General features: G+C 61.5%; 106 protein-coding genes, 2 tRNA genes and 1 pseudogene (2 of these 109 only partly in view). 65 read left to right on the top strand and 44 right to left on the bottom strand.

From position 1 onward, the window contains the following. A protein-coding gene (locus ACZYHG_RS27715) for an ABC-F family ATP-binding cassette domain-containing protein (protein WP_464611279.1) crosses the window boundary here: on the top strand, positions 1 to 1,661 show its 3' portion. The gene continues 217 nt to the left of window position 1, outside the view; only the last 1,661 of its 1,878 coding nucleotides appear in the window; its start codon lies beyond the left edge, outside the window; its stop codon occupies positions 1,659 to 1,661. Between the two features lie 82 nt (positions 1,662 to 1,743). Beyond that, entirely contained in the window at positions 1,744 to 3,852 is a 2,109-nt protein-coding gene (locus ACZYHG_RS27710; protein ID WP_464611278.1) for a molybdopterin-containing oxidoreductase family protein, read from the top strand. Between the two features lie 34 nt (positions 3,853 to 3,886). On the opposite strand, the gene ACZYHG_RS27705 is transcribed toward ACZYHG_RS27710, so the two are convergent. Together ACZYHG_RS27705 and ACZYHG_RS27700 are read right to left on the bottom strand one after the other, a co-directional pair. Next, positions 3,887 to 5,029: a flavin-containing monooxygenase gene (locus ACZYHG_RS27705; RefSeq protein ID WP_464611277.1), complete on the bottom strand. Its 1,143-nt coding sequence runs from the start codon at positions 5,027 to 5,029 to the stop codon at positions 3,887 to 3,889. An 81-nt stretch (positions 5,030 to 5,110) separates the two neighbouring features. Continuing rightward, positions 5,111 to 5,620, bottom strand: coding sequence for an Lrp/AsnC family transcriptional regulator (locus ACZYHG_RS27700; protein WP_464611276.1), 510 nt, complete (start codon positions 5,618 to 5,620; stop codon positions 5,111 to 5,113). A gap of 74 nt (positions 5,621 to 5,694) precedes the next feature. Here ACZYHG_RS27700 and ACZYHG_RS27695 point away from each other — a divergent pair, with 74 nt between their 5' ends. From ACZYHG_RS27695 to ACZYHG_RS27650, 10 genes and pseudogenes are all read left to right on the top strand, one after another. Beyond that, positions 5,695 to 6,903 (top strand): diaminopropionate ammonia-lyase, encoded by a 1,209-nt coding sequence (locus ACZYHG_RS27695; RefSeq protein ID WP_464611275.1) that lies wholly within the window; start codon positions 5,695 to 5,697, stop codon positions 6,901 to 6,903. Next, entirely contained in the window at positions 6,900 to 8,132 is a 1,233-nt protein-coding gene (locus ACZYHG_RS27690; RefSeq protein WP_464611274.1) for an allantoate amidohydrolase, read from the top strand. The genes ACZYHG_RS27695 and ACZYHG_RS27690 overlap by 4 nt, the downstream gene beginning before the upstream one ends. 4 nt (positions 8,133 to 8,136) lie before the next feature. After that, positions 8,137 to 9,296: pseudogene (locus ACZYHG_RS27685) on the top strand (M20 aminoacylase family protein). Between the two features lie 387 nt (positions 9,297 to 9,683). Continuing rightward, positions 9,684 to 9,896: a hypothetical protein gene (locus ACZYHG_RS27680; RefSeq protein ID WP_464611273.1), complete on the top strand. Its 213-nt coding sequence runs from the start codon at positions 9,684 to 9,686 to the stop codon at positions 9,894 to 9,896. Between the two features lie 96 nt (positions 9,897 to 9,992). Continuing rightward, positions 9,993 to 10,166, top strand: coding sequence for a hypothetical protein (locus ACZYHG_RS27675; protein ID WP_464611272.1), 174 nt, complete (start codon positions 9,993 to 9,995; stop codon positions 10,164 to 10,166). A gap of 65 nt (positions 10,167 to 10,231) precedes the next feature. Beyond that, the gene (locus ACZYHG_RS27670) at positions 10,232 to 12,325 is read left to right on the top strand and encodes an ATP-dependent helicase (protein WP_464611271.1); all 2,094 of its coding nucleotides are present in this window, start codon (positions 10,232 to 10,234) and stop codon (positions 12,323 to 12,325) included. A gap of 9 nt (positions 12,326 to 12,334) precedes the next feature. Beyond that, positions 12,335 to 13,111, top strand: coding sequence for a 4-hydroxy-tetrahydrodipicolinate reductase (gene dapB, locus ACZYHG_RS27665; protein ID WP_464611270.1), 777 nt, complete (start codon positions 12,335 to 12,337; stop codon positions 13,109 to 13,111). Between the two features lie 264 nt (positions 13,112 to 13,375). Continuing rightward, complete coding sequence (locus ACZYHG_RS27660; protein ID WP_464614805.1) at positions 13,376 to 14,332, top strand: ABC transporter substrate-binding protein; 957 nt, start codon at positions 13,376 to 13,378, stop codon at positions 14,330 to 14,332. Between the two features lie 105 nt (positions 14,333 to 14,437). After that, positions 14,438 to 15,247, top strand: coding sequence for an ABC transporter ATP-binding protein (locus ACZYHG_RS27655; protein WP_464611269.1), 810 nt, complete (start codon positions 14,438 to 14,440; stop codon positions 15,245 to 15,247). Positions 15,248 to 15,258: 11 nt separating this feature from the next. Continuing rightward, positions 15,259 to 16,137, top strand: a complete 879-nt coding sequence (locus ACZYHG_RS27650) for an ABC transporter permease (protein WP_027034562.1) — start codon at positions 15,259 to 15,261, stop codon at positions 16,135 to 16,137. Positions 16,138 to 16,150: 13 nt separating this feature from the next. Here the strand turns inward: ACZYHG_RS27650 and ACZYHG_RS27645 are convergent, their stop codons facing one another. Both ACZYHG_RS27645 and ACZYHG_RS27640 read right to left on the bottom strand, forming a co-directional pair. Next, on the bottom strand, positions 16,151 to 17,509 hold the full coding sequence (locus tag ACZYHG_RS27645) for a sensor histidine kinase (protein WP_464611268.1): 1,359 nt from the start codon (positions 17,507 to 17,509) through the stop codon (positions 16,151 to 16,153). Then, positions 17,506 to 18,183: a response regulator gene (locus ACZYHG_RS27640; protein WP_464611267.1), complete on the bottom strand. Its 678-nt coding sequence runs from the start codon at positions 18,181 to 18,183 to the stop codon at positions 17,506 to 17,508. The genes ACZYHG_RS27645 and ACZYHG_RS27640 overlap by 4 nt, the downstream gene beginning before the upstream one ends. A gap of 484 nt (positions 18,184 to 18,667) precedes the next feature. On the opposite strand from ACZYHG_RS27640, the gene ACZYHG_RS27635 reads away from it, so the two are divergent. From ACZYHG_RS27635 to ACZYHG_RS27625, 3 genes are all read left to right on the top strand, one after another. Beyond that, complete coding sequence (locus ACZYHG_RS27635) at positions 18,668 to 18,895, top strand: DUF680 domain-containing protein (protein ID WP_464611266.1); 228 nt, start codon at positions 18,668 to 18,670, stop codon at positions 18,893 to 18,895. A 381-nt stretch (positions 18,896 to 19,276) separates the two neighbouring features. Beyond that, positions 19,277 to 19,510 carry a DUF680 domain-containing protein gene (locus ACZYHG_RS27630; protein ID WP_464611265.1) on the top strand — a complete coding sequence of 78 codons (234 nt, stop codon included), beginning with the start codon at positions 19,277 to 19,279 and terminating at the stop codon, positions 19,508 to 19,510. Between the two features lie 280 nt (positions 19,511 to 19,790). Next, positions 19,791 to 20,030, top strand: coding sequence for a DUF680 domain-containing protein (locus ACZYHG_RS27625; RefSeq protein WP_464611264.1), 240 nt, complete (start codon positions 19,791 to 19,793; stop codon positions 20,028 to 20,030). Between the two features lie 51 nt (positions 20,031 to 20,081). On the opposite strand, the gene ACZYHG_RS27620 is transcribed toward ACZYHG_RS27625, so the two are convergent. The 3 genes from ACZYHG_RS27620 to purM are packed head-to-tail and all read right to left on the bottom strand — an operon-like array spanning position 20,082 to position 22,390. Then, entirely contained in the window at positions 20,082 to 20,591 is a 510-nt protein-coding gene (locus ACZYHG_RS27620) for a SixA phosphatase family protein (protein WP_464611263.1), read from the bottom strand. A gap of 15 nt (positions 20,592 to 20,606) precedes the next feature. Further along, on the bottom strand, positions 20,607 to 21,314 hold the full coding sequence (purN, locus tag ACZYHG_RS27615; RefSeq protein WP_464611262.1) for a phosphoribosylglycinamide formyltransferase: 708 nt from the start codon (positions 21,312 to 21,314) through the stop codon (positions 20,607 to 20,609). After that, positions 21,311 to 22,390, bottom strand: a complete 1,080-nt coding sequence (purM, locus tag ACZYHG_RS27610) for a phosphoribosylformylglycinamidine cyclo-ligase (RefSeq protein ID WP_464611261.1) — start codon at positions 22,388 to 22,390, stop codon at positions 21,311 to 21,313. Before purM ends, purN begins: the two co-directional genes overlap by 4 nt. Positions 22,391 to 22,629: 239 nt before the next feature. Between purM and ACZYHG_RS27605 the strand changes: the two genes are divergently transcribed. From ACZYHG_RS27605 to ACZYHG_RS27585, 5 genes are all read left to right on the top strand, one after another. After that, entirely contained in the window at positions 22,630 to 23,187 is a 558-nt protein-coding gene (locus ACZYHG_RS27605; RefSeq protein ID WP_464611260.1) for a CDP-alcohol phosphatidyltransferase family protein, read from the top strand. Beyond that, positions 23,159 to 24,361: an AI-2E family transporter gene (locus ACZYHG_RS27600; RefSeq protein ID WP_464611259.1), complete on the top strand. Its 1,203-nt coding sequence runs from the start codon at positions 23,159 to 23,161 to the stop codon at positions 24,359 to 24,361. Before ACZYHG_RS27605 ends, ACZYHG_RS27600 begins: the two co-directional genes overlap by 29 nt. Position 24,362: 1 nt before the next feature. Beyond that, on the top strand, positions 24,363 to 25,067 hold the full coding sequence (gene hdaA / locus ACZYHG_RS27595) for a DnaA regulatory inactivator HdaA (RefSeq protein ID WP_464611258.1): 705 nt from the start codon (positions 24,363 to 24,365) through the stop codon (positions 25,065 to 25,067). Between the two features lie 318 nt (positions 25,068 to 25,385). Beyond that, positions 25,386 to 25,643 carry a type II toxin-antitoxin system Phd/YefM family antitoxin gene (locus tag ACZYHG_RS27590; RefSeq protein WP_464611257.1) on the top strand — a complete coding sequence of 86 codons (258 nt, stop codon included), beginning with the start codon at positions 25,386 to 25,388 and terminating at the stop codon, positions 25,641 to 25,643. Beyond that, on the top strand, positions 25,640 to 26,029 hold the full coding sequence (locus ACZYHG_RS27585; protein WP_464611256.1) for a type II toxin-antitoxin system VapC family toxin: 390 nt from the start codon (positions 25,640 to 25,642) through the stop codon (positions 26,027 to 26,029). The genes ACZYHG_RS27590 and ACZYHG_RS27585 overlap by 4 nt, the downstream gene beginning before the upstream one ends. Before the next feature lie 26 nt (positions 26,030 to 26,055). On the opposite strand, the gene ACZYHG_RS27580 is transcribed toward ACZYHG_RS27585, so the two are convergent. After that, positions 26,056 to 26,430, bottom strand: coding sequence for a cupin domain-containing protein (locus tag ACZYHG_RS27580; protein WP_464611255.1), 375 nt, complete (start codon positions 26,428 to 26,430; stop codon positions 26,056 to 26,058). 722 nt (positions 26,431 to 27,152) lie between these two features. Here ACZYHG_RS27580 and ACZYHG_RS27575 point away from each other — a divergent pair. Then, positions 27,153 to 27,638 (top strand): histidine kinase, encoded by a 486-nt coding sequence (locus ACZYHG_RS27575; protein WP_464611254.1) that lies wholly within the window; start codon positions 27,153 to 27,155, stop codon positions 27,636 to 27,638. 82 nt (positions 27,639 to 27,720) lie between these two features. Here the strand turns inward: ACZYHG_RS27575 and ACZYHG_RS27570 are convergent, their stop codons facing one another. The 3 genes from ACZYHG_RS27570 to ACZYHG_RS27560 form a co-directional block, all read right to left on the bottom strand. Continuing rightward, on the bottom strand, positions 27,721 to 29,094 hold the full coding sequence (locus tag ACZYHG_RS27570; RefSeq protein ID WP_464611253.1) for a response regulator: 1,374 nt from the start codon (positions 29,092 to 29,094) through the stop codon (positions 27,721 to 27,723). Beyond that, positions 29,057 to 29,857 carry a hypothetical protein gene (locus tag ACZYHG_RS27565; RefSeq protein WP_464611252.1) on the bottom strand — a complete coding sequence of 267 codons (801 nt, stop codon included), beginning with the start codon at positions 29,855 to 29,857 and terminating at the stop codon, positions 29,057 to 29,059. The genes ACZYHG_RS27570 and ACZYHG_RS27565 overlap by 38 nt, the downstream gene beginning before the upstream one ends. Before the next feature lie 317 nt (positions 29,858 to 30,174). Then, positions 30,175 to 30,837 carry a response regulator gene (locus ACZYHG_RS27560; protein ID WP_464611251.1) on the bottom strand — a complete coding sequence of 221 codons (663 nt, stop codon included), beginning with the start codon at positions 30,835 to 30,837 and terminating at the stop codon, positions 30,175 to 30,177. Positions 30,838 to 31,628: 791 nt separating this feature from the next. Here ACZYHG_RS27560 and ACZYHG_RS27555 point away from each other — a divergent pair. The 5 genes from ACZYHG_RS27555 (at position 31,629) to ACZYHG_RS27535 (ending at position 46,210) form a co-directional block, all read left to right on the top strand. Continuing rightward, positions 31,629 to 40,103, top strand: a complete 8,475-nt coding sequence (locus ACZYHG_RS27555) for a peroxidase family protein (RefSeq protein ID WP_464611250.1) — start codon at positions 31,629 to 31,631, stop codon at positions 40,101 to 40,103. 78 nt (positions 40,104 to 40,181) lie between these two features. Beyond that, positions 40,182 to 41,981, top strand: coding sequence for a type I secretion system permease/ATPase (locus tag ACZYHG_RS27550; protein ID WP_464611249.1), 1,800 nt, complete (start codon positions 40,182 to 40,184; stop codon positions 41,979 to 41,981). A gap of 10 nt (positions 41,982 to 41,991) precedes the next feature. Beyond that, positions 41,992 to 44,256, top strand: coding sequence for a cadherin-like domain-containing protein (locus tag ACZYHG_RS27545; RefSeq protein WP_464611248.1), 2,265 nt, complete (start codon positions 41,992 to 41,994; stop codon positions 44,254 to 44,256). A gap of 16 nt (positions 44,257 to 44,272) precedes the next feature. Beyond that, a complete protein-coding gene (locus ACZYHG_RS27540; RefSeq protein ID WP_464611247.1) occupies positions 44,273 to 45,571 on the top strand; it encodes an HlyD family type I secretion periplasmic adaptor subunit in 1,299 nt (432 codons plus the stop codon). A gap of 159 nt (positions 45,572 to 45,730) precedes the next feature. Next, positions 45,731 to 46,210 (top strand): cupredoxin domain-containing protein, encoded by a 480-nt coding sequence (locus tag ACZYHG_RS27535; RefSeq protein WP_464611246.1) that lies wholly within the window; start codon positions 45,731 to 45,733, stop codon positions 46,208 to 46,210. Between the two features lie 672 nt (positions 46,211 to 46,882). On the opposite strand, the gene ACZYHG_RS27530 is transcribed toward ACZYHG_RS27535, so the two are convergent. Genes ACZYHG_RS27530 through ACZYHG_RS27505 form a run of 6 tightly spaced genes read right to left on the bottom strand, consistent with a single transcriptional unit; the run spans position 46,883 to position 50,560 of the window. Then, positions 46,883 to 47,299, bottom strand: a complete 417-nt coding sequence (locus ACZYHG_RS27530) for a hypothetical protein (protein WP_464611245.1) — start codon at positions 47,297 to 47,299, stop codon at positions 46,883 to 46,885. Further along, complete coding sequence (locus tag ACZYHG_RS27525) at positions 47,296 to 47,595, bottom strand: hypothetical protein (RefSeq protein WP_464611244.1); 300 nt, start codon at positions 47,593 to 47,595, stop codon at positions 47,296 to 47,298. The genes ACZYHG_RS27530 and ACZYHG_RS27525 overlap by 4 nt, the downstream gene beginning before the upstream one ends. Before the next feature lie 23 nt (positions 47,596 to 47,618). Then, a complete protein-coding gene (locus ACZYHG_RS27520) occupies positions 47,619 to 48,371 on the bottom strand; it encodes an FAD-binding oxidoreductase (protein ID WP_464611243.1) in 753 nt (250 codons plus the stop codon). 47 nt (positions 48,372 to 48,418) lie between these two features. Continuing rightward, positions 48,419 to 48,649 (bottom strand): 2Fe-2S iron-sulfur cluster-binding protein, encoded by a 231-nt coding sequence (locus tag ACZYHG_RS27515; protein ID WP_464611242.1) that lies wholly within the window; start codon positions 48,647 to 48,649, stop codon positions 48,419 to 48,421. Then, positions 48,646 to 49,743 carry an ethylbenzene dehydrogenase-related protein gene (locus tag ACZYHG_RS27510; protein WP_464611241.1) on the bottom strand — a complete coding sequence of 366 codons (1,098 nt, stop codon included), beginning with the start codon at positions 49,741 to 49,743 and terminating at the stop codon, positions 48,646 to 48,648. The genes ACZYHG_RS27515 and ACZYHG_RS27510 overlap by 4 nt, the downstream gene beginning before the upstream one ends. 37 nt (positions 49,744 to 49,780) lie before the next feature. Next, complete coding sequence (locus ACZYHG_RS27505) at positions 49,781 to 50,560, bottom strand: cytochrome b/b6 domain-containing protein (protein WP_464611240.1); 780 nt, start codon at positions 50,558 to 50,560, stop codon at positions 49,781 to 49,783. Between the two features lie 942 nt (positions 50,561 to 51,502). On the opposite strand from ACZYHG_RS27505, the gene ACZYHG_RS27500 reads away from it, so the two are divergent. Together ACZYHG_RS27500 and ACZYHG_RS27495 are read left to right on the top strand one after the other, a co-directional pair. After that, a complete protein-coding gene (locus tag ACZYHG_RS27500) occupies positions 51,503 to 52,897 on the top strand; it encodes a sensor histidine kinase (protein WP_464611239.1) in 1,395 nt (464 codons plus the stop codon). Then, complete coding sequence (locus ACZYHG_RS27495) at positions 52,894 to 53,541, top strand: response regulator (protein WP_464611238.1); 648 nt, start codon at positions 52,894 to 52,896, stop codon at positions 53,539 to 53,541. Before ACZYHG_RS27500 ends, ACZYHG_RS27495 begins: the two co-directional genes overlap by 4 nt. A gap of 127 nt (positions 53,542 to 53,668) precedes the next feature. On the opposite strand, the gene ACZYHG_RS27490 is transcribed toward ACZYHG_RS27495, so the two are convergent. The 3 genes from ACZYHG_RS27490 to ACZYHG_RS27480 form a co-directional block, all read right to left on the bottom strand. Beyond that, positions 53,669 to 53,848: a hypothetical protein gene (locus ACZYHG_RS27490; RefSeq protein WP_464611237.1), complete on the bottom strand. Its 180-nt coding sequence runs from the start codon at positions 53,846 to 53,848 to the stop codon at positions 53,669 to 53,671. Further along, positions 53,845 to 54,117, bottom strand: a complete 273-nt coding sequence (locus ACZYHG_RS27485) for a hypothetical protein (protein WP_464611236.1) — start codon at positions 54,115 to 54,117, stop codon at positions 53,845 to 53,847. Before ACZYHG_RS27485 ends, ACZYHG_RS27490 begins: the two co-directional genes overlap by 4 nt. A 147-nt stretch (positions 54,118 to 54,264) precedes the next feature. Next, positions 54,265 to 54,687 (bottom strand): hypothetical protein, encoded by a 423-nt coding sequence (locus ACZYHG_RS27480; protein WP_464611235.1) that lies wholly within the window; start codon positions 54,685 to 54,687, stop codon positions 54,265 to 54,267. 826 nt (positions 54,688 to 55,513) lie between these two features. Here ACZYHG_RS27480 and ACZYHG_RS27475 point away from each other — a divergent pair. The 3 genes from ACZYHG_RS27475 (at position 55,514) to ACZYHG_RS27465 (ending at position 59,485) form a co-directional block, all read left to right on the top strand. After that, a complete protein-coding gene (locus ACZYHG_RS27475) occupies positions 55,514 to 55,981 on the top strand; it encodes a DUF2231 domain-containing protein (RefSeq protein WP_464611234.1) in 468 nt (155 codons plus the stop codon). A 129-nt stretch (positions 55,982 to 56,110) separates the two neighbouring features. After that, positions 56,111 to 56,836: a universal stress protein gene (locus tag ACZYHG_RS27470; protein WP_464611233.1), complete on the top strand. Its 726-nt coding sequence runs from the start codon at positions 56,111 to 56,113 to the stop codon at positions 56,834 to 56,836. Positions 56,837 to 56,917: 81 nt separating this feature from the next. After that, on the top strand, positions 56,918 to 59,485 hold the full coding sequence (locus ACZYHG_RS27465) for a cation-translocating P-type ATPase (protein ID WP_464611232.1): 2,568 nt from the start codon (positions 56,918 to 56,920) through the stop codon (positions 59,483 to 59,485). A gap of 407 nt (positions 59,486 to 59,892) precedes the next feature. On the opposite strand, the gene ACZYHG_RS27460 is transcribed toward ACZYHG_RS27465, so the two are convergent. After that, a tRNA-Arg gene (locus tag ACZYHG_RS27460) sits at positions 59,893 to 59,969 on the bottom strand. Between the two features lie 46 nt (positions 59,970 to 60,015). Next, positions 60,016 to 60,321, bottom strand: a complete 306-nt coding sequence (locus tag ACZYHG_RS27455) for an ETC complex I subunit (protein WP_464611231.1) — start codon at positions 60,319 to 60,321, stop codon at positions 60,016 to 60,018. Between the two features lie 124 nt (positions 60,322 to 60,445). On the opposite strand from ACZYHG_RS27455, the gene ACZYHG_RS27450 reads away from it, so the two are divergent. From ACZYHG_RS27450 to ACZYHG_RS27425, 6 genes are all read left to right on the top strand, one after another. Further along, a tRNA-Pro gene (locus ACZYHG_RS27450) sits at positions 60,446 to 60,522 on the top strand. A gap of 284 nt (positions 60,523 to 60,806) precedes the next feature. Next, complete coding sequence (locus ACZYHG_RS27445) at positions 60,807 to 61,028, top strand: hypothetical protein (protein ID WP_027034578.1); 222 nt, start codon at positions 60,807 to 60,809, stop codon at positions 61,026 to 61,028. A 186-nt stretch (positions 61,029 to 61,214) separates the two neighbouring features. Continuing rightward, the gene (locus ACZYHG_RS27440) at positions 61,215 to 62,003 is read left to right on the top strand and encodes a GGDEF domain-containing protein (RefSeq protein WP_464611230.1); all 789 of its coding nucleotides are present in this window, start codon (positions 61,215 to 61,217) and stop codon (positions 62,001 to 62,003) included. Between the two features lie 218 nt (positions 62,004 to 62,221). Beyond that, entirely contained in the window at positions 62,222 to 63,184 is a 963-nt protein-coding gene (locus ACZYHG_RS27435) for a glycosyltransferase family 4 protein (protein ID WP_464611229.1), read from the top strand. 136 nt (positions 63,185 to 63,320) lie between these two features. Then, positions 63,321 to 64,547, top strand: coding sequence for an anion transporter (locus tag ACZYHG_RS27430; RefSeq protein WP_464611228.1), 1,227 nt, complete (start codon positions 63,321 to 63,323; stop codon positions 64,545 to 64,547). Between the two features lie 15 nt (positions 64,548 to 64,562). Beyond that, on the top strand, positions 64,563 to 65,432 hold the full coding sequence (locus ACZYHG_RS27425; protein ID WP_464611227.1) for a tetratricopeptide repeat protein: 870 nt from the start codon (positions 64,563 to 64,565) through the stop codon (positions 65,430 to 65,432). Here the strand turns inward: ACZYHG_RS27425 and ACZYHG_RS27420 are convergent. Beyond that, positions 65,370 to 66,059 (bottom strand): hypothetical protein, encoded by a 690-nt coding sequence (locus ACZYHG_RS27420; RefSeq protein WP_464611226.1) that lies wholly within the window; start codon positions 66,057 to 66,059, stop codon positions 65,370 to 65,372. The genes ACZYHG_RS27425 and ACZYHG_RS27420 overlap by 63 nt on opposite strands. An 84-nt stretch (positions 66,060 to 66,143) precedes the next feature. Continuing rightward, the gene (locus ACZYHG_RS27415) at positions 66,144 to 66,728 is read right to left on the bottom strand and encodes a TetR/AcrR family transcriptional regulator (protein WP_464611225.1); all 585 of its coding nucleotides are present in this window, start codon (positions 66,726 to 66,728) and stop codon (positions 66,144 to 66,146) included. Positions 66,729 to 66,807: 79 nt separating this feature from the next. Here ACZYHG_RS27415 and ACZYHG_RS27410 point away from each other — a divergent pair, with 79 nt between their 5' ends. Beyond that, a complete protein-coding gene (locus tag ACZYHG_RS27410) occupies positions 66,808 to 67,698 on the top strand; it encodes a crotonase/enoyl-CoA hydratase family protein (RefSeq protein WP_464611224.1) in 891 nt (296 codons plus the stop codon). Between the two features lie 58 nt (positions 67,699 to 67,756). Here ACZYHG_RS27410 and ACZYHG_RS27405 read toward each other — a convergent pair whose 3' ends face one another. Beyond that, a complete protein-coding gene (locus ACZYHG_RS27405; RefSeq protein WP_464611223.1) occupies positions 67,757 to 68,836 on the bottom strand; it encodes an HPP family protein in 1,080 nt (359 codons plus the stop codon). 227 nt (positions 68,837 to 69,063) lie between these two features. Further along, positions 69,064 to 70,245 carry a cystathionine beta-lyase gene (locus ACZYHG_RS27400; RefSeq protein ID WP_464611222.1) on the bottom strand — a complete coding sequence of 394 codons (1,182 nt, stop codon included), beginning with the start codon at positions 70,243 to 70,245 and terminating at the stop codon, positions 69,064 to 69,066. Between the two features lie 548 nt (positions 70,246 to 70,793). Between ACZYHG_RS27400 and ACZYHG_RS27395 the strand changes: the two genes are divergently transcribed. The 5 genes from ACZYHG_RS27395 (at position 70,794) to ACZYHG_RS27375 (ending at position 75,904) form a co-directional block, all read left to right on the top strand. After that, positions 70,794 to 71,822, top strand: coding sequence for an amino acid ABC transporter substrate-binding protein (locus tag ACZYHG_RS27395; protein WP_027034589.1), 1,029 nt, complete (start codon positions 70,794 to 70,796; stop codon positions 71,820 to 71,822). A 63-nt stretch (positions 71,823 to 71,885) separates the two neighbouring features. Beyond that, positions 71,886 to 73,073 (top strand): amino acid ABC transporter permease, encoded by a 1,188-nt coding sequence (locus ACZYHG_RS27390; RefSeq protein WP_464611221.1) that lies wholly within the window; start codon positions 71,886 to 71,888, stop codon positions 73,071 to 73,073. A gap of 4 nt (positions 73,074 to 73,077) precedes the next feature. Beyond that, a complete protein-coding gene (locus tag ACZYHG_RS27385) occupies positions 73,078 to 74,235 on the top strand; it encodes an amino acid ABC transporter permease (protein WP_464611220.1) in 1,158 nt (385 codons plus the stop codon). A 137-nt stretch (positions 74,236 to 74,372) separates the two neighbouring features. Further along, entirely contained in the window at positions 74,373 to 75,122 is a 750-nt protein-coding gene (locus ACZYHG_RS27380; RefSeq protein ID WP_031240865.1) for an amino acid ABC transporter ATP-binding protein, read from the top strand. Between the two features lie 116 nt (positions 75,123 to 75,238). Next, positions 75,239 to 75,904: a TIGR02117 family protein gene (locus tag ACZYHG_RS27375; protein ID WP_464611219.1), complete on the top strand. Its 666-nt coding sequence runs from the start codon at positions 75,239 to 75,241 to the stop codon at positions 75,902 to 75,904. Between the two features lie 40 nt (positions 75,905 to 75,944). Here ACZYHG_RS27375 and ACZYHG_RS27370 read toward each other — a convergent pair whose 3' ends face one another. Then, positions 75,945 to 77,183, bottom strand: a complete 1,239-nt coding sequence (locus ACZYHG_RS27370) for an FAD-dependent monooxygenase (RefSeq protein ID WP_464611218.1) — start codon at positions 77,181 to 77,183, stop codon at positions 75,945 to 75,947. Positions 77,184 to 77,202: 19 nt separating this feature from the next. After that, positions 77,203 to 77,448 (bottom strand): zinc-finger domain-containing protein, encoded by a 246-nt coding sequence (locus ACZYHG_RS27365; RefSeq protein WP_015318409.1) that lies wholly within the window; start codon positions 77,446 to 77,448, stop codon positions 77,203 to 77,205. Positions 77,449 to 77,677: 229 nt separating this feature from the next. Here ACZYHG_RS27365 and ACZYHG_RS27360 point away from each other — a divergent pair, with 229 nt between their 5' ends. Both ACZYHG_RS27360 and ppx read left to right on the top strand, forming a co-directional pair. Then, a complete protein-coding gene (locus ACZYHG_RS27360) occupies positions 77,678 to 79,879 on the top strand; it encodes an RNA degradosome polyphosphate kinase (protein WP_464611217.1) in 2,202 nt (733 codons plus the stop codon). Then, positions 79,879 to 81,414, top strand: a complete 1,536-nt coding sequence (gene ppx, locus ACZYHG_RS27355) for an exopolyphosphatase (RefSeq protein WP_464611216.1) — start codon at positions 79,879 to 79,881, stop codon at positions 81,412 to 81,414. Before ACZYHG_RS27360 ends, ppx begins: the two co-directional genes overlap by 1 nt. A 52-nt stretch (positions 81,415 to 81,466) precedes the next feature. On the opposite strand, the gene ACZYHG_RS27350 is transcribed toward ppx, so the two are convergent. From ACZYHG_RS27350 to betI, 7 genes are all read right to left on the bottom strand, one after another. Further along, positions 81,467 to 81,871 (bottom strand): DoxX family protein, encoded by a 405-nt coding sequence (locus ACZYHG_RS27350; protein ID WP_464611215.1) that lies wholly within the window; start codon positions 81,869 to 81,871, stop codon positions 81,467 to 81,469. Positions 81,872 to 82,033: 162 nt separating this feature from the next. Continuing rightward, on the bottom strand, positions 82,034 to 82,456 hold the full coding sequence (locus tag ACZYHG_RS27345; RefSeq protein ID WP_464611214.1) for a DoxX family protein: 423 nt from the start codon (positions 82,454 to 82,456) through the stop codon (positions 82,034 to 82,036). A 178-nt stretch (positions 82,457 to 82,634) separates the two neighbouring features. Further along, a complete protein-coding gene (gene fumC / locus ACZYHG_RS27340) occupies positions 82,635 to 84,032 on the bottom strand; it encodes a class II fumarate hydratase (protein WP_464611213.1) in 1,398 nt (465 codons plus the stop codon). Between the two features lie 117 nt (positions 84,033 to 84,149). Further along, on the bottom strand, positions 84,150 to 85,139 hold the full coding sequence (locus ACZYHG_RS27335; RefSeq protein WP_464611212.1) for a glycosyltransferase family 10 domain-containing protein: 990 nt from the start codon (positions 85,137 to 85,139) through the stop codon (positions 84,150 to 84,152). Between the two features lie 241 nt (positions 85,140 to 85,380). Continuing rightward, entirely contained in the window at positions 85,381 to 85,932 is a 552-nt protein-coding gene (locus ACZYHG_RS27330; RefSeq protein ID WP_464611211.1) for a DUF805 domain-containing protein, read from the bottom strand. A gap of 269 nt (positions 85,933 to 86,201) precedes the next feature. Then, positions 86,202 to 86,975: an SDR family NAD(P)-dependent oxidoreductase gene (locus ACZYHG_RS27325; RefSeq protein WP_464611210.1), complete on the bottom strand. Its 774-nt coding sequence runs from the start codon at positions 86,973 to 86,975 to the stop codon at positions 86,202 to 86,204. A 106-nt stretch (positions 86,976 to 87,081) separates the two neighbouring features. Next, on the bottom strand, positions 87,082 to 87,720 hold the full coding sequence (gene betI / locus ACZYHG_RS27320) for a choline-binding transcriptional repressor BetI (protein ID WP_464611209.1): 639 nt from the start codon (positions 87,718 to 87,720) through the stop codon (positions 87,082 to 87,084). Between the two features lie 80 nt (positions 87,721 to 87,800). Here betI and choX point away from each other — a divergent pair, with 80 nt between their 5' ends. The 3 genes from choX to ACZYHG_RS27305 all read left to right on the top strand — a co-directional run bounded on the left by choX (position 87,801) and on the right by ACZYHG_RS27305 (position 90,808). Further along, on the top strand, positions 87,801 to 88,739 hold the full coding sequence (gene choX, locus ACZYHG_RS27315; protein WP_464611208.1) for a choline ABC transporter substrate-binding protein: 939 nt from the start codon (positions 87,801 to 87,803) through the stop codon (positions 88,737 to 88,739). Further along, positions 88,739 to 89,575 (top strand): alpha/beta fold hydrolase, encoded by an 837-nt coding sequence (locus ACZYHG_RS27310; RefSeq protein WP_464614804.1) that lies wholly within the window; start codon positions 88,739 to 88,741, stop codon positions 89,573 to 89,575. The genes choX and ACZYHG_RS27310 overlap by 1 nt, the downstream gene beginning before the upstream one ends. A 99-nt stretch (positions 89,576 to 89,674) precedes the next feature. Next, positions 89,675 to 90,808, top strand: coding sequence for a metallophosphoesterase (locus ACZYHG_RS27305; RefSeq protein ID WP_464611207.1), 1,134 nt, complete (start codon positions 89,675 to 89,677; stop codon positions 90,806 to 90,808). A 46-nt stretch (positions 90,809 to 90,854) separates the two neighbouring features. Here ACZYHG_RS27305 and ACZYHG_RS27300 read toward each other — a convergent pair whose 3' ends face one another. Beyond that, a complete protein-coding gene (locus ACZYHG_RS27300; RefSeq protein WP_464611206.1) occupies positions 90,855 to 91,034 on the bottom strand; it encodes a CsbD family protein in 180 nt (59 codons plus the stop codon). 197 nt (positions 91,035 to 91,231) lie between these two features. Here ACZYHG_RS27300 and ACZYHG_RS27295 point away from each other — a divergent pair, with 197 nt between their 5' ends. From ACZYHG_RS27295 to ACZYHG_RS27260, 8 genes are all read left to right on the top strand, one after another. Continuing rightward, positions 91,232 to 91,885, top strand: a complete 654-nt coding sequence (locus ACZYHG_RS27295; protein WP_464611205.1) for a glutathione S-transferase family protein — start codon at positions 91,232 to 91,234, stop codon at positions 91,883 to 91,885. Between the two features lie 125 nt (positions 91,886 to 92,010). Further along, complete coding sequence (locus ACZYHG_RS27290; protein WP_464614803.1) at positions 92,011 to 93,381, top strand: HD-GYP domain-containing protein; 1,371 nt, start codon at positions 92,011 to 92,013, stop codon at positions 93,379 to 93,381. A 207-nt stretch (positions 93,382 to 93,588) separates the two neighbouring features. After that, the gene (locus ACZYHG_RS27285) at positions 93,589 to 93,798 is read left to right on the top strand and encodes a cold-shock protein (RefSeq protein WP_010915421.1); all 210 of its coding nucleotides are present in this window, start codon (positions 93,589 to 93,591) and stop codon (positions 93,796 to 93,798) included. Positions 93,799 to 94,127: 329 nt separating this feature from the next. Further along, positions 94,128 to 94,355, top strand: a complete 228-nt coding sequence (locus ACZYHG_RS27280; protein WP_027034611.1) for a hypothetical protein — start codon at positions 94,128 to 94,130, stop codon at positions 94,353 to 94,355. Next, positions 94,355 to 94,762, top strand: coding sequence for a hypothetical protein (locus tag ACZYHG_RS27275; protein ID WP_027034612.1), 408 nt, complete (start codon positions 94,355 to 94,357; stop codon positions 94,760 to 94,762). The genes ACZYHG_RS27280 and ACZYHG_RS27275 overlap by 1 nt, the downstream gene beginning before the upstream one ends. 1 nt (position 94,763) lies before the next feature. Further along, on the top strand, positions 94,764 to 94,928 hold the full coding sequence (locus tag ACZYHG_RS27270; RefSeq protein ID WP_464611204.1) for a hypothetical protein: 165 nt from the start codon (positions 94,764 to 94,766) through the stop codon (positions 94,926 to 94,928). A 4-nt stretch (positions 94,929 to 94,932) separates the two neighbouring features. Then, positions 94,933 to 95,280 (top strand): YkgJ family cysteine cluster protein, encoded by a 348-nt coding sequence (locus ACZYHG_RS27265; protein ID WP_464611203.1) that lies wholly within the window; start codon positions 94,933 to 94,935, stop codon positions 95,278 to 95,280. Positions 95,281 to 95,357: 77 nt separating this feature from the next. Further along, positions 95,358 to 95,969 (top strand): LysE family translocator, encoded by a 612-nt coding sequence (locus ACZYHG_RS27260; protein ID WP_464611202.1) that lies wholly within the window; start codon positions 95,358 to 95,360, stop codon positions 95,967 to 95,969. A gap of 48 nt (positions 95,970 to 96,017) precedes the next feature. Here the strand turns inward: ACZYHG_RS27260 and ACZYHG_RS27255 are convergent, their stop codons facing one another. The 6 genes from ACZYHG_RS27255 to ACZYHG_RS27230 all read right to left on the bottom strand — a co-directional run bounded on the left by ACZYHG_RS27255 (position 96,018) and on the right by ACZYHG_RS27230 (position 102,531). Further along, entirely contained in the window at positions 96,018 to 96,458 is a 441-nt protein-coding gene (locus ACZYHG_RS27255; RefSeq protein WP_464611201.1) for a TadE/TadG family type IV pilus assembly protein, read from the bottom strand. Continuing rightward, a complete protein-coding gene (locus tag ACZYHG_RS27250; protein WP_464611200.1) occupies positions 96,455 to 97,069 on the bottom strand; it encodes a TadE/TadG family type IV pilus assembly protein in 615 nt (204 codons plus the stop codon). The genes ACZYHG_RS27255 and ACZYHG_RS27250 overlap by 4 nt, the downstream gene beginning before the upstream one ends. Before the next feature lie 8 nt (positions 97,070 to 97,077). Further along, on the bottom strand, positions 97,078 to 99,129 hold the full coding sequence (locus tag ACZYHG_RS27245; RefSeq protein WP_464611199.1) for a pilus assembly protein TadG-related protein: 2,052 nt from the start codon (positions 99,127 to 99,129) through the stop codon (positions 97,078 to 97,080). A 348-nt stretch (positions 99,130 to 99,477) separates the two neighbouring features. Next, positions 99,478 to 101,133: a chaperonin GroEL gene (gene groL, locus ACZYHG_RS27240; protein ID WP_464611198.1), complete on the bottom strand. Its 1,656-nt coding sequence runs from the start codon at positions 101,131 to 101,133 to the stop codon at positions 99,478 to 99,480. A gap of 62 nt (positions 101,134 to 101,195) precedes the next feature. Beyond that, positions 101,196 to 101,492, bottom strand: coding sequence for a co-chaperone GroES (gene groES, locus ACZYHG_RS27235; RefSeq protein ID WP_006203049.1), 297 nt, complete (start codon positions 101,490 to 101,492; stop codon positions 101,196 to 101,198). Positions 101,493 to 101,736: 244 nt separating this feature from the next. Then, positions 101,737 to 102,531, bottom strand: a complete 795-nt coding sequence (locus ACZYHG_RS27230) for a class I SAM-dependent methyltransferase (protein ID WP_464611197.1) — start codon at positions 102,529 to 102,531, stop codon at positions 101,737 to 101,739. Positions 102,532 to 102,603: 72 nt separating this feature from the next. Between ACZYHG_RS27230 and ACZYHG_RS27225 the strand changes: the two genes are divergently transcribed. After that, the gene (locus ACZYHG_RS27225) at positions 102,604 to 103,455 is read left to right on the top strand and encodes a hypothetical protein (RefSeq protein ID WP_464611196.1); all 852 of its coding nucleotides are present in this window, start codon (positions 102,604 to 102,606) and stop codon (positions 103,453 to 103,455) included. Between the two features lie 59 nt (positions 103,456 to 103,514). On the opposite strand, the gene ACZYHG_RS27220 is transcribed toward ACZYHG_RS27225, so the two are convergent. Then, on the bottom strand, positions 103,515 to 104,141 hold the full coding sequence (locus ACZYHG_RS27220) for a TetR/AcrR family transcriptional regulator (RefSeq protein ID WP_464611195.1): 627 nt from the start codon (positions 104,139 to 104,141) through the stop codon (positions 103,515 to 103,517). A gap of 125 nt (positions 104,142 to 104,266) precedes the next feature. On the opposite strand from ACZYHG_RS27220, the gene ACZYHG_RS27215 reads away from it, so the two are divergent. From ACZYHG_RS27215 to ACZYHG_RS27200, 4 genes are all read left to right on the top strand, one after another. After that, positions 104,267 to 105,451, top strand: coding sequence for an MFS transporter (locus tag ACZYHG_RS27215; RefSeq protein ID WP_464611194.1), 1,185 nt, complete (start codon positions 104,267 to 104,269; stop codon positions 105,449 to 105,451). Between the two features lie 5 nt (positions 105,452 to 105,456). Then, positions 105,457 to 106,758 carry a D-arabinono-1,4-lactone oxidase gene (locus ACZYHG_RS27210; protein ID WP_464614802.1) on the top strand — a complete coding sequence of 434 codons (1,302 nt, stop codon included), beginning with the start codon at positions 105,457 to 105,459 and terminating at the stop codon, positions 106,756 to 106,758. Then, positions 106,755 to 107,900 (top strand): alanine racemase, encoded by a 1,146-nt coding sequence (locus tag ACZYHG_RS27205; protein WP_464611193.1) that lies wholly within the window; start codon positions 106,755 to 106,757, stop codon positions 107,898 to 107,900. The genes ACZYHG_RS27210 and ACZYHG_RS27205 overlap by 4 nt, the downstream gene beginning before the upstream one ends. Positions 107,901 to 107,971: 71 nt before the next feature. Further along, the gene (locus ACZYHG_RS27200) at positions 107,972 to 108,919 is read left to right on the top strand and encodes a bifunctional helix-turn-helix transcriptional regulator/GNAT family N-acetyltransferase (RefSeq protein ID WP_464611192.1); all 948 of its coding nucleotides are present in this window, start codon (positions 107,972 to 107,974) and stop codon (positions 108,917 to 108,919) included. A 7-nt stretch (positions 108,920 to 108,926) separates the two neighbouring features. Here ACZYHG_RS27200 and ACZYHG_RS27195 read toward each other — a convergent pair whose 3' ends face one another. Next, entirely contained in the window at positions 108,927 to 109,760 is an 834-nt protein-coding gene (locus tag ACZYHG_RS27195; RefSeq protein ID WP_464611191.1) for an AraC family transcriptional regulator, read from the bottom strand. A gap of 217 nt (positions 109,761 to 109,977) precedes the next feature. Between ACZYHG_RS27195 and ACZYHG_RS27190 the strand changes: the two genes are divergently transcribed. From ACZYHG_RS27190 to ACZYHG_RS27175, 4 genes are all read left to right on the top strand, one after another. Then, the gene (locus ACZYHG_RS27190) at positions 109,978 to 110,976 is read left to right on the top strand and encodes a LacI family DNA-binding transcriptional regulator (protein ID WP_464611190.1); all 999 of its coding nucleotides are present in this window, start codon (positions 109,978 to 109,980) and stop codon (positions 110,974 to 110,976) included. Beyond that, positions 110,973 to 112,490 carry a sugar ABC transporter ATP-binding protein gene (locus ACZYHG_RS27185; RefSeq protein ID WP_464611189.1) on the top strand — a complete coding sequence of 506 codons (1,518 nt, stop codon included), beginning with the start codon at positions 110,973 to 110,975 and terminating at the stop codon, positions 112,488 to 112,490. The genes ACZYHG_RS27190 and ACZYHG_RS27185 overlap by 4 nt, the downstream gene beginning before the upstream one ends. Beyond that, positions 112,490 to 113,539 (top strand): ABC transporter permease, encoded by a 1,050-nt coding sequence (locus ACZYHG_RS27180; RefSeq protein WP_464611188.1) that lies wholly within the window; start codon positions 112,490 to 112,492, stop codon positions 113,537 to 113,539. The genes ACZYHG_RS27185 and ACZYHG_RS27180 overlap by 1 nt, the downstream gene beginning before the upstream one ends. Positions 113,540 to 113,607: 68 nt before the next feature. Then, positions 113,608 to 113,864: the beginning of a substrate-binding domain-containing protein gene (locus tag ACZYHG_RS27175; RefSeq protein WP_464611187.1), read on the top strand. Its footprint extends 733 nt past the window's final position; only the first 257 of its 990 coding nucleotides appear in the window; its start codon is at positions 113,608 to 113,610; its stop codon lies beyond the right edge, outside the window.

The raw sequence follows: 113,864 nt of genomic DNA, 5'->3' as shown, positions 1-113,864 counted from the left end.
CGCCAGGCACCGAAGAGCCGCTGATCGAGATCGTGCTCAAGGCCGACCTCGAACGCACCGCTTTGCTCGAAGAGGAGAAGACGGCGACGGATCCGCACCGCATCGCCGACATCCATATGCGGCTGGCCGACATCGATGCGCATTCGGCCGAGTCCCGCGCGGCCACCATCCTGGCCGGCCTTGGCTTCGACGATGCTGCGCAGCGCCGTCCGGCGTCATCCTTCTCCGGCGGCTGGCGCATGCGCGTGGCCCTCGCTGCGGTGCTGTTTTCCGAGCCTGACCTTCTGCTGCTCGACGAGCCGACCAATTATCTCGATCTCGAAGGTACGTTGTGGCTGGAAAACTATGTGTCGAAGTATCCGCATACAGTGCTTTTGATTTCGCACGATCGCGACTTGCTCAACCGCGCTGTCAATTCGATCGTCCATCTCGACCAGAAGAAGCTGACCTTCTGGCGCGGCGGCTACGACCAGTTCGAGCGCCAGTATAGCGAGCAGAAAGAGTTGCAGGAAAAGGGTCGCGTCAAGCAGGAGGCGGCCCGCAAGCATATGGAATCCTTCGTCGAACGCTTCCGCGCCAAGGCCTCGAAGGCGAGACAGGCGCAGTCGCGCATCAAGGCGCTGGAAAAGATGAAGCCGATCGCGGCCATCGTCAATGATTCGGTACGACCGTTCTCCTTCCCCGAGCCGGTGAAGACGGTTGCCTCGCCGATCGTGGCGCTGAACAACGTCAATGTCGGCTACACCGAAGGACAGCCGATCCTGAAGAAGATGACGCTGCGTATCGACGCCGACGATCGCATCGCGCTGCTGGGCGCTAACGGCAATGGCAAGTCGACCTTCGCCAAATTGCTGTCGGGGCGGCTCAAGCAGGAGAGCGGCACCATGACCGTGGCGCCCGGGCTGAAGGTGGCGATCTTCGCCCAGCATCAGCTTGACGATCTCAGGCCGGAGGAAAACGCCTACGAACATGTGCGCCGGCTGATGCCGGAGGCGCCGGAATCCAAGGTGCGCGGCCGCGTGGCTCAATTTGGTCTGACGACCGAGAAAATGAACACGCCCGCCAAGGACCTGTCCGGCGGCGAGAAGGCGCGGCTGTTGATGGGCCTGTCGGCCTTCGAGGGGCCGAACCTGTTCATCCTCGACGAACCGACCAACCATCTCGACATCGACAGCCGCGAATCGCTGATCCATGCGCTCAACGAGTTTCCCGGCGCCGTGATCCTGATCTCGCACGACCGCCATCTCCTGGAGGCGACGGCCGACCGGCTGTGGCTGGTCAAGGATGGCGCGGTCAGTCCGTATGATGGCGACCTGGAAGACTACAAAACGCTGGTCACCGGCGTGTCCGGCGACCGCCGCGGCAAGCGCGAGGCGGACAAGGCGTCGAAGGCCGACCGTCGCCGCGACGCGGCCGCGCGCCGCGCCGCTTTTGAGCCGCTGGCCAAGGAAATCCGCGCCACCGAAGCGCTGATGGACCGCATCCGCAAGCGCATCGACGGCATCGAGGACGAGCTGTCCAATCCGGCGGTCTATGAGAAGGATCCGTCGACCGCGACGCGGCTGGCCAAGGAACGCTCACAGCTTGCCCAGACGCTCGCCGGCCACGAGGAAAAATGGCTGACCATGTCGGCCGAATATGAGGAAGGCACGGCGGAGTAGAGCCATCTCCCCCACAAAGTGGGGAGATTGGCTAATCATCTGGCCCTACACGCGCCCTTTGAAACCCGCTAGGTATGCTCCTATGAACCAGCACGCCAAGCTCCGCATCGGCCATTCGGCCTGTCCCCATGATTGCCCCTCGACCTGTGCGCTCGAGGTCGAGCTGCTCGATGGCAACCGGATCGGCCGCGTCCATGGCGCCAAATCCAACAGCTATACGGCGGGTGTCGTCTGCGCCAAGGTCGCCCGCTACGCCGACCGCGTCCATCACCCCGACCGGCTGTTGAAGCCGCTTGTCCGCGCAGGTGCCAAGGGCGATGGCTTGTGGAAGGAATCAAGCTGGGAGGCGGCCCTCGACCTTGTCGCCGAAAAATTCATCGCGGCCGAGGAAAAATACGGCTCCGAGACGGTGTGGCCCTATTACTATGCCGGCACGATGGGTTTGGTGCAGCGCGATGGCATCGACCGCCTGCGTCATGCCAAGAAATATTCCGGCTTCTTTGGCTCGATCTGCACCAATCTGGCCTGGACCGGCTGGATGATGGGGGCCGGCGCCTTGCGCGGGCCTGACCCGCGCGAGATGGCGAAATCCGATTGCGTGGTGATCTGGGGCACCAATGCCGTGGTCACGCAGGTCAATGTCATGACCCACGCCATCAAGGCGCGCAAGGAACGCGGGGCGAAGATCGTCGTCATCGACGTCTACGAGAACGCCACGATGAAGCAGGCCGATCTCGGCCTGGTCCTGAAGCCCGGCACCGATGGCGCGCTGGCTTGCGCGGTCATGCATGTGCTGTTCAGGGAAGGCATGGCCGACCGCGCCTATCTCGAAAAATACACCGACGATCCGAAGGGGCTGGAAGAGCATCTGCGCACGCGCACGCCGGAATGGGCGGCTGGTATCACGGGTTTGGCGGTCGCCGAAATCGAGGCCTTCGCCCGCCTCGTCGGCACGACGAAGAAAACCTATTTCCGGCTCGGCTATGGTTTTGCCCGCCAGCGCAACGGTTCGGTCAACATGCATGCCGCTTCTTGCATCGCTGCGGTCACCGGCGCCTGGCAATATGAAGGCGGCGGTGCCTTCCATTCCAATTCCGGCATCTTCAAGCTCAACCAGGATGTGCTGGAAGGCTCGAAGATGCGCGATCCCTCGATCCGCTATCTCGACCAGTCGCGCACCGGTCCGGTGCTGACGGGTGCCGCTGACGCGCTTTACGGCGGACCGCCGGTCACGGCGATGCTGATCCAGAACACCAATCCGGCCAATGTCGCGCCCGAGCAGCGCCTGGTGAAGCAAGGTTTTCTGCGCGACGACCTGTTCACCTGCGTGCATGAGCAGTTCATGACCGACACGGCCAAGCTTGCCGATGTGGTGCTGCCGGCAACGATGTTCCTCGAGCATGACGACGTCTACAAGGGTGGCGGCAACCAGCACATCACGCTCGGCCCCAAGTTGATCGAGCCGCCGGAAGGCCCGCGCACCAATCACTTCGTCATCGAGCAATTGGCGGAACGCCTTGGCGTCGCCGGCCGCCCAGGCTTTGGTCTGACCGAACAGCAGCACATCGACATCATCCTGGGCAAGCGTGGGCTGGGCAGCTTCGCCAGTCTGAAGGAAGACAAGTGGGTCGACCTGCAGCCTGATTTCGAGGCCGCACACTTCATCAAGGGATTTGGCCATGCGGATGGAAAATTCCACTTCCGCGCCAACTGGAGTGGGCAGGCCGCACCCAACCGACCACCGAAGAGCATGGGCCTGTTCGGGCCGGTTGATCAGCTGCCGGAATTTCCCGATCATGTCGACCTGATCGAAGTGGCCGACGAGGCGCATCCGTTCCGGCTGACGACCTCGCCGGCGCGCAACTTCCTCAACTCGACCTTTGCCGAGACGCCCGTGTCGAAGGAAAAGGAAGGCAGGCCGGCGCTGCTCCTGCATCCCGACGATGCGGCGGACCTTGGCCTTGCCGATGGCGACCGGGTCGAGGTCGGCAACCGGCGCGGCGACCTCGTGCTGCACGCCAAGTTCTTCGAAGGCATCAAGCGCGGCGTGGTGATCGCCGAAGGCATCTGGCCAAACAGCGCGCATGAACGCGGCGAGGGCATTAACGTCCTGACCGGCGCTGACGCGCCGGCGCCTTATGGCGGCGCTGCCTTCCACGACAACAAGGTGTGGCTGCGCAAGGCAAGTTGAGCTGGGCCAAGCGCGTCGGCCGTCTGGGGGCCGACTATACCGGCAGGGTTTCGGCCGCCTTTTTCCTGTTCAGCCGCTGCCGGATGTCGTCGGCGATCGCCTGGGCTTCGATGCCGATCTCACGCAACAATCCGGCTACCGCATTGTGGAAGCCGATGAGGTAGAGGCCGAGATCCGAAGCCTGCGCGGTAACGCCGCTGCGGTCCGGCTGGATGCCGGGTTCGAGGAGTTTGGCATAGCCCGGCCGGTAACCGGTGGCAAAGATGATCGCATCGAATTCGCTGTGTGTGCCGTCGGCGAAACGGACACCGCGTTGCGAGATCTCGGCGATGTCGGGCGCAACCTTGATCGCACCTTCGCGGATCTTGGCGATGGTGCCAACGTCGATCACCGGAATGCGCGATACAATCGCAATCTGTTCCAGCAGTCCCTGTCCCGGCCGTTTGAGCCCATATTTTTCCAGCCTGCCCAGCACCAGGTCGAGAATGACCGGGAACAAAGCGTCATTGAGGCGCTGCGGCCCCAGGCGCGTCGCCATGCCGACCATCTGGATGGGCACGCCGAACAGTTCGCGCGGTACGATATGAACGCCGCCGCGCACGCAAATTGTCGGTCGCGCACCGTTTTCCGCCAGATCGAGCGCAATCTCGGCGCCGGTGTTGCCCATGCCGATGACCAGCACCGACTGGGCGGCGAAAGGCGTGGCATTGCGATAGTCGGCGCTGTGCAGTGTCTTCCCCATGAAGCTGTCGATGCCTGCAAATGTGGGCCGCAAGGGCTCGGCATTGTAGCCTGACGCGATCACCACATGCTTGGCGCGCAGCGGGCCGGATGTCGCATCCACACGCCAGCCGCGACCTTCCCGGCCGATCGCTTTCACCGTTTCGCCAAACCGGGGCTTGAGGTCGAAGCGTTGCGCATAGGCATCGAGATACTCGACGAAGAGATCGCGCGGCACGTAACGCGGATAGTGCTTCGGGAAGGGCACGAAGGGCAGCGACGAATAGCGCTTGGTCGTGTGCAGGTGGACGCGCTCGTAATGGCGTCGCCAGGCGGGCGCGGCCTGCTGCTCTTTTTCGATGATGATGAAGTCGACGCCGGCCTCTCTCAGGCATGCGGCAACGGCCAGGCCCGCCGGCCCGGCGCCGATGATTGCAACTGTCGAGATGTCTCCCACGCGCGCCTCCCAGCAAATTCGTGTCCGCAGAATATCGAAAAGCGTGGCAGGGATCGGACTGGAGCCTGCCAGCCAGCGAGCTCAATCCGGCAACGGCACCGTCAACCCGACCTTGACGCGATCCATGGCGACGAAAGTGCGGAATTTTCGGACATTGTTGCTGCCGAAGAACAGTTTTCGCGTCAGCGCCTCATAGGCGCCCATGTCGGCCACGGTCATGACGAGGATGAAGTCGGCTTCGCCGGTCACATAGTAGCATTGCTGCACTTCAGGCGCTTCCGAGAATTGCCGCTTGGCCGCGTCGATCAATTCGGTGCGTTCGCTCTCCAGCTCCACCTCGACGAAGATGGTAATGGGCTGGCCGACCGCGGCCGGCTCGATGATCGCGACATTGCTGGCGATGACGCCGGCCTGTTCCATGCGCTTGATGCGGCGCTGCACCGCCGGTGCCGAAAGGTTCACCGCTTCGCCGATCAGCCGTTGCGGCGTCGTGTTGTCCCGCTGCAGGATGGCAAGGATGGCGAGATCGAAACTGTCGAGTGAGGCCGGCGATTGGGGCAATGGAGGTGTCCAAGTGAAACAAACTTGCATTTCGGAGGTCCAATTACAGCGCTCTTTGCGCCCGTCCTGCAATATGGTCTCGCCTGATACCAAGGAGGCCGCCAGTGTTCCTGCCCAACCGCAATGCCTTGCACGGCAAGCCGCTTGATGCGGCCGATGCCGAAACCCTGGGGATTGCCGGTGCGGATACGGTTGAGCGTTTTCTGGCCCATCGTGACAATCATTTGGTGACGCCACTGCACGCGCTGCCGGCACTGGCGAGCGCACTTGGCCTCGATGCACTGCATGTCAAGGACGAGGGCTTCCGTCTTGGCCTTGGCAGCTTCAAGGCGCTGGGCGGCGCTTATGCTGTCTTCCGTCTGGTGCTGGAGGAAGCAAGCAAGCGGCTTGGGCGCTCCGTCGATGTCGCCGATCTCAGTCGGCCCGAGGTTCGCTCGGTCGCCGCGAAGATGATTTTTGCCTGCGCCACCGACGGCAATCACGGCCGCTCGGTCGCGCAGGGCGCTGAACTTGCCGGAACCAGGGCCGTGATCTTTGTGCATGCCGGCGTCAGCGAGGAACGCATCGCTGCCATCGCCCGCTACGGTGCGGAGATGGTCCAGGTCGACGGCAATTATGACGATTCGGTCAGGCAGGCCGCGCAAGTTTCGGCGGAGAAGGGCTGGACCGTTGTGTCGGATACGTCGTGGCCGGGCTATGAGCGCATCCCCGGCCTGGTGATGCAGGGCTATACGGCGATCGTGCGCGAAGCGCTGCGCCAGCTCCGCCAGCCGCCGACCCACGTCTTCGTCCAGGCGGGCGTCGGCGGCATTGCCGCCGCGGTGGCCGGCCATCTCGCCATCGTGCTCGGCGACGCCAGGCCAACCTTCATTGTCGTCGAGCCCGCGCGTGCCGCATGCATCGTCGCAGCCGCTGTGGCAGGGCGTGTGGTCAAGGTGGCGCACGATCAGCCGACTGTCATGGCCATGCTTGAATGCTACGAGGCCTCGCAGGTCGCCTGGCGCATGCTGGCGCGCGTCGCCGACGCCTTCATGACCGTGGACGAGGACGACGCCATCGCGGTGATGCGACGCTTGGCACGGCCGGCCGGCGCCGATCCGGTGATCGTCGCTGGCGAGAGCGGCGGCGTCGGCCTTGCCGGGCTGATCCGGGCGATGGCCGATTACAGGGCTGATCTCGGCCTCGACGACAAATCCCGCGTGCTGGTGATCAACACCGAAGGAGCGACCGACCCGCATCGCTATGCGGAACTGGTCGGCATGAGCCCGGCCGATGTGCTGGCCGGCAAGTTCGCCGCCGAGGCAACACCGTGATCGCGATCGATGCACAGCGCCTGCTTGGCCGCATTCGTGAACTTGGCGCCGTTGGCCGCGATGGCGAGGGCAGGCTGATCCGGCTGGCCGCTTCCGACACCGACCGGCAGGGCCGCGACCTCTTCGTCGGCTGGCTGCGGCAGGCCGGGCTCGATGTCGCCATCGACCGCATCGGCAACATCTTTGGCATTTGGCAAAGCGCCGACAATGCTGGCGAGGCACCGCTGCTCATCGGCTCCCACATCGACACGGTCATCGACGCCGGCATCTATGATGGCTGCTACGGTGTGCTTGCCGGGCTGGAGGTGATCGAGACGCTGAAGGCGTCCGGCCTCTCGCCGTCGCGCCCGCTCGCCGTCGCGGCCTTCACCAACGAGGAAGGCGTGCGCTTTTCTCCCGACATGATGGGGTCGCTGGTCCATGCCGGCGGTGTCGATGTCGAAGCTGCACTCGCCGCTATCGGGACCGACGGCAGCACGCTCGGACAGGAACTGGCCCGCATCGGCTACGCCGGCGACCGCGAACCCGGTTTTCTCAAACCGCACATCTATGTCGAATTGCATATCGAACAGGGGCCGGTTCTGGAACGCGAAGGCATCCCGATCGGTGCGGTCGAAACCCTGCAAGGCATCTCCTGGCAGCGCATCACCCTCGATGGTGTCGCCAACCATGCCGGCACCACGCCGATGTCGATGCGCAGCGATGCCGGATACGCGGCGGCACGCGTCGTCACCTTCCTGCATGACCGGGCAGCGGCTTCCAATTCGCCGACCGTTGCCACCGTCGGCACGATGCGCCTGGAGCCGAACGCCATCAACGTCATTCCCTCGCGCGCCGTCTTTACCGTCGATCTGCGCGATCCTGACGAGCAGCACCTGCAGGCGGAGGAGGCGGCGCTGGCAGCCTTTCTCGAGCAGCTTGCCGCCGAGGGCATTACTGTTACGGTCGAAAGGCTGGCCCGCTTCGAGCCGGTTGTCTTCGACGACCGGGTCGTCGAGCTCATCGAGGACGCGGCGAGGAAGCGCGGGCTTGCCTCGCGGCGCATGACCTCGGGTGCGGGCCATGACGCGCAGATGATCGCGCGCATCGCGCCGGCGGCGATGATCTTCGTGCCGAGCGCTGGAGGCATCAGCCACAGTCCGCGCGAGCACACTGAAGACGCCGAGCTTGTTGCCGGCGCCAACATCCTGCTTGATGTCGTCACGGAACTTGCCGAGATCGAGGGATGAAGGAATGACCAAACTCGATGCACTGAAGCGCGAGATGACCGCTTGGCGGCGCGATCTGCACGCGCACCCCGAATTCGGCTTCGAGGAGAAACGTACCGCCGCTTTTGTCGCGGCCAAGCTTCGCGAATTCGGCCTGGACGATGTAAGTGAGGGCGTCGGTGGCACCGGTGTCGTTGGCACGCTGAAGCGCGGCAGCGGTAACCGCGCGATTGCGCTGCGGGCTGACATGGATGCTTTGCGTATCACCGAGCAGTCGACCGCGCCCTATCGCTCCGGCAATCCTGGCGTCATGCATGCCTGCGGCCATGACGGCCACACCGCCATGCTGCTTGGCGCGGCAAAGCTGCTGGCCGGCGAGGGCGGTTTCGACGGCACCGTGCGCTTCATCTTCCAGCCGGCCGAGGAGTGGGGCAGGGGCGCGCTGGCCATGATCGATGATGGCCTGATGCAACGCTTCCCCTTCGACGAGATATTTGGCCTGCACAATATGCCTGGCCTCGCCGTCGGCCATTTCGAGACCCGCGCCGGCCCCATAATGTCGGCCGAGGATAACTTCGAGATCGTGCTCAGGGGGATCGGTGGCCATGCGGCGCGGCCGCATTCGGGAAACGAAACGCTGGTCGCCGCCTGCGCCCTGGTCACCAATCTGCAGACCATCGTTTCGCGCCGGCTGAGCCCGGCCGACATAGCGGTGGTTTCGGTGACCGAACTGATCACCGACGGCACCCGCAACGCGCTGCCCGGACTTGCCCGCATCCTTGGCGACGCGCGTAGTTTCCGCCCCGAAGTCAGCGCCGAGATCGAGCGCCAGATGCGCATCATCGCCGAGGGCACCGCTACAGCTTACAACGTCAGCGCCGAGGTCAACTACACCAGAGAATTCGTGCCCTTGCGCAACGATGCCGAACTGGTCGACGCGGCCTTCGTCGCCGCCAAAAACGTCTTCGAGCCAGACAATATCGCGGTCGCCCGGAGCCGATGACAGGGTCGGAGGATTTCGCCCGCTTCCTCGACCATGTGCCGGGCTGCTTCGTCTTCCTCGGCAATGGCGAAGCCTCGGCACCGCTCCACAATTCCAGCTACGACTTCAACGATGACGGACTGTTGTTCGGCGCCAATTTCCATGTCGCCGTCGCCAGGCAAAGGCTCGCGACCGGGAGTTGATCTCGACGGATTTTGACGGGCTCGCCTTACGCGCCAGCTCTCCGGCTTGATTCAATCGGTCAACCAGCCGGTTGTGGGCGCTGATATCGTTGACTTAAACCCAATCCACGGCATCACCATCCCGACTGCGGCGTACCCCTCGACGCGGATTCGGTGACAACCACATGACGTCAGGGCAAGACTCAGCTAGCCTGCGTTGTGCGGCGGACCTGATATATCCGCTTGGCCGGCGCCTTCTCCTCCCAAGCGGCGCCGGCCTTCTTCCTCAAAATTGCTCTTGTTGTCGCTAAATTAGCGAAAGTTAAATTTAGAGCATTTGGCCTTGCCGGAAATTAGGAGCTCAACGGCATAACTTCAGCATGCCTTGGGGTGATGGCAGGAAGAGCGATGCGCGGGCGTGGATGGATCAAGGTGTTGCGGCAAGACGAGGCCCGGCAGTTGCGTGCGCGCATTGCCGAACTTGAGCGCGCCCTGATGCTGGGCTCGAAGCATGGCCGCCACCGGCAGCATGAGGCCGGGCACGAACTGCGCAATGCGAAGTTCCGCCTGCAGCGCCTCGAAGAATGCATCGCCGAAATGCCGGGCACATACGCGCAGTAGCGGAAGTTTCGCTCTCTGCTCCAGCCAGGTCAGGATAGCCGGTGGGAACCAAACGCTGTCTCCCCGGTTGCTTCTGCTCCAAGGGAGTATCAAACCATGTTCCGTTTGCTCGTCGCCGGCGCTCTGGCCTATGTCACTTACCGCCTCACCAGAAAGATGGTCGACGACGTACCCGATACGGTCGATCCAATGCTGTTGCCGCCAAGGCAGTATGACCGCGACGCTCTGCGCCGGCAGTCGGCGGCGATGGGCGTTGATCCCCAGAGATAGATTTCGGTGTCATTGCCAGTTCGCTCCGCCGTTGCGAACAAAGCGGAAACGATGCTTGATGGGGCATGAACCTCGCCGCCCCTGATTCGAAATTTCGGGACACGACCGTCGCGCCCGCCTATCTCACCCGGTTGAACGACGCCCAGCGCCAGGCCGTCGAGCATGGCGACGGCAAGATTGCAGGTCCCTTGCTGGTCATTGCCGGTGCGGGTTCTGGCAAGACCAACACGCTGGCGCATCGCGTCGCCCATCTGATCGTCAAAGGGGCAGACCCGCGCCGCATCCTGCTGATGACCTTTTCGCGGCGCGCCGCATCCGAAATGGCAAAACGTGTCGAGCGCATCGCCGGCGAGGTGCTCGGCCGCGACGCCGCGGTGATCACCGATGCGCTGACCTGGGCCGGCACCTTTCACGGCATTGGCGCGCGGCTGTTGCGCGACTATGCGCTGGAGATTGGTCTCGACCCGGCCTTCACCATCCATGACCGCGAAGATTCCGCCGACCTGATGAACCTCGTGCGCCACGAACTCGGTTTCTCCAAAACGGAGGCGCGCTTCCCGACCAAGGGCACCTGCCTTGCCATCTATTCACGTGCCGTCAACGCGCAGGCGCCGCTCGGCGAAGTGCTGGGGTCCGCTTTTCCCTGGTGCGCCGGCTGGGCGGAGCAGCTGAAGCTGCTTTTCGCCGGCTATGTCGAGGCCAAGCAGGCGCAGAACGTGCTCGATTACGACGATCTGCTGCTCTACTGGGCGCAGATGACGGCCGAGCCCGAAATCGCGACGCATCTTGGTGGGCGTTTCGACCATGTTCTGGTCGATGAATATCAGGACACCAACCGTTTGCAGTCCTCGATCCTGCTGGCGCTCAAACCCGACGGCGCCGGACTGACGGTGGTTGGCGACGACGCGCAGTCGATCTATTCGTTCCGTGCCGCCGAGGTGCGCAACATTCTCGATTTCCCCAAGCAGTTCGCGCAAGCCGCCGATGTGGTGATGCTGGAGCGCAACTACCGCTCGACCGAGACCATTCTGGCCGCTGCCAATGCGGTGATCGGCGAGGCCTCGGAACGCTTCACCAAGAACCTGTGGTCGGACCGCAAATCCACCGACCGGCCGAGACTGGTGAGTGTGCGCGACGAGGTCGAGCAAGCGAACTTCGTCTGCGACACGATCCTTGCCGAGCGCGAGGCCGGCACGGCATTGAAGTCGCAAGCCGTGCTGTTTCGCGCCTCGCATCACAGCGGCCCGCTGGAGATCGAGCTGACGCGGCGCAACATCCCCTTCGTCAAGTTCGGCGGGCTGAAATTCCTCGATGCTTCCCACGTCAAGGACGTGCTGGCGGTGTTGCGCTTCGCCGAAAACCCGCGCGACCGCGTCGCCGGTTTTCGCGTGCTGCAGTTGATGCCGGGCATCGGCCCTTCGGCCGCCGCGCACATCGTCGAAGCCATGACGACAGCGCTGGACGAGGCGATGGGGCTGGCCGGCTGGCGTCCGCCACAACGCGCGGCCGACGATTGGCCGGGTTTCGTCTCGCTCTATTCCGGCCTGCGGGCCGGTGCCAAATGGCCAGCCGATCTCGAACAGGTCAGGCTGTGGTACGAGCCGCATCTGGAGCGCATCCACGAAGACGCGATCACCCGGCGGGCGGATTTGCTGCAACTGGAGCAGATCGGGTCGGGCTATGCTTCTCGCGAACGCTTCCTGACCGAACTGACGCTCGATCCGCCGGACGCGACCAGCGACCAGGCCGGACCGCCGCATCGCGACGAGGACTATCTGATCCTGTCGACCATCCACTCGGCCAAGGGCCAGGAGTGGAAGAATGTTTTTGTCCTCAACACGGTCGATGGCTGCATCCCGGCCGATCTCGGCGTAGGCACCAAGGAGGATATCGAGGAGGAGCGCCGGCTGCTCTACGTGGCGATGACGCGGGCCAAGGACAATCTCAACCTGGTCATGCCGCAGCGCTTCTTCCCGCACGGCCAGGCGGCGCGCGGCGACCGCCACCTCTATGCCTCGCGCACCCGCTTCATCCCGGCCTCGATCCTCGCCGCGTTTCAGCAGATATCGTGGCCAAGCGCGCAAGCAGCACAAGGCAGGGCGCCCCGGCCGGAAGTGCGCGTCGACATCGGCGCGCGCATGCGCGGCATGTGGAAATAGTCGAAGGCCATGGTGCATCAGCCGATCAGGATCGCCATCGCCGGCGCGCTTGGTCGCATGGGTCGCCAGATGGCGGACGCCGTGCGGGCCGATCCGCGGCTGGCGCTCGTCGCCCGCTTCCATCGCCCAGGCAATGTCGGCGAGGGGCTAGTCAGCCGCGAGGAAGCGCTTGCGATGGCTGATGTGGTCATCGATTTCACCACACCAGCGGCTTCGGCCGAGCTGGCAAGGTTTTGCGCAAACCGGGGCGGACCCGGCTTGGTGATAGGATCGACCGGCTTTGATGCTGCTGAATTGGCCATAATCGCCAAAGCCGCGAAAACAGTTCCCATCGTGCGCTCCGGCAGTTTTTCGCTTGGGCTCAACATGCTGGTTGGGCTCGTCGAACGAGCGGCGAGGGCGCTCGATGCCGACGACTGGGATGCCGAGATTTTCGAAGCGCATCACCGCCACAAGGTCGATGCGCCGTCGGGTACCGCGCTGATGCTGGGGCAAGCCATTGCCGGCGGACGCAGCGTCGCACTGGACACGGTGGCGAGGCGTGTCCGCGACGGCGTCACCGGCGCGCGTCCCAACGGCGAAATCGGCTTTGCGGTGACGCGCGGCGGCAGCATCATCGGCGAGCACAGCGTCAGCTTCTGTGCCGAGGGCGAAACCGTCACCCTGTCGCATGCCGCCGGCGACCGGATCATGTTCGCCCGGGGCGCCATCGCCGCCGCGCTTTGGGTGGCGGGACGTCCGCCCGGCGAGTACGACATGCGCGACGTGCTTCGGCTGGACAGCTGAGCCAAGGCACACGGCGTAAATTATTACGGCGCGCCGTGGCGACCACCGGCCGCAGCTTACCGATCCGTAAGGTTTGCCGTAATTTTCGGCTTTACCTTGAAAGCTGGATGAAAGGTTGGTGCCATAACTGTTGACTGGCGCCCCATATTTGTCGCGGAAAGCGATGGGAGAGAGAGGGGCGCGGGAAACGAACAAAGGGAAGAGGCCATGTCGCTCGCGCGAACTCTGCTTGATTCAGCCGCCACAACCGCACTCGTTGCCACCATGGCCTTGTCAGCGCCGTCAGCACGCGCCGACGAGAAGATCTCCATCATGGTCGGCGGCTACGAGAAACAGATTTATCTGCCAGCCAAGCTGACCGAGGCGCTCGGTTACTTCAAGGACGAGGGTCTCGATGTCGAGCTGCTGAATGAACCGGCCGGCGTCGACGCCGAAAACGAGATGCTCGCTGGTGCCGTTCAAGGAGTTGTCGGCTTCTACGATCATTGCATCGATCTGCAGGCAAAAGGCAAATTCGTCGAATCCGTCGTCCAGTTCAGCCAGGCGCCGGGCGAGGTCGAGCTGGTTTCGACGAAACACCCCGAGATCAAATCACCCGCCGACTTCAAGGGAATGAGTCTGGGCGTGACCGGTCTGGGCTCATCGACGAATTTTCTTACGGAGTATCTCGCCGTCAAGAACGGCCTGAAGCTCGGCGAATTTACCTCGGTTCCGGTTGGCGCCGGCACAACCTTCATCGCCGCCATGCAGCAGGACAAGATCCAGGCCGGCATGACGACGGAGCCGACGATCACCCGGCTGCTGAAGACCGGCGAAGCGACCGTTCTTATCGACATGCGCACGATGGAGGGCACCAAGGCTGCGCTCGGCGGCACTTACCCGGCTGCATCCCTCTATATGCAGACCGACTGGGTCGAAGCGCATAAGGACATAGTGCAGAAGCTGGCCAATGCCTTCGTCAAGACGCAGAAGTTCATCAACACGCATAGCGGCGCCGAGATAGCCGACAAGATGCCGAAGGACTATTATGTCGGCGACAAGGAAGGCTACGTGAAGGCCCTCGATGCCGGCAAGGCAATGTTCACCCCCGACGGGATAATGCCCGAAGGAGGCCCGGAGACGGTGCTGACGGTTCTTTCAGCCTTCAAGAAGGAACTGCAGGGCAAGCAGATCGACCTCTCCAAGACCTACACCTCGGAATTCGTCAAGAACGCCAAATAGCAGACCGTGCCGGCGCGATGCGCGACATCGCGCCGGCAATCGTCAGTTCCTGACGTCCGGCGGCCTGGCCGACGGCTGGCGTCCGCTCGAACCCGGAGTTCCACCATGACCCCTGAAAAGACCACACCAGCGATTGAACTGATCAATGTCAGTCGGCGGTTCCTCTCGCCCACCGGCAAATCGCTGACGGCGCTGCGCGATTTCACCATGACCGTCGAGCGCGGCGAATTCGTCGCCGTCGTCGGTCCAACCGGTTGCGGAAAATCCACCACCCTCAACCTTGTCACGGGACTGGCAGGCCCAAGTGCCGGCGAGGTTCGTGTCATGGGCGCGCCCGTCAAGGGAATAGACCCGCGCATCGGTTTTGTCTTTCAAAGCGATGCCTTGTTTCCTTGGCGAACTGTGATCGAGAATGTGATGGCCGGCCCGCTCTTTCGCGGCAGGGCCAAGTCGGATGCTACTGCTGCGGCACGCGACTGGCTGGCACGCGTCGGCTTGTCGCGTTTCGAGCAGCATTATCCACACCAGCTTTCCGGCGGCATGCGCAAGCGCGTGGCGTTGGCCCAGACCTTCATAAATGGCCCGGAAATCCTTCTCATGGACGAGCCGTTTTCGGCGCTCGACGTGCAGACGCGCGTGCTGATGCACGAGGAGTTGCTGCGCCTGTGGTCGCAGGCAAAAGCCTCCGTGGTCTTCGTTACGCATGATCTTGAGGAGGCGATCGCGCTTGCCGACAAGGTCTATGTCCTGACCGCCGGGCCGGCCACCGTCAAGTCGGTCTACACGATCGATCTGCCGCGCCCACGCGTGGTCGCCGATATCCGCTATGAGCAGAGCTTCATCGATTACTCGCGCACTATCTGGGCCGACCTCAAGGAAGAGGTCGAGACCAGCTATGCGCGCGCGGCAGCCTGAGGAGGAACGCCATGACAGATGCCGCGATCGACATCAGAGCAGGGGCTTTCAAGCCCGGTACATCAGACGCGGAAATCGAGGCGGCCGCGGCAAAGGCATCGCAGCACCGTCGCCGCACCGTGATTTTCTGGCGGGTCGCCATTCTCGTCGCCTTTCTAGGCTTGTGGGAAATTGCCGCGCGCCAAGCCTGGATCGATCCGTTCTTCTATGCAATGCCGAGCGCGATCGCGCAGCGGCTCTATGAATGGACGACGGAAGGAACGTCCGAGGGGCCGCTTTGGTATCATCTCTATGTTACCATGGAGGAGTCGGTCATTGGCTTCGTAACCGGCTCGGTCGCCGGCATCATCGTCGGCGTTGCGCTCGGCCGCAACCGGATGGCTGCCGACATCTTCTCCATCTACATCAAGGTGATCAATTCCATTCCGCGTGTGGTTCTGGCACCGATCTTCATCATGATCCTCGGCCTTGGCCTCGCTTCGAAAGTGGCGCTTGCCTTCGTAATGGTTTTCTTCGTTGTCTTCCACAATGCCTTCCAGGGCGTGCGGGAAGCCGACAGGGCTATGATTGCCAATGCCCGTATTCTCGGTGCGTCCGACTGGCAATTGACCCGCTCGGTGATTGTCCCTTCGGCGATGAGCTGGATCTTCGCCAGCCTGCATGTCAGCTTCGGCTTTGCCATCATCGGCGCGATCGTTGGCGAGTTCGTCGGCGCGCGCTTCGGCATCGGCCTGCTGATCAACATCGCCAAGGGGTCCTTTGATGCCGCCGGCATGTACGCCGCGATCGTCATCGTCATGGTGGTGGCGCTCGCTGCCGAGTACCTGATGACGATGGTCGAGAACCGCCTGGCAAAATGGCGTCCCCAGCCATTGCATGAGACGCAGTAAGCGGCGAAATATACTAACCGCCCGCCAGCGGCAGCCGCACTTCAACCACCAGACCGCCGGTCGCGCCATCCCCGAGGGTGACGCGGCCGCCGGCATTTTCGACAACCTCGCGCACGATGGCGAGGCCAAGCCCGCTGCCTTCCTCGGTCGAGCCGGCGATGCGATAGAAGCGCTCGAACACATGGTCCCGCTCGTCCGCCGGAATGCCAGGCCCGTCGTCGGCGACCGTCAGCACGGCTTCGCCACCGGAGGCGGCCAGCCGCACCGTGACGCTGCCGCCTGCCCGGGAGTAGCGCAGTGCGTTGTCGACAAGGTTTACGATCATCTCGCGCAGCATGGTGCCGTCGCCGATAACCGGCACCGGACCGGTCTCCTCGAGGCCGAGATCGATGTTGCGGGCGACCGCTGTCGGCGCCTGCGTTTCCAGCACGTGGCGGGCGGCCTCAGTCAGGTCGATGCGGTCGGTGCGCGGCCGCCGGCTGCCCGGCTCCGCCCGGGACAGGGTGAGCAGCTGTTCGGCCAACCGCGCCAGTTTGCCGGAGCTTGCCTGCAGCGCCATCAGCGCTTCCTGGCGCGCGCCGGGGACAGTTTCACGCAGCGCGTAGCTCGCTTGCGTCGACAACAGTGCCAGTGGGGTGCGCAATTGGTGCGCCGCATTGGCGATGAAGCGGCGCTGCGCCGCCATCTGCGCCCGCACCCGCTCCATATAGGCGTTCAGCGCTTCGATCAGCGGGCGGATCTCGTTCTGTGCGCCCGGTACTTCGACAGGGTCAAGGTCGCTGCGACTTGGCGAGCGCACCGCGTCGCGCAAGCGGATTAAGGGTGCAAGGCCCCGATGCAGACCCAGCAGAACGAACAAGCCTGCAATCGCCACCAGTGCCAGCTGTTGGGCAAAGGCGCCAAACCACAGACGCCGCACCATGGCGTCGTGTCCGGCAAGCGAGACGCCAACGGTAACAGTGATCGGCGAATCCTTGCCGGCACCGACCACAGCGTGGCTGAACGTAAGCAGCCTCAGCCGATGGTCGCGATAGCTTGCCTCTGTGTCGGAGGACTTTGGTGCCTCCGGCAGATCCGGATAGCCGGTCAGCAACCGCCCTCCAGCAGCCTTGACGTGGTAGTAGACGCTGTCGTGGTCGCCGGTGTCGAACATCTCAAGCGCCGCCGGTGGTATCGTGGCGTCGAGCACGCCGTCAGCCACGGCGACACGTTCGGCGATAGCCCGCGCCGAGCCCATCAGCATGCGGTCGGTGACGAGATCCGCGGTTGTCAGCGCGTTGCGGTGGCTGGTCCACAGATTGATGGTGGCGAGCCCGGCGAGCGGCAGCACCACCCAGGCCAGCAATTGCAGCCGAAGACTGTTAATCCTCATGACGCCAAATCGTCGTGACGCAAGAGATAGCCGAGGCCACGCAACGTGGCTATCTGGACACGCGACCCTTCAAGCTTCTTGCGCACACGATGCACGTAGATCTCGATGGCGCTGGGATCGGCGTCAGTTTCGAAGTCGTAGATCGCTGCCGAAAGTGCTGCCTTGCTCACCGTGCGCCCGGCCTTGACCATCAACTGCTCCAGCACCGCATGTTCGCGCGGCGTCAGCGCCAGCGTTTGGCCGGCGAGCGAAAACAGTCGGGTGTTGGTATCGAATACCAGATCGCCGCAGGTAACGACAGGCGCGGTGCGGTCATTGGCGCGGCGCAGCTGCACGCGGATGCGTGCCTCGAGCTCCTCGATCTGGAAGGGCTTGGCCAGATAGTCGTCGGCGCCTTCGTTGAGGCCCTTGACCCGGCCGTCGAGGCTGGCATTGGCGGTCAGCACGATAACCGGCACCGAATTGCCGCGTGCCCGCAGCATCCGCAGCGCCTCCATCCCGCCCATGCGCGGCAATGCCAGGTCGAGGATGACAAGCGCATGCTCGCCCGCGGCCAGCGCATGCTCGACATCCTCGCCGTCATGGACGATGTCGACCACATAGTTTGCCTGACGCAGGGTCTTGCCCAGCCAATCGGCCAGCTCATGATTGTCCTCAACAAGCAGCAGTCGCATGTCTATGGCTGTTCCGGTATCCGCCCGCTTTCGGTTTTCAGCGGATCGCCTTGGCTTGATCAGCCGTGGCATCCGCCAATCCCAACTGAATGAGCGACAGTATCGATTTCAACGCAAGACAAATGCGGTTTTGCGGCTGATGACAATGGGGTTTCGCACGTTCGATCGGTCGATTTTCGGGGTAAAATCGAACCGAACGGTTCGGTTCTGATTGACGCATTGTATCGCATATGGTGAACAATGGCCTCTGGGAGGCTTCATTTCCGTCAGGAGTGGTCGCTGTAAGATACTGAATAAATTAAGAAAATCAGGCCAAAATTGCTGCGATGCAATATAAATTGTCTCTAATATAATGAAATACTGCAAAACCGAAGCGACTGGTAATCCAAAAAAGCCTTTCCCATTTTGGGGTGGTCCGAGCGACGCGAATTCCCCAAAGAGGGCACGCCACCAGACGGACAGGAATAAAACTGGAGTTACCAAAATGACCAAGATCGCCCTCACCGCCGCCGCTATCCTCGTTGCCATGGGCGCCGCTTTTGCCGGCAGCGACAATTACAATTCCAACAATGCCAACCAGCAGGCTGTCAGCCAGTCGGCTTCAAACGTCGACGCCTTGCGCACCGGTTCGATCGCGAAGTCCTTGAAGACACAGGGCGACGCCAATGCCAACGTTCCGGCTCAGTCGGGCCAGGGCATCTGGGGTCGTTAATTTCTTCGAACCCCGGAAGACGACAAAGAGCGGTGGGCTTGGCCCGCCGCTCTTGTTTTTTGTGCGCGCGGCTGCGCCGACCAAAAGTCGAACCGATCGGTTCAATTAATGTTGACGCGGCGTGAACGGATGATGACCGACGGCTCGGCGGGTCATCGCCCTGCGCGTCAGAAGATCTCTTATAACCATATGATATCAATAAATAAAATTTCAGACACTTGACGCCGGGGCCGAGATTCAAGGTCTGGATTCGGCACGTGATAGAACATCTTCGTGATTGGAAGTCGGCGAACGAAAAACCCAATTCCAGCCTGTCCGAGCGACGCGAAATTCCTCCCAAGGGCACGCCACTAGACGGACAGAACTACTGGAGTAAAGAAAATGACCAAGATCGCACTTACCGCCGCCGCCATCCTCGTTGCCACGGGCAGCGCTTTCGCCGGCAGCGACAACTATCACTCGGCCACCGACAATCAGTTGGCAGTCACCGCACCCGCGGGCAATATCGACCACGGCCGCACGGCTTCGATCCGCAAGCCGGTCGAGCACCACGGCTTCAAGCTGACGCCTGATTCAGTCCAGCCGGAATCCGGTCAGGGCATCTGGGGCAACTGAGCCAACGCTCAATTGCGCCAGAGGCATCTGGGGTTGGTGTTCTTCGCAGCAGGCCTCGATAACCTCGATAACAAAGAGCGGTGGGCTTGGCCCGCCGCTCTTGTCTTTTATGGATGCCAGATCGATGGCCCGAATCTATGGCACTGGCTTCAGCGGCCGATCCTCCCAGTCGGCAAAAAACATTCCACGTCCAGGAATAAAACCTGGCTTCCCGAGGTCTTGTCCTTAGCGGAACCGTCCTCCCAAGACGCCGCCTAACGGATGAACCAAGGAGATTGAAATGAACAAGATTGCTCTCACCATCGCCGCCGTCCTCTTCGTCACCGGCAATGCATTTGCCGGCAGCGACAACTTCAATTCCAACAATGCCAACCAGCCGATTGCTTCTGTCGCCGGTGTGGATCAAGCCGCCACCGGCGCGGTCAAGAATACGGATATGGCCGGGCACAAGGCAGCCGGCACCAAGATGAAAACCACCCCCGAATGGCCGGAACCCGGCCAGGGCATCTGGGGCAACTGAGCTCTCGGGCGCGGCGGGCTTGCCCTGCCGCATCTGCCCGGCATCGGATTTCTAGCTCAAATCCTTCGGACGCAGGCAATGCGTCAGCCGCGCGAAGGACAGGGCGGACCACTCGCCCTCGAAGACCAAGCGCGCAACGGCCGCCGTCGGAAACTTTTCCTCGAGCCTCTTGCGCGCCTTGGCCTCCGATGTGGGCGCGGCAAGCTGCTTCGCCATATCCTCCAGCCCGGGATTGTGGCCGACCATCAGTAGGCAATTGCTCGATGGATCGGCCTTGCGAATCCGGCCTAGAATATCCGCAGCCGAAGCATCGTAGAGTGCCTGGGCAAACGCGATCCGTGGATGCACAGGCAGTTCCGCGGCCACCAGCCGCCAGGTGTCGCTGGTGCGCAGCGCCGGAGAGACTAGCACGTGATCCGGCAGCCAGTCGCGCATCGCAAGCTCCCGCCCCATCAATCGGGCTGCCTTCAATCCGCGTTCGGCCAAAGGCCGGTCGAAATCATTGAGGGCAGGATCGTCCCAACTGGATTTGGCGTGGCGCAGAAGAAGCAGTTGTTTCATGCCCGTGTTCTCGGCTCAGGGCGTGATCCGTGCCAGATGCTCCAGATCGGCTCCTTCGCGCAGCGGATCGGGCGCCATCACCACCGAGGTGCCGTTGTCGGCGTCATCGGCAAAGTGGGCAAGCACGGTTCGCCCGGCCTCCATGCGCGCCTTGCCTTCCGCGACCAGCCCCAGCGCCAGTGCGTAGAGCCGATGCTCGGCCTTCAGCACGCGGGCAGCCAGCGTATCGGCATTGTCGCCGACCATCACTGGCACGGCAGCCTGGGCGATAATCGGGCCGTCATCCATCTCTGACGTGACGAAATGCACGGTGCAGCCATGGATGCGTATGCCGGCGGCCAGCGCCCGCGCATGCGTATCGAGCCCTTTGAAGGCCGGCAGCAGGGCAGGGTGGATGTTGATCATCCGGCCCTGCCATTTCTGGACGAAGCCAGGGGTGAGGATGCGCATGTAGCCGGCCAGCGCCACGATCTCGGCATTGAAGGCTGTGAGTGCCGCATCGATCGCCGCGTCATGCGCCTGCTTGCTGCCATGGTCGGCACGCGAAATGACCTGCGTGGCGATACCGCGCGCTCGGGCGGTGCCAAGGCCGGCGGCGTCAGCCTTGTCGGAAATCACACCAACGATCTCGGCCGGGAAGGCCGGGTCGCTGGCCGCGGCGATCAGCGCGGTCATGTTGGAGCCGCGCCCCGAGATGAGGACGACTGTGCGTTTTCTGCTCATAGGCCGATCGAGCCCCGATAGATGACGCCGGCGTCGCGGCGCGGCACAATGCGTCCGATCGGCGTCACCGTCTCGCCGGCTTCCTGCAGAACGGCGGCGACCTGTGCTGCCTGGCCGGACGCGACCGCCAGGATCATGCCGATGCCGCAGTTGAAGGTGCGCATCATCTCTTCCGGTGCCACCCCGCCGGTCTTGGCCAGCCAGGAGAACACCGGCGGCACGTCGATGGCTTCGAGGTCGAGTTCGGCCGAAAAATCCTTGGGCAGCACGCGCGGAATGTTTTCCGGGAAGCCGCCGCCGGTGATGTGGGCCAGCGCCTTGATGCCATGCGTGTTGCGGATGGCTTTCAGGATCGACTTGACATAGATGCGCGTCGGCTCGAGCAGCGCCTCGGCGAGCGTCGCGTCGTCGTTGAACGGCGCCGGGTCGCTCCATGCCAGACCGCTGGTGGCGACGATGCGGCGCACCAGCGAGAATCCGTTCGAATGCAGGCCGGAGGAGGCGAGCCCCAGCAGCACGTCGCCCTCGACAATATCGTCGGTCGGCAAAAGCTGGCCGCGTTCGGCAGCCCCCACGGCAAAGCCGGCAAGGTCATAGTCCTTGCCATGATACATGCCGGGCATTTCGGCCGTCTCGCCGCCGATCAGCGCGCAGCCGGCCCGGCGGCAGCCTTCGGCGATGCCGCCGACGATCGCGGCGCCCTGGTCGGGATCGAGCTTGCCGGTGGCGAAATAGTCGAGAAAGAACAGCGGTTCGGCACCCTGCACGACGATGTCGTTGACACACATGGCGACGAGGTCGATGCCGATCGTGTCGTGCTTGCCGGCATCGATGGCGATCTTGAGCTTGGTGCCGACACCGTCATTGGCGGCAACCAGGACCGGATCGGTGAAGCCGGCAGCCTTGAGGTCGAACAGACCGCCGAAGCCGCCGATTTCGCCATCGGCACCCGGCCGGCGCGTCGCGCGCACCAGCGGTTTGATCTTCTCGACCATCAGATTGCCGGCATCGATATCGACGCCGGCCTCGGCATAGGTAAGCCCGTTCTTCCGCGTGCTCGGGTCGCGCTTGCTCATCGCAATTTTCCTGCTCGTTTGCGGGCTCTTCGCATGAATGGTTTCAGGGAGCAAGGATGACGCGCCAGTGGGGCGGTTTTGCCCCCGACAAAAGCGATTGTCGAAGCGGCGGCGGCGGCCGATCTCCCCCTTTGTGGCCTACGAGGGGGAGATCGGCAGCTTCTGCGTCGCTCATCCCTTGCGCGCCCACCCCATCTCCCTCATCTATCTCTCAACAAAAGACGCGGCGGGACAATGCGTTGACCATCCCAAACCTGATCACCATCCTGCGCTTGGTCCTGGTGCCTGCGGTGGTGCTGGCCATGCTGCAGGCGCGCTGGGATTGGGCTTTTGCCGGTTTCCTCGTCGCCGGCGTCTCGGATGGCGTCGACGGCTTCATCGCCCGCCGTTTCAACCAGCAGTCCAGGCTTGGCGCCTATCTCGATCCAATGGCCGACAAGCTGCTTCTGGTTTCGGTGTTCGTGGTCATGGGTTTCATTGGGCGATTGCCGCTGTGGCTGGTCGTCACCATGGTGTCGCGCGACGCGCTGATCATCTGCGCGGTCCTGTTATCCACGGTGATGGCTCATCCGGTCGAGATAAAGCCGTTTCTGGTGTCGAAGGCCAATACCGCCGTCCAGATCGTTCTGGCGGCGGTTGTGCTGGGCGAACTTGCCTTTGCCGTGCACCTCGACCCTCTGCGGCCAGCCCTCATATTGCTGTCCGGGGTCTTGACCGTGGCTTCGGCCGCAGCCTATCTCGTGGCTTGGCTGAGGCATATGAGCGGCTATGGCGAAAGCTCCAATCCGGACATCTGAGAAAGAAGCGGCAGTGATCGAGGCTGCGGCTGCCGATATCGCCGCGGCCTCGGCGTTTCGCCGGCAGATATCGTTCTGGGTGGCTGGCGCGGTCTTGCTCGCCCTTTTCCTCTATATCTTCAGTAACATCCTGTTGCCGTTCGTGGCCGGAATGGTGCTTGCCTATTTCCTCGATCCGGTCGCCGACCGGCTGCAGCGGTTCGGCCTGTCGCGCTTCATGGCGACGGTGGTCATCCTCGTCACCTTCCTGATCGTGCTGGTGCTTGCCTTTGTCGTCCTCATTCCGGTGCTGGCGACGCAGATGTCCCAATTCGCCGGCAAGCTGCCGGAGTATCTGACCCGGCTCCAGAGCCTGCTCACCTCCTTTGATCCGAAATGGCTCGAGCAGAAATTCGGCGTCAACGCCAATGGCTTGCGCGATGGGTTGAACTCGCTGCTGACCTCCGGCTTTGGCCTGATCACAACAGTGTTCACCTCGCTGTGGAGTTCCGGCATGGCGCTGGTCTCGGTGGTCAGCCTGTTCGTGGTGACGCCGGTGGTCGCTTTCTACATGCTGCTCGACTGGGATCGCATGGTGGCGGTCATCGACAGCTGGGTGCCGCGCGACCATGTCACCACCGTGCGCGGCATCGCACGCGACATCAACACCGCCACCGCCGGCTTCGTGCGCGGGCAGGGCACGCTCTGCCTGGTGCTGGGCGCCATGTATGCCACCGGCTTGACGCTGACCGGGTTGAATTTCGCCATCCTCATCGGACTGTTCGCCGGACTGATCTCGTTCATTCCGTATGTCGGCTCACTGACCGGACTGGTGCTGGCCGTCGGCGTTGCCTTCGTCCAGTTTTCGCCGGATTGGATGATGGTCGTCGCCGTCGCGGTGGTCTTCGTCATCGGCCAGTTCATCGAAGGCAACATCCTGCAGCCCAGGCTGGTTGGCAAAAGCGTTGGACTGCACCCGGTGTGGCTGATGTTCGCGTTGTTTGCCTTCGGCGCCCTGTTCGGCTTCGTTGGCCTGCTGATTGCCGTGCCGGCTTCCGCCGCCGTTGCGGTGCTGGTGCGCTTTGCCATCGCCCGTTACCTCGAATCGCCGCTCTATAAGGGCCACGTGACGGTGCCCGCGCCACCGCTGCCTGCCGATCGCGGCGGCGGCCACCGCACGCAACCGCGTCGCTGAAGTGACGGCCCAGCGAACCGATCCGCCGCGCCAACTGCCGCTCGATCTCGGCCATGGCACTGGCTATTCGCTTGACGACCTCGTCGTCTCCGGCACCAACAACCAGGCGGTAACGCTGATCGATCGATGGCCGGACTGGCCCTCGCCGGTGGTGGTGCTGGCAGGCCCCGCGGGATCCGGCAAGACGCATCTGGCCTCGATCTGGGGCACGCGCGCCAACGCCGTGGCCGTGAATGCCGGGCGCATCGGCGACAGCATCGCAAATCTCGGGGCCAGCCCGGCGCTGATCGACGATGTCGATGCACGCGCGATCGACGAACAAGGCCTGTTCCATCTGATCAATGCGGTGCGCGGCGCCGGGTCGACGCTGCTGTTGACTGCACGCCGCTTTCCATCCGCCTGGGGTGTTTCGCTGCCCGATCTGGCTTCACGGCTGAAGGCGGCGGCGACAGTCGAGATCCATGAGCCGGACGATCTCCTGCTCGCCGGTGTCATCACCAAGCTGTTCGCCGACCGCCAGGTCGAGGTCGAACCGCATGTCGTACAGTATCTGGTGCGACGCATCGAACGCTCGCTGGCGACAGCGATGCGCGTGGTGGAGCGGCTCGATCGCATGGCGCTCGAGCGCAAAACGCCGATCACGCGGGCGCTGGCCGCCGAAACTGTCAACGCCATGGATGAGGGGCAGGGCGAGTTCGAGGTCTAGACGGCCTATCAGTTCGCCGCTGTCCCATTTCGGGAAATAACAGCTGGCACTCATCTTGCTGCACAAGCTTGCCGGCTGATCCCGGTCCTGATTTCGCTCCAAATCAGGTTTGTAAGCTCGCCGGGCATGAGGGGCTTGGGTTCTCGTCCGGCGAGCTTGCCTTCAAATGCATCGAGCGATCACCAGTGTAGCGACGCCGCCATTCAGGCCGACAACGGCTATCTGCTTCTCCATACGGACTCTTGAAGTGGACCAGTGAGTGGTCTATTTGTTGAGTGGATATGGACCAGCGAATGGTCCATGCAGAGGGATCGATCAATGCAGGTATCCGTCACTGACGCCAAGGGACAGCTGACCGAACTGGTGCGCCGCGCTGAAGCAGGCGATGAGGTCATTTTGACCCGCCACGGCCATGCGGCGGTGCGACTGGTTCCCGTCAAGGCAATGCCCGACAAGGGAGCCCGCCGTGCTCTTCTGGAAGCGGCGCGTGCGGCGGGATCCGCTAAGGCAAAGGCGGGGCCGTCTGCGGCCCGCAGCCAGGATTTCCTTTATGGCGATGACGGCATGCCCGAATGATCGCGGTCGACACCTCGGCGCTGGTGGCGATCGTGCTTGGTGAACCGCAGGCCGACGCCTGCATGGCCGCGCTCGAAGCGGAGAATGACCTCCTGATTTCCGCCGGAACCGTCGCCGAGGCCCTGATCGTCGCGGCCCATCGCGGCATCGCCGCCGAGCTGGCCAGCCTGATTGACGGGCTTGGCTTTGAAGTGGTGGCGGTGACGCCGGCATCGGCCCGGCGCATCGCCGAGGCCTATGCGCAGTGGGGCAAGGGGATCCATCCGGCGGCGCTCAATTTTGGTGACTGTTTTGCTTACGAAGTGGCGAAGGAGCATGCCTGCCGCCTGCTCTATGTCGGCACCGATTTTTCGAAGACCGACATAGAAGGCATGCTTCAGGACTGAAGTTTGCGGATCTGTCCAGGTAGCGCTCAGGCGCGTCGATAGCCGGCAAGTTGCGCGTCGTCGACATCGGGCAGATTGATCACGATGTTTTCGGGTGTCCGGCAGGCCAGCCACCACAATTCTTCCGTCGTGCTCATATTGGCTTCGAGATGCGGCAGGAACGGCGGCACGAACATGAAGTCGCCCGCCGATAATTCGACGAACTCCTGGTAGTTCTTGCCGAAATAGATGCGGGCGTTGCCCGACAGCAGATAGGCATCGGTTTCCGCCTCGCCATGGTGGTGCGGCAGCGACCGAAAGCCGGGCGCGTTGCTGGCCTTGCCGAACCACAGCTTCGTCGCCGACGTGTGTTGCGGCCCGACCCCGGTCACCAGCGCCATACCGCCCGACTGGCTGGTCATGCTGCTTTCTTGGCCTTCCGGGTAACTATAGGCCTGTCGTTCGTGCTCATCCTCTTTCGACCTTTGTTGGCTGCCCTCACGCAGAGGTGGTCAGCCTTTCAGAATTGACGTTACGAAACCACGTCGCCGACCGCCATGAAACCGAACGCAAGAACAATGAGGATGACCGAAAAGTGCTCGCATGTGTCGACCCCCGCCGATCTGCGCCAGCATCGCGCTGAGCAGACGCTAGGACAAGCCGCAGGCAGCGGATTTTCGCCTGGCACGAGGCACAATCGCATTCTCCGACGAAACGGGGACACACGAGCGCAAGAGATACAGGTTGAACGACGCAAACGCCTGGTGCAGGTCATTGATGCCCTTCCCGAGAGATGGGTGACAGTTCATTCCGGATAGACGGGTTACACTTTCGGCCCTTTGCAAGGAGAGCAAGGTGCCTTGGAAGGAGTGTAACGTCATGGACGAGCGGCTAAACATGCCCGCTCCTTCGGGCGCAACGAGACGGTCTACGATCCCTGGCATTACGTCCCTGGACGCGCCGCGTTGCTGGGGGCGGATGGTGAATTTTGATTTAGGCACTCGATTGTGTTGGACTTGGTCGTACGTGCCTCCGTCGGTTCGCGGTGATCTAACCGATCAGCGTTGCTACTTGGGCGCGTACGTAGAAGAGTTCAGCAATGAGAGTCGATGCGCCCGACTCGATGGTCCGTGTGAGGAACCAAATGCTTGAAAATAGTATTGGAAAAAAGATTGTTCTGACTCGGCATGTTTTCCTGCTTGTCGCTGTCGTTTCGATCGCGCTGCTAACGCTCGCTTGGTGGATAGATCAGTGCATCACAGTCACTGCTGCGCGGGCAGCGGGCGGAGATGCAGGTCCCAGCAGAATTCAAGCGGTCACGGCAATTGCACTCGCATGGGCCACCATGCTGAGCGCGGTCGTTCTGGTCTTCCGAGGCCACGACATAATCGGTGGGTATAGAAACCCTCGTCCCGATAGCCTGAACCAAAGAGAGATTGCCCAGCGCATCCACGATGGCCCGGCACAAATGCTCACCTTCGTAATGCTGCGCCTCGACGAGCTCGACGACCTGTTGCGGCATACAGAAGGCACGACGGAACCGGACGCCAGACGGATCATTCAGGACGTGAAGTCAGCGAGCCTCGACGCCCTGAACGATCTCAGACAGATTTCGCAGCAGCTGACATGACAGGCCCGAGTTGCTGTCCGGTTGGGTCTTAGCTTGGCGATGCCGCAGCGCTTGGCCGGCGCCATACGGCAATCAGGCATCGCTATTCCGCAGCCGGCGCGAGAACTGCATCGCTTTTGCCCGTTGCTTCGGATGCAATTCCCAAGACGCGAAAGAGTTCTTCCCGTTTGAAGGGCTTACTCAAGAAGTCATCCATTCCTGCCTGAAGGCAGGCTTCGCGGTCGCTGGCATATGCGCTGGCCGTCAAGGCGACGATGCGGGCTCGGCGACGTTCGTCAACTGACGTAGCTTCAATCTCCCGTATCCTGGACGCGGCACGCATGCCGTCGAGTTTCGGCATCGAACAATCCATCAGAATGGTGTCGAAGCTGGTGTGACGGGCCTCGGCGACCGCTTCCTCGCCATCACTGGCCACTTGCACAAAACAACCAAACTGTCGAAGCGTCTCCTCGAGAAGCCCGCGGACGCGTTCATTGTCTTCCGCGATAAGGACGCGCATCCTCGGCCCTGCCGCGATTGAGAGGTTTCGCTTCGTTTGCGAGGGATTCTGCCCGATTGCAGGTGAGGCTGAGGAGGACGGTTGGGAAGCGACGGTGAACCGGAAGTGAGCACCATGTGGAAGAGCCTCACGGACTTCGATGGTGCCGCCGAGTAGCTCGACGAGCTGACGGCTGATCGCCAGCCCAAGTCCGGACCCGTCCGAATTGGCACCCCGATAGAATTCCTCGAAGATGTGCTCGCGATCAACCTCCGCGATACCCGACCCAGTGTCCACGACATCGAAGGCGAGAACACCGGATACATTGCTGCTGACCCGGACGGTCACCCCGCCGGCCTGGGTGTGCTTCAAGCCGTTCGCGATCAGGTTTACCAGGATCTGGCGAATGCGCGCCGGATCCGAGCGGCAAAGGGCTGGCGTGGTCGGGGCGCATTCGACAGCTATGTTCAGACCCTTGCGGTCGGCGACGGCCCGCATCATGTCACATGTTTCCGCGACCAAAACCGAAGGCACGAATTCGACCGAATTAATATTCAACCTGCCGTCCTCAATCGCTGAAAGGTCGAGCACTTGGTTGACGATGTCGAGCAATGTCTGGCTGGCGTGGTCGATGATCTCAAGTTTGGCCCGCGCGCGCCGGTCAGGCCGGCCGGATCTCAGCAACTCCGCCGCACTGACGATCGCATGCATAGGCGTCCTGATCTCGTGGCTGACGCGGGCGAGAAACTGGGTTTTTGCTGAACTCGCCTCCTCGGCAATTTTTTTGGCGCTTGCCAGCTCGGCCGTGCGTTCGTCAATGCGCAATTCCAGATCTCGATTGTGCCCTTCCACCGTCGAGCCTCGATGAGCAAGCCACCGGAGCGCGGTAGCCAGCGCCAGGCTCCCCAAAATCAGGATGATGACCTCGGTGCGGAAACGCTCATTGATCGACTGAACTGTGGGGGATTCCAGAAACACCGCCGTTGGCACCGCAGACCAAAGGCTCCACCCTCCCGCCACATCCGGAAAATCGAGAGGAGTTCGAGCTGGCATAGGCGACGGCGTCGGGACCCGGTTCGGTCCGCGGCGAGATCTGTTTCCAAAGTTGGCCGTCACGGGCCCCCTTGTAGAAACCGAGCCTGTCATTGCCAAGTGCATAGCCATCGCTTGGCAGAATTTCAGTGAGGACGTCAGACAGGACAACTGCTGTAACGATCCCGCGAAGTTCCCCGTCAAATCCGAAGAATGGAACTGAATAAACGAGGCCCTTACGGTCATTTTCATTGGGTATAGTCGGAGAATAGTGTGTATTGTCGCACGTTATTACTTCGCCGCTGATAATTGCAGGGTAATTCAGATCAGATATAGAACTTTCTATTTTATATTTTCTCGCTAAATAATCTAATTGAAGTTTCATAGTGCGATATTCGAATTCTTCTATTTCTTCTATTTTTCTTTTTTCTAGAGAGGTGGCGCGCGAAGGAGTCTGGTCGGCATTCTTGCCAACGATCAATGCGTCGAACGTCATCAACGGCGCTTCTGGCGTCGTCGGGTCGCCGTCGATACGATCTGGATCGAAATTGGCTGGCACTATGTAGAGTTCCGAAACCGACAGGTTTTCCGCCAGATTGTTGTAGATTTCTTGGGCGCTCACCCTTGCATCCTCGTGCAACGAATGAGACTCCGAATTCAGCGCTCGCACGGTCGGCAAGCGGGCGATGGTGCGAATGCCCTGATACATCTGGCGAAAGCTGGCCTCGATGTCGACAGCAACCGCCTGAACTCTTGGCTTGACTCTCCGCCTGGAATGCGCGCTTCGCGGCTTTGATATCCATTTCCCTCGCGGTGCCGAACTGGAACCAAAGTAGACAGCCGAGCGCGATCAGCAGCAGATAGCCGCCCAACTCGATCCAGGAGAGACGCGCGTCGCGCATTGATCTCAGGCTCCCCACGGCAGGCCTTCACTTGACTGCCAACTCGCCGAAAGACTTGGATGACGCCTCACCGTTTGGCAGCGGATATCAACGCAGCACCACATCGGTGCCGGTTCCCAACGCGTCAATTCTCCAGCGACGGACTTACCCCGCGCAGCTTTTGCGCCGCGATAACCGCTGAAACACGGTTTGTGACCCCATACTTCTGCAGAATGCCCGACATATAGTATTTGACGGTCTTTTCACTGATATCCAGTTTCTCGCCAATCTCTCGATTGGTAAGGCCTTCCTCCACGGCTTTCATGATTTGAGCTTCGCGGTGGGTAAGTTGGTCGATGGAAGAAGCCTGCTGGACGTTCAGTTGTGCAGCCTGAAGCAGTTTTGTCGCAAATTCGGGTGAAACGAACGACTCTTCGTTGGCCACCGTCCACATCGCCTTCTTAAGGTCGCCAGCGCTGACGCCCTTGAGCACATAGCCTTTGGCGCCAGCGTTCAAAGCGGAGATGGCGATGGTTGCCAAATCGCACACTGTCAGGATCATGCAACGAACGGAAGGCACCTGTACGACGATACGCTTCAACGCCTCCATGCCACCGCCAGGGATACCCAGATCGAGGAGCATGATCTGTGGTCGCCAACGTTCGGCGATTTCCAATGCCTCGCGCGCGGTACTGCCTTCGGCGACCAGATTGAACCCTGCCTCGCCTGAAATGACCGCGCTTAAACCCCGTCGAACGATCGGGTGATCGTCGACAATGGCAATTGTAACCTCATCCAACTCGCCCACGCCCATACCCCCAACGCACGCACAGACGTATTGCGACGCCTGTAAGCAACTAGACCCTGCATTGAAACCCCAACAGCCTCAAGCACCCACCTTTATGTTAGGCCTGGCTTAAATATATGTCAACGCAGGTAAAATTCAGTGAGGCACTACGAAGCGTAGAGAGGATTATTTGTAAATATCGTATGCTATATTCACGTATATTAGATAAAAGTTCGTATCACATGTATTAATATAAATATTATTAAAATAAATGACGTTTGAATGCGCCAGATAGATGGCGCAGTTTGTGCCGAAAATTTCAGATCGTGGTTAAGTTAACTATCAGATCGAGTTGCAAATACTGCCGGTGTCCGCAGCGCGAGCATTGTGCCCAAGGGTCTGAGCTGCGACTTTGGCTAAGACCAAGGCGCCTCCGTCGCCTCGAGCTAGGCCGATTGCGCTTGCGGCGATAGTCATAACGAGCAACCGAGTTGCCGTCCGCTGCTGTAATTGTTCGATGCCGGCGTTCTGTCGCGGGTGCGTGGGTTCTGGGCAAATCAGCCATAAAACCCGACCTTAGTCTGATTCGAAGCCAGACCTATTGCCCGAAAAATCCCGCCAAGGTCCAAAGAATTCGCTGGACCTCGGACAATGGCAAATGTCCGCCACTACGGCATCCTTAAGGAAGAGTTAACGTCGGGTGCCAGGACTGAGCTTGAAATAGCGTGGGCTGATTTCCTCGCAAGACCGACAGATCCAATAGCGCTGACTGTTCCCGGTATCGTCTGGGCGCGCAAGTGAGGAGAAGTGCCATGGCCTATACACTCAAGCCGTTCGTGATCAACCAGACGGACATCCAGTTCATTCTGGACCAGTTGAACTTTCTTCCTCTGTTCGACCAGCAGGGCAATGCGATCATCAATTGGGACGGCACTGGCACGGTCTACAATTCCAAGCACGTCGCCTATGCCAATCTTGGTAGCGTCAATGCCAATATTGCAGCGTATGGCACCTCCTACCAGTCGGTCACCGACCTCGCCGGATTGCGCGACGTCACCGGGCTGAACAACAATCTGTCGCTCGTCAACGCCGCGTGGGGCGCTGTCGACCAGATCTTCACGCGGTCGGCTGCGGCGGATTACGCAAACTACTCGCCGATCATGCAGGCAGTGGCGGATTACGCCTATGCCGCAGCGAAGCAATACTACGGAAAGTACAGCGATGGCAGCGCGACGGACGGAACACCGACCGGAACTTTCAATGCGGGCGGCACCGCGAACACGAACTATGCCGTGACACTGGATACTACCGCGTCCGTACAACCTGGTGACTCTCATGCAACGGATGGCACCGCGATCAACATTCCCAACGTCGTCGATTATACGCCGCGCATGATCAGCCTTGCGACGACGACAGCTGGCGTGATCTACGACACGTGGGCCAATCACGCGTCCGACCCCGCAGCCACCATCCACACTCCGAATGAAATCTATTATGACGCCAATGGCGTTGCCACGGTCCTCGACTGGGGGCAACTGGCCACAGTCGCCGACGGCGGTCTCGGTCAGGTCGACCCGCAAGCGCGGCTAGCCGCGTCGGCTGGCCAGGACGATCACTTCATCGGTGGCCTGAACCCAGGTGTGTCGCCGTCCAATGGCTTTTTCGTACTGTTCGGCCAGTTCTTCGACCATGGCCTCGACTTCATCGACAAGTCGTCCGGCGCAACGATCAAGATCGCGCTCGCGGCCGACGATCCGCTCTATGGCATGGCTGGCTCCGACGGACAGCCGGTACACGAGATCACCATCAGTCGCGCGACCGTGCAAACCATCGATGCCAATGGCCCGGAATATGTCAACCATACCTCACCGTTCATCGACCAGAGCCAGACCTATGGCTCGCACGAGCAACTGACGAACCTTTTGCGCGAGTGGGTACCGGATCCGACCACGGCTTCAACCACCGACTTCCATGCCGGCATGAATCTGTTTGATGGTACGACGCTGGCGACAGCGTGGACGAAGGCCGATGGGACGTCGACAAACGACACTCTGCCGACGCTCGACGAGTTGCGGGCCCATGTCGAGGCAACCGGGCGGGACGCGCTGACCTGGGAAGACGTATCCAATCTGCGCAACCGCGACGCAACTGGCCATGTCATTGCCGCGGGTCAGGCCGGTGCCGGCTTCAGCGGCTCGGCGCTGCTGCTCGACATGAACCCGCGCTTTGATGCCGGCCACTTGCACGGCTTCTACGACACCAATGGTGATGGCGTCCAAGGCGTCGGCGAAGCCAGCTACGGCAATGCCGCGCAGTCGGCGAAGGTCGATGCCGCGATCGCGACGATCAATGCCAACGTCAAAAGCACGTTTGGGGCCAATTCGTCCTTTGGCATCGATCCCACGACACACAAGCTGACTCTCTACATGGAAAACCTGCCGGTCGGTTCCCCGGCAGGAACGCCCCATACGCTTTCGGGTGCCAGCGCGCTGTATCCCTTCGTCAACTTTGCGGATTTCAGCATCACGACGCCTGCCGGAGCGGTTCACAACGCTGTCGGTGAGATCCTGCTGGCGTCCGTTGGTGATCACTATGTCGCGGGCGATGGCCGTGTGAATGAGAATTTCGGCCTCACCTCGATCCATCACATCTTCCATGAGGAGCATAACTATCAGGTGCAGAACCTGATGGACGCATTGCATCGGCAAGATATCGTCTCGGGCGATCCGACCCACGCCAGCCTGCATGATTTTCAGGTCGACACGGGCCACATGAATGCGGCTGGAGACTTCGTCTATACCGACAACAGCATCGCCTGGGACCAGGACAAGGTATTCAACGCGGCCAAACTGGTTGTCGAAATGGAATACCAGCACGCGGCGGTGGACCAATATGCCCGCAACGTGACGCCCAATATCCAGGAATTTGTTGGATATTCATCCAGCGTCAATTCCGCGGTCTCGCTGGAGTATTCGCAGGCAGCGTTCCGCTTCGGTCACTCGACGCTGCGCGAGACGATCGACACCATCGACCCGAGTCACGGACTGACCGGCAAGATCATGGGCTACGCGCTGAAGGAAGCGTTCCTCAGCCCGGAAAAATACGCGGACATCGGTCCAGCCGCCATCGCGCTCGGCATGTCGCATCAGCAGATGAATGAGGTTGACGAATTCATCACCCCGGCGCTCAACCAGGGTTTGCTTGGGCAACCGCTCGATCTCGCCGCCATCAACATCGCGCGTGGCCGCGATGTCGGCATCCCTACGTTAAATGATTTCCGCGAAGCCGTCGGGCTGGCCCGCTACACCAGCTGGAACGATTTCGGCCAGAACATGCAGCACCCGACATCGCTGGCAAACTTCATTGCGGCTTATGCGTTCGATGGTGACCTCGCCAAGGCGCAGGCGATCCTTGGCATTGTCGAGGGCACCGTAGCCGTCGGTACGTTGGGCTTCACACTGGATCAGGCATACGGCTTCCTGAATGGGGATGAAGCCGTCGGTGGCGCCGGTACGCTAGGCTTCAACCAGATCGACACCTGGCTTGGGGGGCTCGCCGAGATCCATCAGCCTGGCGGTCTGCTCGGCGAAACCTTCGACAAGGTGTTCGTCAACCAGATCGAATCGCTTATGGACGGAGACCGCTTCTACTATCTGTACCGCCTTGCCGGCCAACAGTTTGCCGAAGAAGTCGGCAATGGCCAGCTCAAGGATATCGTCGAGCGCAATACCGGGCTCACGCACCTCAACGGCAACATCTTTGGATATGCCGATCAATATGTCGATCTCGGGGCCAAGAAGGAGGTCGTGGCAACGGGTGCCGAAGCTCTGACCACCGGCAATGAGCACAAATATGGAGACATTGCCGCAGTCGCTGATGGAACCATGGGCGTCTACTCCAACGGCGGCCGCGGTAATCTCAACGACGGCCATGTCGTGACCATCGGTGGCGTACAGTATGTCCAGGACACCCGGCTGGCGAACGGCACCCAATTCCAGGTCAATCCCATCAACGCCGCCTTCGAGGCCGATTCGCTTGCCAGTGGCGCACCCGGCGTGGTGGTAGATGCGCTCGGGAACTACACGATTGGCAATCCGAGCAATTGGACAATCGCAGGCGGCGTTGGCGGTCTGTTCGCCCCAGTTGGCTCGATCAGCAACCCCGCCGGCCATGGCGGCGGCAATGTTGTCTGGTTGCATAGCGGGGCAATCCTGTCGCAGGACACAGGCCAGATCCTGACGGCGGGTCAGACCTTCAGCCTTGGTCTCAATGTGGGCGACCGGACGGACCTGGCCTGGCCTGGCGGCGAAGTACGCCTGATCGCGACAGACGGCGTGACCACTCATGTGCTGAATTCACTGGCATTGCCGACACCGGCCAACGGTGCATGGTCGCATGTGACATTGGACACTGGCACGATTGACCCCGCCTATGCGGGTTTCCAGCTGCGGATCGAGGTCCAGCAAAACTCGGCGGGCGGCAGCCAGCAGATTCTGGTCGATGACATCCAGTTGACCACCGGATCAGTGGTCTTCAACGATGGCGTCAACCTCGATGGCACGCCCAATTCGGGTGCGGAGTCGAACGAGGTCGTCGTCGGCACCATGGGCAACGACCTGATCTACGCGCAAGGCGGCGATGACACGGTCTATGGCGACGGCGGCAACGATACGCTCTACGGGGGCTATGGCATCGACCGTCTCTACGGTGGCGATGGCATCGACAAGATGTATGGCGGCGACAACCCCGACCTGATGGATGGTGGTTCGGGAGATGACTTCCTTTATGGCGAGTCATCAGGTTCCGACATCAATGGCGCCGACCAGGTGATCGGCGGCTCCGGCAATGACTTCATCTCCGGCGGCATTGGCATCGACAAGCTGTCCGGCGGCACGGGCGACGATCGCATCTATGGTGATCAGGACACCGATCCGTTCACTCACGGCAGTGACGGCAACGACTATGTCGACGGCGGCAGTGGCGGCGACATTCTCTACGGCGACAATGGCGACGACGTGCTTGTCGGCGGGGCTGACCAGGACCAGATGTTCGGCGGCAATGGCGACGACATCATCCGTCCCGGTGACACAACCGGAGCCCTCACCATCGGCACCGACGAAGTGCTTGGCGGCGACGGCGTCGTCGATGAGGGCGACAAGCCAGGGACGCTGGGTTTCGATCTGATCGACTTCAGCGACAATGCCGTTCGCCCCGGCGGCGTGACGTTCAACCTGGCCGACCAGCAGAATCCCGCCGTCAACGTCAACGGCATTCCTAAGCAGATCGCCGCCTTCCAGACCGAAGGCCTGATCGGATCGGCCGGCAACGACACGCTGACCGGCGACTCGGCCGGTGACGCGGCCCTCGCGAATGCCGCCCTCGACAAAGGGGAGAACTGGCTGGTTGGTGGCTCGGGCAACGACGTCCTGACCGGCGCCGGCGGCAACGACGTCATCGTCGGCGGTTCGATCCGGCTCGATGCGCTGATCGGCGCATACAATTCCGGCTATGCCCATAACAACAACAACACCGGAGCCACCGCCGCCGATCAGTTGCAGGATGCCCTCTACCAGGGCGCGTCGCACCGTGTCGACTATCAGGAAACTCTCCTGGACAATCTCGGCAGCCATGCCGGCCTGCTCGGCGGTGCCGCCACCCAGGAATTCGACAAGCATTTCACCGAGTTGCTGCGTACCGAGATGTTCAAGGACACGGTGCTGGGCGACGGCGGCGCCGATGGTCTCGGCGATACGGCGGTGTTCACAGGCAATTTGTCAGATTACACACTAACGGCCGTCGACGCGCACGGCGCAATCGTCGTCAACGCTCACGCCAACTGGGCAAGCGTTGCCGCTATCAAGGTCGCCGACCACCGCGATCCATTGGCGACGGATGCCAACGGTCAGCTCATTCCGACCGATGGCACCGACCTGGTGATCGGCGTGGAAAACTTCAAATTCTCGGACCAGACTATCAATCCAGCGGCGTACTTCGATAAAGCTCCAACGCTGGATTTGAACTACGTGCCGGTTGCCCGCAACACGCTCGATGCGTTCGGTTCGAACAACAATGCCTACGGCCAGAACAACGGCAGTGCGAACTGGAATGGCAACTGGCAGGAATCGAACGATGGAAACAATTCCTCGTCGAACAACGGCCAGATAACCAGGAGCACCAGCAGCGGCGGCGTCCTGCAGTTCGGCAGCGGCGATGGCGCCGAGATCACACGTGGCGTTGGCCAGAGCGGGGCGACGCCGACAAGTATCGTTTTCGATCTGCAGGCAAAGAACGGCATCGGCGCCAACGAGACACTGGCGTTGCAGTACAGTTCAGATGGAACGAATTTCGTCACGGTTGCGACCTACGGCAGCGCCGACGCGACGGGTACGAAGACGATCAGTCTGGCCGGTCAGACCATGACCGCGGACTCGGAAATACGCTTCGCGGTCACGAGCCTGAACAATGGCGACTACTTCCGGGTCGACAATGTTCGCGTCAATTTTGTTGGAGACTCCATCCAGGGCAACAACAACACGGCAGCCTATACCGAACTATCGGCCACGGGCGCGGCCCTCACCACCTTGCCTCACATCACCGATGCCGATGATACTAATCTCCAGTCGGCCAAGATTGTTCTCACGGACGCGATCACGGGAGATCAGTTGAATGTTGGTGCTGTCCCGGGAACGATCACCGCTACGCTAAGCGCCGACAAGCACACAGTGACCCTGAACGGTGCGGCCTCGATCGCCGCCTACGAACTGGCACTGAAGGCGATCACCTATACCAATCCGACCAACCAAAACCCGACCGTCTACAACACCGACACGACGCGCCATATCGACGTTACGGTGAGCGACGGCCTCAAGGACAGCGCGGTCGCGACGACGACGGTGACGATCACGGCCGTCCCTGATCCGACTGTCGCCGGCAACGATACCATCATCACCAATGCCGGAACGACGGCATTCGCCGTCCTCGACACGGCTCTGCTGGCCAACGATGTCGACCCCGATACGGTCCTCACGATCTCAGGAACGTCGACCAATAGCGGCGTAACGTCTTCTCACTCGAACAGCAGCCAATCGGTCACTGTCACCGACACAAATCCACTAGGCGGCTCGTTCCACTACACCGTGAATGGACAGAGCCCGACCGTCACCGTCGTCAACCAGAACGGCGGGAATATCGCCGGCACAGGTGCTTCCGAGATCATCGTTGATAGCGATACCGCCCACACAATCACCGGCAACGGCGGCAACGACTTCGTCTTCGGCAACGGCGGCAACGACATCGTCACCACCGGCAGCGGCAACGACACGATCTACGGCGGCCAGGGCAACGACACCATCGCCGCCGGTGCCGGCAACGACACCATCGTCTGGAACGCCAATGCCGGCAACAACACGCCGACCGACGGCCGCGATTTCGTCGATGGCGGCACGACCTCACTCGTCGCGGGTCGAGACACGGGCTCGGACTCCTTCGTCGTCAACGGACGCGCCGGCTCCACTGAAACTTTCTCGATCTACTCCAACACAGACGACTGGGACAACAATGCAGCCAACGGGGTCGTCAGCAGCGCAGCCCATGCCGGTTTCACCGGCCTGAACGCAAACACAGAGATCGTGGTCGCCCGCAACGGCACCATGATTGCTGAGCTCGACAACATCGAGGAAATCACCGTCAACACGCTCAACACCACCGCAAACAACGGCAACAATCCCACAGCGCCGGATGGTGGGACGAGCGGAGGCGACACCATCCAGGTGGTCGGCAATTTCACCGCCACCAGCCTCAACTATTCGACCATCCACATCAACGGCGGCGATGGTGACGACACGGTCGATATCTCTGGGCTGACGTCAGACCATCGTATCGTCTTCCACGGTGCCGGCGGAACCAACCACGTCGTTGGCGACCTGCGTCCCCAGGACGTCGTCGACAATGCTATCCCTTCCAACGGAAATACGCCTGCCGGCGGGACTGCGCATGGTGATGGAGGTGCGCCTGGTAACGGCGGCAACACCTCTCAGGGCGACGACGAGGATGACGACAGCGAGCACCTGAACCGTGCGCCGGTCGTGAACGGACCCATCGTCCTGCCGTCGCTTGGCGCCAACACACCGCTGCTGCTCGCCGCGGCTGTGCTTCTGGCTGGAGCCTCGGACGCCGATGGCGACGCACTGACGGTGACCAACCTCACGCCGTCTTCGGGATCTGTCACCGAGGGGCCCGATGGCTGGACCTTCACACCCACCACTGACGACACCAGCCAGGTGAGCTTCAGCTACGACATCAGCGATGGCCACGCTTCAGTTCACCAGACGGCTTCGCTGGACCTGACGGCAGCTGCCGGTGGAGAAGGCGACGGCGCGGATGCGCCGGTGTTGGGAGGTGATGCGCATCTCGGCACTGATGGTGCCGACGTCATGATCGGCGGGCTCGGTGCGGACGTGCTGAGCGGCGGCCAGGGCGATGACGTCATCCTCGGCAACGATGGCGCAGACACGCTGCTTGGCGGTGCCGGAGACGACCTGATCAAGGCTGGCGCAGGCGACGACGTCGTCTTCGGTGGCGCCGGCAACGACGATATCTTCGGCGGCGCCGGGCATGACATGATCTTCGGCGACGGCGGCAATGACCGGATATTCGCCGACGAGGGCAACGACGTCATCGAAGGCGGATCTGGCAACGACACTGTCTATGCCGGCACCGGCAACGATCACATCATCGCCAACGTTGGTGACGGAGACGACGTCTACTGGGGCGAGGACGGCCAGGATACGCTCGACTATTCGGCCATCAGCGCCAGCTTGACGATCGATCTGGGCAACGGGTTGCTGCATCACGGCAGTGTCTCGAGCGCGCAGAGCGGCCAGGATACGGTGTTCGGCTTCGAAAATGTGATTGCCGGATCAGGCAATGACACAATCATAGCCAACGGCGCCGCCAACACCATGGATGGCGGACTCGGCAGCGACACCTTCGTGTTCGGATCAGCAGGCGACGCCAATGGCGATACGATCGTAGGCTTGCAGCCGGGCGACAAAATCGACCTGTCGATGATCGACGCCAACACGAGTGCCGCGGGTCACCAGTCCTTCGTCCTCTTTGCTGGAGCCGGGTTCACATCGGCGGGCCAAGTCATGGTCAGCTATCAGACCGCGGCGGACGGTGAACACACGCTGGTCAAGGGTGAGATCAACGGAGACGGCGCGGCCGACTTCAGCATCGACGTTGTCGGTCACCACGACCTGGACGGAAGCTCGTTCAAGTTCGCCTGAACGTGCCGGCCGCCGAAGGGAACCCCTTGGCGGCCGCTGAAGCCCGCAAACTGTTCAATGTAGTTGGGATTGGCTTTCATGAGTACCCAAAAGAAACGCACCCGTGCTGCCCCTGATGTCTCGCAATACATCGGTAATTATCGCGGGCTTGCAGTCTTTCTGCTTTGCCTTTCGGGCATCATCAACCTTCTGGCGTTGACGGGCTCTTTCTACATGCTGCAGATCTACGACCGGGCTATCCCCAGCGGCAGCGTGCCCACACTGGTAGCCTTCTCGGTGCTGGCCATTGGCCTGTACCTTTTCCAAGGTCTGTTCGACGTGCTGCGGTCCCAGATTCTGGTCCGCTACGGCGCACGCCTCGACGCCAAACTCGCCCCGCTTGCCCATCAGGTGGTGATCGAGATGCCGCGCTACGGCTATTCCACGTCAGAAGCGCTCGAGCGAGGCCGGGACGTGGACACCGTGCGCGGCTTCATATCCAGCCAGGCCCCTATCGCCTTGTTCGACTTGCCATGGATGCCGCTGTTCCTGGGCTTTGTCTATCTCCTCCACCCCATGCTTGGATTGCTGACGGTCGCGGGCGCGATAGTCCTCATCGCCTTGACGGTCGTTACCGAAGTGCTGACGAGAAATGTCGCCAAGGACATGCATCGTGCCGCCATTCTGCGTTCCAACATCGCCGACGCACATGCGCGCAATGCCGATATTCTCAAGGCAATGGGCTTCGCCTCCCGTGCCGTGTCGCGCTTTGAAGCCGCCAACGACAAGCATCTCCATTTGCAAACCAAGACCAGCGATGCGACAGGGTCCCTCAGCGGCCTGGCAAAGGTGCTGCGCATGATGCTGCAATCGGCGCTCTTGGGCCTTGGCGCATATCTGACCATGAAGGGAGAACTCTCCGCGGGTTCCATCATCGCGTGTTCGGTCGCTTCCGCGCGCGCGCTTGCTCCCATCGACATGGCCATCGGCAACTGGAAGGGTTTCGTCGCCGCGCGCCGAAGCTTTGGCCGGCTGAAAGAAACCCTTGCAGCTATGAATGACGAGTCCCACATCATCGACCTCCCAGCGCCCTGCCAAACGCTGAAAGTGGAGAAGGTAACTGTCGTCGCGCCCCATACAGGAGCGGTTCTTCTGAGCGACGTTTCTTTTGAACTTAAGGCTGGCGACGCTCTTGGACTGATCGGCCCGAGCGGCGGCGGCAAGACATCGCTGGCCAAAGGCATTGTCGGCGTCTGGCCGCTGCTGCGTGGCTCGATCAGGCTCGACGACGCCGATCTCGATCAATGGCATAGCGACAAACTTGGTGCCGCTATCGGATACCTGCCCCAGGATGTATCGCTGCTGGAGGGGACGATCGCGGAGAACATCTCGCGCTTCGACCCACAAGCCGATGCACGTGGGATCGTTGCCGCTGCGCGCGCTGCGGGTGTCCATCAAATGATCGTCCGGCTCGGCCAGGGATACCAGACAGAACTTGGGCCGAACGGCACAGCCCTATCGGCCGGCCAGCGCCAACGCATAGGCCTTGCTCGGGCTCTCTACGGAGACCCTTTCCTTGTCGTGCTCGACGAGCCGAATTCCAACCTGGACTCCGAAGGGGAGACGGCATTGACGGAGGCGCTCAAGGGCGTCCGTCAGCGTGGAGGCATCGCCATTGTGATTGCCCATCGCCCCAGCGCCCTGGCAGCAGTCGATCTCGTCGGGCTGATACAGAACGGCAAGCTCGTAGCGATGGGGCCAAAGGATGAACTGATCCGCGAACCCGCGCGTGCCGCCCCAATCCCAGCCTCGGACGAAAAGGTGCGCACGGCCCCAATGTCTGGCTCTGGCGGCAAGATGCGTTCTGCCTCGGCCGTTGCGGCCGCGCAAAAGGATTGACGAGTGCAAAATGGACGATCGGCTAGCACTTGGACTGCCCAACCACGAGGAGCTCGACGCTCCGAAGAACCGCTTTGCGCTGCGAGATGCGCGCTCGCGCGTCAATTCAATCTCCGCAGTTCCGTTGTTGATCGGAGCATTCGCAGCGCTTCTTAAAAAGATGTTCGAGACAGAACAGAAGGTTCCCGACAAGCACCCGGGCAAATCTTCCGACCAGAAAAGTAAGGAAAACAAGGACGCATCCGACATCAAAGACGACCCGGTAATGACGCAGATACAGAAGATTGGCCACGTCGCAGACTATCTGCGAAGTCTCGCCGAACCTGTAAGCGTCAATGTTCCCGACCTCAACTTCGATGTCTGGCAGCCACATCGGCCTTGGGGCGTGCAAGGACTGCACTCGACCCATCGCAGTAGCGTTGGCAACAGCATCCATGGACCTGGCAGTCATGGTGGCGCGCCGCCACCTGTTGCCGGCAATGACAACGGCGGGGGAGCGCTCCCTCCCGGCGGTGCGTTGCCAAGCCAGGGCGGGGGCGACAACAGCCACAGCGGGTCGGGCTCCGGCAGCAACGGCGGCCAGGGCGGCGGCAGTGGCGGACAGGGAAATCAGCCGGGCCAATCCGACCCAGGTCAAGGCTCTGCGGGATCGACAAAATCGAACCGGCGGCCGGTCTTGACCGGACCGGTTTTTCTTTCCGACGGCATGATGAACCTGTCGATCATCATCACCATGGGGGAGCTCCTAAACGGCGCCAGCGATCCAGACGGCGATAATTTGATCGTTCGCTCGCTGGAGGCCGATCATGGCGAACTTCAGCGTATCGGTTTGGAACGCTGGCTCTATACGCCCGAACATGATCAGACCGGACCCGTCACTTTCCACTATCAAATTAGTGACGGTGTCGAGACCATCCAGCAGAGCGCTCATCTCGAAGTCGCGGAGCCGACTGGTGAATCGATGGCCGGCACTGAAGGCGACGATGTACTGATCGGAACACCCTACGATGATTTGATCGACGCCCGCGGCGGCAATGATGTCGTCTACGGGCGCGAAAGCAACGATACGATTCACGGCGGCGATGGCGATGACCGGCTCATCGGCGGCGACGGCAACGACGTGATCTGGGGTGGCCGCGGACACGACATCCTGTTTGGCAGCCATGGCGACGACACCCTCTTCGGCGGCGAGGGCAACGATATCCTGTATGGCGATGCCGGGAACGATCTTCTGCTTGGCGACGAAGGCAACGACCAGATCCATGGTGGCGATGGAAATGACGTCGCTGACGGTGGCTCTGGCAATGACACACTGTATGGCGAAGGCGGCGACGACACGCTGGACGGCGCAGACGGTAACGATGGCCTCGATGGCGGTGCCGGAACCGATCTGCTGATCGGGGGCGGAGGCGACGATGCAATGGCCGGTGGCGACGGCAATGACCATCTGCTGGGCGGCGACGACGCCGATACGCTGCATGGTGACGCGGGCGCCGACACGCTGGACGGCGGCAACGGGAACGATATTCTGGATGGCGGTCAGGGTGATGACACGCTCGTCGGTGGTGCCGGTGACGACAAACTGTACGGCGGCGATGGCAATGATCATCTGAACGATGGTGCAGGTCTCGACCATGTCGACGGCGGCACAGGCGACGACGTCATTCATCTAAGCAACGACCTCCAGATTGATATCGTGGATGGCGGTGAGGGGCAGGACACGCTCGATCTTTCCGCCAATGCCGCTGACGCCATCGTGGATCTCCAAGATGGGCTGGTCTTCCTGGACGGCATCGAAGAGGCCCATGTCTTTGCCATCGAGAGCATCGTGGGCAGCCATGGGCGAAATACGCTGGTGGCGAACGACGCCGTCAATGTCATGGTTGGCGGCGGCGGCAACGACATCTTCGTGTTTCGATCGCTCGAGTCCCTGGTCAACCATGGCGGGCCGCGCGACCTGGTAATGGATTTCCAAGCCGGAGACCGCATCGATCTGTCGCGCATATCCGATGATAGCAATGACTTTGCCGGTCAGAAATTGTTCTTTGCCGGTGCCGCCTCGGCGGCACCGGCCGATCTCGGGGCGGTGACCTTCAACTATCAAATGCTCGACATCGGTCACGAGGTCACGGTCGTCTCCGGGAATCTCGACAGCGATCCAGACGACGAGTTCTCTTTGGTCCTCGACGGCCATCACGAACTGACGGCACAGGACTTCATTCTTGAAGCAAAGCACGAGGCCGCAATGCCTAATCAGGCATTGGCGACCGCGTAGACGACAGGGGTAAAGCGTGGACAAGAATTTCGAGAAGCAGACGCGCCGGCCACAATACGCAATTCATTCGAGGGTGGCGGTTTCTGGCCTCCTTGCGTTGGGTTTGGTTCTTGGCTGTGGAGGCTGGGCGGCCAATGCAAAATTGTCGGGTGCGATTGTCGCACAGGGCAAAGTCACGGCGAAAAAACAGTTGAAGATGATTCAACATCGCGACGGTGGCATCATCGGCGCGATCGAAGTCGCCAATGGCGACTCGGTGAAAGTCGGTGACGTTTTGATACGTCTCGACGAGACCCAGACCAGAGCGGAGTTAGGCGTGTTGAGTGGGCAGTTCCTGGAATTCCAGGGGCGCTCCGCCCGTTTGCGCGCCGAGCGCGACGACATGGACCAGATCACGTTCGATTTTGCAGCTGATGTCGATTCACAAGCTATCGTCGATGGCGAAAAGCGGATGTTTGCCAACAACCGGGCGTCGCGTATGGCGCAGAAAGCGCAACTGGCTTCGCAGATCGAACAGTTTGAGGAACAGATCAGAGGTCTGGAAGCCCAGAAGGCTTCAAGCAGAAGTGAGCGCACCCTCGTGGCTGAAGATATCGGCCGTTTGGCTCCCTTGTTGCGCAAGGGGCTTATCGAAGGCGACAAGACCCACTCGCTGGAACGGGACCAGGTGAAGATCGATGGCCATATCGCCGAGGTCGAGTCCGACATAGCGCGGGCGAGGGGCCAGATCAGCGAGGTCAATCTCAAGATGATTGAGATCGACCAGCAGGTCAGGACCGATGCCCAACGCGAATTGCGCGACGTCGAGGCGAAGGTTGCCGAACTGGACGAGCGTATCGTCGCTGCAAAGGATCGTCTCTCGCGCATGGAATTGCGAGCGCCGATTTCGGGAACCGTCAACGACCTCAAGGTTCACACTGTGGGTGGGGTGATTGCGCCCGGTGAAACCGTCATGTCAATCGTGCCTAGCGGTGACGAGCTTGTCGTCGAGGCAAGGGTCGCGCCAACTGACATAGACCAGGTAGCAACAGGCCAGGATGTCAGGCTGCGCTTTTCGTCGTTCAACCAGCGTACCACACCGGAGATCGACGGGCGCGTCAACGTTGTTGGAGCGGCTGCGAGTGTCGACGCCCAGACCGGTCAGGCCTACTACCTTTCAACCATCGCAATTGTTGATGATAGCGGCCTGGAAGGCAAGCAACTGGTGCCAGGCATGCCGGTCGAAGTCTTCCTGCACACGAAGGAAAGATCTGCGCTTTCCTACCTGGTCAAGCCATTCACTGATCAGATGAAGCGAGCCATGAACGAAGATTAATCGAAACAGCCTTGAACCCGTCGTTCGGACGATGGGTGATCGGGGTGAGTAGGCGCGCCTTGATAGTTGCCAACTCTTGTACCCAAGCCTCCCCGTCTGTGTCGTGGGCGATTCGGGAAAAATGAACGACCGTTGCAACAGAAACCTCGGAGTAAAGTCATGTCACGGACTTTGATGCCTCTCTTTCTCGCCAGCGCCCTCTTGGCGAGTACGGTCGTTACACATGCCGACGGTAATCTCGTTCGGATCAAGCTCTCCGATCTGGGCGACGACGCCGCCATGGCGGCTGATCTCGGCATGGGCAGCACAGGCGATATGAATATGGCGACGTTGAAGATCACGCCGGACACTCAGCACGTCAAAGCCGGCCAGGTGACCTTCGAGGTTACCAACAGCTCGAAATCGATGGTCCACGAAATGGTTGTTGCCAAAGTTGATGCAAGCAACCTTCCTCCATACGACGCGGCGAATGCAAAGGTGGACGAAGAATCTTTTGAAACCCTTGGCGAAGTGCCGGAATTGCACCCGGGCAAATCCGGTTCTGTCAACCTCAAGCTGGAGCCCGGAACCTACGTGCTGTTTTGCAATATCCCCGGACACTACATGGGCGGCATGTGGTCTGTGGTGACGGCCGAATAGTTTATTCGGAGGGCATCACTGGCGATCCAACTTATCGCCGCTCGGTGAAGCGAGCCATGAACGAAGATCGATCGATACAGCCTTGAACAAGTCGTCGATGGGCGATCGGAGTGAAGTGGTGCACCCTTATAGCTGCCAACGTGGGGCCTTCGTCGGCCCCTGGCGTTCTCAGCAACCTACTTGCTTCTCGTTCCCTCCTTGAGTTGAGGGCTGACAAAGGATACTGAAATGACCGACGGGCCGGCAACAATCTACGTTGTAAGCTTCCTCGAAGGCGAGAACTGGCGCACCCTTCTGGCTACTAAGGACCGAGGCCTGGCATTCGCAGCAGCGGATACCATCGACGAAATGACAAGGATCTTGCCGGTAACTTCTCTGGCCATTTGGAAGAGGTCCTCACACCGCACGATGTGCGAAGATGGTCGCGACTAAGCGCAGCAAGCAGCCGTTAGCTGGCCAATGGCCACGATTGGCTAGTCCGACGTCGAGACAAGCCGCAACTGGAGGGCCGGCCCATTGGCGGGTCACGGCGACCTGATTGCCGGGCGACACAGCTCGGCACCAAGACGCAGTATCAATCATTAGCCGGACGCTATGAAGTTTTGCAGCGGCACAGTCTTGCATCGCGTTCAGTAGCGATGGATGCTGGGTCCGCAAAAACCAACGGCGCCGTCATTCCGATGCTTTTCGCCATTTGATTTCATTGTCCAGAAGAAGCTTCGTTTCTTCAGTCTCCTTACGGGCGGCTTCCAGCCTTTGGTACATTTTGTCGACTTTACCCCACTCACGGTAAAATGCCGAACCCAGCAATCCGAAGCCTAACATTGCCATGATGATCAGTCCGCCCTTCAAAGGCGGCGTTGGAGCAAGGCCGTGCAATGCAATGACGATTAGGCTGAACGCTAGGCAAGAGATCAAAATAGAGATGCTTCTGCAAAGCACCCCACACAGGATCGACACCAGCAGTAGAACCAGAGCAATGACTGGCGAAGCGGAGACGTCGGCGATGATGGAGCCGAGCCACCATGAGATCACAGGCGAGACCACTTGGTAGAACCAATCCTGTAGGGACCCAAGGGTCTCGGTCATGCGGTGCCTTTTACACAATTGTCGGACAATGATTGGTAACGTGCCGTGCCCGGCTTGGAAAGGCTCGTGAGCGTGAAGAGGTGTGCGACCGCCGGTTCTGATGTACACCAACGCACGGTCGCAATGGATTCCTCCCGGAACCCTGTCTGGAACCCGCCACCATTGCCGGTGGCACCGAACGCATTGCCGCAGGATTTCCAGGCAGCCTGCGCGGTCAAGATCGCACTGAAGGAGCATCGCAACCCTTGCATAGCCATCGGCACCGCGCGGCGGAGTTCGGGTTGGCCGTTGCTCAAGCCAGCCGCCCGAAGAAACCCTTCTATGCAGCCTGAATCGCGCTTGCGGGCACCGGGAAGAAGAAACGGCTAAGCCTTGATGTGTCGAGGAGAGGCTTGCGTCTGGGGGCGGAGGGTTCGAACGGATCGGCAAAGAATGACGCGCCGACGCGAGATGCCAGGTGAGCTACGCGACCAACCATCTTAGGCGACCCTGCAGCGTAGACGATGTCGTCGGACCTGATGTCGGGGAGATGATCCGCCGGTGTGCCTTCGGCTACGACAACGGACTCGCGAGGCATGCGCTCAAGTGTAGGGACAATCGTCACGTGCAGGTGGAGGCGCGCGTGCAGCAGAGCACTGGACATATAAAAGGAGTCGATATCGCGGGAGCCGCACACCAGAACCACTTCACGATTTGGATTTTCGTTCAATGCGGCCGAGGCGATCGCCCAGATCGGAGCGAATCCTGTTCCGCTCCCGGCAAGGACGAGTCTGCTTGTACGGGCCGGACGATGGTGGGCGTGGCCATAGGGCCCCTCTAGCCTCACCTTGTGGCCGACATTGATCCGCGTGCCGAGTTTCGGGGTGACGGCGCCGTTTCTGACCTGCTTGATGTGGAACTTGAGCGTTTCGCTGAATTTGCCGGAATGCAGGCATGCCGTCGGGCTAAAGCTCCTTGCTGGGAAACCTTTGAACTTCACCCTGTAGTACTGTCCCGGAACCCACTCCGCCGCCTCGTCAGGCTTGATGGAAACCTCGATGATCTCCTTGCTGAGGCTGCGCAACTCCGTCACACGCGCGTCTTGCCGGCATGGTTGAGGCAAGTCGCTCAACTCGATGGTCAGGTCCGAAAAACCTGCGCCTGGCAGGCGCGAACACAACCAGCTTCCGTAGTCTCGCCGCCAAGCGTCAGTCCTGTACTGACCTTTATAGTGCAGGCGCCGCAGTGTCCGACACGGCAGTCGTGCGGCAAGTCGACCCCTTGCCGAAGAGCTGCATCGAGCAGGCGATCTCCAGCGTTGGCGCAGAATTGCTCGTCGTCCAGGGTTACCTTCAAAAGCTTGGCCATCATTTCAACTCCAGTTTCAGTGGTCGCAGGTGATATGTGTGGCGGGTCTGGGCGTGATCGAACGCGGCCAGCCACATCAGGGTGCCGGATGAAACGGCAACGTCATCAGGTCCGCCGCTTAAGGATCGTCTGACTTCCAACACCCATTTGCCGCCCGCCCACACCGCCGCGCCGTGCACTTCGTCGCCTGTACGGAGGCCTTCATCGTCGACGACAACACCTGGGATGAGAGTGCCATCTGGAACAAGGGCGTCTGATGTGGCCGAATACAGTTCAGCCTGGCTGGCACGCAAACCCCATACGCCTTGAAATTCGACCGAATCGCTGCTGGCGGGCGTCGCCTTCATCATCTGAACGGTTGGTAACTGCGCTTCACGGCTCGGCAAATAGGCTGGTCGCAGCACCTTTTGTCCGCCATCCGATACCTCGGCTACATTGGGGCGCACTTCCAGCGCTCCCATGTCAGCCTCGAATCCACCCGTGTAACGGCCCTCGCCCTTTGCCTGCGCGGCCGTTAGCGGGAGTGGCTGGCCGACATGTTCGTCCTGCATGACAGTCGTGATGGAGTTGCAAACCGCGTCCCACTCCCAGACATCAAGGAGACCGCCCTCCGTCACGTAGTGCAGGCCGCGTCCCGATATCGAGCGCGCTCCGTTATTCAGCGGATTGCTTCCGAGATGAATTGCCGCACCGATGAGGCTGGCAGACGAGTGCGCGAGCATGATTGCCAGTCGATCGTCATAGAAATTGTTTTCGCCGCCGCGCTGGGCTTGCGTGCGCAGGTAGGACCATCGTCCTCCCTTCTTGATGAGGGACGGCCGTTCCAGCGAACGAGTGGGGTCATCCCATACAAAAGCAAAATAGACATTGTGGTCGTCATGAACCGCCCGCACCACAATCCGCGTGTCGCCATTGCCACCGAAGTCTCCACCATGCGCGGTCATCAATTCAACAGGCATTGCTTTTGCCCATACATCTTCCGAAATGTCGCCATCCAGAACGGGGGCATGGATCTCATCGATGGACGCGACCAACAAGGTAGGCTGTGTGACAGCTTCCAGTCCCATCAGACCGCCGCCCACAAGGAGCGCTGCCATCGCCGAACTCACGACTGGGTGGGACAGAAATGTGTGATCACCCATGCTTGCGCCGCTCGTCCTGATGTTCATCAGTCAGGCGCCCCTTGGCCTGCTGCGCGAGGAGATCAGAGACGAGCCCCGCAAGGTCGGGGGCGGGAGCGGCCCTTTGAAGCTTCGACGGGCGCAGGATACGAGTCAGCTGAGCGAGCCCGCCAATTCGCAGCTGAACTATGACATGGAGAAGCGGAAAGGCCGCCATGGTCCAGATGCTGTGGAGATGAACCAGCAAGACAATCCCGCCGAAGCCGAAGTACAGCATCCAGCCGGTGATCAGACATCCGATGCAACTGATGAAAAACATCCAGTACAGGAACACATTCATCGCTCCCCATCTTGCCTTTCTGGACGAGACGGCGCTTGAAATCCTTGATCCGCCAAGCCTGATGCGCGCAAAGAGTTTGGCCATAGAGATGTAGACGACATAGCCGAGGGCCGTGGCGGTAAGAATGGTGGCCCCCAATACATGATCTGACCAAAGCTGATTGGCCGGAAGAATGCCGTCTAAGTTCCGCAGCCAATCGAGGTTGTCGTTGTCGGAGGCGACACGCATGCCTGTCAGCAGAACCCAGGTAAACGCCACCGCGAAGCACCAGTGCAGCGCGATCGTGCCGAAATCGGTCCGAGGCGGTATCTTCTTGCCCGCTTTCTTTCGCTGTTCGCCAGGTTCCTTTGACAGCGGCTCGTGGAAGGTCCCGGCCGAGGCACCCAGGGCGTGAGAATCGGGTATGATCTGGTCTAAGCGGTAGATGGGTGTCTTTGGCAGCGGGTTTGACATGGAAGCGTTTCGTTCCGTTTGTCTTTTGGCGCGACGCCTGATTTGGCGGCGAGGCACAAACCCGAACTCGGTGAATCGCGACCGGTTTTTGAATGGCGGATGACAGGCTTGGAGGGAACGCCCCGCAGACCTAATTTTTGATCGGTCGGACTAATTACTTGGGCGCAATAAGACCTTAGTCTTAAGAAATGATACAAAATAGATCGTCATAAGAGTAACTTCACAATCTATTATGTATTGATTTTAAATTTGAAGTAACCTTTTTTGTCGGATCGTAAATAACTGTTCACCTTTTGATGTCGACGGTGCCTGTGAGGCAACCTCGTAATTTCACGAAAAAAATGGCTCGACCGGTTGTCGCCGGGCATGTGCTATTTCGCGAAAGTGGTCCCACTGGGGTTCGTGTCATCGCCCTTCCTTTGCCCTGTAACAGGCGCTCGGCCAGCGTGGGCACGCAGCGGATGATGCCTCCGCGAGTACGGATTGAATGCCTATCGCAATCGGTGCTCATGGAAAATACTGGCGCTGCTAGTATGCGTACGAGCGCGAGTAAGCCTTATGCGTGCGGGATTCGGACCAAGGTCCGTCTTGCTCACTTCATTAGTTTTGCCGAATGTATGCCCAGCCGGCCCGCCCAAAGCCCCACCGGCTAAGGCCCGGCACCTCGGTGAACACCCAGGCTGTCGGGCCTCCCCCTTGCGTCTTTGCCACCTCGCCGTTGCCCGGAATGGCCGCGTACGGAATGCGAACGCTTGCTCATTCGATCGGTATCTGTCTTACGAGACAAAACTTGGCTGGGGCCAAGACCTATGAAATCGATAGAGACTAATGACCGGGCGATCCGCTCAGCAGGCATAGCCCGACTTAAGTCTCCCCCAAGGCGAGACTTAAGACCGATGCAACAGGCATTTAGCGGCTTATGATCGGTGCCATTACGGATGGATGGCGCGATTGCTTAAGGAATACCTTCGGCTCTGGAACAGGCTGTCGTTGGCCTTACAATTCTTTATTGCGGGCGGTTTTGTGCTGCTGGCGGCGATGCTGGTTGCAGGCTTGTGGGTAACCTCACAAATCCGCCAAGGCGTGATCCGCAATTCCGCCGCCACAACGGCGCTCTATGTGGACAGCGTGATCGCGCCACTTTTGCCGGACATGCGCAAGGGCGGTGATCTCAGCGACAACGTTAAACGGGCGCTCGACGAGACACTCGGCCAGGGTCGGCTCGGCAAGCGGCTGGCCTCGTTCAAGTTGTGGCGGCGCGACGGCATGGTGCTTTACGCCAAAAATGCGGCGCTGATTGGCCATGCGTTCGAGCCGAACGCCAATCTGATTGCCGCCTTCAGCGGGAATGTTGTCGCCGAGTTCAACCAGCTCGACGAAGCCGAAGCCCAGGATGGAAGGGTGGCAGGCGGTCCATTGCTTGAAATCTATAATCCGGTACGCGAACCGTGGTCGGGCGAAGCCGTCGCGGTCTCCGAATTCTACGAATTGTCCGACGATTTCCAGTCGACGCTGAGCGCTGCTTTCTGGTCAAGCTGGGCGGTGGTCGCGGGCGCCACGGTAGCTGCACTGGCACTTCTGTCCGGCATTGTCTTTCGCGGCAGCCGCACCATCGAGGCGCAGCGTGTGTCACTCGAGGCAAAGGTTGCCGAATTGCTGAAATTGTTGTCACAAAACTCAACGCTGCGCCGGCGTGTCCAGCGCGCGTCGCGGCGCGCCACCTCAATCAATGAGCGGTATCTCAGGCGCATTGGTGCGGACCTGCACGACGGACCCGCACAGCTCGTGGCACTGGCGGCGTTACGCATGGACAGCCCGCTGCTGGCCGATGGAGAGATGTCGATCGAAACGCGCGAAGCTGAGATTGAAAGTATCCGCAAGACGTTAAACGAGGCGATGCGCGAGATACGCGGCATCTGCAATGGCTTAGTGCTGCCGCAGATCGAAACAGCAGCCGTCCTGGACATACTGCGGTTGGCCGTGACCGAACATGAACGCCGGACCGCAACCTCGGTCTCATTGACACTTCCCACCAGCGTGCCGACGCTGGGCCCGTCAGAGAAGATCAGCATTTATCGGTTCGTCCAGGAAGGGCTGAACAACGCCTGGCGTCATGCGAAAGGCAAGGACCAGGCCGTCGAAGCCCGCACGAAGGCCGGCAAGCTTTTCGTCGAGGTGTCGGATGGTGGCTCAGGCTTCAATCCAGCTCAAAGCAGAGGCCTCGGCCTTGCGGGATTGAGGGAACGCATCGAAAGCATTGGTGGACATTTCGAGATCGCGTCTAGCCCGCATGGCACGCGCTTGGCGATCACTTTGTCCTTGGAGGAGACGCCATGACCGGAACCATTCGCATAGCCATTGTCGACGACCATCCACTGTTTCGCGAGGGTGTCGCCCGCAGCCTTGGTGAGATCGGCTGCTTCGAAGTGGTCGGCGAAGGTGCCAGCGCGGACGATGCAGAGCGACTGGTCCAGGCGAAGCAACCCGACGTTCTTCTGCTCGATATCAGCATGCCGGGCGGTGGGCTTGCCGCTGTGGCGAGCATCCTGGCTGCCAGCCCACAACAGAAGATCGTCATGCTGACCGTGTCGGAGGCCAATTCCAATGTCACCCAGGCGCTCAACGCAGGCGTGCGCGGCTATGTGCTGAAAGGGGTCGGTTCGAAGATGCTGGCGGAGGTCCTCCACGGCGTCGCGGCTGGCGAAAGGTATGTATCTCCGACCCTGTCGGCGAGAATGTTGTCTGACCTTTTGCAACCGGGTGACCGCAAGGTCGATCGCATCCGCCAACTCACTGAGCGTGAGGCAGAGATCCTGCGCTTGGTAGCGGAGGGGTTGAGCAACAAGGAAGTTGCCGGGCGGCTGGCGCTGCAGGAAAAGACGGTCAAGCACCACATGACACAAGTTTTGTCGAAGCTTGATGTACGAAATCGCACGGAGGCTGCGCTGTTGATGCAACAGATCAAGGATAACTTCGGCTGAAGATGGTGTCCTCCGATCGCTTGTCGGCGAGAGAACTCACCCCCGCCCGGAGGCAGGGGTGAGGTGAGAAACGAGTGTTGCCTTACTAAACTTCTCCGCTCTCACAACTCTGGGAAAACCCTGGCTCTTACAGCCCTTTGAGGCGTGCCAGATCAGCAGCCGTAGCAGCGCGGTTGACGATGGTGCGGCCGAGCGTGTCCTCCATCACAAAGCGGCCGTTTTCAACTCTTTCCCTGAAGCCATCGGGGTGCACAACCTGGATGGCCGTGCCATGGATGCTGACGCTGTCGCCAGTCGCGGGGTTCACGTGGACGTTGCCGGTGCCGCCATCGCCACCACCATCGCCGCCGCCACCATCGCCACCGCCGCCGCCGCCACCACCGTCGCCGCCGCCACCGTCGCCGCCGCCACCACCGTCGCCACCACCGTCGCCGCCGCCACCACCGTCGCCGCCACCGTCGCCGCCGCCACCACCGTCGCCGCCACCGCTACCGCCGCCACCGCCATCGCCATCGCCGTGGCCACCATCGCCACCGCCGTGGCCACCACCGTCATGGCCACCGCCGCTCTCGGCATGGGCGTTTGCAGGACCGATACCAGCGGTACAGTCGAAACTGACACGATAGGGCGCGACTGTGAGGGCCAACGCCGTCGATGCCCGTAGGACGAACCAGCAAATTCGGGTCAACGACGGCGTATTCATTTTTCTATCGTCCTGCCAGATTAGGGCGTCGTAGCCACCGGCGGAGTGTCGTCGTCGTTGGCATCGTCGTCAGCGCCACCGCCGGTCGTTGTTCCGCCGCCATTGTCGTCACCGGCGTCGTGGCCGGCGCCGTCGTCACTGCCACTGCCACTGCCACTGCTATCACTGTCGCCGTCGTCGCCACCATCATGGCCTTCGCCGTCATGGCCACCACTGTTACCACCGCTGCCGCCACCGCTGCCGCCACCATCACCGCCGCCGCCATCATGACCGCCATCGCCACCGCCCCCACCGCCCTCACTCTCTGCGTGGGCGCTGGCGGACACCACCTTAGCGATGCCGGCGCCGTCAAACGTAAGATGGTAGGGTGCGACGGTCAAAGCCAGCGCTGATGAAGCCCTTAAAGCGAGCCAGCAAAGTCGAGTCAAAGACAGTTTGCGCATCTTGGTCCTCCTTTTGCCGGTCTTTCTGGGACGGCCTTTTGCAAGACTGAACCGGCGTTGTTGACAGGAGGAGCATTCGCTAGATCGGCCGGCGGGCGATAGTGGCCCAAGACTCATGCCTTTGTCGCTCGGACCATTTAGCGCCCAAAATCGGACCTAGGTCTTAGGCTTGACACAGCCAAGGATTGTCCATTTCTCGCCGGCAGGCAGAGATCCCCCGGGGGCGGATGACCCGATGCCACCCGCAACCATCTTTGCTGATACAACTTGCCTGTTTGCAAACCGCTTGGCAAACGCACCCGGCATTCCCGATAGTTCTATTCGATGGAGGCTGTCTTTTTGGGCGTCGGGCTTGTCCTGACAAAGGCGGTACGAACCGCATGTGCTGGCCCACCTTCCGAAGCGTAGCGCGTGCTGCTGTAACGGAGTGGTGATGGTCTGGCGCGAGGCTGTTCAACCTCATTTCCGAAAATCCGGCCGACATTCTGCCAAGGAAGATCTTCGCGGCGTGTTCCGCTTATAGGGGAGCAGAGTGTGCGCCTGCTGCCTTGCATCAGGCGCAAGCAAATGCTGAGCTTCCAAACAAAGCGGGATGCAGAATTGATCGCTTTGGTTCCACCTACCTGATGGCGTGGTGAACTTATCCACCGTTCGCGCGTTGCGTTAGGCGGTGGTTAATTTAGCTGACTCGCGCAAACATCGTTCAATTTCTTTCTTGTCCTAGGTCAAGGCTCGGGCTCTGCCGCCGAGCTATTTCGATCTAGATGTCCGCAATTTCAGCCTCAGCAATTTCCAGTTTGATTTTCAAAGGAAGGTCTCAAGACTCATGCCGCTCATTCAGCATATCCATCCGATCTTCGTGCATTTTCCAATCGTCATCATTTTCACGGTCACGTTGATCGACATTATCGCCCTCTCGCGGCGCCAAGACATGACAGTGCGAAGCGGTGCCGGCACGATTTCGACGGGCCTTGCCGTGGCTGCCGGGCTGTTCGCCATTGTAACCTGGTATCTTGGCGGGCTGGCGCTGGATGTCGCGGAATCCGGCGGCTTCAGCAGCCCGGTGGCAGAGATGCACGAGGGATTGGGCGGCCTCACCGCGCTGGCTTTCTTCATCTGGGGTATCGTCCGCCTGGGCCTATGGGTTCGCAATCGCGGCATCGGGGCTATGGCTGTCGCCGTTCCGGTGATTGAGCTTGCCGGGTCCGTCCTGGTCACGGTCACCGCCTATTATGGCGGCATCCTGGTCTACGATCTCGGCGTGAACGTCGCCAAGGGCGTGGTCGGCGGATAATGGCAAAGGGTCATTCCATGCAAAGATTGAGCCTGTTGCCTCTCGTCACTTACCCCGAACTCGAACACCGAGAGGACCACGCAGAACGCAGTTGCGTTCGCTCACCAGATAGGCAGCGCGCTTCATGCTATGGCCATCAACGTCGACATTCCGGATGTGTCGAATGCCCTGTCAAAATTTCTGATGAACCTTCCTCAAATGATCCGTGAAGCCGAGGCTGCCAGCCGCCAGCACACGCTGGATCTCCTCACCGCGCTTGCCAAGGAGGCCTCGGTGGTCGGATTATCGCTGACCACAGAGGAGATTGCTGCTCCGCCGGCATTGATGGGAGAGGCCGCAGCAGCAAAGGCCCGCTATTTCGATCTGGCTCTTGTCGGCTGGGTGCCAAAGAATCAGACGGTTCGGATGGTATCCGAGGCTGTCCTGTTCGGTTCCGGTCGGCCCATGGTGCTTCTCCCCGAAGTTGCGACAGCGGGTGCAATAAACCATGTCGCTATCGCGTGGGATGGCAGCCGTGTCGCAGCCCGTGCAGTCGCCGATGCGCAAGTGTTTCTGAATGGCGCTTCGACGGTGACGGTCATGACCGTTGTTGGGGAAAAGACCCTCGAAGCCGAAGATATCGGCGAGCGCCTCGCTTCTGGACTTGTGGCTCGTGGACTCCCCGCTACCGCGGTTTCCATCAGGGCCGAAGCAGGTCCAATAAGCAATACGCTCCAGAATTGCGCTCTGGAGATGGGCGCGAATCTGCTGGTCATGGGTGGGTACGGTCACTCCCGTGTCAGGGACTTTGTTCTGGGTGGTGCGACCGAAGGTGTCCTGAGCGACCTCAGACTTCCCATCCTTTTGTCTCACTAAATTACGCCTTGTTGCCAGTCTGCCCGTGCAGGCGAAGAACAGGCCATGGCATTGGCCGAACGACCGCCAGAGTGAGTTGACATGCCACAAGCTATCTCGACGGCGGATACGTTTCACGGCCTTTCAGAGACCGAGGCGCAAACCAGGTTGGTTGCCGAAGGGCCCAACGAACTGCCGAGGGCCAACCGACGCACGCCGTTGCGGATTGCTCTTGAGGTCATTCGCGAGCCGATGCTTGCGCTCCTGCTTGGTGGCGGCGTTGTCTATCTGCTTCTGGGCAACCTGGAGGAAGCGCTGATCCTGCTGGCCTTTGCCACGATGTCGATCGGCATAACCATCATACAGGAGACACGCACCGAGCGTGTCCTGGAAGCGCTGCGTGATCTCACAAGTCCTCGCGCCCTGGTCATACGCGGTGGTGAACGCAAGCGCATTGCGGGTCGAGAAGTTGTCCAGGGTGACGTCGTCGTGCTTGGCGAGGGTGACCGGGTGCCGGCCGATGCCACGCTGCTGCAGAGTCAGGACCTTCAGTGCGACGAATCGCTTTTGACTGGTGAATCCGTACCTGTTCGAAAGATCGCCGCCGACACCGCCGCGCCACTGACCGAACGCCGGCCAGGCGGCGACGACCTGCCTTTCATATTCTCGGGTTCGCTGATCGTCCGTGGCTCGGGCATAGGGGAAGTCTCGGCGACGGGGCCACGGAGCGAAATCGGCAAGATAGGGCACTCGCTGAGTTCAATGGAGACCGAACCGCCGCGATTGCAGGCGCAGATGCGACGTGTTGTACGCACGTTCGCAATGGTTGGCAGCGCGGTCAGCGTCGTCGCCGTCTTGCTTTATGGGTTTCTGCGTGGCGGATGGCTTGACGCCGTGCTCGCGGGCATCGCGCTCGGCATGTCCATGCTGCCGGAAGAGTTTCCCGTCGTGCTCACGATCTTCATGGCCATGGGTGCGTGGCGCATATCACAGGCGCGCGTCCTGACCCGCAGGGCCGCGGCGATCGAAACCCTTGGTTCGGCGACGATCCTTTGCACCGACAAGACAGGAACTCTCACCGAGAACCGCATGACGATCGCCGAACTTCGGACGGCGGATGGAAAGTCGTTTGGGATGGCGGATAACCCGGGCACCGATCTGCCGGCGGCATTCGCCGATCTGACCGAGATCGGAGTGCTTGCCAGTGCCGAGATTCCTTTCGACCCCATGGAGATCGCATTTCACAAGCTCGCCAAGGAACGGCTGTCCAAACGCAAGATACTGGAGAATCCGGATTGGGAGCTGGTCCGCGGCTATCCGCTTCGACCTGGACTGCTGGCGATGTCGAACGTCTGGCAATCGACAGGAGGCCATGGGAATTCGCTGGTTGCGGCAAAGGGAGCGCCGGAAACGATCGGGGCGCTGTGCCATCTGAACGCAAAGGATTTGAAAGCCTTGAAAAGCTCCGTCGAAGCCATGGCGACCGAAGGATTGCGAGTGCTCGGCGTGGCCCGTGTATCCCGTCGCGGCGGCGCCTTGCCGGAGACGCAACACGATTTCAAATTTGAGTTCCTAGGACTTGTCGGCCTGACCGATCCACTGCGCGCAAGTGTCCCATATGCCGTAAGCGACGCGCGTTCAGCTGGCATCAGGGTGATGATGATCACCGGCGACTACCCGGCAACCGCCAAGGTAATCGCACGCCAGGCCGGCCTCGATGCCGAGAGCATCGTGACCGGCAGTGAGATGCAGGCGCTCAATGACGAGGAGCTGGCTTTGCGCGTGAAAACCGCGACAGTGTTCGCGCGCATCATGCCCGAACAGAAGCTTCGCATCGTCAGCGCCTTGAAGTCGAATGGTGAAATCGTTGCCATGACTGGCGACGGGGTCAACGACGCCCCATCGCTCAAGGCAGCCAATATCGGCATTGCCATGGGAGGTCGTGGCACAGACGTCGCGCGCGAAGCGTCGGCGATCGTTCTGCTCGACGACGATTTCGGTTCGATCGTCAAAGCCGTTCGGCTTGGGCGCCGCATCTTCGACAATCTGCGCAAGGCAATGGGATTCATCTTCGCCGTCCACGTGCCGATTGCCGGTCTCTCGCTGCTGCCCCTGCTGTTTGGCCTGCCAATCCTGTTCGGGCCAATACATATCGCCTTTCTGGAGATGGTGATCGATCCGGTGTGCTCGCTGGTCTTCGAGGCTGAAACCGAAGAAGACGATGTGATGCGCCGTCCGCCTCGCAACCCGGATGCACCTTTGTTTTCTGGCGCCTTGATCGGGTGGGGGCTTGTTCAGGGGACGCTCGCCTTCGCATTTCTCGCGGGCATCTATCTTGTCGCCCTGAAGCAGGGCATGGCTGAGAACGAAATCCGAGCCCTGATATTTTTCTCGCTGGTGCTGACAATCGTGGGGCTGATTTTTGTCAATCGCTCCTTCAGCGCATCCCTTCTGACCGCGATCACCAGGCCCAATCGATCGCTCATGATTGTTGTCGTGGTCGTCGCTTCAACGCTGAGCGGGACACTCCTGTGGCCGTTCGCCACCGACCTCTTCCGCTTCGGACCGCTGCATCTCAACGACCTGGCAGTGACGCTTGCGGCGGGATTTGCCGTGTTGGCATGCCTGGAGCTGCTGAAGCCACTCTGGCGCAAGCAACTGAAGGGCTAGAAGCAGATTCTCGATGGGAGGCGGAATGTGGCTCAGTTTACGAGAAATGAATCCTTTCGAAGAACTGTATGTTACGAGACATCGTCTCGTTTCTCACCGCAAGCGTTCGTCAACACTTCGCATTGCCCTGGCCGCTGCGGATCACGCTCTATCCATTTCCGGAAGGCGCATCGCGACGAGCAGCGGGCTGTGAACTTGCGTGCGCTTTTGGACAAATCGGCAGAAGCCATGCGGGAAGCCCGCCGCCTTCCGGGGTCGGGAATCTTTCGGCCGCAGACGGTCGATCCAAGGTGATCATTCTTGCGTGAACACCCATTGAGTTGGGGGCGTGCCTACATGGTGCCGATACGGAAACTTGGAGCTAGACACAACTCATTTCCAATCAGAGGCACAAGTCCCGGAAATGCTGGCGATCCCGACAGGATTCGAACCTGTGACCATCGGCTTAGAAGGCCGGTGCTCTATCCAGCTGAGCTACGGGACCGCTGGCCGGCCACTGGGCCGGCTGGATACTTGGCGCTGGCCGCCGATCAATGCGTCCAGGGCGTCCTGCGGTCATAGCGGAAATTCTCCGCATAGGAAATCTGGCGGCGCTTGGTCTCTTTTGGCTCCTCGACACGGAAGGTCAGCCCTTTCTTTTCAGCATAGGCAACTGCCTCTTCCCTCGTGTCGAAGGTGAGCCTGATCTGGCTCTTCATGTCTCCCGAGGTCGTGTAGCCCATCAGGGGATCGATCTTCTTGCGCATCTCCGGGTCGAATTCCAGCACCCATTGACCAGTCTTGGCCTTGCCGGACTGCATTGCGGTTTTGGCAGGGCTGAAAATGCGCGCGGACATGGCCACCTCGTTATTATCCAAGGCGGCATCGCCACCCTTCGCCCGTCATTACTGCGCAATGCGCATGTCGGCAAGGTTTTTGCACTTGCCATGTAACACCGAAATGAATAGGCAACAGACCGTTCGGAGTGTAGCGCAGGCTGGTAGCGCATCTGGTTTGGGACCAGAGGGTCGGGAGTTCGAATCTCTCCACTCCGACCATCATCTCATATCCCACGCGATCGAGGCGCCCACCGCGACAGCGGCCCGTGCTTTCGCCCGGTCATTGATTGTCCATCACAACCCCGCTCAACGAGGAGTTGGGTTTCGACTTTTCGCCCATTGGCTTGGCCGAGCCGGAATTATTTCGTGATCCGCGAAGCCTGGAACCTTAGCCCACACCATGCGTTCGGGGCCTTGTATTCGCGGAGCCTCATAAAAGGCAAAGTGCGGCCGGCGAATGGGCGGGGCAAACAAAGCGGGTTGGGGGAGGAGAAAACCAGGCCATGTCGAAACGTGAAATTGGAACGTCCCCTGCGTTGGGGCGACGTATCGCTGAACTCAGGGCCAGAATGCAGGATGCCGAAATTTCCGACCATGAGATGAAGACCTTCCACAAGGTCGCCGCCATTATGGGGGCCGGCGACGGTTCGCTACGACTGGATGCCGACGACCTGATCGCGGCATCCTTCGTCGTCGAGACGGGTGGACCGGCGCCCAGCCGCTGATATCAAGGATTTCTCCGGATCTACCCGAAGTTCGGCGAACGCGCTCGCTTCCATCGCCGGAGCACGGCAGCCCATCGGGCGAGCCTGCTCCGGTTCCTGGTCATCTGATCTCGAATTGAAGGAAACTCTTATCATTTTGTTTGCGTTGGTACGTCATAGTAGCGACGACTAACGGAGTTGAACGCAATGAAGCTCGACCTGTCGCCGACAAGCTGGGGCAGGGTGATCGCTGCAACCGCCGCCGGTACGGCATTCTTCATTGCCGTGGCGTTTTTCGTCGATTCCTTCAATTTCCCCTATCTTTCGCCCGAGGCTGTGTGGCGGGCGCAACTGACAGATCTTATGCTGCCCCTGGTGCTGGGCGGATCGTTTCTGTTTTTCCTCATGTGGAAGATCCGCCAGCTGGCCATAGCCCAGCGCGACCTCAGCATCGTTGCCGCGACCGACAGTCTGACGGCGGTGCTGAACCGTGGCGCCTTCTCCATGCTGGTCGAGGCCTATCTCGAGCAGACCCGCAAGCAGGAGCAAACCCATTCTGGGGCGCTGCTGATCATCGACGCCGACCACTTCAAGGCGATCAACGACCGCCTCGGCCATGACTGTGGCGACCAAGCGCTCAAGCTGATCGCGCAGGCGATCAAGGGACAGTTGCGCGGCGGCGATATCGTCGGCCGCATCGGCGGCGAGGAGTTTGGCGTGTTTCTTCCCGGTGTCGACCCCTCGCAATCCTGGCTGGTTGCCGAAGCCATCCGCCGACGGATACGCGAGATGGACTTTTCGCCCGGCGGCCGCTCCTGTCCGCTCTCCGTCTCGATCGGAGGCACAAGCTTTAGCGGCCCGACGACCTACGAGGCGATATTCTCCGCCGCCGACAGACGGCTCTATGCCGCCAAATCGAACGGACGCGATCAGGTCAGTTTCGACCCGACGGAAGCCTCACAGGTGTCCCAGCCCAGCGTCGCCACGGTGCATTGACCGCAGTCTTGCAGAGCGAATCAGTTGGGGGGCTGATTCCTTGACGCTTGCTTTTGGGTGTGCTTCCTCCCGGCAGGTAATGTAAAGGCATTGCCAGGGATATTTCTGCTTTCTTGAGCTCTTCGGGCGTCCAGGCCGCCAGTGCGGCCACGACTTTTTTGGTGCCGGTGAACGAGTGACGAGACGGCCCCGGACAAGGCCAGGCAAACGCACCGATCATGATCCATTTGTTCAACGGTTTTCAAAACCCGTTTGGCGGCAGTGAACGCGAAACCCTGGAGCTGTATCGGCTGTTGGGCGCCGAACGGCACGTGCGTCTGTGGGCAACCTCTTCGCGCGTGTCCGACGAACTGATGCGGCAATTTCCGGTTCGCCGTGTCTCGCCGACAACGCGCAACGTGCCGGACGGCGGCACATATGTCTTTCTTGGTGCGCATTGGCGCAACAAGGCGTGGCCTTACCTGATCGCGCGGCCGCGCCGGCTTATATACGTCTTCAACACCTTTCATCCGAAGATCATCGCACTGACGACGCGCATGCCGCGCCTGCTGGGCTGGCCGGATGCCGAACTGGTGCTGATCTCCGACTTTCAACGGCGCCTGCTGCAGGTCGAAGGTGCCGTGCATCCATCGCCGATCGATATCGACCGGTTCTCTCCACGGTCGGCCAGGCCGGATGGACCGTTCACGGTCGGGCGGTTGAGCCGCGATACGGCGGACAAGCATCATCCTGACGATTTGGCGCTCTATCAGTCCTTGCTGGCCGATGGCGATGCAGTACGGATCCAGGGCGGGATGCCACTCAAGGACAGGCTCGCGCCGCATCCGCAACTCGAGCTCCTGCCGGAAGGCCAATTTGCCGCCGAACAGTTCCTGCCGACGCTCGACGTGTTCTACTACCGCACCGGTTCGCATGTGGAGACGTTCGGCCGCGTCGTGTTCGAGGCGATGGCTTGCGGTTTGCCGGTGGTCTGCCATTCGCATGGCGGCTATGCCGATCATATCAGGCATGGCGAAAACGGCTTTCTGTTCAAGACGACGCAACAGGCGGCGCGGATCCTGGCCGAACTCAAGGCCGACCCGGCGTTGCGGGCGAGAGTGGGCCAAGAGGCGCGGCGGACCGTCGAGCAACTGTTTTCACCACAGTCTTTGCAACAGCGGCTGGATTTTTATCGACGCTAGCGGCGCAAGCCGTGGAACGACAGTTTGCCCAATCCGTTTGGCATCGCTTCCAACATCGCGCTAAAGCTGGCGCGCAAATCAAACCACCGGGCGGCCGACATCGGTGGGCCAACAGATCGAGCAGGACTTCCTACCAATGACATTGATGGGCGCGGCGGCACTGCTGATCCTGGTTCTGACCTATGCCGGCGTCGCCATTGGCCGCATCCCCGGCCTGCGCCTCGACAGGGCAGGCATAGCGCTGCTTGGCGGCGCCGCGATGATCGCCATCGGCGCGGTGAGCATGGAGGATGCCTACCGGGCAATCAATTTCGACACCATCACGCTTTTGCTCGGCATGATGATCGTGGTCGCGCATCTGAAGGTCTCCGGCGCCTTTCGCGGCCTTGGCGCCATCGCCATCGAGCACGCACACGCACCCTTCATGCTCTTGGTGATGGTGACGCTGCTGACCGGCGTGCTGTCGGCCTTCCTGGTCAACGATGCCATCTGCCTGGTCATGGCGCCGATCGTCGTCCATGTCACCCGCGTCATCAACCGCAACCCGGTTCCATATCTGATCGCCACCGCCACCGCGTCGAACTGCGGCAGCGTCGCCACCATCACCGGCAATCCGCAGAACATGGTCATCGGCGCGCTGTCGGGCATTTCCTATCCGGCTTTTGCGGCGGCGCTGGCGCCGGTCGCCCTGTTCGGCCTGGTCGCCGTCATCATCATCGTGCGCATCGTCTATCGGGCCGAATTCACCCGCACCGCCCAATTGAGCCCAGAAGTTTCGCGTGGCCGCATGCATCGAGGGCAGGTGCTGAAGGCAGTGATTGTCTGCATCGGGCTGGCAATTGCCTTCTTCGCAGGCGTTCCCGTTGCCAAGGCCGCATTGATCGGTGGCGCCATTCTCCTGCTCACCCGCGCCATCAAGCCGGAACGCATTTATCGCGAGATCGACGGGCCGCTGCTGTTCATGTTCGCCGGTCTGTTCGTGGTCGTTGCCGGCGCCGAAAAGACGCTGCTGACGCCTGATCTCATCGCCTCGGCCAAGAATCTCGGCCTCGACGATGTCTGGCGTCTGTCGGGTTTCACCGCGGTGCTCTCCAACATCATGAGCAATGTGCCGGCCGTGCTGGCCTTGCGGCCGTTTATCCCCGGGCTGGAAAACCCCGAACGCGCCTGGCTGGTGGTGGCGATGAGTTCGACGCTCGCCGGCAATTTCACGCTGCTCGGCTCGGTCGCCAACCTGATCGTCGCCGAGCAGTCCAAGGCCGCCGGCACTCCGTTGTCTTTCGGTGCCTTCTTCAAGGTCGGGCTGCCGCTGACGCTGATCACGCTCATCGCCGGCACGGCATGGCTGGCGCTGGGGTTCTAGAGGGGCGGCAACGCAATGGTGAACGCCGATCAAGGTGAAACTGGAGATTTGATCCGCCGGGCTGTGGCCGCTTTCAATTCCGGCAATCACGGTCAGGCAGTGGATTTATGTGAGCTGGGCCTGAAGCAGCACCCGGACGATCCGGCGCTTTGCCATCTGATGGCGGCGGTCCTGTTCGCGAGGGCCGACTTGCCGGAGGCTCGTGCGCGCATCGAAGCGAGCCTTGCCGCTCGTCCGGACAATGTGCCAGCCTTGATTCTCGCATGCCGGATTGCTCGGGCCGAAGGCCGGTTCGAAGCGGCTTTGCAACTCCTGGATCACGCGGCAAGGCAATCGTCGAAGTCGGAGATCCTGCTCGAGCGGGCACGCACCCTCGATCAGGCAGGCGATGCCTCGGCGGCTGGTGCGTCCTGGACACTCGCCTTGCAAAGGGAACCAAAATCCGAGGAGGCAATGGCCCGCCTCGGGCGCCTTGCGTGGGGACGCGGCAAGTCGCTGGAGGCGGAAGCCTTCCTCGAACGCGCCGTCGCCGGCGGTGGGCATCCGGCTGCCTGGTTCGACCTCGGGCTAGTGCGCCAGGACATGCGCAAGTTCGGCGGTGCTGCCCAAGCCTATCGACGGGTGCTTGAGATGAACCCGGACGCACCGGAGGCAGCCGTCAATCTGGGCGTCGTCTTGCAGGAAACCGGCGACCTCGACGGGGCCATGGCAGCGTATTCGATGGCCTATCGTCTGCGTCCATCTACGTTCGGCGTGATCGCCATGGCGCTCACATCGGCACCGAGCGGCAGGCTGTGGCTCGATGAGGAAGCGCTGCGTCGCTCACTCGCCGGCGGCGCGCCCCCGCCGGGCGCGAAAGCGCTTGCGGTAGACGCCGGGCGTTGACAGGACATCCGCGACCGTCTGCGCATAGGATGCCTGCCGTTTCTCGTCGAACACCTCGTATTCGAGCTGAGGCGCGGCCCGCGGAACCGCAAAGCACTGCGCGACCGGAGTTCCTTTCCGGAGCACGCCGGAGAATTCGGGCTCCGTCCAGACCGCCGGGAAATTGATGCCGCCATCGCTGAACCGGTCGGAATCCACCAGACCCGTCAGCAGCCTGAAGGGAAGATCCTCGCGATTGACCGGATGGGTCGCGAACAGCGACCAACCGTCCTCGACCTCAATGGTCCAGAAGCTGTTGAATTTGAGGGCGGCCAGGCTTGGGTTGGCAAACGGGCTGCCGGCGAGCTGGCCCGGCGTATGGAAGCTCAGCGGCGCTCTCGGGTGGTTTTTAGTGACGGGGTCCGGGATATTCCAGCTCCAAGAAAAAGTACCCTTTTCGACGACGACGTCGCATGGCAGCAGGACCATGAAGCCATAGGTCATCGCGTCAACCACCGGCGGGCACTGCTTGAGCGTGCGAATGTCGCGGCCATGGATCGCCGAATAGGCGGTGGCGGGCATTGCGCGCAGCCAATCCGGCAGCGTGCCACGCGCCAGGATCGGGCGCGGCAAGTGCTCGACCAGCATTGGATCGCATCGGAAAATCACACGCATCGCTGCCTCCTGGCCTTGCGATACCATGCTTGCCGGCCACGCTCCAAGCGGCGCCAGTCAGTCGTTGTTCCGGGATCTCGCCCGGACAAGTGTCGCCGCAGCGCGTCCCGCGGCTTCGACATAATCGGGATTGCGGTGGATCAGCATGATCGAAAACGAGCCGTCGATCAGCAGCACGATCTCGCGCGCCACCGCCTGTGGTTCCTCGATGCCGTGGTCGGACAAGGCGCCGGCCAGCCATGCTTCAAAATTCAACTTGTGACGCGCTCCGACCTTGACCGCCGGGTGGCCGGGCATCGAGGCAAGTTCCGCGGCCGTGCGCAGAAAACCGCATCCTTTCCACTTTGGATGGCGCGCGACCCGCGCCAGATTGGTGAAGATCGCCTCGGTCTTGCTGTCCGCACCACCTTCCTCGGCGTCGAACCAGCCGGCCATCTGCCGCAGATTGGGCTGGTCGCGACCATCGAGATAGGCGGCGACCAGATCGTCCTTGCTCTTGAAATGGTAGTAAAGCGTGCGCTTGGTGAGGCCTGCGTTTTCGGCAATGGCATCGACGCTGACGCGACCGATTCCCTCGGCGTAGAAAAGCTTCGTTGCGGCATCGACGATGCGTTTCCGGGTCGGGCTGACGGGTTCAGACATCAATCATGTATACCGACTAGTGAATATACACGCAATCGAAAGCGTGATCCCTTTCCGCCATGCCTGGAAAGGAAGAACAATGGCCGATCTTGTCCTGAATGACATCCGCGACGGGGTGACCGTCCTTACCCTCAATCGCCCTGAAAAGCTCAACGCTCTGAACTATGCCCTGATCGATCGCCTGCTCGCGGTTCTGGACGACATTGAAATCGATGACCGCATCCGCGCCGTCATTCTCACCGGAGCTGGCGAGCGGGCATTTTCGGCGGGTGGCGATATCCACGAATTCTCGGCGAGCGTGGCACGTGGCGCGGATGTCGCGATGCGCGACTTCGTCATGCGCGGCCAGCGGCTGACCGCGCGGCTTGAAGCCTTCCGCAAGCCTATAATTGCCGCCGTCAACGGTATCGCCTTCGGCGGCGGCTGCGAAATCACGGAAGCCGTGCCGCTTGCCATTGCCAGCGACCGAGCCTTGTTCGCCAAGCCCGAGATCAACCTTGCAATGCCGCCGACCTTTGGCGGAACGCAACGCCTGCCGAGGCTGGCCGGGCGCAAGCGGGCGCTGGAGCTGCTTTTGACCGGCGACTGGTTTCCGCCGCCGCGGGCTCTCGAACTCGGCCTTGTCAACCAGGTCGTGCCTCATGATGATCTGATGCCGGCGGCCTTTGATCTGGCCAGGCGCATCCTTCGGCACTCCGGACCAGCGGTCGCAAGCATCCTTACGGCGGTGGCGCGTGGGCTCAACCTGAGCATCGCCGAAGGCCTGTTGGTCGAAGCCGAACAGTTCGCGCGCGTGGCCCCGACCACTGACTTGCGCGAAGGGATCGACGCCTGGATCGAGCGGCGAAAGCCAAATTACGACGGCTCGTGGAGACATATCACGCGGCCGGACGAGGGCAGGCGAGCCTCGGCTGCACGCGATCAGCCTGGCTCACGGATCAAGTCACCGTCACCGCCACTTGGCCCTTGATGCCCGGCGGAAGAGCCCGCGTCCTCCAAAGAGGTGCTGCTCAATCGGCTTCGATATCCTAAGCTGCCGCCGATCCTTTGTCTGCCGCCTGCACGCGTGCTGCCGCGGCCAGAAGGTCGGTCTGCGTGATAAGGCCGAGAATGCGCCGCTCGCCGTCGACGATGACCACGGCATGGCTGCGGCCGTCGGTCAAAACCGGAAGCAGGCTCATCGCGGGCGTCTCGGGCGAGGCGGCGCCGGCCTTCGACATCACGCTCTTCACCGTGTCGGTGGCCTTGGTCAGCTCACGCAGGCCGACCGCGCCGACCAGCCGGGCATCCGCGTCGATCACCGGCAAGGTGCGGATGTTGTGATCGAGCAGCTGCTGGCGCGCCGCGTCGGCCGTGGCGCCCTCAGCCACTGAAATCACGTCGCGGGACATGATGTCGTCGCACAGCAGCGTCCGGTGCGAGCGCACCATGGCCTGCAGTTCGACTTGTCTCAACAGCCGTTCGAGGTCGTTGCGGTCGATGTCGAAGCTCTCGTCGAGCGTGGTCAGCGCCGCGTCGATATCTTCGGGCCGGAAGCCGACGCGCTGCAGCGCCGGCGGATCGGCGGTACCGTGGCTGTTGGTGGCGGGTGCGGCGACATGCGGATAGTTGCGCCGCGCCAGCCTGTGGAAAAGGAAGCCCAGCGCGACCAGGATGATTGAATTCAAGGCCACCGGCACGAACGGAAACAGGAAGCCGGCGCTGACAACGGCCGGCCCGCCGAGCACCGCCGTCAGTGCTGCCGCTCCGCCTGGCGGATGCAGGCAGCGCGTGAACGACATCGCCGCGATGGCGAGCGCCACCGCGAGGCTCGAGCCAATGACCGGATCATGGATGAAATGCGCCACGGTCACACCCACCAGCGCCGATATGGAGTTGCCGCCGATAATCGACCATGGCTGCGCCAACGGGCTCGCGGGCACGGCGAAGAGAAGTACGGCGGAGGCACCCATCGGCGCCACCAGCAGGGCCACATGCGGGCCGCCGCCCATCGCCAGACCGCTGATCACGCCAGTCAGCGCGATGCCGATCGTCGCCCCTATACAGGCAAGCAGCCGCTCGCGCAGCGTTGCGCCGGCAAGGATGGGAACAAAAAGACGAAAGGCCATGGCAAGCTTTATGACAAATGGATTGGTCGGGATGCCGTGCAGTACGCAATGCTGCCGAACCCGCGGATTTGAAAGTCAAACAAATCCGCAAAGTAACGGCCCGGGAGAATAATAGTGCGCGCAGCACCTTGCGGGGATGCGGCGAGCGGCTTGCGCTTTGTCATCAGCGTCAAGGCCTTGCGGCCGTTTGCTGACTCTGTGCGGCAGTTAGCCCGGTTGCGCCATCATCATCCGGCGGCTGCAGCCAGCCCGCGCAGGATGTCGGCCTTCAGGTCGTCGACATCCTCGAGGCCGATCTGCAGGCGGATCAACGGGCCTTCATAAGGGGCCCTCGCAACGACGCGGTCGCCGAGCCAAACCGGCACGGCAAGGCTCTCATAGCCGCCCCAGGAATAGCCGAGCCCGAAGATCCGCAGCGCGTCGAGGAAGGCGTGCTGTTCCTTCTGGCCGCCGCCAGCAAGCACGATGGAAAAGATGCCGCTCGAGCCACAAAAGTCGCGCTTCCACAGATCGTGGTCCGGGTGGCTGGCAAGGGCAGGGTGGAGCACGCGCGCTACGCCCTTCTGGCCTTCGAGCCACGATGCTATGGCAAGCGCGCTGCGCTGGTGATGCTCCAGGCGCACGCCCATGGTGCGCAGGCCGCGCAGCACCTGATAGACATCGTCAGGTCCAGCACAGCAGCCAAGCGTGCAAAAACTCTCATAGAGCTGTTTCCAGTGGCTCTCATTGGCCGAGACCGTGCCGAGCAGTACGTCGGAATGGCCGGCCGGATACTTCGTCGCCGCGTGGATGGAGATGTCGACACCGTAGTCGAGCGGCCGGAAGTAGAGCGGCGTCGCCCAGGTGTTGTCCATCATCACGATGGCGCCGGCCGCATGCGCCGCCTTGGCGATGGCCGGGATGTCCTGCACTTCGAAGGTGTTGGAGGCCGGCGATTCCGTGAACACGACCCTGGTGTTGGGCTTGATCAAGGCGGCGATATCGGCGCCGATATGGGGATCATAATACTCCACCTCGACGCCGAGCCGCTTCAGCATCGTGTCGGCGAAATTGCGGGTCGGATGATAGACGCTATCGACGATCAGCAGATGATCGCCCGCCGACACGAAGGCGAGCAGCGGAATGGTCACCGCCGCAAGCCCGGACGGCACCACGATCGTGCCGGCCGAGCCTTCCAGCGCGTCAATGGCATGGGCAAGGGCGTCCGTCGTCGGCGTACCGCGCGTGCCGTAGGTGTATTTCTGGTTGCGGTCCGCCATTGCGGCTGCATTGCGAAACAGCACGGTCGAGGCGTGCACGACAGGCGGATTGACGAAGCCGAAATAGTCGTGCGGGTTGTTACCCGAATGGGCAAGCCGCGTGTTGATGCCCATTTTGCCGGAAACCTGCTCGTTGCCGTCTTTTGCCATTCGTTATTGCCTCTGCTGGTAAGCCGTTAGCCATAGTGCGGCGGCATTGGTCGCGCAACAGCATGGCGCCCGCCAGGAAACGGACTTCTGATGTGCCAATTTCTTCGGCAAAGGCCGTTGTCGGGCTGCGCCTCTGCCTCTTCAGACGCCGACTTCCGATTGCGCCTGGCCAAGCAAAGAACAGTGCTGTTCACACAAATCCATCGCACGAACAGCGGTAACGAAGAGTAATTGCGGCACGCGGATTACACCGACAATGCCCAATTGGCTGGGCAGTGAGCTTTGCCGACTTTATTGGCGTTTCTGACTAAATCGCGGGTGCGTTTGTCTGCAATTCAGGCATTTCAGGCAATCGATTTTCAAACGCGGTCGGATTCGGTCATTTCCCTTGACCTCACGGGAATTATCGCCTTCGATGCCATTCGTGAATGGGAGGCGGCGCGTCGGTTACGATGCGGGGTTCCGGGAATGGGCCGGGATGGGAGCTGCGTTCACATGGGAAAAAGAATCAGGGTTTGCCTGAAAACAGAGAAAAGGGTCTGTGGGTCATGAAACATATTGCTATCGGCATTCTTGGCGCCGCTACGCTTGGATTGATGGCGTCGGCCGCGTCGGCTACGACGCTCGACACCGTCAAGGCGAAGGGCTTCATCCAGTGCGGCGTCTCGACTGGTCTGGCCGGCTTCTCGGCGCCGGACGACAAGGGCGACTGGCAAGGCATCGATGCGGATTTCTGCCGCGCTGTGGCCGCCGCTGTCTTCGGTGACGGCACCAAGGTCAAGTTCACGCCGCTCAGCGCCAAGGAGCGCTTCACCGCCTTGCAGTCCGGCGAGGTCGACATCCTGTCGCGCAACACCACCTGGACCATCAACCGCGACACCGCACTTGGCCTGAATTTTGTCGGCGTCACCTACTATGACGGCCAGGGCTTCATGATCAATGCCAAGAAGCTGCCGGGCGTCAATTCCGCGTTGCAGCTCTCGGGCGCCGCCGTCTGCGTGCAGAGCGGTACGACCACCGAGCTCAACCTCGCCGACTACTTCAAGGCCAACAAGATGGAGTACAATCCGGTCGTCTTCGAGAAGCTTGAAGAGGTCAACGCCGCTTATGACGCGGGCCGCTGCGACGTTTACACAACCGATCAGTCGGGCCTTTACGGTATCCGCCTGACGCTGGCTTCACCTGCCGATCATGTCGTGCTGCCTGAGATCATCTCGAAGGAGCCGCTCGGCCCGGCAGTGCGCCAGGGCGACGACCAGTGGTACCACATCGTCAAGTGGACCTATTTTGCGCTGTTGCAGGCGGAAGAGCTCGGCATCACCAAGGCCAATGTCGATGAGATGAAGAACTCGCCCAGCCCGGAGATCAAGCGTGTGCTCGGCCAGGAAGCCGACACCAAGATCGGTACCGATCTTGGCGTTTCCAACGACTGGGTCGTCAACATCGTCAAGGCCGTCGGCAATTACGGAGAACTGTTCGACCGCAATGTCGGGTCGGGTAGCCCGCTCAAGATCGCCCGCGGCATCAACGCGCTGTGGACCAAGGGCGGCCTGCAATACGCTCCGCCGATCCGCTGACCGAAATGTGATCCGGGAGGCAGATCGTCTGCCTCCCGGTTTCTCTTTCCAGGGGATGGTCGCATGGCATCGCAGGAAGTTCTTCGCGAGGCGCCAAGTCGCGCTTCTCTTATAAACGATCCCAAAGTCCGCAGCATTTTCTATCAATGCCTGGTCGTTGCTTTGCTGGTGTCGGGTGTCTGGTGGATTGTCCACAACACCATCGTCAACCTCACCAACCTCCACATTGCCTCCGGCTTCGGCTTTCTGAGGGGCCGCGCCGGTTTCGACATCTCTGACACGCCCATCGCCTATACGTCTGACTCCACTTATGGCCGGGCCATCATTGTCGGCTTGATCAACACGTTGATCGTCGCGTTTGTCGGCATCATCACCGCCACCATCATCGGTTTCATCGTCGGCATCGGCCGGCTGTCGAAAAACTGGCTGATCCAGAAAATCTGCACCGTTTATGTCGAGGTGTTCCGCAACATCCCGCCGCTGCTGGTCATTTTCTTCTGGTATTCCGGCGTGCTGGCCGTGCTGCCGACGCCGAAGGAAAGCATTCATCTGCCTTTCGGATCCTTCCTCAACCAACGCGGCTTCTATTTCCCACGCGCTATCTGGGGTGACGGCTCCTGGCTGATTCTGGTCGGTCTGCTTGTCGGCATCGCCATGTCGTGGTTCGTCGCCCGCAAGGCGCATCAACGGCAGATGGCGACCGGCCAGCAATTCCCTGTGTTCTGGACATCGCTGGCGCTGATTGTCGGCCTGCCGCTGCTCGCCTATGTGCTGAGCGGCTTTCCGGTGACCTTCGATTTTCCCAAGCAGTCGACCTTCAACCTGAGCGGCGGTTTCGTGGTCAAGCCGGAGTTTCTGTCGCTCTATCTGGCGCTTTCGTTCTACACCGCCGCTTTCATCTCCGAGATCGTGCGCGCCGGTATTCGCGGCGTCGCCAAGGGCCAGAGCGAGGCCTCGGCGGCGCTTGGCCTGCGTTCCGGCCAGGCGTTGCGGTTGGTGGTCGTGCCGCAGGCCATGCGCATCGTCATTCCGCCACTGGCCAGCCAGTATCTCAACCTGACCAAGAATTCCTCGCTCGCCATCGCCATCGGCTATCCCGACCTGACTGCGACGACCGGAACGGTGCTCAACCAGACCGGTCAGGCTGTGGAATGCGTGGTCATCATGATGGTGATCTATCTGGCCATCAGCGTTCTGACCTCGCTGCTGATGAACTGGTTCAATGCCAAAATGGCGCTGGTGGAGAGGTAAGGACATGCAAGAACATGATATGTCCTGGGTACGCACCGAAATGATGCTGGCGCAACCGGCGCCAGCTGGCGTGACTGGTCTCGGCGCATGGGTGCGCAAGAACCTGATCGCCTCGACGGGCGATGCCATTATGACCATAATCGGTATCGCGCTGGTGGTGATGATCCTGCCGCAGATCATCAACTGGGCCTTTATCAACGCTGTCTGGACAGGGCCGAACCGGACCGTATGCGCCACGGTAACGCAAGGCGGAATTCAGCCGGACGGCTGGTCTGGCGCTTGCTGGGCCTTTGTGAACGCCAAGTTCGGCCAGTTCATGTTCGGTACCTATCCGATCGAGGAACGTTGGCGGCCGATTCTGGTTGGTGTATTGCTCGTCGTGCTTATGGTGCCGATGTTGATGCCGAGCGTGCCGCGCAAGGGCCTCAACGCCCTGTTGCTGATTGTCGGTTTACCCGTTGTGGCGTTCTTCTTGCTGGTGGGCGGCGTGTTCGGCCTGGAACATGTCGAAACGGCGCGTTGGGGCGGCTTGCTGGTAACGCTGTCGCTGTCTTTCGTGGCCATCGTCGTGTCGTTGCCGCTTGGCATCGTGCTGGCGCTTGGCCGGCGCTCCAAAATGCCGATCGTCAAGATGCTGTGCGTCATCTTCATCGAAGCCGTACGCGGCATTCCGCTGATCACCGTTCTGTTCATGGCCAGCGTCATGCTGCCGTTGTTCCTGCCGCCGGGCGTTACCTTCGACAAGTATCTGCGCGCGCTTATCGGCGTGTCGCTGTTTGCCGCCGCCTATATGGCCGAAGTGGTGCGCGGCGGCCTGCAGGCAATCCCCAAGGGTCAATATGAAGGCGCCGATTCGCTCGGCCTCGGCTATTGGCAGAAGATGTATTTCATCGTCATGCCGCAGGCGCTGAAGCTGGTTATCCCGGGCATCGTCAACACCTTCATCGGCATGTTCAAGGACACCAGCCTGGTTACCATCATCTCGATGTTCGACCTGCTTGGCATCGTGAAGCAGAACTTCTCCGACGCCAACTGGGCGACGGCTCAGACGGCCAAGTCGGGTCTGATCTTCGCCGCCTTCGTGTTCTGGCTTTTCTGCTTCGGCATGTCGCGCTATTCCATGTACACCGAACGCCGGCTCGACACCGGCCACAAACGCTGATGCGTGTCGCCCAAAAGTGCATTGCGGTTTTGGGATAACGAGATGCATCATAACCAAAGACAAAAAAACAAGGGGACCCTGTCATGGCCACCGAAAATGCCGTCAGCGCGGAAGAGATCAAGGTCAATGCCGCCAAGATGCACATCTCGACCACCGATGTCGCCATCGACATCATCGCCATGCACAAATGGTATGGCGAGTTCCATGTGCTGAAGGACATTAATCTCAAGGTGATGCGCGGCGAGCGCATCGTCATCTGCGGGCCGTCAGGCTCCGGCAAGTCGACCATGATCCGCTGCATCAACCGGCTGGAAGAGCACCAGAAGGGCAAGATCATCGTCGACGGCAAGGAACTCACCAACGACCTGAAGAAGATCGACGAGGTGCGCCGCGAGGTTGGCATGGTGTTCCAGCACTTCAACCTGTTCCCGCATCTGACCATCCTGGAGAACTGCACGCTGGCGCCGATCTGGGTGCGCAAGACGCCGAAGAAACAGGCCGAGGAAATCGCCATGCATTTCCTCAAGCGCGTGAAAATCCCGGAGCAGGCCAACAAATATCCCGGCCAGCTTTCGGGCGGCCAGCAGCAGCGCGTGGCGATTGCGCGCTCGCTGTGCATGAACCCGCGTATCATGCTGTTTGACGAGCCGACCTCGGCGCTCGACCCGGAAATGATCAAGGAAGTGCTGGAGACCATGGTGGGCCTGGCCGAAGAAGGCATGACCATGCTGTGCGTTACCCATGAAATGGGTTTTGCCCGCAAGGTCGCCAACCGGGTGATCTTCATGGATCAGGGCCAGATCGTCGAGCAGAACACGCCGGCCGAGTTCTTCGACCATCCGCGCCATGAGCGCACAAAACTGTTCCTCAGCCAGATCCTGCACTAGGCCTTTCAGTGAACTGAGGAGAGCCCGGCTGAAACAGTGCCGGGCTCTTTTGCGTATGGGTAGGCAGGAGGCGGGCGGATCGTGTCGCGCCGGATGCGTTTGCAAGGCCGCCATTGATGAAAAAGCTCGGCCGTTTTGTTGGTCTGTTGTTGATTGCGGTTGCGCTCGCGCTGACGCTCGGCACTCTGGTGCCACGCCCGCTCTGGCAAACGACGGGTGACAAATCAGCGACGCGTCATATCCTGGTGCTGAAGAACCCGATCCATACCGACATCGCCATTCCGGTCGACGATGCGGTGCGCCAGCGCTTTCATTTTCTGGTCGAGGCCGGTATCCCGGCCGACATCCCTGAGGTGCGCTATATCATCTTTGGCTGGGGCGGCCGCGCCTTCTATCTGGAAACGCCGACCTGGTCGCAGCTGAAGGCCGTACCGGTGATGAAGGCACTGACTCTCGACACGTCGGTCATGCATGTCGATATCGCCGGTGATATCGACCAATCACATCCGGATGTCGCCGGCTTCGATATTGGTGACATTCAGTTCACGGCACTGCTCGATTTCATCCAGGCCAGCTTTCAGCAGGGACCGGGTGGTCCGATCCATATCCCGAATGCTGCTTATTCGAATTTCGATGGCTTCTTCGAAGCCAACGGCCATTTCAATGCACTGGTCGGCTGCAACACCTGGACCGCCGCCGCACTGCGTACAGCCGGCCTGCGGACCGGCTGGTGGAACCCGCTGCCGGTTTCGCTGGGGCTGTCGATGCGGTTGTATGACTGATCTCGGCGCATCCGGTCGTCTCTTGCACCATGCCCTCGCTTCAGCGCGGGATGATCTTCTGTTGCTGCCAGCCATAAAGCCAGTCGAGATCAGCTGCGAGCTTGTCCGAGGAGCGCATTTTCAGGAATAGGTTGCGGGCAATCGCCACCGGACCCGCGGCATGCCAGGCCATGCGGTTGACGGCGCCGCGACGAGCAACCGCGGCGACACGAGGCTTTCGCAGATTTTCCCAGATTTGAAGATTTCTTGCTTGATCCCCAGGGAAGTCGGCAATGACACCCGCAAGTGTGGCCGCATCCTCGATCGCCATCGCCGCGCCTTGCGCCGCGAACGGCGTCATCGCATGCGCGGCGTCGCCTATCAGTACGATGCCGTTCGACGTGGTCCAGGGCTGCGTCTGTTCGACCGTGTGGAGCGGCCAGGTCAGCCACGGGCCGGCCAGTTCCACCAGCTTTACGAGACCTGGCGCGGTGCCCCGCATGGCGCCGGCGAGGATGCCGGGATCGGCATGGCCGGACCAGCCGTCGGCGATGCGCTCGCCTTTGGTGAAGGCCACGAGATTGAAGGCATCACCCTTGCTGACGGGATAGGCGACCATGTGGAATCCCGGATGCAGAAACGTCGTGACGCAATCGACCGCACCGATCGCGGCAAAGGCTTGCCCAGCGCTGCTGTCGGCTGCGACCGTGGCGCGCCAGGCCAACGCTCCTGAAAAGCGGCTTCTTGGCGATGCCATCCTCTTTGAATCGACAAGCGCGCGCACCAACGACCAGACGCCATCGGCGCCGACCAGCAAGGAGCCTTGTTCCTCTGCCGTCTTGCCGCCGATCTCGACAGTCGCGGTGACACCATGGCTGCCAGTAGCAATTTTCTCGACGCGCCCTCCGAGAGTGAGACGAATATCAGGCATCTCCGCAACGCGCGCCATCAGCGCGCCCTGCAGGTCGGCCCGGTGTGCGACGAGATAAGGAGCACCCCAGCGGCTTTCACCCGCTTGCCCGAGTGGCACGCGCGCCAGTTGACGCAGCGTCCTTGCGTCCTTCAGCACCACAGCCTCCGGCCGCACCGCCGCCGGCAGCAGCTGGTCGAGCACGCCAAGCTGGCGAAGGATGCGTGTCGCGTTGGGAGAAAGCTGGAGGCCGGCACCCACGGCTTCGAGCCGTTGTGCCTGTTCGTAAACCTGCACAGCATAGCCGCGTTCGGCGAAGGCGACGGCCGCAGTCAGCCCGGCAACACCGGCCCCGGCGATGATGACTTGCCGGGAGCGCTTTTCGTCCATCAGGTCTGTCGCGAAAGAATCAGGCGGCCTGGTCGATGTAGAGGCACCCGGCCGGCAGCGTTTCCGTCGCCTTCAGCTTCGGCGAATAGCGATAGAGCGTCGAGCAATAGGGGCAGACCTTCTCATTGTCGTCGCCCATGTCGAGAAACACATGCGGGTGGTCGAAAGGCGGATTGGCCCCCGTGCACATGAATTCCTTGACCCCGATGTCGATTGCCGGGTGGCCCGCATCGTTCTGGAAATGGGGAATGGAACCGCCTGCCATCGTCGTCTCCTTAACGCAGTCTCGCATGCATCTGGATCATAACAGGTCTCTTTGCAAGATCGATGAAATGAAACTGTCGCAAAAGCCTGTCAGAGGATAAGTTGAGCCGGTTAAGCGTGTGACCGCGGATGCCAAGCGATTCCGCGACGGATCATGCGTCACAAAAGCATGTTAGAGCGTCCATCGCCATCTGGCGGCGCTCCCAAAGGAACGGTTGCGGGCAGGAACCATGAACGAACTGAAGCCGGTGCAGAGCGAATTCGTCAATGTCGAGGTGGCCAGTTCAGAGGGCGGCAACCCGGATCGCTTCGTCAACCGCGAGTTTTCCTGGCTGCAGTTCAATCGCCGTGTGCTTGAGGAATCGCTGAACACCCATCATCCATTGCTGGAGCGCGTCCGCTTCCTGTCGATCTCGGCAGCCAATCTCGACGAGTTCTTCATGGTGCGTGTCGCTGGCCTCGCCGGCCAGGTGCGCGAAGGAATCACGCTGAAAAGCCCCGACGGCCGCACGCCCGAGCAGCAGCTCGAACAATTGCTGCGCGAGGTCGAACGGTTGCAGGAGGACCAGCAGAAGAGTTTTTCGGCGCTGACCGTCCTGCTCAACAAGGAAGGCATCGAAAGCATTGCGCGAGATGCTCTGACCAAGGACGAGAAGGTCTGGCTGGAAGACCACTTCCAGGAGCAGGTATTTCCGGTGCTCACCCCACTGTCGATCGACCCGGCACATCCATTCCCGTTTATTCCCAATCTCGGCTTCTCGATGGCGCTGCAGCTTCGTCACCGCAAGAACGGCGAGGAGATGAGCGCGCTCTTGCGCCTGCCAGTGGCGCTGAAGCGCTTCATCCGCTTGCCCGACCGCAAGCACCATGTCCGCTTCATCCCGCTGGAAGAGGCGGTCGGCCTCTATATCGGCAAGCTGTTCCCCGGCTACGAGGTCAAGGGTTCCGGCACGTTCCGCATCATTCGAGACAGCGATATCGAGGTCGAGGAAGAATCGGAAGATCTCGTGCGCCTTTTCGAGACGGCGCTGAAGCGCCGCCGCCGCGGTTCGGTGATCCGCATCGAATTCGACAAGCTGATGCCTGGCGAATTGCGTGACTTCGTCGCCGGCGAGCTCGGCGTGTCGTCGAGCCGTATCAGCGTGCTGACTGGCCCGCTGGCGCTCAGCCAGATCTCCGAAATCGTCTCCATCCCCCGCGACGATCTGAAGTTCACGCCCTACAATCCGCGCTTTCCCGAGCGCATCCGCGAGCATGGCGGCGACTGTTTCGCCGCAATCCGCGAGAAGGACATCGTCGTCCATCACCCCTACGAATCCTTCGACGTCGTGGTGCAGTTCCTGCGCCAGGCGATGGCTGATCCGGAAGTGGTGGCGATCAAGCAGACGCTTTACCGCACCTCCAACGACAGCCCGATCGTGCGCGCGCTGGTCGACGCGGCCGAAGCCGGCAAGTCGGTGACAGCACTTGTCGAGCTCAAGGCGCGCTTCGACGAGGAGGCCAACATCCGCTGGGCGCGCGATCTTGAGCGCGCCGGCGTCCAGGTCGTGTTCGGTTTCCTCGAGCTCAAGACCCATGCGAAAATGTCGCTGGTGGTGCGGCGCGAGGACGGCAAGCTGCGCAACTATGTGCATCTCGGCACCGGCAACTACCACCCGGTCACCGCGCGCATCTACACCGACCTTTCGTTCTTCACCACTGATCCGACGATCGCCCGTGACGTCGCCCAGCTGTTCAACTTCATCACCGGCTATGCCGAGCCGACCGCTGAAATGCGGCTGGCGATTTCGCCGTTCACGCTCAGAAGCCGCATCTTGAAGCACATTGCCGACGAGGTCGCTCATGCGCTCGAAGGAAAGCCGGCGCGCATCTGGATGAAGATGAACGCGCTGGTCGATCCGATCATCATCGACGCGCTCTATGACGCCAGCCGCGCCGGCGTCGAGATCGACCTCGTCGTGCGCGGCATCTGCTGCCTGAGGCCGCAGGTGCCGGGCCTGTCGGAAAACATCAGGGTCAAGTCGATCGTCGGCCGCTTCCTCGAACACAGCCGCATCTATTGCTTCGGCAATGGCCACGGCCTGCCGTCGGACGAGGCGATCGTCTACATCTCCTCGGCCGACCTGATGCCGCGCAATCTCGATCGTCGTGTCGAGACCATGGTGCCGATCACCAATCCAACTGTGCATGAACAGATCCTGGGCCAGATCATGCTGGGCAACATCATGGACAATCAGCAAAGTTTCGACGTATTGGCAGATGGTACCTCCCGGCGCGTGGTGCTGGAGGAGGGCGAGGAACCGTTCAACGCGCAGGAATATTTCATGACCAATCCGAGCCTGTCGGGACGGGGTGACGCGCTGAAGTCGCATGCGCCCAAGCGCATCGCGCAGTTCAAGCGCCGCAAGAAGAACACCGCAGCGTCCACCTGATGATGTCTGATTCCCAGGGCCGGCTGCAGGACCGCCGACCGCTGTCCATCATCGACATCGGATCGAATTCGATCCGTCTCGTCGTCTATGAGGGGCTGGCGCGCTCGCCGACCATGCTGTTCAACGAAAAGATGCTGGCCGGCCTCGGCCGCGGCATCGTTTCGACCGGCAAACTCGACCCCGAAGCGGTGACCCGCTCGATGGAAGAGTTCCGCCGCTTTCGCGCGCTGTCCGATCAGGCGGGCGCAGAGCATATGTATGTGCTGGCCACCGCTGCCGCGCGTGAGGCCATCAATGGTCCGGACTTCATCCATCGCGCCGAGGAGGTGCTGAAGACCGAAATCCGCGTGATCAGCGGCCGTCAGGAGGCCTATTATTCGGCGCTGGGCGTCATTTCCGGCTTTCATCCGGCCGATGGCATCGCCGGCGATCTGGGTGGCGGCAGCCTCGAACTGGTCGACGTCAATGGTGAAGCGATCGGCGACGGCATAACGCTGCCGCTGGGCGGCCTGCGCCTGCAGGACATGGCGAAAAACTCTCTTGCCCAGGCGCAGAAAATCGCACGTGACGAACTGGCGCGGGCCAAGCTGCTCAAAGGCGGGCAGGGCAGACCCTTCTACGCCGTCGGCGGCACATGGCGAAACCTCGCCCGGCTGCACATGGAAATGACCAATTATCCGCTTGGCGTCATGCACCACTACGAGATTGGCATCGAAAGCGCGTCCAATTTCCTGAAGCAGGTGGCGAAAGGCGAGATCGAGAAGGTCAAGGGCATCGAAGGCGTTTCGAAGAACCGCCGCTCGCTGCTGCCCTACGGCGCCATCGTTTTGCAGGAAATCATGGCGGCGATGCAGCCGTCGAAGATCATCGTCTCGGCGCTCGGCGTGCGCGAGGGCTTCCTCTATTCGCTGCTCGATGCGGCCGAGCAGAAGGCCGATCCACTGATCTCGGCGTCCGAGGAACTCGCCCGGCTGCGCTCGCGCTCGGTCACCCATGCGCATGAACTGGTCGACTGGACCGCCAGGACCTTTGCCGCCTTTGGCATCGACGAGACCGAGGACGAGGCGCGCTACCGCCACTCTGCCGCCTTGCTGGCCGACATAGGCTGGCGCGCGCATCCCGAATATCGCGGCAGGCAGTCGCTCAACATCATTGCGCACGCCTCCTTCTTCGGTGTCGACCATCCCGGACGCGCCTTCCTGGCGCTTGCCAACGCCTATCGTCACGACGGCATCTTCAACGAGGCGATCGCGCCCGAGATCAAGGCGCTGGCGACACCGCGCTATCTGGAGCGGGCCCGGGTGCTGGCGGCGATGATGCGCGTCGTCTATCTGCTGACGGCCTCGATGCCCGGCATCATGCCCAGGCTGAAATGGGAACAGCGCGCCAATGGCGTGCTGGCGCTGGTGTTGCCGGCATCGCTCTCCGACCTCTACGGTGAGCGTCCAGCCGGCCGGCTGGCGCAGCTGGCACGAATCACCAACCGCAGGCTGGTGCTGGCGGTGGAGGGTGGCCCTAGCGTTTCGGTGAAATAGGCGCGGCCTATCAGAGCGTGATTTATCTGACCCACGCGGATTTAAGACGATATTAAACCGGACCGCGTCCATCGGCCGACCAGGCGCCCGCACCAGCCATCGCCAGCGCCAGGAAGCCGCCTGCAATCGCGATGTCCTTCATCAGCATCTGCTGGTGCAGGAAGGCGAGCATCGCGTCGCCGGCGCCCTGGCCGTAATGGCCGATGAAGCCGGCAACGACGCAGAAGGCCGCCAGCAGCAGCGCCACGATTCGGGTCTGGAAGCCGATGAGGATCAGCAAGCCAGCGATCAGCTCGAACAGGCCCGTGCCCCAGGCAGCAAGCGCTGGCAGCGGCAGGCCGAGGCCGGCGAAATAATCTGATGTACCGGCGATGTTGGCGAGCGCCTGGAAGCCGGACGGTACGAACATCACGGCAAACAGCAGTCGCGAAACCAGAAGCAATGCGTTGCGAGCCATAGCCACCTCCCTTGCCTGTGCCCGATCGGGCTCGATCCGGCTTCCGCGCAGCTTACCCCTGCGCGGCTGCAGCCGAAACCGGCTACTTCAGACAACGAAAAAGCGGCGCGGAAAATTCCGCGCCGCTTCTGTCATGCCTGGGAAGGCAGCTTGGAAGGGAGTTCAGCCGCGCTTGGCGTCGATCGAGAAGGCGCCCGCGCCCGAAGAAGCCAGCAGCAGGAAGCCGCCGGTGATGGCGAGGTTCTTGAGAAACTGGATCATCTGCATCTGGTCAGCCCAGCCTGTGTGGGCGACCAGCCCGGTGGCGACCGTGAAGACCGCGAGCACCCAGGCCGCGGTCCTGGTCTGGAAACCGACGAGGATGGCGAGGCCGCCGAGCAGTTCGATCAGGCCGACGACCACGGCCGTTACGGTCGGAAGGGGCAGGCCGAGGCCGCCGAAATAGGCTGCGGTGCCGGAAATGGCGGTGAGCTTGCCGAAACCGGAAAGCAGGAAAATGACCGCAAGCAGGATGCGGCCGAGCAGGATGGTGACAGAGCTGTTGGACGCGGTGGCGGCGCCGGCAGCGGAAGTGTTGATGGACATGGTGACTTCTCCGACTGGGTTGAATGCCGGAGAGATAGACGATGCCGACTGTTCACCAAAGCCGCCTAACCGGCGACACATCGTTCACAGGCCGTACATTTCCGTGATCGGCCAAGAAGCGCGAAATTCGTGTCGGTTGATGCGGTGACGGGAGTAAATTCTCCCGCCGCAAAACAACTTACCCCGGATGTGTCATATCCTCCGGCCGCACCAGCCGGTCATAATCGGCCTCGCTGACCAGTCCGGTGGCGAGCGCTTCCTCGCGCAGCGTCGTGCCGTTCTTGTGGGCCGTCTTGGCGATCTTGGCGGCATTGTCATAGCCGATGGTCGGGGCCAGCGCCGTCACCAGCATCAGCGAACGGTCGAGCGCCGCCTTGATGTTGTCCTCACGTGCCTCGATGCCGACGACGCAATTGTCGGTGAACGAGACCGAGGCGTCGGCGAGCAGCTGCACAGACTGCAGGAAGTTGTAGGCCATCAGCGGATTGTAGACATTGAGCTCGAAATGGCCCTGGCTGCCGGCGAAGGTCACGGCCGCGTTGTTGCCGAACACCTGCACGCAGACCTGCGTCATCGCCTCGCACTGGGTCGGATTGACCTTGCCCGGCATGATCGACGAGCCCGGCTCGTTTTCCGGCAGCGACAATTCACCCAGACCCGATCGCGGGCCGGAACCCAGGAAGCGGATGTCGTTTGCAACCTTGAAGAGCGCGGCGGCCGCCGCGTTGATGGCGCCATGCGAGAACACCATGGAATCGTGAGCGGCGAGCGCCTCAAACTTGTTCGGCGCGGTGACGAAGGAAATGCCGGTGATGGCGGCAATGCGATCAGCCACCCGCTCGGCGAAGCCGACGGGCGCATTGAGGCCGGTGCCGACGGCGGTGCCGCCTTGCGCCAGCTCCTGCAGGCCAGGCAGCGTCAGTTCGATGCGCTTAATCGACGAGGCGATCTGCGCCGCGTAACCGGAAAATTCCTGGCCCAGCGTCAGCGGCGTCGCATCCTGCGTATGCGTGCGGCCGATCTTGATGATGTGGTTGAACTCCCTGCTCTTGGCGGCGAGCGCCTTGTGCAGGTGCTTCAGCGCCGGAAGAAGGTCGTGCACGATACGCTCGGCACAGGCGATGTGCATGGCCGTCGGATAGGTGTCGTTCGACGACTGGCTCATATTGACGTGGTCGTTGGGGTGCACCGGCTTCTTCGAGCCCATGACACCGCCCAGCATCTCGATCGCCCGGTTGGAGATCACCTCATTGGCGTTCATGTTGGACTGCGTGCCAGACCCGGTCTGCCAGACCACCAGCGGGAAGTGGTCGTTGAGCTTGCCGTCGATGACCTCTTGCGCGGCGTCAATGATCGCCTTGCCGATAGCCGGATCGAGCCGCTTCAGCTCCATGTTGGCTTCCGCCGCCGCCCGCTTGACGATGCCCAGCGCGCGCACGACCGAAACTGGCTGCTTTTCCCAGCCGATCTTGAAGTTGCCGAGGGAACGCTGCGCCTGCGCGCCCCAATAACGGTCAGCCGCAACCTCGATGGGGCCGAACGTATCGGTTTCGGTTCTGGTCTTTTGAGCGCTCACGCGGGTTCTCCAGTCTATCGAATTCGGCAACGGCCTATCGCGTTGCACAACAGGCATCAAGCGGAGAATGGGCGGCCTGAGGATGCAAATCGGTTGAAGGGTGGGCTGCATCTTCGATCACCATGTCGCAATCCTTCCCCTCCAGCGGCGCCACTGCGTACGCAAGGAGGCGTAGCGGCCAAAAGGAAGTGTTGGCCGCGCGGATGCCGGTTTCGGCCGCTCTTCCACGCGTTGACGCACGAGGTTCATCAATCGACAGAATGGAGGGGTTTCCAATCCGCGCAGGCGGTTGACGATGCTGTCGGGCAGCGGTTCCGAGCGCCAGGCGAAATAGGCCTCGTACTCTCGCGGCGTTCCGATCAAGTGCTTGAGATAGGCTGCGAGGTCCTTGGTGTCGGCGAAGGCGCTGGCGTCGATATAAGAGTTTGCCGGGACGAATTCACCTACGTTAGGGGCGCCAAGGTAGACCGGCACCGTGCCAGCCTCAAACGCGTCGTAGATCTTCTCGGTGACGTAGTCGGGCTCGACTGAATTTTCCAATGCAAGGCAAAACATGTGTCGCGCAATGGTTTCGATCTTGGTCTTCCGGCCGAGATCCGGGCCGCTGATCGTTCGGTTGTGAAAGTGCCTGCCATAGGAATCGATCTTGATATGGCGTGAGAGCTGGGCCGTGAAATCGATGCGACCGCTGCGGGTCAATTGCGCGGACTGGAACAGCGCAACGGGCGCTTCCTCCGTCTTCGCGGCGATTGGTTTGGCGACCATTTCCTGCCACTCGCGGGCCAGGGGCAAATAGGGCATCCAGACGTCGGAAGATGTTTCGTGTGTCATCGTGATGTCGAAATGTTTCATGACATCCGGCTTGGTAACGACGCCGTAGTTCTGGCGGCTCTCCATCGACCAGGCCACCCAATCCTGGCCGGGATATTTGCGGGCATCGCCAAATTCGCGATAGTCAGGAATATGAAAGACCACCGCCGCCGCCTCGGAGAGCCGGCGCTTGTCCAGGGTCCACCGCCCCGGCAAGTCACATTTGATCGATGCGATGTCCACGGGCTTGCGGAAGAATGTCGTGTAGAAAAGGATCAGCGGATCGTTTGACGACATGATATCCCGATATCCGAAACACTTTCGTTGTCAGTGATTGACGCGGAATTGGAAGGCTGGTCAAGCGACGGACCGTCGAACCCGGCAGCGGCCTGCCCCATTCCCCACAAAAGACACGTTTTGTCTTTCGCATGCCGCTGATGCGGTCCTTATTGATGGCAGCCAGGGTCGTTTTCGCGCGGCCATTCTTACCCTGCCGCATGGCTTCCCGCTGCATGTTCGCGGAATTCTCTTCCTTGACCTAACGGCCGCGGCGGCCAAATCCGGTGGGGCCGGTGGGACGCCTCGTTTGCGGTGCCGGAGGTGCGGAATCCATCTTGCTCGCTTGCTGTTCCAGCCTGGCCGGTCGCGATTGCTGCTGAACTGAGCGTTCGGCCTTCATGCGTGAGATGTGGGCGTTGAGGTCGCTCCTCGAATCATCCGCGCCGGGTGGCGAGCCGTAGTCGTTGTTGCCGTCCGAGCCGGAGAAAAAGCCGCATTCGACGAGCACCCATAGCCCGCCGATATAGGGGATGAACAACAGCAGGGACCAACTGCCTGATTTGTCGAGATCATGGTACCGCTTGATCGTTGCGGCGAAATTGATCCAGAGCGAAAGTGCGGAGCCGATGAGCAGCACCAGATTGACACTCAGCCTGTCTGATTGAAGCGCCCTGAGCCTGTGTCCGGCCGATATGCCCACGACATGGAAAAGGGCGGCGACGGTCACCACCAACAGGACCAGGACTGCGAGCTGGGCCAACCACCATTGCCCACGCCCGATGCGCCCGGAAAATCCAAACAGAAGATTCATCTACACCCCCATCGGCAGCGAGGGTAATATTCGTTGCTTGCGTAAAAAGTTGCTGAATATATTCAGGCGGGATCATGGGTATGATAGGTCAATTGTTTCGATGGTTAATTGATGTGAAAGGGTATGTATAAATAGAGATTGGTATTGTATTTCTGTCGACGAGGATCGCACCCGGTAACCGAAAACAGCCGCTTGGTTGATGATCGGATTTTATCTGGATCCGAACAACAACGCGCCGATCCGGTCTCACGCAGTGGCGCAATCGGCGCTCACCCCGCAGTATATCCGCCATCGATTGCGAAGATGCCACCGCTGGTCCACGCGGCCTCGTCGCTGGCGAGATAGACCGCCATTCCGGCGAGGTCGTCGGGGCGGCCGATGCGGCCGAGCGGGTAGCTGCGTTCGACATAGGCTCCAAGCTCCGCCTGTGCCTCGGCTGGCAGGGTGTCGACGGTCTTGCGCCGCATGGCGGTGTCGACTGTGCCCGGCGCGATGGCGTTGACGCGGATGCCGCGCGGGCCGAGCTCGAATGCCAGCGATTTGGTCAGCGAGTTCAACGCGCCTTTGGACAGGGAATAGAGGCTCGATGGCCGCTTCGGGATCATCTTGCTGGCGAAATAGGAAGAGATGTTGATGACGGACGCACCGGGGCCGAAATGCGGCAGCAGCCCCTGGGTGAGGAAAAACGCCGCTGTCACATTGAGCGCGAAGGAATGCTGGAACTGCGCCTCGCTGACCGTTTCGAACGGGACGAGGTAAGCGACACCGGCATTGTTGACCAGAATGTCGAGCGGCCGGCCGGAGACTTTCACGTGCTCGACAACAGCTGTGATGCCGGGGCTGGTGGCAAGATCGGCCGACACTGTCTCCAACTGACCGGCCGGGCCGGGAGCCGCCAGCTTCTGGCGCGCGGCTTCGAGCTTGCCGGCGTCGCGGCCGACGATCAGGACATCAGCGCCTTCGCGCAGGAACGCTTCGGTGATTGCCAGCCCGATGCCGTCCGAGCCGCCGGTCACCAGCGTACGCTTGTCTTGCAGTCTCATCGGGCACTCCGAGGCTCGCTTTGGATCACCTTGAGAGCACCGCGGATCCTTAGCCATGGTCAAGCCGCCCGCCTATCGCACGGTATGAACTTCGACAGTCGCCAGTTTACGCGCCGGCGGTCGCAGGCCGGCGCATGGCAAGCCGCGCGCTGACAAAATCCTTGACCTGGCGGATCGCCTGTTCGCGCGAGACGCTGCCCGGCTCAAGGCCGAGCCGCAGCCAAAGCCCGTCGATCAGTGCGGTGACGCCAAGCGCGATGTCGTCGGCATCCGCCTTCGAGGCAAGGCCGTGCAGGCCGGACAAAAGGTTCGAGCGCATGCGCGCGTGCAGCGCCTTCTGGATGCGCGCCAGCTTCTCATCACGCGGCACCTCGGCACAGAGCGAAAGCCAGGCATGGCATAACGGCGGCCGGAAAAGATGCTCCTCGAAATTGCCTTCGATCACCGCATCGAGCCGCTCCATCGGCGTCCGTGCCAGGCGAAGCCGGGCGACCACCGCGTCGCGCAGCACGGCATTGGCCTCGCGCATCGCATGCTCGAACAATTCCTGCTTGTTACGGAAATAGTGCAGCACGATGCCCTTGGAGGCTCCGGCATGGGCGGCGACCTTTTCCAGGGTAGCACCTGCAATGCCTTCGCGCTCTAGCACTGCGAAGGCGGCCTGCCGCAATTCCTTGCGGCGTATGTCACCGAGACGTTTGAGTTTCACGGGTTCGATCCATGCATGACGAATCCACGTTGACATTTTCGTCCAGCCAGATCAACAATTGACCAGTGGGACAATAAAATGACCAGTAGGTCAATTTAGAGAAGAGGAGAACCGAAATGTTGCGCATCCTTGCGAATGGCGTGTGCCTTGCTGTGTTGGCGCTGGCGTCTCACGCGGCCCAGGCGGCCGAGGCTGAGCAGTGCAGGGCCGTTCGCATGGCCGAACCCGGCTGGAACGATCTCGCCTTCACCACAGGAGTGGCCAACGTCCTGCTGCAAGCGCTCGGCTATCAGTCGCAGAGCGAAGTGCTCGGCATCAACGTCATCTATGAGGGCATGAAAAACAGGGATCTCGACCTGTTCCTGGGTTACTGGGATCCGGCGATGGTCACCTATTACGAGCCCTACAAGAAGGACGGCTCGATCGAGAATGTCCGCGTCAATCTCGTCGGCGCCAAATACACCTTCGCCGTACCCACTTATGTCTGGGAGGCCGGGGTCAAGGACATTTCCGACCTGCACAAATTCGCCGACAAATTCGGCAAGAAAATGTACGGCATCGAACCCGGATCCAATCAATTGATGATGGACGCCATCTCCGATCCGGCCTTCGGCCTTGACGGCTGGCACGTGGTCGAGTCGAGCGAGGCCGGCATGCTTTCCGAGGTCGGCTACGAGATCAAGGAGAAGCAGTTCATCGTCTTCCAGGGCTGGGCGCCGCATCCGATGAACACCATGTATGATTTCAAATATCTGACCGGCGGCGACAAGTTCTTTGGCCCGAATTTCGGCGCCGCGACGGTGACGACGCAGGTGCGCAAGGGCTATCTGCAGCAATGCCCGAATGTCGCGCAATTCCTCAAGAATCTCGCTTTCGACATCGACTTCGAGAATGTCGGCATGGGCTACCTCATTAATGACGGCCTGAAGCCGGAGGAGGGGGCGCTGAAGGCGATCACGCAGAACAAGAACCGCCTCGACGCCTGGCTCGCCGGCGTCACCACGTTCGACGGCAAGCCCGGCCTTGCCGCGGTCAAGGAGAAGCTCGGCCTGTGATGCCGGTCGCGATGGAGCCGGTGCCGGATACCTGGGCTGACCAGGACGCCTGGGCCGGCCGCAAGCAATTCGCCGATCCCGGCGGCCTCGAGATCGCCTATGTCGAGGTTGCCGGTGCAGAACCGGCGTTGGTTCTGGTGCATGGTTTCACCGACACCAGCCGCAGCTTTTCGCTACTGGCGCCGCATCTGGCCGGCCGCCGGCTGATCATGCCCGACCTGCGCGGCCACGGCGCGTCACAGGCGGGCAAGGGCTGCGCTATCGCGGACTTCGCCAATGACATTGCCGACCTGATCCGGCATTTGCGGCTCGATCGGCCTGTTGTCGTTGGCCATTCGCTGGGTGCCATGGTGGCCATCGCTCTGGCTGCGCGGCACAACGGCCTCATCGGCGGGCTGGTGGTTATTGCCGGCACGTTGAAGCCCGATTTCGCGCGCGACCATTCGCTGGTCGTGGGCGTGCAGGCCTTGCGCGATCCGATATCGCCGGCCGATCCGTTCTACGCCTGGTGGCATGCCTGCCGGCCTGGTGTGCCTCAGCCATTTCTTGCCGGTCTGGCCAACGACGCCTCGGCGATGCCCGCGGCGCGCTGGCGCGCCATCCTGGAAGAGATTTGCCTTGCCGATCTGACCGATGCGGCACAAAAGGTGATCGTCAGAACGCTGATCATCGCCGGCGTCCTCGACCCGTTGTTCAGCGAGGTGCACCAGGAGGCGCTGTCGCGTTCTCTATCCAGAGCAAGCCTGGTCCGCGCCGAGACATGTGGCCACAATCCGCATTGGGAGGATCCGGCCTTTGTCGCCGAGCTGATCCATAGGACGTTCAGGAGCGGATAGACCAAGCGGTACCGTGCCAGACGTCATTCCGACGGCCCACGCAGCCGTGACGTTGCTGAAACTGGACGGACGGACGCCGCTTGTGCTGAAACTCCATCGATGATGAATCACCGGTGGCCAAAATTGCTTTCACGACGCAGCTTTCTGATGCAGGCTGGTGGTCTTGCCGCGGCTGGCGCGCTGTCACGGCCGGCGCTCAGTCAGACCGGCCAGCGCATCCAGCCCATCGACGCCACCTTCCTGTTCATCGCCGATGTCCATGCCTGCCGCATGGCAAGCGGCCTGAGCCCCAACTGCCAGTTGGAAGGCAAGACCGACGCCGCACTGCTGCGCAATGTTGCGGCACTGAACGCCGTCGGCGACAAGGAGTGGCCGGTTGAGATCAACGGCGCTGCCACCGGCCTGCGCTCTGCCGGCAGCCGGATTGGCACACCGCTCGGCCTTGTGGTCGGCGGCGACATCACCGACGATGGTGGTGGTCAGATCACCCAGCCGAGCGAGGGCACGCAACTGCTGCAATTCAGCCAACGCTACAGCCAGGGCGTTGGCCCCGATCGCGTCCACATGCCGGTCTATGTCGGGCTCGGTAACCACGATCTCGACCAGAATGGTCCGCCGCACCATGTCGACTGGTACCGGCGCGAACTGCGCGACTATGTCGAGGTCAATCACCGTGCGGGCGTGTTCTTCAAGCCGCCCGTGCCGGCCACCGACTACGATGTCGAGACCGACTGCTATTCCTGGGATTGGGGCGGCCTGCACCTTGTCCAGACGCATCGTTTCGCTGGCGATACGGGCCATGGCGCGGATGGCAGCCTGCCATGGCTCAAGCAGGATCTGGCGACCTATGCCGGGGATGGGCGGCCGGTCATCCTGTTCCAGCACTATGGCTGGGACACATTCTCGACGGAGCGGTGGGATCCTGCCAAGAGAACCTACGACGATGATGGCGCCGGTGCGCCGCACTGGTGGGGCGAGGCAGACAGGCAGGCGCTGCTGGCAGCGCTGAAGGGCTACAATGTCATCGGCATCTTCCACGGCCATCAGCATGAAACGTCGCTGATCTATCATCGTGACGGGCTTGATCTGTTCAAGCCGAACGCCGCCTACATGGGCGGTTTCGCCGTGGCCAGGGTGACCAGCGATGGCATGGACGTGGTGCTTGGCGAGGCGACCGATGACCACGGCGGGGTCGCCTTCACCAACGCCTTCAGCCGGGACTGGGGCACATGAAAAAGGCGGCCCCTCGCGGCCGCCTTCTCCTTCGACAAAACAGATATCAGAATGCTTTCCTGACCTTGGCCTTCACATCGCCATAGGCTTTCTGCACCTTGCCGGCGACCTTGTCGGCCATGCCTTCAATCTGGGTTCGCCTGTTCCCGGTCGCCTTGCCAGCAACCTGTTTGACCGAGCCTTTGATCTGCTTGGCAATGCCGGCAACCTGATCCCTGTTCACCACTTTCGCATCTCCTGGGAGTCCTTGAATTCCGGGGAATTCGTCCGCGCGGATAAACGGGCTGGCGTCGTTTTCGTTCCAGGCCTCCCATTAGAATCAGATGAGTTTGTGCAACCGCTTCCGGCAGCAAGGCTGGCAGGTTAGGCTGCGACAACGCACAGGCTGATGAGCATCAGGGCGATCGCGTTCCAGGGGGAAAAATGACGGAATTCACACTCTATATCGGCAACAAATGCTTTTCCTCGTGGTCGCTCAGGCCATGGGTGGCGATGCGGCATCTGGAGATACCGTTCGAGGAAGGCTTTGTACGGCTGCGCACGCCCGAGACTTTTGCCAATTTGGCGAAGGTGTCGCCGACCGGTCAGGTACCGGTCCTAAATCATAATGGCAGGATCGTCTGGGAAACCCTTGCCATCCTTGAATATCTTGCCGACCTGTTTCCCGACAAAAAACTGTGGCCGGCCGATATCGGCGCTCGCGCGCTGGCACGTGCGGCGGCGACCGAGATGCATTCCGGCTTTCGCGAGGTCCGCTATGGCTGGCCGATGAATTTGCGGCGACCGAAGGGACACAAGCCGCTCGACGCCGAAGGCGAGGCGCAGCGGGCGCGTATCGAAGCGCTGTGGCGCGAGTGTCGCGAAAAGTACGGCAAGGGCGGCCCGTTCCTGTTTGGCCATTTCACCGCGGCCGATGCCATGTATGCGCCCGTCGTCACCCGCTTCGACACTTACGGTGGGGATCTGGCATCCGACACCAGAGCCTATGTTGACGCCGTCCTGGCGACTCCGGCAATGCGCCACTGGTATGCGGAAGCGGCGAAGGAGCCATGGCCGGAGCCAGGCCCGGACGAGTGAGCCTCGCCACAAGGCCGGGCTTCCAAACAGGTTCGCTCGGCCTCCACAACCCGCTACAGCCATAAGTGGAACGGAACGTTAAGCGCCTTTGTGCTTCCATCGAGCGTGTCAGGGGTGGCAACATGATGAGCATGTCGAAGGAAGGGTCGCCGAGCGGCGGCGTCGGGCTTTCCGAACTGGTCAGCGCGCTCAGCTATGCGCTGGATATCAGTGAAGGCCACCCGACCGGCCATTGCGTCCGTGCTTGCTGGATCGGCTTTCACATTGGCCGCGAGATTGGCCTGTCACAGACAGAGCTTTCGCATCTCTATTACACGCTCCTGCTCAAGGATGTCGGTTGCAGCAGTAACGCGGCGCGCATCTGCAGCCTCTATCTGGCCGATGACATCGCACTCAAGCACGACTTCCATCTCGTCAATGACAGCCTGCCGCAGATCCTGCGCTTCGTGCTGTCGCGCACCGGTATGAAGGCCAAGCTTGCCGAACGGTTCCGGGCGCTGCTCAACATCGCCATGAATGGCGGCACCATCGCCAACGAGCTGTTCCAGACCCGCTGCCAGACTGGGGCCGAGATCGTCAGGCAGATGCGGTTTCCCGAACCCGTGGCGCAAGGCGTCATGGATCTTGACGAGCACTGGAACGGGCAGGGCCAGCCGGCCCGCCTGGCCGGGGAAGCGATCTCACCGCTGGCACGCATCGCGCTGGTCGCCCAGATCGCCGACGTCTTCTACGCCAGTGCCGGCCCCGAGGGGGCTATCGCCGAGTTGCGCGCGCGCTCAGGCACCTGGCTTGAACCCCGGCTTGTCACCGCCTGCGAGCGGGCTGCCAGCGCGCCAGGGTTTTGGGCCATGCTCGATTCGCCTGAGCTTTCCATGGCGGTCATCGAGCTGTCGCCGGGAGATGATCGTCTGCCTATCGACGATGACTATCTGGATGATGTCGCCGCCGCCTTCGCCAAGGTGGTCGATGCCAAATCGCCGTTCACCAACGGCCACAGCGAGCGTGTCGCTTTGTTCACGGACTTGATTGCCGAGGAACTTGGGCTGGATGATCAGCGCCGGCGGCGGCTGAAGCGCGCCGCCTTGCTGCATGACATCGGCAAGCTTGGCGTTTCCAACCAGATTCTCGACAAGCCCGGCAAACTGGACGAGGCCGAATGGGCTGCCGTTCGTCACCATCCAGCACTCGGCGAGATCATCCTGTCGCGGATTGGCGCGTTCCGCGAACTTTCACGGATAGCCGGCGCTCACCACGAGAGGCTCGACGGGAAGGGCTATCCGCGCGGCGTTGCGGCGGATGCGATCGACCTCGACACGCGCATCGTCACAGCGGCCGACATCTTCGACGCATTGACTGCGGAGCGGCCGTACCGCGCGGCCATGCCGGTCTCGAAAGCTCTCGGGATCATGGCTGGCGATGTTGGCACGGCGATCGACCCGGACTGCTTCGAGGCACTGCAACGTGCCGTTCTGCAACTGGATCGGATGGCGGCCTGAGCACACGGCCTTGCTGCTGGTCTGAACAACATTTGACATCACGGCGAAATAGTCCTACAAGAAATTCGTCGATATTTGTTTGACTGACTTTTGTTATCCGCGCTTTTGAGCGCGCCTTTGACGAACTTCCCACATCAAAAATCGAGACAAACGACGTTGTGCATTCGCATGACGGCGAACGAGTATTTGCCATGGAAAGGGTTCGTCATGAGCACCGGCACAGTTAAATGGTTCAACGCCACCAAAGGCTTTGGTTTTATTCAGCCTGACGACGGCTCGGCCGACGTTTTCGTCCACATCTCGGCCGTAGAGCGCGCCGGCATGCGCGACATCGTCGAAGGCCAGAAGCTCGGCTACGAGATGGTCCGCGACAACAAGTCGGGCAAGATGTCCGCCGACCAGTTGAAGGCGGCCTGAAAAAAGAATTCAGCTTTCCCGGTGACCACGGATGTACTGGCACCGGTGAATGGCGAATTCTGGCGCATGGCTGCGGAGACCTGAGTTTCCAAGGCACATCATGCGCATGAGAGGAGTGTTTCCTGTGCATCCATCTGGATGCGCGGCGCTCCCATGGAAGGTCAGGCGGTGCCTGGCCTTTTTCATTTTACGCTTGTTGGCGCCGAAAATGCGATGCGCATTGGGCCGAACGTGCTAAGGGACGCTCCAGCAATTTGAATCCGCTGCCGTATTGCTTCGTGCGTGCGGCCTCGCCCTATTGGCACCAGGCTCCTGACAGGAGAAAGATTTTGACCGCCCATTCGAAGACAGCCGCCGAGCCGGCCGTGTCGCTGTTCAGCAAGACACAGACCCAGTCGATGTCGCTCGGCCGCATCATTTCCGAGCGCGATGCCGTTAGCGAAGCGCGTGAGGCCAAGACCGCCCGCTTGCGCGAACTGCGGCTGGAAAAGGAAGCTGACGAGATGGCAGCGGCCGCAGCGCTCGCTGCGTTGCCCAAGCGAGCCGGAAAACGCTGATGGCCACCAAGCGCGTACCGCCAACGCCGATCGCGGCCGATGCGACCATCGCCGACATGGTCGACGGCCTCGACAAGCCGGTCGAATTTGTCCGGCGCGTGCTGGAAAAACTCGAACGCTGCAAGCGCGCGCACGGCGATGCCCAGGTGCGCGTCGGCGTGCGCGGTCGCGCCGAAGCCCCGAACTACCTGATCGAATATGTCCGCGAGGACAAGAAGACCCAGGAGCGGGTGACCCACCAGGATGCCGCCTACAGCGGCAGCACGCATCGTGAACTGGCGCCGCATCACATCGCGGAGGCCAGGAACTGGTCGCCCGAGGAAATGAACATCACGGCCGTCTCGGCGCTGATCGGCCGCTTGCGCAATCCGCGCGCTCCATCATCGCGTTTCGCCGACGAGGACTGACATGGCCATCAAATTCTCCACCAAGGACCAGACTGCAGCACCGGCTCCCGCTGCAAAGCCGGCCAAGCCGGTTGCCGCGAAGGCCAACGAAGCTGCCGAGGCCGCGACCGATCTGTTCAAGTCGCCGGCGGACGCACCGAAGGGCAAGGCGGGCAAGAAGAAGTAGCGCCTTGCCGCAGGACGCCGATCGCAACCTCGCCGTTCTTGCGCCGCGTGGCTTGGTGACGCCCGATTTCGACTGCCAGAGCTGCGGCGCGTGCTGTTCCTATTCGGCAGAGTGGCCGCGCTTCTCCACCGAGGATGACGCGCAGCTCGACCGGATTCCTGAAAAATATGTGGCGGCCGACCTGTCCGGCATGCGCTGTGAGGGCGTGCGCTGCTCGGCTCTTACAGGCGAAGTCGGCAAGTCGACCGCTTGCGGCATCTATGAATTGCGCCCGGATGTCTGCCGCGCCTGCATGCCCGGCGATGACGAATGCCTGATGGCGCGCCGGGCGCAGGGATTTCCGACCTCTTAGGGACGGCTGGCTGTGGCTTGTGCACACACTGCTTGCTGGCTACGCTGCGTCAGGGCAGGGCGCCGGAGGAAATCATCGTGAGCATCGAGTTTCTGTTGACGTCGCTGATCGTCGTGGCTTCGCCCGGCACCGGCGTTCTCTACACGCTGAGCGCCGGGCTTTCGCGCGGTGCGCGGGCCTCCATCATTGCCGCCTTTGGCTGTACGCTCGGCATCATCCCGCATATGGCTGCCGCCATCACCGGCCTGGCTGCGCTGCTGCACACCAGTGCGGTCGCCTTCGAGACCCTGAAATATATCGGCGTCGCCTATCTCATCTACATGGCCTGGAACACGCTGAAGGAGAAGGGCGGCCTCAGCGTCGAGGACAATGTCGCGCCGCGCTCGGCCGGCAAGGTGATTGCCACCGGCATCCTCGTCAACGTGCTCAATCCGAAACTGTCGATCTTCTTCTTTGCCTTCCTGCCGCAATTCGTCAGCACCACCGAGCCCAACGCGCTGTCGAAGATGCTGGAGCTTAGCAGCGTCTTCATGCTCTTGACCTTCGTGGTTTTCGTTGGCTACGGCATCTTCGCCGCTTCGATCCGCAGCCATGTCGTGTCACGGCCAATGGTGCTGACCTGGATGCGCAGGACGTTTGCGGGCGCCTTCGTCATGCTCGGCGCCAAGCTGGCACTGGCGGACCGGTAATCTCGCGCTCCAGCTTTTTGTTTTGATGCAATTCCCCAGGGAATTGCATCAGGCGCCCTGGTTAGGGAAGCAAGCCTTGGCGCTGAGGTTCGGGCCGTTGATCAGCGACGTCAGCAAGGCCGGCAGCACGGTGGCGAAGGTGTAGGAAACCTGGACGCTTGAAAAGCCGGACAGGCCCGAGCAGGTGGTGTTGTTGGCGACAGTGATGTTGGTGCCGCTGAGAACAATCCCGTCGGTTGCCGCCCTGCTGCTGATATAGCTGACCGCGCTGGGCGCATCGTAGACGCCGTTCAGCGTGCAGCCGCTTTGCAGCACGCCGACGCAACGCGCCCCTGCCGCGGCAACCTCATTCAGCACGTGCTGGGCCCAGTACATGCGGCCGAACTCGAACGTGCCCATCAGCACCATCAGCAACGGCACCGACAGCAGCGCGAATTCCACCGCGTTGGCGCCGGATCTGTCACGCAGGAAGGATCGGCGAAGGCTCATTGCGGTTGCACCACCGACTGGACGGTGATGTTGCCGTTGCTGACGATGCCGAAGCCACCGAAAAGCGGCGTGTAGGGCTTGCTGGCTGAGATCGTCACGAATTTTCCAGCCAGCCCGCCGGCGCTGCAGATGCTGCCGCACGCCACCGGCGAACTCCAGGCCACGGCCCCCGAATTGCTCGGGCAGTAGCACAGGTCGGCATTGGCAGCGGTGCCGGTTTGGGTGGCCGTGGATGTGGTGGCGTTATACGCAAGTGTGGCACCGTTGTTGACGAGCACCTGTATGTTGCCGCCATTGCCGCTCAGGCCGCTCAGGCCGCTCAGGCCGCTCGTGACAATCGTCGCGATGTTGCCGGCCAGCGCACTGCCGCCGGAGGAATTGACCTTGTCGCCATTGAGAAGCGCATAGTTCGAGCCGGCCGAGACCGCCGAACTCAGTTCGAATTTGGCCTTTAGCGAGCCACCAATGTCGACGGTTCCGGCCAGGATCACGAGCAGCACAGGGCTGACCAAAGCGAACTCGACCGCCGACACCCCGGCCTTCTGGTGCCGCAGAAAGTCCACGAGTGCGGAACGTCCCCTAAAAGGCAGGCTGCGGCCGAGACAGAACAACAGCTTTCTCATTGCACGAGGCTCACCTTGCTGCTGGTGCTACTACCTGAGGCGGCGATGCATTCCGACGCGGCCGCGGTGCCGCCCGATAGCGTAATGCGCGAGCCGATCATCTGCAGGCACTTGGTCGTGTCGGTCTTCGATCCCAGCACGCTCGAGCCGCCATTCATGATGATCGGGCCGTAGGGAAAGTAGAAAGCGCCTGATATCTGGGCGTTGGAGCCGCCTTCGGCGAAAGTCGCGCCGCCGGTATTCGTGGTCGCAGTCGGACCGATCACCGCGAGTTTCGCCGTTGCTCCCGTTTGCGGCGCGCTGAGCACGATGTTGCTGTAGCCGGCGGCCACACAGAAGACATAGCCGTTGCAGCTTCCCGAACTGGATTTGGCCTTGCCGGACAGCACCAGCGTCACATTGGCGCCGCTGACACTGATCGTGCTGCCGTTGCAATTGGCGCTGCCGCCGCCATTGCCGCCAAGCGCGAAATAGCCGTCCACGGTGTAGACGCCGGCACCGAGCAGGATGGCGCCCGAGCCGATGAAGTTGCCGGCGATGTCATGCTGCGCCGCGACCGGCACCACAAAGCAGCTGCCACCGCCGCCGCCATTCACATTGCCGACGACCTGAAAGACGCTGCTGGCGCCTGTTGCATCGGCCATGATCGTCTGCGAGCCGCCGCCGAGCGTGATGGCGTCACCATTGCTGCCGGGACCGATCTTGTAGGAATTGGTCGTACCCGAGCCGAAGGTCAGTGTTGAGCCACCAGTGTTGGTGTAGCCGCCGGGGAGCTCGAAAATGCTCGGCCCGCCAAAGGTCAAGACGGAGGTGTTGCAGATGCTGACCTGTCCCGAACCGTTGCAGGCGGTGTCGCTGCGGCCGACCTTGAAGGTGCCCGCCCCAAACGTCGTGGTGGCGCCGCCTCCGGTGGTCAAACCCTTGGCGAGGTTGAAAGCGCCGGCGCCGAAGGTGGTGGTTCCGCCGGTGGTCACCTGCTTGCCGAAATTATAGGTGCCGGCACTGAAAGTGGTGGTTCCCGCTGTGGTGAGGGTCTTGGCGAAATTGTAGGTGCCTGGCCCGAAATTGGTGGTGGCGCTGGTGGTGAAATCACCGGCGAAATTGTAGGTGGTCGTTGCCGCGCCATTCAGCGCGAAATTCAGGTTGATGCCGCCACCGATAGTGACGTTCCCCAAATTGACGGTCGTCTTGCTACCGCAACTGAAGGTCCATGTCGGCTGCGACCAGGCCGCCGTGCAGCCAGCGGCTATGGCTGCATTCGTTGTCGCGGTCTGGTCCCATGCGAAATCAATGCTGGTGCCGGTCGTGTTGGTCGGAGCCGATGGGGCGGTGGTCGCCGACAGCGCGGCCACGGCTGAAAAGCGCGCCACGGCCGCCGTGACAGCTGCATTGCCGGCCAGCGGATCGGGGGTCGACTTCTTGGTGATGACCGCTGCCGCCCCGCCTGGGCCGGTAATGCCGCCGCAAGGTTGGCTTGGAGCGGCCGCGGAATTGTAATTGACGCCGATCGCCGAAATGCTGGTGCCGCAAGGCACAGTCACTGTGTTGTTGGAAGAGACGGTGCATTTCGGCGCCGAGATCGAGGTGCCGCCGCTCAGCGTCACGCCGGTCTGCGTGCCGTCAAGCGCCAGCATGCATCCCGGCGTCTGCGGCTGCGCACCAACCTCGGCCACCGAATTGGCGTAGATCTGCAATTGCTGGCGATCATTGAGGACACGTGCCAGGAACAGCGTCCTGTAGGTGTTGATCGACACCGAAACGGCGTTGACACCGGACGTTCTCGGCGAGGCAACCAGGCTGACCTGGATATTGGTGGCGGGAACGCCGTTGAGCACCGCCACGCCGACGGCGGTGGCTGTCATCTGGTCGGTGGACTTGTTGGCATTGTAGGCAAGCGCGCCTGCATAGGCTGACAGGTCGGCTACACGCTGATTATCGGCCCGCTCGACGAGCGCTGCGCCATATTCGGTCACCAGGGCGGCCATGCCGATCAACACCGGCATTATCAGCGCCGAGATGATCAGCACGTTGCCGTCGCGGTTCCGCAAAAATCGCCGGAAAAATTGCATCGATTGGTACCCGACACGCCACACGCAGGATCAACCTGGCCGTGCTCTCACCCTTTAGTAATCGCAAATATGTTAAAAAATATTGTCCGACAAATTTGCTTTGCGTTGCCAGAATGTAATCGAAGTTGCTGATTTTGCTAGGAAACTGGTCGCGAAAGAAGCAGCGTCACGAATGCGAGCATAAGGGGCGACGTGATGGCGCGGATCAAGGGCGCCTCAGGAATATGAGGTGAGGAGGAAGTCTCCGGATCACTCCCGGGACCCGAACAACGAAAAAGGGCGGCATCGCTGCCGCCCTTTCCGTATGCATAAGCCAGGTTGGCTGGATTAGAAATCCATGCCGCCCATGCCGCCCATGCCGCCGCCACCCATGCCGCCAGGCATGCCGCCGCCAGCCGAGTCCTTCTTCGGAGCTTCGGCAATCATGGCTTCGGTGGTGACGAGCAGGCCGGCGACCGAGGCCGCGTCCTGGAGAGCCGTACGGACAACCTTGACCGGATCGACGATACCCATGGCGATCATGTCGCCATATTCGCCGGTCTGGGCGTTGTAGCCGAAGGTCGCGCCCTTGTTCTCAAGGATCTTGCCGGCAACGATCGAAGCTTCCGCACCGGCGTTCGAGGCGATCTGGCGGGCCGGAGCCTGCAGAGCACGACGCACGATGTTGATGCCAGCAGCCTGGTCGGCATTGGCGCCGGTGGCCTTGATGTTGGCCGAAGCGCGCAAGAGAGCAACGCCGCCGCCTGCAACGATGCCTTCTTCCACGGCCGCGCGGGTCGCGTTCAGCGCATCGTCAACGCGGTCCTTCTTTTCCTTGACTTCGACTTCCGTCGCACCGCCGACGCGGATCACCGCAACGCCGCCCGCCAGCTTGGCGAGACGTTCCTGCAGCTTCTCCTTGTCGTAGTCCGACGTGGTCTCTTCGATCTGCTGCTTGATCTGGGCAACGCGGCCCTGGATCTCGGCCTTCTTGCCGGCGCCGTCGACAATGGTGGTGTTCTCCTTGGAGATCGACACCTTCTTGGCGCGGCCGAGCATGTTGAGGCCGACATTCTCGAGCTTGATGCCGAGGTCTTCCGAGATGACCTGGCCACCGGTGAGGATGGCGATGTCTTCCAGCATGGCCTTGCGGCGATCACCGAAGCCCGGAGCCTTGACGGCGGCGATCTTCAGGCCACCACGCAGCTTGTTGACGACCAGCGTGGCCAGAGCCTCGCCTTCGACGTCTTCCGAGATGATGAGCAGCGGCTTGGAGGTCTGCACGACGGCTTCGAGAACCGGCAGCATGGCCTGGAGGTTGGAGAGCTTCTTCTCGTGGAGGAGGATGTAGACGTCCTCGAGCTCGGCAACCATCTTGTCGGCGTTGGTGACGAAGTAGGGCGAGAGGTAGCCGCGGTCGAACTGCATGCCTTCGACGACTTCGAGTTCGGTCTCGGCGGTCTTGGCTTCCTCGACGGTGATGACGCCTTCGTTGCCGACCTTCTGCATCGCTTCCGCGATCATCTTGCCGACCAACTCGTCGCCATTGGCCGAAATGGTGCCGACCTGGGCAACTTCCTCGGAGGTCTTGATCTTCTTGGCAGCCTTGCCGAGAGCCGCGACGACTTCGGTGACGGCCAGATCGATGCCGCGCTTCAGGTCCATCGGGTTCATGCCGGCGGCAACCGCCTTGTGGCCTTCCTGGACGATCGACTGCGCCAGAACGGTCGCGGTCGTGGTGCCGTCGCCGGCAATGTCGTTGGTCTTCGAAGCAACTTCGCGGACCATCTGCGCGCCCATGTTCTCGAACTTGTCTTCAAGCTCGATTTCCTTGGCGACGGTGACGCCGTCCTTGGTGATGCGCGGGGCGCCGAACGACTTGTCGATGACGACGTTGCGGCCCTTGGGGCCGAGCGTCACCTTCACCGCGTCGGCGAGGATGTTGACGCCGCGCAGCATGCGCTCGCGGGCATCACGGGAGAATTTTACGTCTTTGGCAGCCATTTTTTAGCTCCTGGCAAGGGCTTGGGGTAAGCCCGGAATTCAGTTGACGGTTAGGCCGATAATCAGCCGATGATGCCCATGATGTCGGATTCCTTCATGATCAGAAGGTCTTCGCCATTGAGCTTGACTTCGGTGCCCGACCACTTGCCGAACAGGATGCGGTCGCCAGCCTTGACGTCCAGCGGGACCAGCTTGCCAGCTTCGTCACGAGCGCCGGAGCCGACGGCGATGATCTCGCCTTCCTGCGGCTTTTCCTTTGCCGTATCCGGGATGATGATCCCGCCGGCGGTCTTGGATTCGGATTCGACCCGGCGAACGACCACGCGGTCATGAAGCGGGCGGAATTTCGACTTTGCCATTTTTTCTTCCTCGATGAGAACGGTGAGAAACAGTTCCTCCATCCGGCGGCGCCGGATATGAGTTAGCACTCACCAAAGGCGAGTGCTAACGTCGCGCTGAAATAGGCGCGGGGCTTTCGAGAGTCAAGGCGCGTGGCAAGGGGCGATCGCAGGAAATTTTTCTCGTGCTGCCGTGCGGTTCAGAAATTCTGGGTTGCGCGCGTCCCAGCTCGAAACACGGTCCTGCTATCTTCAGTGCCTTGCTTCAGCGTCTTGGCGACCCAAGCACGAGCAGCGGGCACCGCTCGGCAAGTCCATAGCTTCCGGTTGGAGCGATGCGGACATCGCCAAAGAAGGCTTCCGCCTCGCTCACCAGTCTGGTCGCCGGCGCGAAGCTGTAGATGGCCGGCGAGTTCCGATAGACATCGATGGTGCCGATGGTTCGCAGGTCCCAGCCCGTGCGAGCCGAAAGCACTTCGCGGTCCGGAAACAATGCGTCGAACCTTTCCGCGATCGTCCTGACCGGAACGGCATGGTCGGGCTTATCGCCCGTCGTGGTCATGGCGACGCGCCATTTGAGTTCGTGGAAGGTCGAGACACCGCCCGACAGTGCAAGCGCCGGCACCGCCGCCGGATCGTCCGGTGTTTCGGGACCGGCAAAGAGACGCAGTCCCGCTCGGCCGTCGGTGCGCAGTACGCCGGCGATCGCCGCAAACAGCGCCCGGCGCGCGGTTGAAAGGCCGAGCGCCGACAGGCAGCCGTCGCCGATCACCGCATCGACGCTTGCGTCCGACACCGGCAAGTCGAGCCAGTCGCCCTTGATTGCCTTTCGCAACGCGGTGTCGCCTGGCCAGATACCGGCGATCATGTCAGAGGATTCGTCGATGGCCGTCATCGTCGTCCCAAGCCCGGCGAGTTCCGGCGTCACGCCGAGCAGAATGATGTGCGCCTTCGAAAGGTCTAGCTCACGCTCATAGGCCTCAACCGCTTCCGCCGGCGGCCGCAACGGTGGCCCTAGCAATTGCCAGTGCTGTCGAATGGCATTCCAATGGTCGGTCATCCACGCCCCCAAGCCGGCATTGTATTGGCAGGCATAATCGAGGACGCTAATGAAGCCAAGCTCGGAGGGCGCATGACACGCATCGCGGTTATTACGCATGAGTTCGACAGGTTCGAACGCCGGCGCGGCCCGCTATTTCGCCGCGGCAGTCCTTACATGCTTTTCGATCTGCTGGAGGAACTGAAGCGACGCGGTCATTCCGTCCGCATAATCCCCGGAACGTCGGCAAAGCCAGAGGCCGACATCGCGGTGCTGCACGTCGATGCGACCGTGACGCCACCCGAATATGTCGAGTACGCTCGCGCTTTTCCCTTCTGCCTGAATATCGGGGCTGCAGACATCTCCAAGCGACGCGTCAGTGGCGCCGTGATCGGCAAGGATGACGGCTGGCTAGGGCCGGTCATCGTCAAGAGCAATCTCAACAATCTCGGGATGCGGGAGCAGGCGCTCAACCGGCGATCGCTGCGTGCCGGAAAGCCGAAGCCGTTTCCCGCTGTCGAGCCTATCGAGGGCTATCGCGTCTACGCATCCCTTTCGGATGTTGCGCCGGCAGTCTTCGACCGCGGCGCTCTCGTCGTCGAAAAATTCATTCCGGAGCCGGAGTCGGACGGCTTTGGCGCCCGCTTCTGGATATTCTGTGGCGAGCGCGAGCGCTGCACTCGCCATGTCTCGCCGCAGAGCCTCGTCAAGGGCGACGACACGATCCGCCGTGAGCCGGTACCTGTTCCCGAGGAGCTTCGCGCGCTGAGGCGCCAGCTTGGCTTTGACTACGGAAAGTTCGATTTCGTCATGCATGAGGGCAGGGCGGTGCTGCTGGATGCCAACAAAACGCCCGGTGGCGCTCGTAGTCTTTCTGCGTTTCTGGCTGCCGGCAATGCCAATCTTGCCGACGGCTTCGAAGGCCTTATCCGCCAGGTCGCATAGCGGGCGTTTCGATGCTCACGCCACCGACACCTCTCATTCGGGCAGCTTGACCACCAGGGTTACAAAAACAGCCGCAACTGAGTGTGGATGATCGACCGGTAATCCTCGATGGTCCGGCGGCTTTCGGCCTCACCCTCCGCAAGCGCCAGCCGCACGACGCCGCCGGCGAGCTGGAAGATCAGCAGAACCATGCGTTCGAACTGCTCCCGCTTCTGCGGCTCGAGCAAGGCGATGACATGGTCGCAGAACATCTTGGCCTGATGGCGGGTTTCGGCGATGTCGAGATTCTTGAGCGCCTTGTCGGCCTGGATGGCGTTCTGCAGATCCTGGATGGCTGGATCGCCGGCGACGCGGCTGTGGTAGTCGTCAAGCAGCCGGTCGGCAGCGGCGATGACGTCCCTGGCTTCGCGGACATCGGCGATGATCGCTGTCAATCGCGCGCGGCTGACCTCCGAAAACCGCTCATAGAGCATCGCCAGGATCGCCGACTTGTTGGGGAAGTAGTGATAGACGGTGGCAATCGGCCCACCTGCCAGCATGCCGACCTCCTTCATGGTGACGGCATCGATGCCCTTCTCGCCGATCAGCCGCATCGTCGTCGACAGGATCGCGTCGATCCGCTCGCGGCTGCGCTCCTGCTTGGGTCTGCGCCTCGGCTCAGTCGCTGTTCGCCTTGCTTCCGTCATGCACCGGTCTTTCGCGCGAGTTGCCAAATTCTGGTTGACAAAAAATATGATCAAGTATCAGTTTCTAAAATGCTGACAGGTTGTCAGCTTTTTCGGCGCACGGCAAGGGACGTTGGGAGGCGGCTTTGGCATCTGGTGACGCGCATACCGGAAGCGGCGATTGGCTGGTCGGCAATCCGACCGGTGGCCAGCTTGCCTCCGCCCTATGGATCGGTTCGGTTGGCCTGCTCATTCTGGGACTCCAGCCCGTCTTGCTCGGCGCTCTCTACGCCGAGGGCCATGTCAGCGGCGATCAACTGGCGCTGGTCGCCACCGCTGAGATGATCGCGATTGCGATCGGTTCGGCGATTGTTGCGATCCTGCTCTCGGCCCACAACATGCGCTGGAAAAGTGGGATCCTCCTGCTGTTGCTGGCGCTGGCGAATGTCTGGACGGCCTATGCCACCGGCGCAAATACGCTGATGGCGGCGCGCGCTTTGGCCGGCCTTGCCGAAGGCGGCCTTGTCGCTGTCGCCACGGAACTCATCGCCCGTTCGCGCCGCGCCGAACGCATCGGCGGCTATTTCGTCACCATGCAGACGCTGGCGCAATGCGCGCTGGCGCTGCTGCTGGCGCTCTATGTCATCCCTGCGGCCGGTTCGGCTGGCGGCTTCCTCGTTCTCGCGGTCGTCTGCGTGGCGTCGCTGGCGGTCGCGCTCATTGTCCCCGCTGACTACGCCGATCTGCCCAAGGAAGAGAATCTGGCCAATGTGCTGACGGTTCCGTCGATCACGGCACTGTTGTGCGTCTTCTGCTACTTCATGTTCTTTGGCTCGGTCTGGGCGTTTCTGGAGCCGCTTGGCGTCCAATTCGGCATCGATAGCCGCACCATCGGCCTGATCGTCTCGGCCAGCCTCGCGGTGCAGGTGCTGGGCGCGATGACGGCGACCGTGTTCGAGGCGCGGATCGACTATCGCCTGGCCATCGCAGTGATTGGCATCGTCGCGCTTGTCGCCGCGCTCATTCTTGCCAGCGGTCCTGGCCTCACCACATTCTGGGTCGCCGCCCTGGTCATGGGCTTTATTCTCCTGTTCATCGTGCCCTATCAGATACGGCTGGCGATCACGGCCGATGACACACGCACGGCCGTGCTGCTGGTGCCGGCCGCGCAGCTCTTCGGCCTGGCGATCGGGCCTGTCGCGGCGTCGCTGCTCATCGACGGCAAGGATTTTCGCCCGGTGCCGGAGTTCGCCGCCGCCAGTGCCTTGGCCAGCGTGCTGCTGCTCGGTCTTTTTGCCTTCGTGGCGCGGCGTCTCCGGGGTTTCGCGTGAGCACCATGCCGAACATTTGGAGCAACTGGTCCGGCTATGTCACAGCTCAACCTCGGCTGATCGCCAGCCCTGCCGATGCGGGCGAGCTCGGCGATCTCGTGCGAACGGCACCCGGCCCGATCCGCGTCGTCGGCGCCGGCCATTCCTTCACCCCGCTAGTGAAATCCGAAGGTACGATCGTTTCCCTGGAAAAGCTCGAGGGGCTGGTGTCGCATGACGCGCAAAAGCATCAGGCACGCGTGCGGGCAGGGACGCGGCTTGGTCCGCTGATGCACATCCTGCAAGGCATCGGACAGGGCCTGCCCAACATGGGCGATATCGACCGCCAGGCGATTGGCGGCGCGCTGGGAACCGCTACCCATGGCTCGGGACCCACGCTCGGCGCCTATCATACGCAACTGGAGACGGTGCAGATCGTCGATGGGCTCGGCAAGGTCCGCGACTTCACCAGGGCAGGGGATCAGGACACGATCCACGCCATCGGCGTCGCGCTCGGTGCCTTCGGCGTCTTGAGCGAAGTGACGCTCAACAACATCCCGACCTATCGGCTGCGGCGCCGCAAATGGGTGCTGCCGATCGCCGACATGCTGCGCGACTTCGAAAAGATGATAACCGCGCATCGCTCGGCCGAGTTCTACTACATTCCATTCTCCGGCTATGCGCAGTTCATCACCAGTGACTTCAGTGATGCGGCGACCACCACGCGCCCGACCGACGATGATGAGGGCTCCTTGCGCACATTGCGCCGGTTGCGCACTGGGCTTGCCTGGCTGCCATCGCTTCGCCGCCGGCTGATACTGGGTGCCGTCGCCAAAGTGCCGTCCGAGGATTACGTGCAGGACTGGCTCAACGTCTATGCCAGCGACCGGCAGACCAAATTCAACGAGATGGAATATCACCTTCCGTTCGAGGAAGGACCAAAGGTACTGGCCGAGATCATCGAGCTGACAGAGAAGCGCTTTCCGGAAGTTTATTTCCCGATGGAGGTGCGAAGCGTCGCACCCGATCAATTCTGGCTCTCGCCCTTCTACAACAGGCCGACCTGTTCGATCGCCATCCATCACGACGCGGCCAGTGATCCATTACCGTTCATGCAGGCGGCTGAGCCGATCTTCCGCAGATATGGCGGCAGGCCGCATTGGGGCAAGATGCACAGCCTGAAGGCGGCGGACTTCAAGAAGCTCTATCCGCGCTGGGACGATGCCATGGCGGTGCGCCGCGACATCGATCCGCAAAACCGCTTCATATCGCCCTATATGGCCGGGTTGTTCGGCATCGGACCCAGTCCTTTTGGCATCGAACAATGAGTGCGTATTTCACCACGCTTTCGGATGCACTGAAGCAAGCCGGCATCTTCCAACCCTGCCTGCTGCTCGACCTCGATCGCCTGGATGGCAATATTGACCTGGTGAAGCAGAAGCTTGACCCCGGCCTTGCCGTGCGGCTGGTCGACAAGTCGCTCGCTTGCCTGCCGCTGCTTGCGCATATCGGCAAGGCGCTTGCGACCGATCGCTTCATGACTTTCCATCCGCCGATCAGCGCGGCGGTGCTGACAACGTTTAGGGATGCGGATCTCCTTTACGGCAAACCGATGCCGGCCGGGGCGGCAAGGGCGGTGCTCTCGAGGGGCGATATGGCCTGGTCGCGTGTCTGCTGGCTGATCGATACGCAGGAGCGGCTGGCGGAATACGGCGCGCTGGCAGCCGAACTCGGCATTGAACTGCGCATCGTCTTCGAGATCGATGTCGGGCTGCATCGCGGCGGCTTCGCCGAACCGGAGGCTTTGTCACAGGCGCTGAGGGTGCTGCCGACCCACAAGGGGCTGCACTGCGAAGGCGTCATGGCCTATGAGGCGCATGCACCGCACATTCCCAGCCTGTTCGGTGGGCCGGCCAAGGCATTGGCGCAAGCCTCGGACCGGGCCGCCGCTTTCGTGGCGCGCCTCGGCGTGGACCAGCGCCATATCTTGAACATTGGCGGCAGCAAGACCGCGCTGCTTCACCATGGCGGCGCTGCCAATGAAGTGTCGATGGGTTCGGCCTTCGTGCTGCCCAGCGATTTCGACACGCCAGGACTCGAAGGTTTCCAGCCGGCCGCCTTCATCGCGACGCCGATCCTGAAAGTGGTCGAGCCGATGTTGCCGGGCCCGCCTGCGGTTACCCGCCTGCTGCAAGCGCTCGGCCGGTTTCCACGCAAAGGCTGCTACCTCTATGGCGGCAAATGGATGGCCGAACCCGTTTTTCCCGAGGGCATGAAGACGAACGGCCTGCTTGGTCTCTCGTCCAACCAGCAATTCATGGGCCTGCCTGCCGATAGCATGGCGAGGCCAGGCGACTACGCGTTCCTGCGGCCGACGCAGAGCGAGGCGGTGCTGCAGCAGTTTGGGCCGATCGCGGTGCTTTCCGGTGGCAGGATTGTCGATCGCTGGCCGGTTTTGCCGATGATGTGATTGTGCCGGGGAAATTCGAATAGTTGACTGCGTCAAGTAAATGGTTGATCCTGTTCGGGCAGGAGATACCCATGACGATTCACCATCAGCCCAACAAAGCGCCCAACAAGCAGCTGATCGATGCCGTGCGGGCCTTCAACCGCTTCTACACCCGCCAAATCGGGCTGCTCGACGAAGGGTTGCTGAAAAGCGCCTTCTCGCTGACCGAGGCGCGCGTGCTCTACGAGCTGGCGCACCGTGACGGGTTGACCGCGACCGATCTCGGTCGCGATCTCGGCCTCGATGCCGGCTATGTCAGCCGCTTGCTGAAGAAGTTCGAGCGTCTTCACCTCATCTCCAGGTCGACGCTGGTTTCGGATGCCAGGCAATCTGCGATTGCGCTGACGTCGGCTGGCAAAAGCGCCTTCGCGCCGCTCAACAAGGGCTCACACGACCAGGTTGCGGCGCTGCTCGATCGGCTGCCTGCGCCGGAGCAGGACCGGTTGGTCAAGTCCATGCGGACGGTCCAGGCCCTGCTGGGCGAAAGCGCCGAGCCGAAAATCCCTTATCTGTTGCGGCCGCTGCAGGTCGGTGACATCGGCTGGATCACCCGCCGGCAAGGGATGCTCTACGCGCAGGACTATGGCTGGGACGAGACCTATGAGGCGCTGGTCGCCGAAATCCTCGCGGCGTTCGTCAAGTCCTTCGACCCGAAATGGGAGCGCGGCTGGATCGCCGAGCGCGATGGCGATGTCGTCGGCTCCGTCTTCGTCGTGCGCAAGTCGGAGCAGGTAGCGAAGCTGCGCCTGCTCTATGTCGAACCGTCGGCACGCGGCCTCGGCATCGGCAAGCGGCTGGTCGAGGAATGCATCGGCTTTGCCCGCGCCAGGGGCTACAGGACGCTGACCTTGTGGACCAACGACATCCTGACCGCCGCCCGGCACATCTACCAGGTGGCCGGCTTCAAACTGACCGAGGAAGAGCCGCACCACTCCTTCGGCAAGGAGCTGGTTGGCCAGACCTGGGATCTGGAGCTGTAGCGGCGCCTCATGATTTGACCGGTATCCAGATCTCCAGCCCGCCCTTGCCGCTGCGCGGGTCGAACTCCGCGCCATAGCGTTCGAATTCGGGCGCGTCCGCTATTTCGTGCCCGGAGGCCGGCAGCCATTTGTTCCAGATCGTGTTGACGGTGCGGCGGATGGTCGAGATGTGCTCGCGATGCGAAAACACCGCATATTTCTGGGCGGGTATGCGCACACGGCTGAATTCCCTGGGAAAGTCGGAAAAGTCCGACACCTCGACACCGGCGATGTAGTCGAAATTGCCAGCATCGTCGCCATTGACGCAGACCCCATAGGCAACGTCGCCGGTATCGCCCGGAATGTTGCCGATATAGGGGCCGAAGCGTTGCCATTGCATCGGAATGGCGGCGCTGGTCTCGCAACTGTAGCGCTCGCCGAGCCCCGCGATCAGGAACGGCCGGCTGGTCTCGAAGCGCGGTGGTTCGAGGTTGGTGAGAAAAGACTGGTCCATCAGGATCGGCTCCACGAGGTCGAGGCTCTTGGTCGAGCCTTGCGCGCGCACCAGCTCTGGCGTGGTGCCGAACTGGTCGCGGAAGGCCCGGGTGAAAGCCTCATGCGAGTTGTAGCCGGCATCGAGCGCCACCGAGAGGATGTCGGGTGCACCGTTAGCCAGCTTGCGCGCCGCCTCGGTCAGCCGGCGTGCGCGCATGTAGCCCATGACAGAGCGGCCGGTGGCGGCACCGAAGGCGCGCGTCACGTGAAAGCGTGACACACCGCTACTCTGGGCGACGTCGTCGAGTGTAACAGCCTCCGGCAGATGGCTCTCGACGAACCACAGTGCTTTCTCGGTCGGGTTCATGGGCTCCTCGCACTGGCCGGACCATCTTGCCGTTTCCGCGCGTGGCAGTTTGATCGAAATTGCGCAGCGCGCAAATATTGGCGGGCGATGCCATCGAAGCGATTGCGCAAACGTTTCGATGACATTATGGTCATCTCAAATCTGCCAAATCCAATGAGAGCGGACCGGAAACGCAGCATCAGGGAGGAGCGCTTGCCAGCACTCCGTTTGAGCCACCATGCCGACAATGGCTGAAGTCGCGCGCCGCGCCGGCGTGTCGGTTTCGACCGTGTCCCATGTCATCAACCGCACCCGCTTTGTCTCTCCCGAGAAGGCGCAACTGATCAACGACGCGATCGCCGTGATGGGCTATCAACCCAACGAGTTGGCGCGCTCGCTGAAAGTATCCTCGACCAACAGCGTCGGCTTGGCGATCTCGGCAATTTCCAATCCCTATTTCACCGACATCATCTGCGCGGTGGAGGCTGAATGCGCGCGGCTCGGCCTCATGGTGTTCCTTTCTGACACGCAGGAGGATCCAGACCGTGAGCTGTCGGTGGTGCGCGCGTTTCACCAGCGGCGTGTCGATGGTGTCATTCTGGCGCCGTCGGGTGCACCGCAGCGGGCAATCGAATACCTGGCTGAGAAGAAACTGCCGTGCGTGCTCATCGACCGTTTCGCCGACGCGCGTTTCGACCAGATCGGTGTCGAGAATGACACGGCGATGCGGGCGCTCATCGACCACGTCGCCTCCTTCGGCCACAGGCGCATAGGCTACATCGCCGGTCAACCGGGCCTGGCAACGACGCGTGAGCGAATCGAGGCATTCCAGTCTTCACTGGCTGCCAATGGGCTGGAATGCCTGCCGCACTATGTCTCGCCCGACAATGTGGACACGGCGAGCGCCACGGCATCGACCCACGTCATTTTGTCCCTGCCGTCGCCGCCGACGGCATTGATCACCGGCAACAACATGACAACGATCGGCGCTGTGCGCGCCATCCGCGAAAGAGGCCTCTCGATACCAGGCGATCTCTCACTTGCCGGCTTCGACGATTTCGAATGGGCCGATTGCTTCGAGCCGCGACTGACGCTCGTCGCGCAGCCCTGCACCGAGATCGGACGACAAGCGGCTGCCTTGCTCTGCGCCCGTATCGCATCCAGCGATCTCGAGCCGCAAGCGGTGCGGCTGCAGGCGACGCTGCAAACCCGCCAGTCCTGCGCGAGGCCTGCATGAGCGCGCCGCTGCTTTCCGTCACCGGCGCGGTCAAGCGCTTCGGCGGCGTCCAGGCGCTGCGCGGTGTCGATTTCGACCTCAAATCCGGCGAGATCCACGCACTGCTTGGCGAGAACGGCGCCGGCAAGTCGACACTGATGAACCTTCTGTCGGGCGTCTACACGCCGGACGAGGGCGCCATCCATATCGACGGCAAGCCGGTTACCTTCAACAATCCCCGCGAGGCGCAAGCGGCCGGCATCGCCACCATCTTCCAGGAGCTCGACCTGGTGCCGACGCTCGACGTCGCCGCCAACCTGTTCCTTGGTCGCGAACTGATGCGGCCGGGCGGGTTCCTCGATGTGCCGGCGATGCGCAGCGAGGCACGCAAGCGGCTCGAGGCCATCGAATTGGCCATCGATCCGGCCAGCATGGTGGCGAACCTGTCGATCGGCCAGCGCCAGGTCGTGGCGATCGTCAAGGCGCTGTCCTACGCCTCGCGCGTGCTGATCATGGACGAACCCACGGCGGCGCTGACGGTCAGCGAGGTCGAGAGGCTGTTCGACATCATGCGCAAGCTCGCCGCCAGCGGAGTCGGCATCGTCTACATCTCGCATCGTCTCGAGGAGGTGCCGCAGATCGCTGACCGGGTGACGGTGATGCGCGACGGCAGCATTGCCGGCGTCACCGAGCCGCACGCGCCGCAGGCCGAGCTTGTTCGGCTCCTGGTCGGACGGCCGCTGGACGAACTTTATCCCGAACGCGCCACGAGGGCCGGCAAGACGCTGCTCAGCCTGCGCGACGCGAGCTTCAGGCTCACCCATGAAAGTGCCGGATGGCAGCCGCCGACCGGCGTCTCGCTCGAAGTCAAGGCGGGCGAGATCGTCGGGCTTGCCGGAATCATGGGCGCAGGGCGTACCGAGTTGCTCAGCGCACTCTATGGCACCGGCCTGTCGGGCCGCTGGGAAGGCGAGGTCGCCATCGATGGCCGGCCCGTAAACCTCAATTCCATCAAGGCCGCGCGCAATGCCGGTATCGCTTTCGTCACCGACGATCGGCGCGGCAGCGGCCTGATGCTCAGAATGGCCGTCGGCCTCAACCTGGTCATGTCGGTGATATCTAGCATCTCGCCATTCGGCCTGATGTCGCCGCGCCGCCAGGCGGATGCGGTGAAGCAGTCCTTCGGCCAGTTCGACATCCGGCCGAAGAATCCCGACATCGCCGTTGGCGCGCTGTCCGGAGGCAACCAGCAGAAGGTTGTGCTGGCCAAGGAAATCCTCGGCAATCCAAGGTTGCTGCTGCTCGACGAGCCGACACGCGGCGTCGATGTCGGCGCCAAGGGCGAAATCTACGCTCGGCTCAGGCAACTGGCGGCACAAGGGCTCGGCATCCTGGTTGCCTCCAGCGAGATGCCGGAGCTGATCGGTCTGTGCGACCGGATCGTGGTGCTGCGCCAGGGGCGCAACGTGGCGGAATTCATCGGCGGCGTCGACGAGCACACGGTGCTGGCCGCGGCAAATGGCAGGGAGGCCTGATGTCTGAAGGCAAGATTTCGACGGCAAGCGGGCCGGTGGCCGCGGCACCGGTGCATCGCGATCCTCTGGCGTTGATCGTGCGCTTCCAGAGCTTGATCGGCCTGGTGCTGGTGGCGATCGGTGGCATCATCTTCTCGCCGCGCCGTCACGGCGCAATCCTGTTCCTCGACCCCGACAACATCGCCAACATCGTGCGCGCGGTGTCGGAGACAGGCATCATCGCCATCGGCATGACCTTCGTGATCATCACCGCCGGCATCGACCTTTCGGTTGGCGCGGTGCTGGGGCTGTCCAGCGTCGTCACCGCGACGATGATGATCTCCGGCGGGTTCGGGCTTATCCCCACCATCCTCGCCGTGCTCATCATGGGCATCGTCTTCGGCACGATCCAGGGCGCCATCTCCAGCCGCTTCCGACTCGAGCCCTTCATCGTCACGCTCGCCGGCCTGCAGGCGGCGCGCGGCCTGGCGCTGGTCGTTTCGGGCAACCAGTACATCAACATTTCCTATGGTGACGGGCCAGGCCTGGCGCCGCCGGTGTTCGCGGTGCTGGGGGAGCGCCTGTTCCACAATACCGTGCCGGTCGCCACCATCGTCTTCATCGTCTTTGCCGCGATCGCAACGATCGTGCTCAACACCACGCGCTTCGGCCGCTATGTCTTTGCCGTCGGTGGCAATGAGCGCGCGGCGCGCATTTCAGGCGTGCCGGTCTCGATGGTCAAGATCTCGGTCTATGCCATCACCGGCTTTGCCGCTGCGCTTGCCGGCATCGTGCATGCCGGCCAGTTCAACTTCGGCAGCGCCAATGACGGCATGGGTTATGAACTCACGGCAATCGCCGCCGTGGTCATCGGCGGCACCAGCCTGTTCGGCGGCGCCGGCTCGATGGTCGGCACCGTCGCCGGCACCATCATGCTGGGCGCGCTCGCCAACATCCTTCAGCTCAACAACATCACGCCAGCCATGCAACTGCTGGCAACCGCCGCGATCATCGTTCTGGCGGCAGTGCTTCAATCCCTCGTTCGCCGCCGCGAGGGTTTGGGTCGTTAGGAGGAATGCGGCAAATGACGACTGAAACCAAGGTCGGGCCCCCGGCCCAACGAGGAGGAGAGTGAGTTATGAAAACCATGAACAGAGGATCGATGCGCGTGCTTCACGCCGTGCTTCTGGCAGGCGCTGGCCTGTGCATTGCGGGAACTGCCCAGGCTGCCGACCCGTTGGTCAAGGCCTGCTCCAAGGACGGCCAGTTCATCATCGGCTTTTCGCAGGCCAATAACGCCGAGCCCTATCGCCAGCATGTCAATGACGAACTGACCGCGGCGGCCAAGCAAGTGCCGGGCTTCACGCTGCAGATCGCCGACGGCGCCGGCAACGT

Source organism: Mesorhizobium subarcticum (genome assembly GCF_055456085.1).
Note: the sequence above shows the minus strand (reverse complement) of the source record. Positions and strands in the feature narration are given on the sequence as shown.

Bases quoted from the DNA above. Each gene is read 5' to 3' on its own strand.
- ACZYHG_RS27700 (WP_464611276.1), bottom strand. From the start codon at position 5,620: ATGCAAGTTTGTTTCACTTGGACACCTCCATTGCCCCAATCGCCGGCC.
- ACZYHG_RS27390 (WP_464611221.1), top strand. From the start codon at position 71,886: ATGGCATCGCAGGAAGTTCTTCGCGAGGCGCCAAGTCGCGCTTCTCTT.
- ACZYHG_RS27225 (WP_464611196.1), top strand. From the start codon at position 102,604: ATGACACGCATCGCGGTTATTACGCATGAGTTCGACAGGTTCGAACGC.
- ACZYHG_RS27480 (WP_464611235.1), bottom strand. From the start codon at position 54,687: ATGCGCAAACTGTCTTTGACTCGACTTTGCTGGCTCGCTTTAAGGGCT.
- ACZYHG_RS27550 (WP_464611249.1), top strand. From the start codon at position 40,182: ATGAGTACCCAAAAGAAACGCACCCGTGCTGCCCCTGATGTCTCGCAA.
- ACZYHG_RS27675 (WP_464611272.1), top strand. From the start codon at position 9,993: ATGTTCCGTTTGCTCGTCGCCGGCGCTCTGGCCTATGTCACTTACCGC.
- ACZYHG_RS27510 (WP_464611241.1), bottom strand. From the start codon at position 49,743: ATGGCAGCGCTCCTTGTGGGCGGCGGTCTGATGGGACTGGAAGCTGTC.
- ACZYHG_RS27380 (WP_031240865.1), top strand. From the start codon at position 74,373: ATGCACATCTCGACCACCGATGTCGCCATCGACATCATCGCCATGCAC.
- ACZYHG_RS27600 (WP_464611259.1), top strand. From the start codon at position 23,159: ATGGCGAAAGCTCCAATCCGGACATCTGAGAAAGAAGCGGCAGTGATC.
- ACZYHG_RS27230 (WP_464611197.1), bottom strand. From the start codon at position 102,531: ATGACCGACCATTGGAATGCCATTCGACAGCACTGGCAATTGCTAGGG.
- ACZYHG_RS27290 (WP_464614803.1), top strand. From the start codon at position 92,011: ATGAGCATGTCGAAGGAAGGGTCGCCGAGCGGCGGCGTCGGGCTTTCC.
- ACZYHG_RS27360 (WP_464611217.1), top strand. From the start codon at position 77,678: ATGAACGAACTGAAGCCGGTGCAGAGCGAATTCGTCAATGTCGAGGTG.
- ACZYHG_RS27410 (WP_464611224.1), top strand. From the start codon at position 66,808: ATGGCCGATCTTGTCCTGAATGACATCCGCGACGGGGTGACCGTCCTT.
- groL (WP_464611198.1), bottom strand. From the start codon at position 101,133: ATGGCTGCCAAAGACGTAAAATTCTCCCGTGATGCCCGCGAGCGCATG.
- ACZYHG_RS27325 (WP_464611210.1), bottom strand. From the start codon at position 86,975: ATGAGACTGCAAGACAAGCGTACGCTGGTGACCGGCGGCTCGGACGGC.
- ACZYHG_RS27470 (WP_464611233.1), top strand. From the start codon at position 56,111: ATGGCCATCAACGTCGACATTCCGGATGTGTCGAATGCCCTGTCAAAA.
- ACZYHG_RS27330 (WP_464611211.1), bottom strand. From the start codon at position 85,932: ATGAATCTTCTGTTTGGATTTTCCGGGCGCATCGGGCGTGGGCAATGG.
- ACZYHG_RS27335 (WP_464611212.1), bottom strand. From the start codon at position 85,139: ATGTCGTCAAACGATCCGCTGATCCTTTTCTACACGACATTCTTCCGC.
- ACZYHG_RS27585 (WP_464611256.1), top strand. From the start codon at position 25,640: ATGATCGCGGTCGACACCTCGGCGCTGGTGGCGATCGTGCTTGGTGAA.
- purM (WP_464611261.1), bottom strand. From the start codon at position 22,390: ATGAGCAAGCGCGACCCGAGCACGCGGAAGAACGGGCTTACCTATGCC.
- ACZYHG_RS27345 (WP_464611214.1), bottom strand. From the start codon at position 82,456: ATGTCCATCAACACTTCCGCTGCCGGCGCCGCCACCGCGTCCAACAGC.
- ACZYHG_RS27625 (WP_464611264.1), top strand. From the start codon at position 19,791: ATGAACAAGATTGCTCTCACCATCGCCGCCGTCCTCTTCGTCACCGGC.
- ACZYHG_RS27555 (WP_464611250.1), top strand. From the start codon at position 31,629: ATGGCCTATACACTCAAGCCGTTCGTGATCAACCAGACGGACATCCAG.
- groES (WP_006203049.1), bottom strand. From the start codon at position 101,492: ATGGCAAAGTCGAAATTCCGCCCGCTTCATGACCGCGTGGTCGTTCGC.
- betI (WP_464611209.1), bottom strand. From the start codon at position 87,720: ATGTCAACGTGGATTCGTCATGCATGGATCGAACCCGTGAAACTCAAA.
- ACZYHG_RS27415 (WP_464611225.1), bottom strand. From the start codon at position 66,728: ATGTCTGAACCCGTCAGCCCGACCCGGAAACGCATCGTCGATGCCGCA.
- ACZYHG_RS27190 (WP_464611190.1), top strand. From the start codon at position 109,978: ATGCCGACAATGGCTGAAGTCGCGCGCCGCGCCGGCGTGTCGGTTTCG.
- ACZYHG_RS27475 (WP_464611234.1), top strand. From the start codon at position 55,514: ATGCCGCTCATTCAGCATATCCATCCGATCTTCGTGCATTTTCCAATC.
- ACZYHG_RS27310 (WP_464614804.1), top strand. From the start codon at position 88,739: ATGCCGGTCGCGATGGAGCCGGTGCCGGATACCTGGGCTGACCAGGAC.
- ACZYHG_RS27195 (WP_464611191.1), bottom strand. From the start codon at position 109,760: ATGAACCCGACCGAGAAAGCACTGTGGTTCGTCGAGAGCCATCTGCCG.
- ACZYHG_RS27220 (WP_464611195.1), bottom strand. From the start codon at position 104,141: ATGACGGAAGCAAGGCGAACAGCGACTGAGCCGAGGCGCAGACCCAAG.
- ACZYHG_RS27650 (WP_027034562.1), top strand. From the start codon at position 15,259: ATGACAGATGCCGCGATCGACATCAGAGCAGGGGCTTTCAAGCCCGGT.
- ACZYHG_RS27375 (WP_464611219.1), top strand. From the start codon at position 75,239: ATGAAAAAGCTCGGCCGTTTTGTTGGTCTGTTGTTGATTGCGGTTGCG.
- ACZYHG_RS27505 (WP_464611240.1), bottom strand. From the start codon at position 50,560: ATGTCAAACCCGCTGCCAAAGACACCCATCTACCGCTTAGACCAGATC.
- ACZYHG_RS27455 (WP_464611231.1), bottom strand. From the start codon at position 60,321: ATGTCCGCGCGCATTTTCAGCCCTGCCAAAACCGCAATGCAGTCCGGC.
- ACZYHG_RS27565 (WP_464611252.1), bottom strand. From the start codon at position 29,857: ATGTATCAGGGCATTCGCACCATCGCCCGCTTGCCGACCGTGCGAGCG.
- ACZYHG_RS27640 (WP_464611267.1), bottom strand. From the start codon at position 18,183: ATGCGACTGCTGCTTGTTGAGGACAATCATGAGCTGGCCGATTGGCTG.
- ACZYHG_RS27275 (WP_027034612.1), top strand. From the start codon at position 94,355: ATGGCCACCAAGCGCGTACCGCCAACGCCGATCGCGGCCGATGCGACC.
- ACZYHG_RS27630 (WP_464611265.1), top strand. From the start codon at position 19,277: ATGACCAAGATCGCACTTACCGCCGCCGCCATCCTCGTTGCCACGGGC.
- ACZYHG_RS27430 (WP_464611228.1), top strand. From the start codon at position 63,321: ATGACATTGATGGGCGCGGCGGCACTGCTGATCCTGGTTCTGACCTAT.
- ppx (WP_464611216.1), top strand. From the start codon at position 79,879: ATGATGTCTGATTCCCAGGGCCGGCTGCAGGACCGCCGACCGCTGTCC.
- ACZYHG_RS27210 (WP_464614802.1), top strand. From the start codon at position 105,457: ATGCCGAACATTTGGAGCAACTGGTCCGGCTATGTCACAGCTCAACCT.
- dapB (WP_464611270.1), top strand. From the start codon at position 12,335: ATGGTGCATCAGCCGATCAGGATCGCCATCGCCGGCGCGCTTGGTCGC.
- ACZYHG_RS27365 (WP_015318409.1), bottom strand. From the start codon at position 77,448: ATGGCAGGCGGTTCCATTCCCCATTTCCAGAACGATGCGGGCCACCCG.
- ACZYHG_RS27425 (WP_464611227.1), top strand. From the start codon at position 64,563: ATGGTGAACGCCGATCAAGGTGAAACTGGAGATTTGATCCGCCGGGCT.
- ACZYHG_RS27660 (WP_464614805.1), top strand. From the start codon at position 13,376: ATGGCCTTGTCAGCGCCGTCAGCACGCGCCGACGAGAAGATCTCCATC.
- ACZYHG_RS27440 (WP_464611230.1), top strand. From the start codon at position 61,215: ATGAAGCTCGACCTGTCGCCGACAAGCTGGGGCAGGGTGATCGCTGCA.
- ACZYHG_RS27575 (WP_464611254.1), top strand. From the start codon at position 27,153: ATGCTTGAAAATAGTATTGGAAAAAAGATTGTTCTGACTCGGCATGTT.
- ACZYHG_RS27285 (WP_010915421.1), top strand. From the start codon at position 93,589: ATGAGCACCGGCACAGTTAAATGGTTCAACGCCACCAAAGGCTTTGGT.
- ACZYHG_RS27185 (WP_464611189.1), top strand. From the start codon at position 110,973: ATGAGCGCGCCGCTGCTTTCCGTCACCGGCGCGGTCAAGCGCTTCGGC.
- ACZYHG_RS27620 (WP_464611263.1), bottom strand. From the start codon at position 20,591: ATGAAACAACTGCTTCTTCTGCGCCACGCCAAATCCAGTTGGGACGAT.
- ACZYHG_RS27535 (WP_464611246.1), top strand. From the start codon at position 45,731: ATGTCACGGACTTTGATGCCTCTCTTTCTCGCCAGCGCCCTCTTGGCG.
- ACZYHG_RS27370 (WP_464611218.1), bottom strand. From the start codon at position 77,183: ATGGACGAAAAGCGCTCCCGGCAAGTCATCATCGCCGGGGCCGGTGTT.
- ACZYHG_RS27655 (WP_464611269.1), top strand. From the start codon at position 14,438: ATGACCCCTGAAAAGACCACACCAGCGATTGAACTGATCAATGTCAGT.
- ACZYHG_RS27255 (WP_464611201.1), bottom strand. From the start codon at position 96,458: ATGAGCCTTCGCCGATCCTTCCTGCGTGACAGATCCGGCGCCAACGCG.
- ACZYHG_RS27405 (WP_464611223.1), bottom strand. From the start codon at position 68,836: ATGGCCTTTCGTCTTTTTGTTCCCATCCTTGCCGGCGCAACGCTGCGC.
- ACZYHG_RS27545 (WP_464611248.1), top strand. From the start codon at position 41,992: ATGGACGATCGGCTAGCACTTGGACTGCCCAACCACGAGGAGCTCGAC.
- ACZYHG_RS27485 (WP_464611236.1), bottom strand. From the start codon at position 54,117: ATGCCGAGAGCGGCGGTGGCCATGACGGTGGTGGCCACGGCGGTGGCG.
- ACZYHG_RS27395 (WP_027034589.1), top strand. From the start codon at position 70,794: ATGAAACATATTGCTATCGGCATTCTTGGCGCCGCTACGCTTGGATTG.
- ACZYHG_RS27435 (WP_464611229.1), top strand. From the start codon at position 62,222: ATGATCCATTTGTTCAACGGTTTTCAAAACCCGTTTGGCGGCAGTGAA.
- ACZYHG_RS27495 (WP_464611238.1), top strand. From the start codon at position 52,894: ATGACCGGAACCATTCGCATAGCCATTGTCGACGACCATCCACTGTTT.
- ACZYHG_RS27180 (WP_464611188.1), top strand. From the start codon at position 112,490: ATGTCTGAAGGCAAGATTTCGACGGCAAGCGGGCCGGTGGCCGCGGCA.
- ACZYHG_RS27680 (WP_464611273.1), top strand. From the start codon at position 9,684: ATGCGCGGGCGTGGATGGATCAAGGTGTTGCGGCAAGACGAGGCCCGG.
- ACZYHG_RS27500 (WP_464611239.1), top strand. From the start codon at position 51,503: ATGGCGCGATTGCTTAAGGAATACCTTCGGCTCTGGAACAGGCTGTCG.
- ACZYHG_RS27445 (WP_027034578.1), top strand. From the start codon at position 60,807: ATGTCGAAACGTGAAATTGGAACGTCCCCTGCGTTGGGGCGACGTATC.
- ACZYHG_RS27270 (WP_464611204.1), top strand. From the start codon at position 94,764: ATGGCCATCAAATTCTCCACCAAGGACCAGACTGCAGCACCGGCTCCC.
- ACZYHG_RS27635 (WP_464611266.1), top strand. From the start codon at position 18,668: ATGACCAAGATCGCCCTCACCGCCGCCGCTATCCTCGTTGCCATGGGC.
- ACZYHG_RS27200 (WP_464611192.1), top strand. From the start codon at position 107,972: ATGACGATTCACCATCAGCCCAACAAAGCGCCCAACAAGCAGCTGATC.
- ACZYHG_RS27465 (WP_464611232.1), top strand. From the start codon at position 56,918: ATGCCACAAGCTATCTCGACGGCGGATACGTTTCACGGCCTTTCAGAG.
- ACZYHG_RS27530 (WP_464611245.1), bottom strand. From the start codon at position 47,299: ATGACCGAGACCCTTGGGTCCCTACAGGATTGGTTCTACCAAGTGGTC.
- choX (WP_464611208.1), top strand. From the start codon at position 87,801: ATGTTGCGCATCCTTGCGAATGGCGTGTGCCTTGCTGTGTTGGCGCTG.
- ACZYHG_RS27420 (WP_464611226.1), bottom strand. From the start codon at position 66,059: ATGCTGGTCGAGCACTTGCCGCGCCCGATCCTGGCGCGTGGCACGCTG.
- purN (WP_464611262.1), bottom strand. From the start codon at position 21,314: ATGAGCAGAAAACGCACAGTCGTCCTCATCTCGGGGCGCGGCTCCAAC.
- ACZYHG_RS27590 (WP_464611257.1), top strand. From the start codon at position 25,386: ATGCAGGTATCCGTCACTGACGCCAAGGGACAGCTGACCGAACTGGTG.
- ACZYHG_RS27580 (WP_464611255.1), bottom strand. From the start codon at position 26,430: ATGACCAGCCAGTCGGGCGGTATGGCGCTGGTGACCGGGGTCGGGCCG.
- ACZYHG_RS27295 (WP_464611205.1), top strand. From the start codon at position 91,232: ATGACGGAATTCACACTCTATATCGGCAACAAATGCTTTTCCTCGTGG.
- ACZYHG_RS27350 (WP_464611215.1), bottom strand. From the start codon at position 81,871: ATGGCTCGCAACGCATTGCTTCTGGTTTCGCGACTGCTGTTTGCCGTG.
- ACZYHG_RS27205 (WP_464611193.1), top strand. From the start codon at position 106,755: ATGAGTGCGTATTTCACCACGCTTTCGGATGCACTGAAGCAAGCCGGC.
- ACZYHG_RS27305 (WP_464611207.1), top strand. From the start codon at position 89,675: ATGATGAATCACCGGTGGCCAAAATTGCTTTCACGACGCAGCTTTCTG.
- ACZYHG_RS27710 (WP_464611278.1), top strand. From the start codon at position 1,744: ATGAACCAGCACGCCAAGCTCCGCATCGGCCATTCGGCCTGTCCCCAT.
- ACZYHG_RS27670 (WP_464611271.1), top strand. From the start codon at position 10,232: ATGAACCTCGCCGCCCCTGATTCGAAATTTCGGGACACGACCGTCGCG.
- ACZYHG_RS27385 (WP_464611220.1), top strand. From the start codon at position 73,078: ATGCAAGAACATGATATGTCCTGGGTACGCACCGAAATGATGCTGGCG.
- ACZYHG_RS27515 (WP_464611242.1), bottom strand. From the start codon at position 48,649: ATGATGGCCAAGCTTTTGAAGGTAACCCTGGACGACGAGCAATTCTGC.
- ACZYHG_RS27400 (WP_464611222.1), bottom strand. From the start codon at position 70,245: ATGGCAAAAGACGGCAACGAGCAGGTTTCCGGCAAAATGGGCATCAAC.
- ACZYHG_RS27645 (WP_464611268.1), bottom strand. From the start codon at position 17,509: ATGAGGATTAACAGTCTTCGGCTGCAATTGCTGGCCTGGGTGGTGCTG.